94 protein-coding genes and 2 pseudogenes (1 of these 96 running past the window's edge) are annotated in these 102,329 nt (G+C 64.5%); 33 read left to right on the plus strand and 63 right to left on the minus strand.

Annotated elements, in window-relative coordinates:
* The 12 genes from JGU72_RS07480 to JGU72_RS07535 all read right to left on the minus strand — a co-directional run.
* Positions 1–5,263: the 5' portion of a helicase-related protein gene (locus tag JGU72_RS07480; RefSeq protein WP_199683005.1), read on the minus strand. It extends 455 nt beyond the left edge of the window; the window shows 5,263 of its 5,718 coding nt (coding positions 1–5,263); it begins with the start codon at positions 5,261–5,263; the stop codon falls past the left edge of the window.
* A gap of 125 nt (positions 5,264–5,388) precedes the next feature.
* Positions 5,389–6,045, minus strand: coding sequence for a hypothetical protein (locus JGU72_RS07485; protein WP_199683006.1), 657 nt, complete (start codon positions 6,043–6,045; stop codon positions 5,389–5,391).
* Between the two features lie 301 nt (positions 6,046–6,346).
* Complete coding sequence (locus JGU72_RS07490; protein WP_199683007.1) at positions 6,347–6,943, minus strand: DUF4913 domain-containing protein; 597 nt, start codon at positions 6,941–6,943, stop codon at positions 6,347–6,349.
* On the minus strand, positions 6,940–8,748 hold the full coding sequence (locus JGU72_RS07495) for a type IV secretory system conjugative DNA transfer family protein (protein ID WP_199683008.1): 1,809 nt from the start codon (positions 8,746–8,748) through the stop codon (positions 6,940–6,942). The genes JGU72_RS07490 and JGU72_RS07495 overlap by 4 nt, the downstream gene beginning before the upstream one ends.
* Positions 8,745–9,470, minus strand: a complete 726-nt coding sequence (locus JGU72_RS07500; RefSeq protein ID WP_199683009.1) for a hypothetical protein — start codon at positions 9,468–9,470, stop codon at positions 8,745–8,747. Before JGU72_RS07500 ends, JGU72_RS07495 begins: the two co-directional genes overlap by 4 nt.
* A gap of 34 nt (positions 9,471–9,504) precedes the next feature.
* Entirely contained in the window at positions 9,505–10,071 is a 567-nt protein-coding gene (locus JGU72_RS07505) for a hypothetical protein (protein WP_199683010.1), read from the minus strand.
* A 57-nt stretch (positions 10,072–10,128) separates the two neighbouring features.
* A complete protein-coding gene (locus tag JGU72_RS07510) occupies positions 10,129–11,790 on the minus strand; it encodes a M23 family metallopeptidase (RefSeq protein ID WP_307828336.1) in 1,662 nt (553 codons plus the stop codon).
* Positions 11,787–12,104, minus strand: a complete 318-nt coding sequence (locus JGU72_RS07515; protein WP_199683011.1) for a hypothetical protein — start codon at positions 12,102–12,104, stop codon at positions 11,787–11,789. Before JGU72_RS07515 ends, JGU72_RS07510 begins: the two co-directional genes overlap by 4 nt.
* The gene (locus JGU72_RS07520) at positions 12,101–13,771 is read right to left on the minus strand and encodes a hypothetical protein (protein WP_199683012.1); all 1,671 of its coding nucleotides are present in this window, start codon (positions 13,769–13,771) and stop codon (positions 12,101–12,103) included. The genes JGU72_RS07515 and JGU72_RS07520 overlap by 4 nt, the downstream gene beginning before the upstream one ends.
* Before the next feature lie 146 nt (positions 13,772–13,917).
* Positions 13,918–15,411 (minus strand): SCO6880 family protein, encoded by a 1,494-nt coding sequence (locus tag JGU72_RS07525; protein WP_199683013.1) that lies wholly within the window; start codon positions 15,409–15,411, stop codon positions 13,918–13,920.
* Entirely contained in the window at positions 15,408–16,958 is a 1,551-nt protein-coding gene (locus tag JGU72_RS07530; protein WP_199683014.1) for a hypothetical protein, read from the minus strand. The genes JGU72_RS07525 and JGU72_RS07530 overlap by 4 nt, the downstream gene beginning before the upstream one ends.
* Positions 16,943–17,701 carry a hypothetical protein gene (locus JGU72_RS07535; RefSeq protein ID WP_199683015.1) on the minus strand — a complete coding sequence of 253 codons (759 nt, stop codon included), beginning with the start codon at positions 17,699–17,701 and terminating at the stop codon, positions 16,943–16,945. The genes JGU72_RS07530 and JGU72_RS07535 overlap by 16 nt, the downstream gene beginning before the upstream one ends.
* Before the next feature lie 173 nt (positions 17,702–17,874).
* On the opposite strand from JGU72_RS07535, the gene istA reads away from it, so the two are divergent.
* Together istA and istB are read left to right on the plus strand one after the other, a co-directional pair.
* Positions 17,875–19,413 carry an IS21 family transposase gene (istA, locus tag JGU72_RS07540; RefSeq protein ID WP_199683016.1) on the plus strand — a complete coding sequence of 513 codons (1,539 nt, stop codon included), beginning with the start codon at positions 17,875–17,877 and terminating at the stop codon, positions 19,411–19,413.
* 64 nt (positions 19,414–19,477) lie between these two features.
* Complete coding sequence (istB, locus tag JGU72_RS07545; RefSeq protein ID WP_199683017.1) at positions 19,478–20,233, plus strand: IS21-like element helper ATPase IstB; 756 nt, start codon at positions 19,478–19,480, stop codon at positions 20,231–20,233.
* 94 nt (positions 20,234–20,327) lie between these two features.
* On the opposite strand, the pseudogene JGU72_RS07550 reads toward istB, so the two are convergent.
* The 6 genes and pseudogenes from JGU72_RS07550 to JGU72_RS07575 all read right to left on the minus strand — a co-directional run.
* Positions 20,328–21,038 (minus strand): annotated as a pseudogene (locus JGU72_RS07550) (IS110 family transposase); the annotation flags it as partial.
* A gap of 476 nt (positions 21,039–21,514) precedes the next feature.
* On the minus strand, positions 21,515–22,309 hold the full coding sequence (locus JGU72_RS31225) for a helix-turn-helix domain-containing protein (RefSeq protein ID WP_199683018.1): 795 nt from the start codon (positions 22,307–22,309) through the stop codon (positions 21,515–21,517).
* Between the two features lie 7 nt (positions 22,310–22,316).
* Positions 22,317–22,526, minus strand: coding sequence for a helix-turn-helix transcriptional regulator (locus tag JGU72_RS07560; RefSeq protein ID WP_233531199.1), 210 nt, complete (start codon positions 22,524–22,526; stop codon positions 22,317–22,319).
* Between the two features lie 34 nt (positions 22,527–22,560).
* On the minus strand, positions 22,561–23,328 hold the full coding sequence (locus JGU72_RS07565) for a DUF2637 domain-containing protein (protein WP_199683019.1): 768 nt from the start codon (positions 23,326–23,328) through the stop codon (positions 22,561–22,563).
* A 467-nt stretch (positions 23,329–23,795) separates the two neighbouring features.
* Complete coding sequence (locus JGU72_RS07570; protein WP_233531201.1) at positions 23,796–23,924, minus strand: excisionase family DNA-binding protein; 129 nt, start codon at positions 23,922–23,924, stop codon at positions 23,796–23,798.
* 287 nt (positions 23,925–24,211) lie between these two features.
* On the minus strand, positions 24,212–24,448 hold the full coding sequence (locus JGU72_RS07575) for a helix-turn-helix domain-containing protein (RefSeq protein WP_199683021.1): 237 nt from the start codon (positions 24,446–24,448) through the stop codon (positions 24,212–24,214).
* A gap of 258 nt (positions 24,449–24,706) precedes the next feature.
* On the opposite strand from JGU72_RS07575, the gene JGU72_RS07580 reads away from it, so the two are divergent.
* Complete coding sequence (locus tag JGU72_RS07580; RefSeq protein WP_199683022.1) at positions 24,707–25,483, plus strand: 2'-5' RNA ligase family protein; 777 nt, start codon at positions 24,707–24,709, stop codon at positions 25,481–25,483.
* On the opposite strand, the gene JGU72_RS07585 is transcribed toward JGU72_RS07580, so the two are convergent.
* From JGU72_RS07585 to JGU72_RS07595, 3 genes are all read right to left on the minus strand, one after another.
* A complete protein-coding gene (locus tag JGU72_RS07585; protein ID WP_199683023.1) occupies positions 25,417–26,748 on the minus strand; it encodes a hypothetical protein in 1,332 nt (443 codons plus the stop codon). The two genes, JGU72_RS07580 and JGU72_RS07585, sit on opposite strands and share 67 nt — an antisense overlap.
* 266 nt (positions 26,749–27,014) lie before the next feature.
* On the minus strand, positions 27,015–27,389 hold the full coding sequence (locus JGU72_RS07590) for an MmcQ/YjbR family DNA-binding protein (protein ID WP_199683024.1): 375 nt from the start codon (positions 27,387–27,389) through the stop codon (positions 27,015–27,017).
* Positions 27,390–27,409: 20 nt separating this feature from the next.
* Positions 27,410–27,670, minus strand: coding sequence for an acyl-CoA-binding protein (locus JGU72_RS07595; protein ID WP_199683025.1), 261 nt, complete (start codon positions 27,668–27,670; stop codon positions 27,410–27,412).
* Between the two features lie 158 nt (positions 27,671–27,828).
* Here JGU72_RS07595 and JGU72_RS07600 point away from each other — a divergent pair, with 158 nt between their 5' ends.
* The 5 genes from JGU72_RS07600 (at position 27,829) to phoU (ending at position 33,670) form a co-directional block, all read left to right on the plus strand.
* On the plus strand, positions 27,829–28,455 hold the full coding sequence (locus JGU72_RS07600; protein WP_199683026.1) for a DUF937 domain-containing protein: 627 nt from the start codon (positions 27,829–27,831) through the stop codon (positions 28,453–28,455).
* Positions 28,456–28,609: 154 nt separating this feature from the next.
* Entirely contained in the window at positions 28,610–29,566 is a 957-nt protein-coding gene (locus JGU72_RS07605) for an acyl-ACP desaturase (RefSeq protein ID WP_199683027.1), read from the plus strand.
* Positions 29,567–29,633: 67 nt separating this feature from the next.
* On the plus strand, positions 29,634–30,776 hold the full coding sequence (dusB, locus tag JGU72_RS07610) for a tRNA dihydrouridine synthase DusB (RefSeq protein ID WP_199683028.1): 1,143 nt from the start codon (positions 29,634–29,636) through the stop codon (positions 30,774–30,776).
* Positions 30,777–30,908: 132 nt separating this feature from the next.
* Complete coding sequence (locus JGU72_RS07615) at positions 30,909–32,906, plus strand: LCP family protein (protein WP_307828337.1); 1,998 nt, start codon at positions 30,909–30,911, stop codon at positions 32,904–32,906.
* 83 nt (positions 32,907–32,989) lie between these two features.
* Positions 32,990–33,670, plus strand: a complete 681-nt coding sequence (phoU, locus tag JGU72_RS07620; protein WP_199683029.1) for a phosphate signaling complex protein PhoU — start codon at positions 32,990–32,992, stop codon at positions 33,668–33,670.
* On the opposite strand, the gene JGU72_RS07625 is transcribed toward phoU, so the two are convergent.
* From JGU72_RS07625 to JGU72_RS07660, 8 genes are all read right to left on the minus strand, one after another.
* Complete coding sequence (locus JGU72_RS07625) at positions 33,667–35,337, minus strand: family 2A encapsulin nanocompartment cargo protein cysteine desulfurase (protein ID WP_199683030.1); 1,671 nt, start codon at positions 35,335–35,337, stop codon at positions 33,667–33,669. The two genes, phoU and JGU72_RS07625, sit on opposite strands and share 4 nt — an antisense overlap.
* On the minus strand, positions 35,309–36,217 hold the full coding sequence (locus JGU72_RS07630) for a family 2A encapsulin nanocompartment shell protein (RefSeq protein ID WP_199683276.1): 909 nt from the start codon (positions 36,215–36,217) through the stop codon (positions 35,309–35,311). The genes JGU72_RS07625 and JGU72_RS07630 overlap by 29 nt, the downstream gene beginning before the upstream one ends.
* A gap of 116 nt (positions 36,218–36,333) precedes the next feature.
* Positions 36,334–37,110, minus strand: coding sequence for a phosphate ABC transporter ATP-binding protein PstB (gene pstB / locus JGU72_RS07635; protein ID WP_199683031.1), 777 nt, complete (start codon positions 37,108–37,110; stop codon positions 36,334–36,336).
* A 61-nt stretch (positions 37,111–37,171) separates the two neighbouring features.
* The gene (gene pstA, locus JGU72_RS07640) at positions 37,172–38,080 is read right to left on the minus strand and encodes a phosphate ABC transporter permease PstA (protein ID WP_199683032.1); all 909 of its coding nucleotides are present in this window, start codon (positions 38,078–38,080) and stop codon (positions 37,172–37,174) included.
* Between the two features lie 2 nt (positions 38,081–38,082).
* Entirely contained in the window at positions 38,083–39,129 is a 1,047-nt protein-coding gene (pstC, locus tag JGU72_RS07645) for a phosphate ABC transporter permease subunit PstC (protein WP_199683033.1), read from the minus strand.
* A gap of 93 nt (positions 39,130–39,222) precedes the next feature.
* A complete protein-coding gene (gene pstS / locus JGU72_RS07650; protein WP_199683034.1) occupies positions 39,223–40,326 on the minus strand; it encodes a phosphate ABC transporter substrate-binding protein PstS in 1,104 nt (367 codons plus the stop codon).
* A gap of 196 nt (positions 40,327–40,522) precedes the next feature.
* On the minus strand, positions 40,523–41,428 hold the full coding sequence (mshD, locus tag JGU72_RS07655; RefSeq protein WP_199683277.1) for a mycothiol synthase: 906 nt from the start codon (positions 41,426–41,428) through the stop codon (positions 40,523–40,525).
* A complete protein-coding gene (locus tag JGU72_RS07660) occupies positions 41,425–42,180 on the minus strand; it encodes a winged helix-turn-helix transcriptional regulator (protein ID WP_199683035.1) in 756 nt (251 codons plus the stop codon). The genes mshD and JGU72_RS07660 overlap by 4 nt, the downstream gene beginning before the upstream one ends.
* Positions 42,181–42,343: 163 nt before the next feature.
* Between JGU72_RS07660 and JGU72_RS07665 the strand changes: the two genes are divergently transcribed.
* From JGU72_RS07665 to JGU72_RS07690, 6 genes are all read left to right on the plus strand, one after another.
* Positions 42,344–43,117, plus strand: coding sequence for an LmeA family phospholipid-binding protein (locus JGU72_RS07665; RefSeq protein ID WP_199683036.1), 774 nt, complete (start codon positions 42,344–42,346; stop codon positions 43,115–43,117).
* Complete coding sequence (locus JGU72_RS07670; RefSeq protein WP_199683037.1) at positions 43,114–43,545, plus strand: thioredoxin family protein; 432 nt, start codon at positions 43,114–43,116, stop codon at positions 43,543–43,545. Before JGU72_RS07665 ends, JGU72_RS07670 begins: the two co-directional genes overlap by 4 nt.
* 288 nt (positions 43,546–43,833) lie before the next feature.
* The gene (locus JGU72_RS07675) at positions 43,834–44,343 is read left to right on the plus strand and encodes a DUF4395 domain-containing protein (protein WP_199683038.1); all 510 of its coding nucleotides are present in this window, start codon (positions 43,834–43,836) and stop codon (positions 44,341–44,343) included.
* Positions 44,344–44,395: 52 nt separating this feature from the next.
* Positions 44,396–45,229 (plus strand): sulfurtransferase, encoded by an 834-nt coding sequence (locus JGU72_RS07680; RefSeq protein ID WP_199683039.1) that lies wholly within the window; start codon positions 44,396–44,398, stop codon positions 45,227–45,229.
* Between the two features lie 4 nt (positions 45,230–45,233).
* Entirely contained in the window at positions 45,234–45,539 is a 306-nt protein-coding gene (locus JGU72_RS07685; protein ID WP_199683040.1) for a DUF1416 domain-containing protein, read from the plus strand.
* A gap of 331 nt (positions 45,540–45,870) precedes the next feature.
* A complete protein-coding gene (locus tag JGU72_RS07690; RefSeq protein WP_307828338.1) occupies positions 45,871–46,530 on the plus strand; it encodes a heme-binding beta-barrel domain-containing protein in 660 nt (219 codons plus the stop codon).
* A 3-nt stretch (positions 46,531–46,533) separates the two neighbouring features.
* On the opposite strand, the gene JGU72_RS07695 is transcribed toward JGU72_RS07690, so the two are convergent.
* Positions 46,534–47,325 carry an SDR family NAD(P)-dependent oxidoreductase gene (locus tag JGU72_RS07695; protein WP_199683041.1) on the minus strand — a complete coding sequence of 264 codons (792 nt, stop codon included), beginning with the start codon at positions 47,323–47,325 and terminating at the stop codon, positions 46,534–46,536.
* On the minus strand, positions 47,322–47,900 hold the full coding sequence (locus JGU72_RS07700; RefSeq protein WP_199683042.1) for a hypothetical protein: 579 nt from the start codon (positions 47,898–47,900) through the stop codon (positions 47,322–47,324). The genes JGU72_RS07695 and JGU72_RS07700 overlap by 4 nt, the downstream gene beginning before the upstream one ends.
* A 90-nt stretch (positions 47,901–47,990) precedes the next feature.
* On the opposite strand from JGU72_RS07700, the gene JGU72_RS07705 reads away from it, so the two are divergent.
* Positions 47,991–48,542 (plus strand): TetR/AcrR family transcriptional regulator, encoded by a 552-nt coding sequence (locus JGU72_RS07705; RefSeq protein ID WP_199683043.1) that lies wholly within the window; start codon positions 47,991–47,993, stop codon positions 48,540–48,542.
* Positions 48,543–48,713: 171 nt separating this feature from the next.
* Here the strand turns inward: JGU72_RS07705 and cydC are convergent, their stop codons facing one another.
* From cydC to JGU72_RS07730, 5 genes are all read right to left on the minus strand, one after another.
* A complete protein-coding gene (cydC, locus tag JGU72_RS07710; RefSeq protein ID WP_199683044.1) occupies positions 48,714–50,450 on the minus strand; it encodes a thiol reductant ABC exporter subunit CydC in 1,737 nt (578 codons plus the stop codon).
* Positions 50,443–52,125 carry a thiol reductant ABC exporter subunit CydD gene (gene cydD, locus JGU72_RS07715; protein ID WP_199683045.1) on the minus strand — a complete coding sequence of 561 codons (1,683 nt, stop codon included), beginning with the start codon at positions 52,123–52,125 and terminating at the stop codon, positions 50,443–50,445. The genes cydC and cydD overlap by 8 nt, the downstream gene beginning before the upstream one ends.
* A 1-nt stretch (position 52,126) precedes the next feature.
* Positions 52,127–53,149: a cytochrome d ubiquinol oxidase subunit II gene (gene cydB / locus JGU72_RS07720; protein WP_199683046.1), complete on the minus strand. Its 1,023-nt coding sequence runs from the start codon at positions 53,147–53,149 to the stop codon at positions 52,127–52,129.
* Positions 53,150–53,157: 8 nt separating this feature from the next.
* On the minus strand, positions 53,158–54,612 hold the full coding sequence (locus JGU72_RS07725; RefSeq protein WP_199683047.1) for a cytochrome ubiquinol oxidase subunit I: 1,455 nt from the start codon (positions 54,610–54,612) through the stop codon (positions 53,158–53,160).
* 82 nt (positions 54,613–54,694) lie between these two features.
* Complete coding sequence (locus tag JGU72_RS07730; protein ID WP_199683048.1) at positions 54,695–55,558, minus strand: aminodeoxychorismate lyase; 864 nt, start codon at positions 55,556–55,558, stop codon at positions 54,695–54,697.
* A gap of 78 nt (positions 55,559–55,636) precedes the next feature.
* On the opposite strand from JGU72_RS07730, the gene ygiD reads away from it, so the two are divergent.
* From ygiD to JGU72_RS07755, 5 genes are all read left to right on the plus strand, one after another.
* Positions 55,637–56,479 (plus strand): 4,5-DOPA-extradiol-dioxygenase, encoded by an 843-nt coding sequence (gene ygiD, locus JGU72_RS07735; protein WP_199683279.1) that lies wholly within the window; start codon positions 55,637–55,639, stop codon positions 56,477–56,479.
* A gap of 20 nt (positions 56,480–56,499) precedes the next feature.
* Positions 56,500–57,615, plus strand: coding sequence for a CAF17-like 4Fe-4S cluster assembly/insertion protein YgfZ (ygfZ, locus tag JGU72_RS07740; protein WP_199683049.1), 1,116 nt, complete (start codon positions 56,500–56,502; stop codon positions 57,613–57,615).
* Positions 57,615–58,247: an MOSC domain-containing protein gene (locus JGU72_RS07745; protein WP_199683050.1), complete on the plus strand. Its 633-nt coding sequence runs from the start codon at positions 57,615–57,617 to the stop codon at positions 58,245–58,247. The genes ygfZ and JGU72_RS07745 overlap by 1 nt, the downstream gene beginning before the upstream one ends.
* Positions 58,244–59,203, plus strand: a complete 960-nt coding sequence (locus JGU72_RS07750; protein WP_199683051.1) for an asparaginase — start codon at positions 58,244–58,246, stop codon at positions 59,201–59,203. Before JGU72_RS07745 ends, JGU72_RS07750 begins: the two co-directional genes overlap by 4 nt.
* 140 nt (positions 59,204–59,343) lie before the next feature.
* Positions 59,344–59,547: a DUF3073 domain-containing protein gene (locus JGU72_RS07755; RefSeq protein WP_199683052.1), complete on the plus strand. Its 204-nt coding sequence runs from the start codon at positions 59,344–59,346 to the stop codon at positions 59,545–59,547.
* 212 nt (positions 59,548–59,759) lie between these two features.
* On the opposite strand, the gene purM is transcribed toward JGU72_RS07755, so the two are convergent.
* Both purM and JGU72_RS07765 read right to left on the minus strand, forming a co-directional pair.
* On the minus strand, positions 59,760–60,860 hold the full coding sequence (purM, locus tag JGU72_RS07760) for a phosphoribosylformylglycinamidine cyclo-ligase (RefSeq protein WP_199683053.1): 1,101 nt from the start codon (positions 60,858–60,860) through the stop codon (positions 59,760–59,762).
* 75 nt (positions 60,861–60,935) lie between these two features.
* Positions 60,936–62,501 carry an ABC transporter substrate-binding protein gene (locus JGU72_RS07765; protein WP_307828339.1) on the minus strand — a complete coding sequence of 522 codons (1,566 nt, stop codon included), beginning with the start codon at positions 62,499–62,501 and terminating at the stop codon, positions 60,936–60,938.
* A 160-nt stretch (positions 62,502–62,661) separates the two neighbouring features.
* Here JGU72_RS07765 and JGU72_RS31230 point away from each other — a divergent pair, with 160 nt between their 5' ends.
* Positions 62,662–63,135 (plus strand): TM2 domain-containing protein, encoded by a 474-nt coding sequence (locus JGU72_RS31230; RefSeq protein WP_199683054.1) that lies wholly within the window; start codon positions 62,662–62,664, stop codon positions 63,133–63,135.
* A 19-nt stretch (positions 63,136–63,154) separates the two neighbouring features.
* Here JGU72_RS31230 and purF read toward each other — a convergent pair whose 3' ends face one another.
* Positions 63,155–64,726, minus strand: coding sequence for an amidophosphoribosyltransferase (gene purF / locus JGU72_RS07775; RefSeq protein WP_199683055.1), 1,572 nt, complete (start codon positions 64,724–64,726; stop codon positions 63,155–63,157).
* Positions 64,727–64,917: 191 nt separating this feature from the next.
* Between purF and JGU72_RS07780 the strand changes: the two genes are divergently transcribed.
* Positions 64,918–66,243 (plus strand): YhgE/Pip domain-containing protein, encoded by a 1,326-nt coding sequence (locus tag JGU72_RS07780; protein ID WP_307828340.1) that lies wholly within the window; start codon positions 64,918–64,920, stop codon positions 66,241–66,243.
* Here JGU72_RS07780 and JGU72_RS07785 read toward each other — a convergent pair.
* The 7 genes from JGU72_RS07785 to JGU72_RS07815 all read right to left on the minus strand — a co-directional run bounded on the left by JGU72_RS07785 (position 66,240) and on the right by JGU72_RS07815 (position 74,183).
* Positions 66,240–66,626: a sterol carrier family protein gene (locus JGU72_RS07785; RefSeq protein WP_199683057.1), complete on the minus strand. Its 387-nt coding sequence runs from the start codon at positions 66,624–66,626 to the stop codon at positions 66,240–66,242. The genes JGU72_RS07780 and JGU72_RS07785 overlap by 4 nt on opposite strands.
* Entirely contained in the window at positions 66,626–67,273 is a 648-nt protein-coding gene (locus tag JGU72_RS07790; protein ID WP_199683058.1) for a CPBP family intramembrane glutamic endopeptidase, read from the minus strand. The genes JGU72_RS07785 and JGU72_RS07790 overlap by 1 nt, the downstream gene beginning before the upstream one ends.
* On the minus strand, positions 67,270–69,024 hold the full coding sequence (locus JGU72_RS07795) for an alpha/beta hydrolase (RefSeq protein WP_199683059.1): 1,755 nt from the start codon (positions 69,022–69,024) through the stop codon (positions 67,270–67,272). Before JGU72_RS07795 ends, JGU72_RS07790 begins: the two co-directional genes overlap by 4 nt.
* Positions 69,025–69,045: 21 nt before the next feature.
* Complete coding sequence (purL, locus tag JGU72_RS07800) at positions 69,046–71,340, minus strand: phosphoribosylformylglycinamidine synthase subunit PurL (protein ID WP_199683060.1); 2,295 nt, start codon at positions 71,338–71,340, stop codon at positions 69,046–69,048.
* Between the two features lie 75 nt (positions 71,341–71,415).
* Positions 71,416–72,081, minus strand: a complete 666-nt coding sequence (locus tag JGU72_RS07805; RefSeq protein WP_199683061.1) for a hypothetical protein — start codon at positions 72,079–72,081, stop codon at positions 71,416–71,418.
* Between the two features lie 49 nt (positions 72,082–72,130).
* Complete coding sequence (locus JGU72_RS07810; RefSeq protein ID WP_199683062.1) at positions 72,131–72,817, minus strand: hypothetical protein; 687 nt, start codon at positions 72,815–72,817, stop codon at positions 72,131–72,133.
* 97 nt (positions 72,818–72,914) lie between these two features.
* Positions 72,915–74,183, minus strand: a complete 1,269-nt coding sequence (locus JGU72_RS07815) for a M18 family aminopeptidase (RefSeq protein ID WP_199683063.1) — start codon at positions 74,181–74,183, stop codon at positions 72,915–72,917.
* A 95-nt stretch (positions 74,184–74,278) separates the two neighbouring features.
* Here JGU72_RS07815 and JGU72_RS07820 point away from each other — a divergent pair, with 95 nt between their 5' ends.
* Positions 74,279–74,557 (plus strand): YiaA/YiaB family inner membrane protein, encoded by a 279-nt coding sequence (locus tag JGU72_RS07820; RefSeq protein ID WP_199683064.1) that lies wholly within the window; start codon positions 74,279–74,281, stop codon positions 74,555–74,557.
* Here JGU72_RS07820 and JGU72_RS07825 read toward each other — a convergent pair.
* From JGU72_RS07825 to purS, 3 genes are read right to left on the minus strand one after another with little or no spacing between them, the layout of a single operon-like run.
* The gene (locus tag JGU72_RS07825; protein ID WP_199683065.1) at positions 74,541–75,749 is read right to left on the minus strand and encodes an MFS transporter; all 1,209 of its coding nucleotides are present in this window, start codon (positions 75,747–75,749) and stop codon (positions 74,541–74,543) included. The genes JGU72_RS07820 and JGU72_RS07825 overlap by 17 nt on opposite strands.
* Positions 75,750–75,753: 4 nt before the next feature.
* Entirely contained in the window at positions 75,754–76,443 is a 690-nt protein-coding gene (purQ, locus tag JGU72_RS07830) for a phosphoribosylformylglycinamidine synthase subunit PurQ (RefSeq protein WP_199683066.1), read from the minus strand.
* Positions 76,440–76,676, minus strand: coding sequence for a phosphoribosylformylglycinamidine synthase subunit PurS (gene purS / locus JGU72_RS07835; RefSeq protein ID WP_199683067.1), 237 nt, complete (start codon positions 76,674–76,676; stop codon positions 76,440–76,442). The genes purQ and purS overlap by 4 nt, the downstream gene beginning before the upstream one ends.
* Before the next feature lie 117 nt (positions 76,677–76,793).
* Here purS and JGU72_RS07840 point away from each other — a divergent pair, with 117 nt between their 5' ends.
* Positions 76,794–77,444, plus strand: a complete 651-nt coding sequence (locus tag JGU72_RS07840) for an MBL fold metallo-hydrolase (protein WP_199683068.1) — start codon at positions 76,794–76,796, stop codon at positions 77,442–77,444.
* On the opposite strand, the gene JGU72_RS07845 is transcribed toward JGU72_RS07840, so the two are convergent.
* The gene (locus tag JGU72_RS07845) at positions 77,441–78,142 is read right to left on the minus strand and encodes a DUF2334 domain-containing protein (protein ID WP_199683069.1); all 702 of its coding nucleotides are present in this window, start codon (positions 78,140–78,142) and stop codon (positions 77,441–77,443) included. The genes JGU72_RS07840 and JGU72_RS07845 overlap by 4 nt on opposite strands.
* 101 nt (positions 78,143–78,243) lie before the next feature.
* Entirely contained in the window at positions 78,244–79,614 is a 1,371-nt protein-coding gene (locus JGU72_RS07850; RefSeq protein ID WP_199683070.1) for a cation:dicarboxylate symporter family transporter, read from the minus strand.
* Between the two features lie 151 nt (positions 79,615–79,765).
* On the opposite strand from JGU72_RS07850, the gene JGU72_RS07855 reads away from it, so the two are divergent.
* Both JGU72_RS07855 and JGU72_RS07860 read left to right on the plus strand, forming a co-directional pair.
* Entirely contained in the window at positions 79,766–81,319 is a 1,554-nt protein-coding gene (locus JGU72_RS07855) for a sensor histidine kinase (RefSeq protein WP_199683281.1), read from the plus strand.
* Positions 81,316–82,005 carry a response regulator gene (locus JGU72_RS07860; RefSeq protein WP_199683071.1) on the plus strand — a complete coding sequence of 230 codons (690 nt, stop codon included), beginning with the start codon at positions 81,316–81,318 and terminating at the stop codon, positions 82,003–82,005. Before JGU72_RS07855 ends, JGU72_RS07860 begins: the two co-directional genes overlap by 4 nt.
* A gap of 5 nt (positions 82,006–82,010) precedes the next feature.
* Here the strand turns inward: JGU72_RS07860 and JGU72_RS07865 are convergent, their stop codons facing one another.
* The 6 genes from JGU72_RS07865 to JGU72_RS07890 all read right to left on the minus strand — a co-directional run bounded on the left by JGU72_RS07865 (position 82,011) and on the right by JGU72_RS07890 (position 88,892).
* The gene (locus JGU72_RS07865) at positions 82,011–84,161 is read right to left on the minus strand and encodes a S9 family peptidase (protein ID WP_199683072.1); all 2,151 of its coding nucleotides are present in this window, start codon (positions 84,159–84,161) and stop codon (positions 82,011–82,013) included.
* A 22-nt stretch (positions 84,162–84,183) separates the two neighbouring features.
* The gene (locus JGU72_RS07870) at positions 84,184–85,068 is read right to left on the minus strand and encodes a phosphoribosylaminoimidazolesuccinocarboxamide synthase (protein ID WP_199683073.1); all 885 of its coding nucleotides are present in this window, start codon (positions 85,066–85,068) and stop codon (positions 84,184–84,186) included.
* Between the two features lie 90 nt (positions 85,069–85,158).
* Positions 85,159–85,578 (minus strand): HIT family protein, encoded by a 420-nt coding sequence (locus JGU72_RS07875; protein WP_199683074.1) that lies wholly within the window; start codon positions 85,576–85,578, stop codon positions 85,159–85,161.
* A gap of 2 nt (positions 85,579–85,580) precedes the next feature.
* Complete coding sequence (purB, locus tag JGU72_RS07880; RefSeq protein ID WP_199683075.1) at positions 85,581–87,002, minus strand: adenylosuccinate lyase; 1,422 nt, start codon at positions 87,000–87,002, stop codon at positions 85,581–85,583.
* Between the two features lie 26 nt (positions 87,003–87,028).
* Positions 87,029–87,637 carry a TetR/AcrR family transcriptional regulator gene (locus JGU72_RS07885; protein WP_199683076.1) on the minus strand — a complete coding sequence of 203 codons (609 nt, stop codon included), beginning with the start codon at positions 87,635–87,637 and terminating at the stop codon, positions 87,029–87,031.
* A gap of 97 nt (positions 87,638–87,734) precedes the next feature.
* Positions 87,735–88,892, minus strand: coding sequence for a pyridoxal phosphate-dependent aminotransferase (locus JGU72_RS07890; protein ID WP_199683077.1), 1,158 nt, complete (start codon positions 88,890–88,892; stop codon positions 87,735–87,737).
* A gap of 507 nt (positions 88,893–89,399) precedes the next feature.
* Here JGU72_RS07890 and JGU72_RS30640 point away from each other — a divergent pair.
* Positions 89,400–89,780, plus strand: a pseudogene (locus JGU72_RS30640) (M23 family metallopeptidase); the annotation flags it as partial.
* Here JGU72_RS30640 and purD read toward each other — a convergent pair.
* The 4 genes from purD to JGU72_RS07915 all read right to left on the minus strand — a co-directional run bounded on the left by purD (position 89,781) and on the right by JGU72_RS07915 (position 95,277).
* Positions 89,781–91,034 carry a phosphoribosylamine--glycine ligase gene (gene purD, locus JGU72_RS07900; protein WP_199683078.1) on the minus strand — a complete coding sequence of 418 codons (1,254 nt, stop codon included), beginning with the start codon at positions 91,032–91,034 and terminating at the stop codon, positions 89,781–89,783. It abuts the pseudogene before it with no gap.
* A gap of 21 nt (positions 91,035–91,055) precedes the next feature.
* On the minus strand, positions 91,056–92,972 hold the full coding sequence (locus JGU72_RS07905) for a glycosyltransferase family 39 protein (RefSeq protein ID WP_199683079.1): 1,917 nt from the start codon (positions 92,970–92,972) through the stop codon (positions 91,056–91,058).
* Positions 92,969–94,192 carry a bifunctional glycosyltransferase family 2/GtrA family protein gene (locus tag JGU72_RS07910; protein ID WP_199683080.1) on the minus strand — a complete coding sequence of 408 codons (1,224 nt, stop codon included), beginning with the start codon at positions 94,190–94,192 and terminating at the stop codon, positions 92,969–92,971. The genes JGU72_RS07905 and JGU72_RS07910 overlap by 4 nt, the downstream gene beginning before the upstream one ends.
* Before the next feature lie 74 nt (positions 94,193–94,266).
* A complete protein-coding gene (locus JGU72_RS07915) occupies positions 94,267–95,277 on the minus strand; it encodes an AraC family transcriptional regulator (RefSeq protein ID WP_199683081.1) in 1,011 nt (336 codons plus the stop codon).
* Between the two features lie 110 nt (positions 95,278–95,387).
* Between JGU72_RS07915 and JGU72_RS07920 the strand changes: the two genes are divergently transcribed.
* Genes JGU72_RS07920 through JGU72_RS07935 form a run of 4 tightly spaced genes read left to right on the plus strand, consistent with a single transcriptional unit; the run spans position 95,388 to position 98,019 of the window.
* Entirely contained in the window at positions 95,388–96,206 is an 819-nt protein-coding gene (locus JGU72_RS07920; protein ID WP_199683082.1) for an IclR family transcriptional regulator, read from the plus strand.
* A gap of 24 nt (positions 96,207–96,230) precedes the next feature.
* Complete coding sequence (locus JGU72_RS07925; protein WP_199683083.1) at positions 96,231–97,025, plus strand: 2-keto-4-pentenoate hydratase; 795 nt, start codon at positions 96,231–96,233, stop codon at positions 97,023–97,025.
* Positions 97,022–97,807, plus strand: a complete 786-nt coding sequence (locus JGU72_RS07930) for a 2-keto-4-pentenoate hydratase (protein ID WP_199683084.1) — start codon at positions 97,022–97,024, stop codon at positions 97,805–97,807. Before JGU72_RS07925 ends, JGU72_RS07930 begins: the two co-directional genes overlap by 4 nt.
* The gene (locus JGU72_RS07935) at positions 97,807–98,019 is read left to right on the plus strand and encodes a tautomerase family protein (protein WP_199683085.1); all 213 of its coding nucleotides are present in this window, start codon (positions 97,807–97,809) and stop codon (positions 98,017–98,019) included. Before JGU72_RS07930 ends, JGU72_RS07935 begins: the two co-directional genes overlap by 1 nt.
* Here the strand turns inward: JGU72_RS07935 and JGU72_RS07940 are convergent.
* Entirely contained in the window at positions 97,999–98,985 is a 987-nt protein-coding gene (locus tag JGU72_RS07940; RefSeq protein ID WP_199683086.1) for a helix-turn-helix domain-containing protein, read from the minus strand. The genes JGU72_RS07935 and JGU72_RS07940 overlap by 21 nt on opposite strands.
* A 120-nt stretch (positions 98,986–99,105) precedes the next feature.
* Between JGU72_RS07940 and JGU72_RS07945 the strand changes: the two genes are divergently transcribed.
* Together JGU72_RS07945 and JGU72_RS07950 are read left to right on the plus strand one after the other, a co-directional pair.
* Positions 99,106–100,320 (plus strand): cytochrome P450, encoded by a 1,215-nt coding sequence (locus JGU72_RS07945; RefSeq protein ID WP_199683087.1) that lies wholly within the window; start codon positions 99,106–99,108, stop codon positions 100,318–100,320.
* Positions 100,321–100,323: 3 nt separating this feature from the next.
* Positions 100,324–101,346 carry a 2Fe-2S iron-sulfur cluster-binding protein gene (locus tag JGU72_RS07950; RefSeq protein ID WP_199683088.1) on the plus strand — a complete coding sequence of 341 codons (1,023 nt, stop codon included), beginning with the start codon at positions 100,324–100,326 and terminating at the stop codon, positions 101,344–101,346.
* Positions 101,347–101,392: 46 nt separating this feature from the next.
* Here JGU72_RS07950 and JGU72_RS07955 read toward each other — a convergent pair.
* A partial coding sequence (locus tag JGU72_RS07955) for an HNH endonuclease signature motif containing protein (protein WP_199683089.1) occupies positions 101,393–102,329 on the minus strand: 937 nt, incomplete at its 5' end.

The raw sequence follows: 102,329 nt of genomic DNA on the forward strand, positions 1-102,329 counted from the left end.
CGCTCATGGTGGTGTTCTCCAGCAGTGCCAGCCGTCGTCGGTCCTCGGTGAGGTTGTATTCGAGTCGAGCGAGTTCCGCGCCGGCGTCGTCGACCATGTTCTCGACTCGCGTCATGATTCCCGATGCCCGCGCGGCCCGACCCTGCTCCGACGTCGCAGTGGTGATCGGGGTGTACAGCTCGTTCGGATCGAAGGCGCGGTTGGCGATCGGTAACGATTCGAAGCGGACGAACAGTTCGCTCGACGTCATCGACCGCACCACTTCGACGGTGTGTCCGGCGATCTCGGCGACCGGCAGTGATTCGTGTAAACCTTTGCCTTTCAACGCTCCCCACGCCTCACGCAACGACATCTGCAACGCCGCCGACGCCTCGGACCGCTTGGTGAATCGGCGGCCGCCGATCGTCATGTCGAACCCGTCGCGGTCTCGCCATGCCTGCAACGCCGGCACAGCCGCAGTCAGCAGATGCAATCGTTTCTCCGACGACGGAACCCGAGTCCGGAGTCGGTCACGGTCGCGTTCGATGCTGCGTTGCTCGGCGAAATGCGCGTCGGCCTGGGCTTGCAGGTCCTGGACTTGGGAGTCGAGCTCCACCTGCCGGATATAACGTTGATCCCCGGTCGCGAGAGCCTTTGTCAGCGCGGCATTCTCGGCGACGGAGTCGGCGTCGAGGTTCGGCACCCGACGCATCGACCGATCGGCGCGGCGGAGTTGTTCGATGTAGTGCGCCTTCTTGTGCACGGTCTGCCACATCACCGTGTCGTAGGTGCGTTCGGCGACGATGTTGAGCACGCGGACCTGTTCGTTCTGGTTGCCTTGGCGGATGATGCGGCCTTCGCGTTGCTCCAGATCCGCTGGGCGCCAGGGCACGTCGATGTGTATCAACGCCACCGCCCGGTCCTGCACGTTGGTGCCGGTGCCCATCTTTTCCGTCGATCCGAGCAACACCGCGACGCGGCCGTTGCGGCAGTCGGCGAACAGTTGCGCCTTCTGCGACGGTTTCGGATAGTCGTGCACGAACCGGATCGAGTGCGGGTCCATCCCGCCGGCGACGAGGCGATCTTTGATTTCCTGATACACCGACCACTCCCCCGGTTTCGGTGTGCCGCGATCGCAGAACCCGATCTGCAGCCCACCCGGTGTCGGGGACATCTCGCCGAACTTGTCGCGATAGGTGTTGTCTTTCGTCGCGTTCCAGATTTCCAGCATCTTCTGCGACACGACCGCAGCGCGGGTGGTGCCGTCGACAAGGAACTCTTTCGCGGTTAGGTGCAGATGCGCCGCCCGCGGATCCAGGGATGCTTTGCGCCCGTGATCGGCAATGACGAGGGTGTTGTCGATGTCGGGGCGGGACGGATCACCGTGATCGGCGCGCCAGCCGAGGTCGGCGATGAAGTCGAGCACCTCCTGCGGCGGGGTGAACACCGCGACTTCGTTGGTGCCGGTGTTCTTCTCCGGCAACGGAACCGGCACTCGTTCGCGTCCGACGAAGTCGGTGAAGACACTGTTGATGGCGACCAGGTCACCGACGTTGGTGTATTCGCCCACCCGGGTGACCGGGCGTAGTCGACTGCCGGAACTGTTGAGCTCCACCCGTTCCACGGTTTCGGTGAACGCGGCTCCCCACTCGTCGAGGTCGGAGACTTCGGCGTCGGCGAGCAGATCCGGACGCAGATAGGTCTGCATGACCCAGAGTTCGGCGAGAGAGTTCGCGACCGGTGTGCCGGTGGCGAAGGTGGCGACCCGTTCGACGTATTCGTCGTCGCCGACCCCGGCGGCAATCGCCTGGGCGCGGCGTTGATCGCGCAGATGGGTCAGCTTCATCTGCAGATCGAGGGCTTGATCGGACCCTGAGCAGGCGAGTTCTTCGATGTGGGAGGCGCGGACGAGGTTTTTGAAGTTGTGCGCCTCGTCGATGAACAGGTAGTCACAGCCTGACGATTCGAAACTCAGGCCGGTGTCGCGTTTCTCGTCGTCGAGCGCTTCGGTGAGTTTGGCTTCCAGTGTGGCCTTGGCCTTTTCGATCGCTTTGACACTGTCGTCGTGTTCGGCGTCCAACGCATTGAGTTTGTCGAGCTGGATCTGAATGAATTCCGCTTTCGTCGACGACGCAACCCCGATCCGGACGAACACCGACATCGGCACGATCACCATGTCCCAGTCCTGCGACGCCGATTGCGCGACGAAGAGGCGCCGCATGTCGGCATCGGTCGCGGCCGCACCGGAGAGCACCTTCGCACCGGGATACCAGCGCAACGCCTCACTGGTCACCTGGTCGACGATGTGGTTGGGCACCACGATCCACGGCTTGGCGGCCAGGCCGAGTCGTTTGAGTTCCATCGCGCCCATGAACATGGTGCCGCTCTTGCCGGCACCGACTACATGGTCGAGCAGCACCGACGGTTCGCTGACGATGCGCGCGACTGCATTGCGTTGATAGTCATAGGGTTTGAACGACGACCCCAGCCCGGGAAAGACGCGTGCGGATCCATCGTAGGACGGGGCGACGACGGAGTTGAACAGCTCGTTGTAGCGGTCCAGCAGCCGTTCGGTGCGGTCGGTATCGGTGTGCAGTGCCCACTGACCGAACTCTTGTGACAGTCGTTGTGCGCGGGCCTGAGCGGCACGGGTGGCTGCGTCGTGCAGGACGTCGCCGCCCGACGCATCGCGGTACTGCTTGGACTTGGTGATCTCGATCGGTTTGCTGTTGAGCAGATCGGTCAACACCTCCCGCCAGCCGTAGGCACCTTTGCGAACGCCGGCGTCGTAGCAGCCACGCTTTTCTGCGTCGGCGTGCTCGAAGTTGAACCGCGTCGCCGACGGGTAAGGCTTGGGAACCAGGCCCCATTTCATGTCCTGCTCGGCCCTGGCCGGGTAGTACCCGGCCTGGATGGACCACTGACCAGCAGCTTTCTCGATCGTGACCGACACATCGGCCGGGATCGCGAACGTGTCCCGCATGAACTGCATGTAATCGGAATCGGGGATCCACCCGGTGCCGGGTCGCACTTCGACCCCGGTGCGGATCGGCGGCGGCATTACCGCGGTCAATGCGTTGACGTTGGGCCGGTAGCGCTCGTCGACGGCCGCGAATTCGTGTGCGGCGGCCAGTTTTTTGCGGACGCTGCCCGACAAGTACTGCGCGGCCGGCACCCACACGTTCGGATTGGCGACACCGCGGAATGCGGTGCCGGATTCGGGCAACTGAGCCTGCACTTGCTCGGCAGTGGTCCCGAGTAGGTCGGCAATCCGGTCGATGTCGATGCGGGCGGTTTGATCCAGACTGATCGCGACTGCGTCGGCGAGGGTGTCGGCGCTTTCGCGGCCGGGCCGCACCCCGAACACGTCGGTGTGGAACAGCGTTGCCTTGGTCGCTTTCATCTTGGTCTCGTCGAACTCTTCCAACGCCAACACCGCCGCGAAGGACGGATCTGCCCGCAATGCTTTCCCCAGGTGCGAGGCCAGTTTGTGCGGGGTTTTCGGATTGATCCAGGCCTGATCGGATAGCTGCGTCAGGATCGAATCCGGCACCGGACCCTCATACGGTGCCGATCTGCTGCCTTCGGAGATCCGCCACTGCGCCAGCAGCGTGTCCAGGGCGCGGTCGTGCTGCGCGTCGGTCAGATCGGCGACCTTCGACCAGGTGAACCGGTTGATCAGCCCGTATCGCGAGACGTAGGCGTCGTAGCGCTGGTTCAGCTCGGCACGCAATGCGGCTCGTTCGGCCGTGGGTTGATCCTCGCGCTGGGTGTCGATCAACGCGACCGCGACGTCGCGCAGATCCAGCAGCGCGCCCCATTCGGCGGTCTGCTTGGCGCTGCGTGTGGTGACCGGTGTCCACTTCGTGCCGCTCCAGGTCCGGATCTCGGTGGCTTGGGGGTCGTAGGACAAGGTGCCGATGGTGGTGCCGGCCCGTCCACTTTCGCGGGCGCGGGTGAGTCCGCGTTGGAAATCGGCGCGGGTCGGTCCCATCGTGTTCGCCCAACTCGCCGTCAACGCCAGACCGGAGCGTCGCGCCTGCTCGACGATGCCGGACAACGCTGTCTCGACTTGGGCGGCGAGGGCAGCACCGCTCTCCCCGCGCACCACCAGCTGCTCGGCCGCGTATTGACCGCGTCCGAGTTCCATCGTGCCGAGCACGTGGTGCGGATTGTCGGCGTAGTAGGAATTGGCCTGCAGCCCCAGCTGTCGCCCGTCCTGATAGACCGTCGAATAGGTCAACCCCAAGAATGTCTTCGTCCGGGCGGTCATCTCCTGGCCGTCTTCGCGACGACGCAGCACGAGAATGTCGGTGACGACCGTGGTGCCGGCGACCCGGGAGAACGCGCCTTCGGGCAACCGGATCGCGCCGAGCAGATCGGCTTTGTCGGCGATCTCCTGTCGCGCGCGAGCGTTGACAGCGTCCATGGTGTAGCGCGAGGTCAGGACCGTTACGTAGCCACCGGGTGCGGTGACCGCGAGGGCCTTGTTGATGAAGTGGTTGTGGATCGAGAGCCGTGACGGGTTGTGCGCCGGATCGTGGAGCCGGAAGTCGCCGAACGGCACATTGCCGATCGCGGCGGTGAACGAGGCTTCCGGAACATGGGTCAGTTCGAAACCCTCGTTGCGGATCTGCGCCGACGGATGCAACGCCGCGGCGATGGACGCGGTGGTGGAGTCGAGCTCGACCCCGACCATCTGCGCGCTGGTGGGGGCGTGAGCGAGGAACGTGCCCGACCCGCAGCCGGGTTCCAGGACGCGACCGCCACCGAACCCGGCCTGCTCCGTCGCACGCCACATCGCTTGTGCGATAGCGGGATCGGTGTAATGCGCGTTGAGAGTGTTGCGTTGAGCTTGCGACCATTGCGCGTCGTCGAGCAGCTCACGCAACTGCTCACGCTCGGTGGCCCATTCCGGTTTGCGGAGGTCGAAGATCCCCGCAGCGGCACCCCAGCCAGACCATCGACCGAGAACCGCCTGCTCTTCGGCGGTGGCGTAGCGGTCCTCGGCTTCGATGCGCCGCACGATCCGGATCGCAGCAATGTTGGCCGCAGCACGCGCTTTCTCCCCTGGCGGAGGCAACACCTCGGTGCCGGGCCGGAAATCGACCGGTGCCACATACACCGGCTGTTCGACGACCGGTGTCTCGACAGCTTGGTGCTCGTCGACGAGCGGCGCACCGCGGTCGGGAGTATGTGTCAGTGTCGCGGCGATCGAGACCGACGCACCGGGCGCCTGCTCAGCCTCGGCCGCGGCGACCGTGTCGACGTGCGGCGTTGACATCCCGAACGCGGCCACTACCTCGGCCGGCGGTGGCGGCAGTGGTGTCCCGCCCGGATCGGCGACCGCCGGATCCAGCGGTGCGGCACCGTCGACGTCGAGAGCGAACAGATCGCCCTGGCCCTCGGCTACGGGTCGACGAGTCTTCCGGGGCCGTCGAGCGGCTTGCCCGCCGCCAGCAACGCTTGACTGACTTGGTTGGTGAACGATGCTGCCAGCCGATCGCTCGGGCCGGTCGGCACCGGCTCGCCGTCCTCGGTCCGCGCTTGCAGCAAAAAGGCCCCCGTCACCCGGAACAGCGCCGAGCGATCCGCCCACAGTCGGCGCGACAACTCGCTCGCCTCCGAACTCGGATCCCGCCGCCGCAGCGGATCGATCCAGCGATCGCGGTCCCCCGCCGCGTCCTGCAGCCGCACCTGCTCCTGCAGCATCTCCCGTTCGCGAGCCTCCTCCACGCTCACCGGTTCCGGAAAGTCCTCCTCCGAGTGCGGGATCTGCTCGTAAAGTTCCTGCGCCAGCACCGCTTCGGTGATCGAGCGACGCGCCGTCTCGATCAACGTCACCGTCGTCCGGTAGTCCGGTGCTTCGCCGTGCTCGTCCCACCATTGGCGCACCAGCGGTCCCTGGCCCTGCATCTGCGTCTCGATCAGGTCGCTGATCCGCAGCGCCTCGTCGGCGACGAAGTTCGCCTTCTGCGTCTGCGACCAGTCCTCCGGCAGCCCGATATGGGTCCGCCACGTCTCCTCGACCAGTTGGCGCAGATCCTCGGGTGGGGTCTTGGTCATCGGCGGCGGTACCTTCCTCGGTGGCGAAAAGATCCAGTTGCGTGTCGGTGGCGGCGCGGCGCTGTTTGCGGGGCATACCAGGGAGCTCCTCTGCATGCATACCCTGCGACGGGTGTGCCTGCGTTCGTGGTGATTATGGTGACTCATTGGCCGGAGCTCCGTTCTCTGGCTGCCCTGCCCTGGCGGGTCTAGACCACCCGCCAGGGTCTGGGAAAGCGTGAATGTGATGACGATCGATCGTGACGAACAGTGCGAAAGGGCTATCGGATCGGCGGATCGACACCGGTAACGCAGCCGCCGCTCATGCTGCATCTCCTGCGGTACGGGCCCTGATGGTCCGGAAATCTGGTCCGCGACCACCGTCTGCGGGCGGCTGTTCGTCGTCGCGGTCGGCGTCGAACCACCCGACAGGTACGGGGATCGTCGGATAAGCAGGTATGTCGACGTGCGCCTCCGGGGTGCAGCGCCACATCGGTCCGGCCTCGCCATCGCAGAGTGCGCGCAGATGCGGGTCGGTGTGCTGGACCCACCAGGAACTCATCGCCAGCGGTTCCTCGCTGCGCCGCGCCCCTTCCCACCCGCGCCACAATGCGTGCAGTCGGACGCTGACCTCCCGGTGCCGCCACCACTGTCGGCACCAGGTGCGACCCCGGCCGCCGCCGAGCAGCTTCCCGGCCAGCACCGGTGCCAGCCAGTGTTCGACGAATTCGCCGACGTCGGCGAACACGTCGGGTTCGGGTTCCTTCTCGACTTTCTCCGATGCTGGGCCCGACTTGGGTTTCGGTGTCGTGCTGCGTCTGCGTCCGGCTTTGCCTCGTGGCGGTGACGTCGGCACGTCGTAGTTGTCGTAGTCGCCAACGTCGCTGTAGTCGTGGTTGTCGCCGTAATCGTTGGTCATGACGCGAGCTCCTGCTCTGTCGAGGTATCGAGGTCGAGTCCGCTCAGGGCGAGTGCGCCCTTTTTCGGTTCGTAGGTCGCGAGTGATGCGCGGATCTGCTCGGCGAACCGGCCCTCACTCCAGAACGCTTTGCGGACCAGCACAGGTGGATTGCCCGAGGTCATGACGATGGCGCGGTCTTTCGGCAGTGCGGCGAGCACCGAAATCGGTGCGATTGTTTCCCGCGACCACGACTGCGAACGTGATCGGCCGCCGTTGGAGTGGCTCGACGACCAGCGCGCCACGTCGTGCTCGCCGATCTGCTGCGAAATCGACTGCAGATAGCTGTCGTCGTCGACGCCGCCGCCGTAGTAATGCATGTTCGACGCCTGACGCATCGTGGCGAGCTTCTGCTCCGACCACACTTCCCCGGCTTGGGCCGGCGACTGCAGGAATGTCAACAGCACGACCCCTTGGGATCCGGCGTGGGAGTACTGCTTGGGCAGATCCGACAGTTTGCACACGTTGGCGGCCTCGTCGAGCACCGCCACGATCGGTGTCGGCAGCCGTCCACCGGGGCTGCGTCGCGCCACCACGAATGCCGTATCGAGCAGCCGACCGACCAGTGCCGTCGTCAACGCGGTCGCCGAATCGGGACCTTCTAGCGACATCGCATACAGGGTGTCCGTCGAGCTGGCGAAACGGTCGACGTCGAACTCGGGCAGGTCGTGGGTCAACGCGACAGCGGCCAGTCGGCTGTCCTGATCGAACTGCTTGCGGCGCTGCGGCAGAACAGCTTTCGCGTACTCCGGATCGTTGAGGACGTTGAGGAACCGGCGCGCCATGTCGAAGAGGCCGTCCTTCTGTCGTGGATTGAGCCGTTGGGCGCTGCGAATCTTCTCCGCCGCCATGGCTTCACCAGCCGCCTCGAGCAACATCGCCGGGATGGCGGTGTCGTCGTCGGAAAGCCAGCCGAGCGTGTGCAGGAGATCTCCGCCGCCGACTGCGGCGGCGAACATGTGCAGTGCGAGGAGTTCTTGGGCACCGCCGTCGAAGTAGGCATCGACGCGGGCACCGTCCTCTTTGGACGCAGAGACGAAGTAGCCGGCAAGTTTGCGGGCTGCTTTGAGTGACGACATTCCACGCAGTAAGTCGATCCACCACTGCGGGCCACCGTCGGTCGCGATGCCTTGCAGATCGAAGATCCACACTCGACCGACGGCTTCGCGGACCCCGCGCGTGTGATCGTGCAGATCACGCTTGTTCGACGTCGCGATCACCGCACCCGGCGCACTGCACACGGCGGGAATGGCCAGGGCCTGCGTTTTTCCGGTACGCGGGCCGGAGAACGCCACGCCGACGTCCTCCCAGCTCATCACTATCGTGTGGCCACCGCGCACGGTTTTGCCGATCGGAATTCCGTAGGTGTCGGGACCACGCAGCTCGATGTCGGGTCGGAGCCGCTGAGACTTCTGTTTTGCGCCCGCCCCATGAACCTCGGTCAGTTGCGACGGGTTGGCCATCGACTTGGCCAGATGATCCACTCGTGTGTGGAGAGCGCGGTGGTGCCACCACCTGACCGGAAACCACGCTGCCCCGATGAGAAGAAGCAGAACGACGATCGCGATGACGGTGGCGTGCACCGGCCAGGTGATTCTGCCGCCCACCACGTTGAGGAACGCGGCGACCGGATTGCCAGGAATATCTTGGCCGGTGCCGGCGAGTGCGTCGCCAGCACGCAAGCTCAGGTAGAGAACGAGCACGAGGGTAGCTCCGGCACCGAATGCGACGAGTTGCACGGTCCCGGTGCGACGGTTGCCGTTCACAGTTCTGCTCCCGTTGTCAGCTCACGTGTGTTCGGTTCGACCGGAGCGTGTGTGTCGGATGTGGTGGGGACGGAGGCAGGTTCGCCGTCGAGCCATGCCGGGTCGGAGACACCGATCAAATCGGCGATGCGCTGGTCGTCGAGACGGTTGTCGGTGCGGTCCTCGGACAGGTCATCGAGCCGTTCGAGCTCGTCGTGCGCCAACGATTCGGCCAAGAGCTCGGCGACGAATTCACCGGCGTCACGTCCGGTACCGAGTGGGGCTTCTGCCGCCGTTTCGTCGCTGGATGGGGCGCGGTCGGCAGCGTCGGCGAGGGCGATGGCCGCGTCGGGGTCGATACCGTCTTCACGCATGCGCTGTGACCAGGCGTCGGCGGTCTCGGGATCGGCATCGCGCAGCGATTCTGCTACCGCCCAGCGCGCCGCGAGATCCTGAGCGGACCATTGTTTGCCCAGTTCCTCGGTCCGCGCGGTCGTCCGCTGAGCGCGTTCGGCGTGCCGTTCCGCTCGCTCACGCTCCCGCTGTTCCCGGTCGGCTTCTCGTCGGGCCTTGTCCTGCACTCGCACGCGCGACTCCGCGGTGCGCTGCTTACGGTCGACAGTGCGTTCGCGTCGTGTCTTGAGTCGTCGATGCATCTCCACCGTTTTGCGGGCGGACTGCAGGGCCGAGGCAGCGAACTGGGTGAAGTCCCTGCTGATGTCGTCGAGTTCGTTCTCGCTCACGTGGACGCCTTTCGGGTGTGTCGGACGGTGCAGGTCATCGGGTGGGTGCGGCGTTGTATTCGGTCATGCGCCACCCGTCGCTGGTGGACTCGAGCACAGCGCGGACTTTCAGCTGTCGATACCGCGTCGACGTCCCGTCGCGGTGGAGCACGGTCTGGGTCACCACCGCTTCGGACACTGCGCGCCCCTGCGTGGTGTCGATGCTGTCGGTGACGAGCACGCTGGCGCTGACGATGTCGCCGGCAGCTCGCCATGCCGCCCATTCGGGCAGTTCACGCATTCCGGCAGCGGGGGGTGTGTTCGCTGATGCCGCGAGCTCGCCACCGAGCCATGGCAACGCTCGGGTCGCTGCAGTACCAGGTGATGGATCGTTCTTCGGTTGCCACGAGAACATCGCACTGAGCGCCTGCTGCGTCGCGGTCGCGGCGTCGGCATTGCCTGGGGTGGGGCCGTCGACGTGCCCGGAGTCGTCGCGGCCGCCGTGCTGCTGCTCTGAGGAGGACCCGGCAAGCGTGACCACCAGGACGACGGCACCGATCAGTGCGATCACTGCGACGATCGCGGCCGCGATCACTGCGGTCCGAGTGCGCAGCGCTGTCATGCTGCTGGCCGCTTCGCGTCGAATGCTGTGCTGGAATCCATTGTGTGATCAGCCCTTTCAGTTGAAGGTCGTGGCATAGCGCGCCTCGTTCGCCAGGATGGTGTCGGCATAGGGGCGGGTCTGGTTGACGTAATCCGACGCCCCGGTCGGGAAGCCGCCGCTGTTGAGCACGGCGTATTCGCCGGCGTTGTATCCGGCGAGATACAGCTCTTTCGGTCCGTTGGGTGCCTGGACCTTGCCTTCGGCGATCCAGCCGTCCACCTTGGCGGCGATATCGCACATGTAGTGGCCTTGGGCCATGACGGCGTCGCCGATGCGGTTGCGATCACCGGTCCCGGCCGGGCCGGTCGGTGCACCGTTGTCGTCGACGGGGAAGCCGTAGGCGGCCCAGGTGTCGTCGATGAACTGCGTGTATCCGGATGCTCCCGAGGAGTTGTAGCCGGGCTGCTGAAAGCTGCCTTCCTGCTGAATCTGCGCCGCCAGTAGTGCGGGGCTGATCTGTGGGCACAGCGTGCCTGCGCGACGTAGCCACGGCACGAAGTCGGCAGGAACCGACGCGGGGTCGAGATTGTCGACACCAGGTGGTCCACGAGCGGGATCGGTGCATACCGGCGGCTGCAGGGGTGCGCCGGCCAGGAACGGAGCCGACCCGTACACCGTGGATGCGGAGGGATGCCCACCGCCGACGGTCGTCACGTGCACATGATCGAAATGGTTCTGGGTGTCGCTGCCGCGGTCTTCCATCGTGTTCGATTCACCGGAGGCTGGGCGGTAGGTCTGCCGCCAGATCAGATACTCGACATGAAAGGCATCCTTGTTCGCCATCACGTACTCGGCGACCCTGTCCCCCAACGCTTTACCGCTACCACTGTTGTAGTCGGGGATCATGATGTCGGCAGCACGACCCGACGGATGATCGTCAGAGACGGAATCAGATTGGCGCCATCCACCGATCGACTTGATCTCCGGGAAGTTGGCTGCGATCGCGCGCGCCAACCGGATGGTGTCGACCTGCCAGTGTTGTTCCGAACCCAGCGCTGCGGGCAGCGGTGGCAGCTCGCCGGTCGCGGCCGCCAAGACGGGCGGTGCCGCCGGGCCCGGTACTGGCGGTGCCGCGCCGCGACCGGTCGGTTCGGATCCCGCGTCGATCCAGGGCTGCGGATCCACCGCGGTTCCGCTGTCGTGGCCACCGGACCACGTTTCGAAATGCAGATGTGCTCCGCCGGGTCCGGGCGGTGATACCTCGCCGTTGTAGCCGACGTCGGCGATGTGCTGTCCGGCGCTGACGGTGTCGCCTGCCTTGACCAGGACGCCTTCGGGAAACATGTGCCCGTACACCGTCGACCACACCGCGCCGTCGATGTTGTGATCGATGACGATCCACTGGCCGAACCCGGATGCGGAACCGGCGGCAGAGACCACACCGTCGGCTGCAGCGTAGATCGCGGCACCGGCAGTGGAACCGAAGTCGACACCTTTGTGCATGCCCCCACCCCGAGGCCCGAACGGCGAGCTGAGGCGATAAGTCCCTTCCGCCATCGGTTTCACTTTGACACCCGGCCCGCCTGGAGGCGGTGCAACCGTCTGACCGGGGTTCAGGGTGGGGTTGCACGCGGTGTCGTCATCGCCCGGGTCGGAGAAGATCATGACGAACGCCACGACCAGCCCGACGATGAACGTCATCGTCAGGGTGAAGATTTTGGGGGCAAAACCTTTCACGACTGGACCGACACCCGGTGCTGCACTGAGGGATACATCGACAGGGCCGTCACGACTTGCTGTGCTTCGTGCAGCTGTCGCCGCAGTTCGCGCAGTTGCAGCTCGGTATCGGCAGGGATCCGGTCGGTGCGAGCTGCACCGAGTTCGGCCCGCACCCAGTTGCGCAGTGTCGTCACCGGTATCGCGGCGGCGGCGATCGCCACGACCGCGTCCTCACGCGAACGGTAAGACGCGAGGCCGGCGACGACCTGGCGCACGCACTGGTCGCGAAATTCGCGGCTGTAGCGGCGCTTGCCGCCGCCGACCTGGTTCATGCCGCCCACGCTGCGGACTCTTTGGTGTACTCGGTGTCGAGATCGAAGCGGGAGTTGGTGTCGTGCACACCGGAGGCGATTTCACTGGGAAAGAGGATGGTGCGCAGCGGAATACCCGCCGCGCCCTGCTCGCCGATCTTGATGAAGAACTTTCCCTGACCGGGAGGGGCTGAGGCCGATCGGCCGTCACCGGTCAACGCCGGCGGAGACGACCAGGACGTGATGTCACGAACTTCGGTTTCGGTGAACGGTTTGATGTCTTCCAGTCGCGCCATCTCTTTGCGTGGGAGTGCACCGACGACCAACGCTCCGGCCCGCTCGACGAAGCCCGGTGCCGACTGGACACCGTTCTCGTCGACCTGTTGGGGCAGATCGCTGGCCGTGTGGGTGATCATCAGCAACGCGGTGCCCCACACCCGGTTGAGGCGGGTCAGCTCGTCGACGCGATCGACCATCCCGACGCCGGCACGCAGCACCTGCCACATCTCGTCGAGCACCACCAGGAAGTTGCGCTTGGGACCACATTCGGCATCGGCCAAAATGTGGGCGGCATCGGTGGCGGCGAAGCCGTGTTCCCAGCAGGTCAGCAGGACCGCGCCTTTGAGTTTGCGATCCGCCGCCGCGACCTGAGACACATCGACGCACACCGCGGCGGCGTTGATGTCGATCGGGGTGGTGGTGTGACCGTCGAAGACTTGGCCGAACACACCTTTGCGCAGTGCGTGCAACGACCGACGCAGAGAGCGCGACTCGTGCAGATATTCCTTTTGATCGGTCGCTTTGTACGCCTCGACCACCTCGGGGGGACCCTCGTCGAGGACGCGTTCCAAGTCGGCCAGCAGCGGCTGTCCCTCGACGTGTGCGTCGATCCAGTCCAACGCCGCACCGATGGCGGACTCTTCGTAGTCTTCGATCAACCGGCCCCGGTTGAGCTGCAGCAACGCCACCACCCGGCGCAGACGGTCCGCCCCGATCCGGGTCCGGACAATCCGTGCCATCTTCGTTGCGATCTTGGTCCCGGCAGCGTCGAGAATCGGCAGGATCTGCGCCAGCGGTCCCAGGTCGAGGGGGTTGATCTGGGCGTGCCCGTGCCCGACGGTGATGACCTGCCCGGCGTCGCCGAGCTCTTCCACCAGTTTGCGGTAGTCCGGTTTCAGGTCGCCGAGAATCAGTGCCGTCACGCCGCCGGCGACCAAGCCCAGCACGATCTTTCGGGCCAGGGTGGACTTTCCGAAGCCGGGCAGGCCGAGCAGCATCATCGACGGTTGCTGCAAGAATTTTGCGCGCACGAACCACGACAACGGGTCGAAGCAGACCGGCGCGCCGGTGTAGAGGTGAGATCCGAGCGGAACTCCGCGCAGCGGAGCACCGGCACCGACCGGCCATGGCCACAGCCCAGCGACCTGCAGTGTCGTACCGCGATACTCCACCGTGTTCGGAATCGGTCCGGTGCGCCCCCCGCCGAGCCCTCTCAGACCACGCGCGGTGGCACGCAACGGTGCGGGAGCTTTCGACACCTTCTGCATCGGCGCAGCGTTCTCGCCGCGGCGACGATCGTCACGACGTAGCAGCATCCACGCCCGAGTCGAATCGAATATGTTGCGACCAGCCTGCATGGTGCGGGTCAGCTCGGCTCGCTCGTCGTCGTCGAGCAACTGCAAGTCCATCCGAGCGCGTTGTGCCGCTGCGGCTTTCGCTGCTTGCGCTTTGCGGTGTTTACGTCCGCCCGGACCACTCGACTGAGGGCGTGAACTCGGTGGCAGGTGTGACATGTCGCGGGCTCCGAGGCGGCCCCGAACTCCCGCCCGGGTCATCACGACGCCAACTTCCGCGACACGCTCTCGTGATCGGGCAACAGCACCCCGATGCCGAGCGTGGCGGCAAACGACGCGGCCTGAGCGAAATACACTCGCCGCAGCCGTAGTCGCGCTCGGACGCCGAGCTGTTTGGTGATCGAATCCGCGCGTGGCCGGTCCCCGTCTTCGGGCGTGGTGACGGTGACCAGAACACCGAACAAGGTCAGCCCGTGGCCTCTGCCTTGTTCTTCACGTTGCGCCTCGGCGTACTCGACTTTCAGGTTCGCCTCGACCGATCCGATTCCTCGTTGTCCGTTGCGGCCCGAGAGCGCGTTCTTGTAGTCGGAGTCCACAGCTGCGGCAGCATCGGCCGGCGAGTGCGGGCGATAGACGATGGCGACGCGTTTACGCACGAGATCGCCGTTGACGTCGAGCAGCGGACGCAGGACCGTTTCGGTGACCGCCGATGCCGGCGCTTTCGACATTTCCCACGTCGTCGACCAGCATCCGTCGTGGTACAAGCTCGAGATGCGTTCCTGGTGGCCCATCGGTCCGCTGTCTTCCCAGCCGATGTCGTGGCCACCGTCCATTTCGCCGAGCTCGAGGTCGGCCAAGGTGGAGGGACTGTAGGCGCGTTTGGTCAACGACACGATTTCTTCCGGCGGCAGCAGCCGCGGGTTGAGGTTGGCTTCGTTGAGCACCGTCAGGACCCCGCCCATGCGCCGCGACATCTCTTTGATCTGTTCGCCCGCGTCTTTGCGCCGGTCTGCAGTGGTGGCGCGGAAGGTGATCGCTACTCGCGCCCACATCCGCACCGAACCCGAGGGCAGCATCGCGGCGGCTTCGGCCATCATCGCGGCGGGGAGATCACCGCCCGGTCGAGAGGGTGCGCACAGTTCGCGCACTTCGCGGCGGATCCGGTTACCGGTCTCCGGTCCGGTTTCGATGATCACGGTGGCACCGTCGATGTCGCCGGGTTCGGCGACGAAGTTCAAGAAGTTGGTCCAGTTGAATACCGAGTCGTCGACGGCGTCCTGGTCGATGGCCTCGTTGCCTTGTGGCCAGCATTCGATGACGACCGTGAACTGGTTTTGGGACGGCATCTCGATCACGCCGTACACCTGCCGGGATTGATGTTGGACCCACCCTTCGTGCAGGCGGGTCGGGTACAGCACGCCGGGCAGTCGGCAGGTACGGCCGGGAACGCGAGAAAACAGGCCCGATCGGTACATGTCCTCCCCCTTTCTCACATGTTTGCGCCATTGCTTGTAGAGCAGGACCCACTCGTAGGTGGTTTTTCCTTCGATTCGCAGGACCAGCGGCCCCCACGTCGCGAGCAGGACGAGCGCCAACACCAGCGAGCTCGCCAGTCCGATGACGTAGACCGACAAGATCCAGATCACGAAGATGACCAGCAGATAGATGCTGGGAATCAGACCCATTCCGGCCAGGAACGCCGACTTCGGTTGGCTCCACCCGATGTAGGTCTGGCGTTGGGGCCGGCCGCTCACAGCGGAACCTCGTTCGCACCGAGGCTGCGGTGCGGAATGTCGTCGACACCGCCGTGACTACCGCGATCGAGCACTGCCGTGCCAGCTCGCGAGGTCGCCACCGCGTTGGTGGACTTGCCGGATTTCGCTGCACTACTGAGCCCGGTCGGTGTGCGCGAACTGCTGGACTGGGACGCGGAAGAACCGTTGGAAAATCCCGGTGATCCCGACGACTTGGCATGGGGTGCGGACGGCATCTGCCGTGCTCCGGACTTCGCTGCGGCACCGGTGTAACCGCCGACCGAGGGCGCCGCGGCGGCGCTGCTGCGCGCGGTCGAGGCCCGAACACCGGCCAGTGCCTTACCGCCGACCGCCGCCGCCCCGCCGCTCACGACGGCAGCAGCTGCCCCGACACCGGACATCATGGCCCCGGCGACGCCCATGCCGGACCCGCCGACCATGGAACTGACCCCGAGAACCCGCATGACGGCGGGCAACGCAACTGCGGACACCGTCAGCAGCATCAGCCCTTGCAGCTTGCTGGCATCAGAGCCGGGATCGGCGGCCCAGAACGCCGTCGCCATGATTCCTGCGGCGATCGGTTTGAACGCGATGAACGCAAACGTCCACTGCATCATCCGCGTGTAGGAGTTCGCGCCCATCTCCGTACCCGAGGCCGCGGCAGCCATCGGCATGAACCCGACGATGACGATCAAGAATGCCTGTCGAATCACCAGGAACACCGCCTGCAGCAATGCACCGCCCATCCCGAAGATCGCGATCAACAGGATCCAGCCGGGCCCCCAGGTCGAATTGTCGTCGAGCAACATCGCCTCGACTTTGTCGCCGAGATCGCCGCCGCTCGATTCGGAGAGCAACCACAAGCTGAAGACGTCGGCCAGTTTCGTCCCACCGGCGACCACGACACCGAACATCGTGGTGACGAACGTGACGCGGCCGATCACCTTGAGCAGGTCCAGCGAGACGTCGCCTTCACTGCCCGCCCGTGCCCAGGCGATGCGCACGGCAGCAAGCATGATCGCGAAACAGAGCACGCCGAGCTGGATCGGCATCATGTAGCTCTGCAGCACCGTCAGATAGTCGACGTCGGCAAGCTTCGGGGTGGGGATGGAGAACCACCAGTTCAAGACGGTGCCGTAGCCATCGGCGACGCCGGCGATCATGGCCTTCGTCGACTTTCCGAAGCTGGAGTTCCAGAAGGCATTGAGCGCTTCGCCCGGATGGGTGACGACGTTGGTCATCTTGCATTGGTTTTCTGCCGACCACGACAGCAGGTTCGGCAGCGCGTTGAGCGGATTGAGATTCGACCCACCCGGGTCGAACTTCTCGCCGAGCTTTTCGCAGGTCTCGTTGAAGCCGAACGTATTTCCAGGATCACCGGCGCCGACCGGAGGCAGTATGGGAGCAGCGTCCGGCGTACGCGGCGGTGCAGGCACCGGCTCGGCGGAGGTGATCGGAGCCGTCAGCAACAGGGCAAGAGCAGCCAGGACCGCGCCGAGCAGCAGTGTTCGGACGAGGCGGTGCAGTCGGGTCACCATGGTGTCCACCCACCGAGAGTGCTGGTGTAGCCGCGCTGGTCGGTGTCGTTGTCCTGAAACTTCAATTTCCAGTCCCCGCCCTCCCACACCACCGTGTGCCGAGACGTGCCCCACCGAGGCTTACCGTCGTCGGTCGGCGGACTCTGCTCTGCAAACTCCACGACCGCGAAATCCTCTGCGTAGGAGAGCAATCGGAACGCATCGGTCTTGGAGATGTAGGAGAGCGCATCCGCCGGGGTTCGGTGCTTTCCCGGTCCTTCCTGCCGCAACTGGTCATCGACGAGCTGTCGTTGTGCGGGCAGCATCACCGTCTGCTCGTCGAACATGCGCTGGGCGGTGCGGTTGTCGACCGCAGCGAGACGATAGAAGATCTGCGCGGCCGCGAGCGCGGCCCCTTGCGGTGTACGGGCAAATCCGACCGCCTGTAGGCCGTCGATGGTGGTCGGCCCGTCGGAGGTGGAAAACGGCACGGCCACACCGTCGTTGACGCGCTGCCACATCAGTCCTGCAGGTGCGTCGACCGCCACGATCGGTAGATAGGGTGCGTGTTCGACCGGAGTTTGCGGCAATGCCCACCCACCGACCCAGTTCGGAATGTCGATTCGGCGGCCGAGCCGATCGGTGGTCGGAACCCCGATACCAGCAGGCTGCGTGTTCGATCCGGCGTCGGGACGCTGTCCGGGCGCGCTCGATGGGTTCGGGATTGCCGTGACCGGTGATTGCGGTGACGGCGACGGGGTGTCAGCAGTCACGTAATTCCCCACCTCTGAGGGGTTGTCCGTCACGTAATTCCTCACCCGCCGTCACGTAATTCCCCACCCCTGGGGCGTGTCCGTTCGGGGTTCGGGTGCTGCTCAGGTTCGCTCCGTTCAGTGCCCCACCGAGGGCCTGGAAGGGGCCTGAGGTGGCAAGGAGAACGTGGAAAGTGACCGACTTCGTGGAGATGTTCCGACACTGGAACGCGGGCCGATCCCAGGTGCAGATCTATCAGGCACTCGACATCGACCGAAAAACTATTCGTAAATACCTCGCCCCAGCACTAGCCGAGGGTCTGACACCTGCACCCGACGTCGCGTTCGACGAAGTGTTGTGGCGGAAGCGCATACGCCGATGGTTCCCCGAACTCGACGACCCGGCAGCACGAGCGGTGACATGGCCGCTGATCGCGGTGCACCACGACTGGATCACCGAGCAACTCGCGGTGCCGGTCACGGTCGCCACGATCGCGCAACGGCTTCGCGACGACCACCGGCTCGACGTGTCGGAATCGACGGTACGACGTTACATCGCAGCCACTTTCGCCGAACAGTCCGTCGAGGACAAGGTCACCGTCCCGCGTGGTGCGGTCGAACCTGGCAGTGAAGCCCAGATCGACTACGGCAAACTCGGCATGTGGTTCGACCCGGTCTCGGGCCGCCGGGTCGCGGTGTGGGTGTTCGCGATGATCCTGTCGTGCTCACGCAAGCTGTTCGTGCAACCGGTGCTGAAGCTGGACCAGGCATCGTGGAACGCCTCCCACGTCGCGGCATTCGACTTCTTCGGCGGCATCCCGGCACGATTGGTGTGCGACAACCTCAAGACCGGTGTCGACCGGCCCGATCTCTACGACCCGCAGATCAACCGCGCCTACGCCGAACTCGCCGCGTTCTACGGCACCCTCGTCGACCCGGCCAGAGCTCGCAAACCGAAGGACAAACCGCGGGTGGAACGACCGATGCCCTATATTCGTGATTCGTTCTTCTCGGGCCGCGAATTCGCCTCGCTGCAGCATATGCAGGCCGAGGCATTGCGTTGGGCCACCGACGTTTACGGGGTTCACAAGCACCGCGGCCTCGACGGTGCGACACCGGTAGCGGTGTTCGACGCGGTCGAGAAAGACGCTCTCGCCGCGTTGCCCGCTCGCCCATTCGAAACGGTGAGCTACACGGTCGGCACCGTCGCCCCGGACTGCCACGTCAAATCCGGCAAAGCGTTGTACTCGGTGCCGTGGCGGTTGATGGGGCAGAAGGTCAGTGTCCGCACCGCCGGTGATGTGGTGCAGATCTTCCACGACGACACCGTCGCGGCCACCCATGTCCGTCATCTGTCGGGGCGTTCGACCAATCTCGAACACTATCCGCCGCACAAGGTCGCACACACCTTGCGCAGCGTGTCGTGGTGCCGTACTCATGCCGAGCAGATCGGGCCCGGTGCCGTCGCGATCATCGCAGAGTTGTCCCAGGTCAACGCCGTTCACCGGTTGCGGGCGATCCAGGCGATCATCCGGTTGCGCGACACCTACGACGACACGCGCCTCGACGCCGCCTGTGCTCGCGCCCTCGAGGTCGGTGATCCGCACTACCGCACCGTCAAAGGCATCCTCGTCACCGGCACCGAACACGGCGACCGACCGGCCACTCCAGTTCCTGCGCCGCCGGCGATGCTGCGCGGCCCCGCTGCCTTCGACACCGAACTCAGCGCCTGACAACCACCAACTCCGTGCGCCAGATCATGTTCCGCTGCAACCACATCGACGAAACAGGACTGTCATGACCATTCACGACCCCAGTCTGCGGACTGCGCTCAAAACCCTCAAACTCACCGGCATGCTCGACACCCTCGACGCCAGGCTCGCTCAGACCCGGGACGGAAAACTCGGGCATCTGGAATTTCTGCAAGTGCTGTGCGAGGACGAGGTCGCCCGCCGCGAAACCGCAGCGCTGGCGCGGCGGGTGCGCCGGGCACGGTTCGAGCATCAATCCACCTTCGAGGACTTCGACTTCACCGTCAGCCCGAAACTTCCCTCGGCGATGCTGCGCGATCTCGCCGCCCTGCGTTGGCTCGATGCCGGCGAATCAGCGATCCTCTACGGACCCGTCGGGGTCGGGAAAACCCATGTGGCACAAGCGCTTGGCCATCAAGTCGCCCGCCGCGGTGGCGACATCCGGTTCGTCAAATGCTCACGCATGCTCGCCGACCTCGCCGGTGGTCACGCCGACCGCACCATCGGTCAACGCATGCGTGAATACACCCGACCGCTGGTTCTGATCGTCGACGACTTCGCGATGCGGGAGCACACCCCGACCCAATCCGATGACCTCTACGACCTGGTCTCCGACCGTGCCATCGCGGGGAAACCAGTAATTCTCACCAGCAACCGAGCACCGAAGGATTGGTATCCGCTGTTTCCGAACCCCGTCGTCGCGGAATCGCTGCTCGATCGGTTGATCAACACCAGCCATCAAGTCCTCATGGACGGCCCGTCCTACCGGCCACGCAAACGACCCGGCGCAACAGCCACCTGACACCGACCACATGCCCAGCTACCCTCAGCACAGCAGCGCCGAACGTGAGGAATTACGTGACAGCTACCCCTGGGGAATTACGCGACGGCCGACAAACACGGGCAGCCAGGACCGGCCCGACACCGTCGATTTCGCGCAGCCTTGTGCCGTGCTCGTCGAGCAGCGCGGTCATCTTTTTGCGATTGGCCACCAGCTGCTCATCGAAGCGCCGGACGTCGGCGATGAGCTCCTTTGCCAGCTCCGCACGAACTCGGTCCGAACCCGTGCGGGGGCGAAAGCCACGCAGCGCGGCGATCGCGCTGACAGGGGTCAGCGATCTCGGAGCGCCGCCGGCCATCAACTCGCGCAGCAACGCATGCAACTGATTCACAACACGAGTTCTGCTGTGTGACAGGTTGACTCGCCGCTCATCGAGGAGCGCGAGAGAGTCGGTGACGGTCTCCGGGTAGACCTGACGCGCATCACCTTGCAGCGCTGCCACACTCGCTGCTGCCGCAGCATCGATCCGGTCGTTCTTGCGGCGACCGCCGCGAGAGAGTTCCCGAACCCGCGCCGTCGCGGTCGTCGGAATATCGAGCACGACCTCGCCGAGAGCTAGCAACCATAGCGCCAGGTGGTGGCCGAGTCCGTCGGCATTTTCGATGGCCCACGTCCGGTCCGGCCAGGCTTTCGCCCAGCCGATCAGTCGCTTGTATTCGGCGATAGAGGCATCGATGCGTAGCGAACCGAGGTCGGCGTTGGTGGTGGATTCGAGTGCGGTGGCAGTATGCGTGGATTTGTGTGGATCGATGCCGATCACGATCATAAATTCGGTTCCCTTCGCTGTTGTGTGTTGGGATCCGCGGCGGACAATCCGACTTCAAGTACCTCGCATTGCAGCTTCTGGTCACGCCTCTCTCGAGTCACGCCGCGAACGCAGACCGGAAGGGTGGACACACCTCACGAGGGTCAACCCGAACTGCGGGTGACAGGAATTACGCGAGTCAACCCTTCCGGTCTGCTACGGAACGTTAAGGGCAGCAAACCCATCCGGAACCGTGACACTCATACAAGTCGGAATTGCGTCGGGCGTCATCGATGACACCGATCTAACGATGCGCGTGTCTGAAGACCGCTTTGTCCTCGATCTGGCGAACTTTCTCGTTTGGTGCGGACGATTGTGTGCTTGAACCGATTGGCTGTGAGGCAGGACGACGTCGAACCTCGCGCCGAGATTGAATATGCCCTGTGTGACTTTCCCATCACTGCTTACTCGTGGGGTACTGGCGTCAGCACCGATTCTCAAGTACGAATTCGCGCCTGCGGACTGCATCGTGGACAAAAAGAAGCACGATCCGAGCCATCTGACTGCACAACCGTGACTGTTCTCGACAGAGAGTCTTCGCACTTACCGCACCACGGGAATCCGGAGTTCGAGTGTTTCGTCGAATACGTTGGCGGCCCAGGAAGATCCGCGAGTCGTGCCAACAAAACCCGAGCAGGAAAACGCACGCCTACCGGGTTCTTCGCCAGATAGTCCGCAAGATGCTTCGCGTCCCAGCCGGCGCGAAGTGCAGCGCCAATCTTCGGTGCCAGTAGGAGTCGATCCTTCCGGCCAACTGTCCACGCAGGCGGGAGGGTCCGGAGAAGCTCGGCCCCCGCGTCAATGGATTCGGATGGGGGTTCCCTTGAGGGGTTATTGGGGTCCACGACCGGTACTCCCGTGGGGTCTCGATATGACACCCCCTCCGTTTCACGGCGAACCGGGCGGCGTTTCGGATTGGGACCGGGGGGTGTCGAATCGGGACGGGGTGAAACATGCGGCGCGTCAGGGTGGTTGAGGAAGTATCGACTTGACCGCTGCGCTCCCGAGTCGTGGAATTGGGCACGCCTGGTGACCAGCCCGTCGGCCTCCAACGTTTTGAGAGCACGAAGGACCGTGCTTCTGCCTGCGCCCGATTCAGCCATCAGCGTCCGGATCGACGGAAAGCAGGAGAATCGCTCATCTGCTTTGTTCGCGAGCAAGATTAAGATCAACTTGAGCGTTGGTGACCCAACGTCTGCGTCGGTGGCCCAATCAACTGCTTTCCAGCTCATTGATCGATCACACTCGTGCGGATTCAAGCCAGGCGTACACGTCCCGCCTTGCCCACCTGCGATGGCGGACGCTCAAGCGCATGTGGTGCGGCCCGGGGGCATCGAGTCCACGCTCTCTCTTCGATGCCCAGTCGTGCAGAGTCGAGACCGGCACGCCGGTGATTTCGCGGACTTCGTTGGCGGTCAGCATGTCTCGATCGGTCGGCGGATGGCTCATGCCTTGTCCCTTCTGGATAAATACTGTCGTTTTCCTACACGTCTGCGGTCGAGATATTCCGAATCTCGGTTGGAGTTGTGGCTTCAGCGGGCTGCGACCTTTTCTGCAGCATCCGTCCGACTGTTTTGTGATGCACGCCAAGCCGGACGCCGATCCGCCGATGTGACCAGCCCTCCGCTTTCAGTGCGGCGGCGACTCCTGCTGGGTCATCGTTCGAGGCATGTTGATCCGAAGCAGTCACGGGTGAAAGTGTCGGACTCGGTTTGGATCGTCTAGGCGGGCGAATGTCGTTTGCCTTACTTGACTTTGGCGATCGCTGCCGGGACGCGGGTTGACCCGGAATCGGGTGGTCTTTTTTGCTCGGCATCGGTTCAGCGTGTTGGGTGATCCGGATGAGGAGAGCAATCCCATGTGTAGCAGCGAGAAGGCTGACTGGCGCGACGGTTGCCACGGCCGCGCTCACCAACGGCGCGAGTGTGCGGCCCGACGATATTCCGGCGTGAAAGGCGTTGCCGGCCACTGAAACACTGGCTGTGCTCGCGAGGACCATCCAGAAGAACCGCAGCGCAGGTTTGGCATTTTCGAAACGCGCCAGAGTCACAACACTGATGGTTGACTGCAGGATCGCTCCGTCAACGATGACTGGCCAAATCCATGCGAGGCGACGCGGTTGGCCAGCTTGGACCGCTAAGTCCGACAGTGCCGCGAATGAGAGCACGAAGGCACCTGTGGCGATCGCGACTGTCAAGCCGACAGCGGAGATGGTTGCAATATGGAGTGGGCGAGCCCGGCTAGCCGTCATGTGTAGCAGCACGACCCGTCGTATCGTGATCGCGACGAGTTGCGTCCGCTCGTCGCCCTCCACCCCGTCCGGAGGGCGAAACCGCCCTGATTGACGTATCGAGGCCCGCGACCGACGTCGGCGAGCAGGCGGCGCGGATCGCCGGTTCGCTGCGACGCGCCGCGGTGACTACCTGCGCTCCCAGTCGTGCTCGGCGGCGTGTTACCTCCAGGTCGGGCGTGCGCGCGGAGCCTATTCAACACTTCGCGCTGGCTATTGGCGATGCTGACCATCGCACTGACCGCGAGAGCCAACCGCTGGTTGGGGAATCCAGATTCAGGCTCAACCCCTTCGCGGCCTATCGATTGAGCGGACGCCGCCATGTCCTCGAATACATGGAATAGCCTCCCAAGCTCCCGAAATTTCATCTCGTAGGCGTTCACCACGCGCCACCCGCCGTCGCGAATGGCTTTGCGAGCGCGAGGCTTTTATTTCTTGTCGGCATGGAATGCTCGCGCGCCGAGTCGGTAGCCTGTCAGTCGGCCCTCTGCGATCCAGCGGCGCAGCGTCCTCGGATGAATTCCGACGAGTTCGGCACCCTTTTGGATGTCGATCAAGACTGGTGTCCCGGCGCCTGATCGATTGTGTGCCTGCATGTGTGAAGTCCCTTCAGCAATGGCGCCCGGCCGAGTGACCTGCCCGGTCACTGTTGAATCGGTTCGGGCACAAACAGATTCCCGTGTACAGGCAGGACGACAGCACCACACAACGTGACTTCTCAAGACGTCCCCTGATAAATCGTCACTTGGATGCTCCGCCGACAAACCACGCCAGGTCCGGGTGGTCTCATGGACAAGAACACCAAAGGCGAACGCGCTCGCCCAGCTCCACTCATCGCTGAGCTTCACGAACTGCGAGTGTGCGAGCCCGCGAGTGGCCGCGCAAGAGCGAACAGCTCGTTTCGATCGATACGGATGGCGCGCGGACCCAGGCGGTAGCCGGTGAGCCGGCCTTCCGAAATCCAGTTTCGCAACGTCTTGACACAGACACCGATCGTTTGCGCGCCTTCCTGCAGACTCACCAACGACGGATCGCCGGGCGAACTGTGGCGACCATGGGGGCACTTCTTCGAATGAGCCATCGAATTCGCTCCTTGGATTGATTGCGGCGGAAACACCTTGCAACCCAATGAAACTGACGATCTTCGTCACACGGCAGTGCACACAGTGGGGGCACTCGACGCGCCGTGGGGCACACAAAACCCCGACCAGGCCGTTCGCTTCACTCGGAAAGGCGAGGGGAACGCGTACACCGTAGACTCGGCGACGAAGCCTTCGTGACGATCTGAGGATTCGTAATCGCGTGGGCCGACCTCGGAGCGCGGGAGGAACTGGAACAGATGATGCCAACACGACATGCATTTCCGACGTCGCTCCCCGCTTCGCTTTCTGACGCCGGCGAAATCCGCCGCAACGACTGGGCCGCGTTTCGTGGCGTGGCGACGCTCGACGATCATTGGTCCCTTAGGAATTGGGATGACAACTACTCGGCTTACTACTGGTACCTAACGTTTGATGACGGCGAGCTCGCGAATCTCGCCCGACGCTGCCAGGCGGCCTTGCCGACTGAGTACCTCGACCCAGTGCCGGTAGACGGCTTGCACATGACAGTGTTGAAGGTCGGGCCGTCGGCCGCGGTCTCGAGTTTCGAACTAGACGCCATTGCCGCTGATGCTGCAGAACGCCTCGAATCGGTGGACGCGTTTTCCATCACGATCGGTCCGTTAGCTGGCTCGAAGGGTGCAGCGAGGTTTTCGGTTACACCGTGGACCGACCTGTTTCGCCTCCACCACGAACTCGCAAAGGCGAGCCTCCGCCCGGGCGCGAGTCCTGTGGATACGAGCTTGTTCCGCCCGCATCTCGGCATCGCATACAGCAATTGCAGACGCCCGACGGATGAACTCGTGGAGTGTGTGGAGCAACTGCGGTCGATTCCGCCAGTAGTCGTGCCGGTGTCGAGCGTAGATCTCGTCGAAGTTCGTCGGGAGGGCCAGCAGTATCGGTGGGCAAATCGCCATAAAGTCGTTCTGCGAGATGCCAACTCGGGGCACTACGGAGCGGCCGGTGCTGAAAACTCCTTCGCACGTGTCGACCACTCACGTAATGCGTCTGAATAGTCCTTGACCTCAGGTACTTTGACCGATTTCGCGACCGCACCCAGCTCGTGGGCACGCTGCCAGACAGATCGGATTGGGCGGTCGTCCGATGCCATCAGGGCTTCGTGCCCCAGTTGCATCGCCTGTTCGACGTCCGGCCGGCTGGAACGAATCAGCGCCGTTGCCATATCGAGTCGCACGAGCGATCTGCTCCATACTGAATCAGACTCATTGACGAGCTTTTCGACATCGTGCCCATAGTCCAAGGTCCGGTCGAACTTGCCAGCAGAAAGAAACGCAGTCGCTGCGTTCGCGGCCAGCCTCGCGGCACCGTACGAATCGAATGTTAGTGCTGGAGTGAGCCCCTCCGAAGGGCTATGCATCGTTGAGAGCGACATAGCTGCCGCGATCACTTCCTCGACCCCATCAGCATCGCCGAGCTTTCCCAAGGCCCGCGCAAGACCGTTCGAGTAGAGCCGGACAGACTGCGGGCCGTTGCCAGCATATCGAACACCATCACGTGCGAGATCCGCGGCTTGTTTGAAATCTCCCACGTAGTAGGCGCAGAAGCTTTCGGTTCCGCGGACCCAGCCCTGCAAGCCGGAGTCGGCGATCAACGATGCGATGCCGAACGCTTCGCGGCAATAGATTCGCGCATGGCCGAATCGGCCCCGATTCACAGCCATGTATCCGAGCGTCCCCGAAAGCTTGGCGGCGAGGACGTATAGCCGGTGTAGCTGGAGGGGATGACGAGTCTGCTTCCGAAGCACTTCAATCCGCCGACGTAGGGCGAAAACCTCCGGCGCCAGACGGCGAGGACCTTCGAGCTCGTAGCGCAGAAGGATGTCGGTCAGAGCAAAATCGATGATGTCGAGGACCCCGTCGTCAACATCCGTCGACGAAATCTGTTGCAACCGCGCGGCAATGACAAGCGGGCTTTCGAAGCCTTCATCGGAACTGGCCAGGCCTTTTGGCGTCGAAACACTTGCTTCGGGATAGCCCACATCAGCCGGGATGAGGTCGCGCCCGGTCAGTTCGGTAAGAACAGAAATCAACACGTCGCAGCTCCGCTGCCCTGGCTGGGAAATGATCCCGCTCAAGTATTTTGCGATCGTGGTGTGGGTAGTTGCGATGCGCTCGCCGTTTGAACGCACACTCGCTTCACGCATGCGACTAGCAAGGCCTTTGTTGCTGACTCCAGTTTCAACCATCAGCGCTGTTAGTCGCTGATTCGGCGTCTTCCCGTTCGCGGCCACAACAACCCCTTTGCCCCCACTCAGCAGCACGCACTGCCACCTATTTCGCAGATCGTACTCCGCGCATCCGCCATTCGTGTGGCAACACACAACCACCCGTGTGGCAAACATGTGGCAGAGACGATTCTTTTCGCTGCCATCCGAGTCGCAATGTTTCCACTCGATGCAATCGAAAAATATCGCTTGAACTGGCATTATTAGGCAGAAACTTGCACGTCACAGATCCGCGTGTTATAAAAGATCTGCAACGGACTTTTAATCCGCAGGTCCTCGGTTCGAGCCCGAGAGGGGGCACTTCAGGACGAGAAATCGTCCGCTTCGACGATGCGCGCCAGCTTCTTCGGCGCGACGAGGGTGAACGAGGTCCGCACCCATTCGCGCAGCTGGCTCCACCGCTCGTCGTCGGCATCCGGGGGCAGCGTCAGATTGACCCACCCGTGCCGGCCGAGGCCGTAGCCGGCCGGCTCCGCGGCAGAATCGGTTGCAACGACCGCCGCCGCTTCGTCTTTCGTCAGCTTGAAGGACAGACTCGTCGCGTCGAGGTCGCTGAACACGAAGTTCTTGCCGCGAACCCGAAACGTCGGGTGCCCGCCCCACTCTTCGATATCGACGCGCACAGCCTCGGGGAGCTCGGCGACGAACTCCTCGAGGCGACGCATGTTGTCTGTCATAACTTTTCGAGCCTCAGCAGTCAGCCTTTGAGCAGCTTCGTGACGAGGTCGATGTAGGCCTGCTTGGCTGCGTCGTTCGACGTGCCCTTCTTCTTCTCCCACGCCTCGTACTTGGCGCGGTTGACCATGTCGAAACGGCCTGGCTTCTTGCCGTCGACGTCACCCTTCGAGCCCTGCTTGAACAATGCGTAGAGGCTCAGCAGATCGTCGTTACTCGGCCGCGAGGTGAGCTTCTTGACATCCTCTTGCGCCTGGGCGAACTCAGCGTCGAGCTCTGACATTGCACACTCCCTGTTGTGTCGACGGAATCGTCGAAGTCAGCCTAACGCCGATCAGGAAAAGACCTCGGGGAAACAAACTCTCCCGCCGATGCGAAGGGTTCATTATTGTCAGCGCCACGGGGCATTTGACGGTAATGCCCACGAATAGGCGGGGCCGAATGGCATCACTCGAAGATCTTTTGTCCCAGATTCCCATCAGCCAGATCGCCGGTCAGCTCGGCGTCGATGAGCAGACGGCTACGAACGCGGTCAAGGCCGCAATTCCAACGCTGGTCGGCGGACTGGAGGCGAACGCGCAGGATCCGAAAGGCGCAGCTTCCCTAGAGAACGCACTCAGCCAGCACGGCGACCTCCTCGACGGCGGCGTCGACATCAACCAGGTGGATGTGAACGACGGCACGAAGATCGTCAGCAACATCTTCGGTTCGGCTCAGAACCAGGTCGTCAGCACCCTCGGCAGTGGCGTGGGCGGTGGCGGCAACGAGCTGATCAAGCAGCTGCTGCCGATCCTGGCGCCGATCGTCCTCGCCTACGTCGCCAAGCAGCTGACCGGTGGTGGGGGCGCCGCGACACCCGCACCGACACCTACTCCGCAGGCACAGTCGGCTGGTGGCGGCGTTCTCGGCGACCTCCTCGGCGGGCTCCTCCGCAGCGCCACCAGCGGCAGCGGCAGCGGCGGTAGCGCTGGCGGGCTGGGCGGCGTGCTCGGCGGTATTCTCGGTGGAAACGCCGGCGGCGCGCTCGGCGATGTACTTGGTGGTCTACTCGGCGGCGGGAAGCGCTAGACGCCTCCCGCGCCTCTTTATGCATGTGGTCGGCCGTGGGTGCGAGGTGTGGAAAACTTTCACTTCGCACCTACGGTCGCGTAGGCTGACCTACGATGCGCCAGCCCAAGGACGGGCCGAATTTACGAAATTGCGATCAATCGAGGGGCAAGCTATGGCGAGGGAATTAACCCAACTCGAGCTGCTGACGGAGTTGCAGCCAGCCGCGGAAGAGAACGTCAACCGTCACGAAAGAATGGCGAAGGAATGGCACCCCCACGACTACATTCCGTGGGACGAGGGCCGGAACTTTGCTGCGCTCGGCGGCGAAGACTGGGATCCTGAGCAGTCCCGTTTGGGTGAGGTCGCGAAGGCTGCGATGATCACCAACCTTTTGACGGAAGACAACCTCCCGTCGTACCACCGCGAGATCGCGGAAAACTTCTCCATGGACGGCGCCTGGGGCACCTGGGTCGGTCGCTGGACCGCTGAGGAAAACCGCCACGGCATCGCGATCCGCGACTACCTGGTCGTCACTCGCGGCGTCGATCCCGTTCAGCTCGAGCAGTTCCGCATGGAACACATGACCAACGGGTTCGCATTGCCGGCCGAGGTCGAGGCCGGGCTCCTGCACTCCGTCGCATACGTCACGTTCCAGGAACTCGCGACCCGTGTGAGCCACCGCAACACCGGCAAGGTCTGCCACGACCCGATCGCCGACCGCATGTTGCAGCGCATCGCCGCCGACGAGAACTTGCACATGGTCTTCTACCGCAACATCTGTGGTGCCGCGATGGACCTGTCGCCGGACCAGACGCTGCGTGCGATCAACCTCGTCGTCCAGAACTTCCAGATGCCTGGCGCCGGGATGCCGAACTTCCGCCGCAACGGGGTCCTGATGGCCAAGCACGGCATCTACGACCTGCGTCAGCACCTCGAAGAGGTCGTCCAGCCGGTTCTGCGCAAGTGGAACGTCTTCGAGCGCACCGACTTCACCGCCGAAGGCGAGAATATCCGTGAGGATCTCGCCAAGTTCCTCGAGAAGCTCGAGGGCCAGGTTCTGAAGTTCGAAGAGCAGCGTGACCGGATGCTCGCCCGCGAAGCGAAACTGCGCGAGCAGCGCGCATCCTGATTTTCGATCCGTTCACTGCGTCCGGCACCGATCGGTGCCGGACGCAGTGCTGTGTGAGGTTGTTGTAGTGAATTCTCTCCGTATCGGCTCACTGGAACTGGCGAGCCCCGTCGTCCTGGCACCCATGGCCGGCATCACGAACGTCGCATTCCGGACGCTCTGCCGCGAACTGGAGATCGCACGCGCCGGCAGCGTCTCCGGGCTCTACGTCTGCGAGATGGTGACCGCTCGAGCACTGGTCGAGCGCCAGCCCGCGACGCTGCACATGACGACCTTCGGACCCACCGAGACACCTCGTTCACTGCAGCTCTACACGGTCGATCCCGAAACGACGTACCGCGCCGCCAAGATGATCGTCGACGAGAACATGGCCGACCACATCGACATGAACTTCGGCTGCCCGGTCCCGAAGGTCACCCGCAAGGGTGGCGGTGCCGCGCTCCCCTACAAGCGCACGCTGTTCGGCAAGATCGTCGCGGCCGCAGTCAGGGCCACGGAGGGCACGCGCGTTCCGGTGACCGTCAAATTCCGCGTCGGGATCGACGAGAACAATCACACTCATCTCGACGCCGGCCGGATCGCCGCGGCCGAGGGTGCGGCAGCGGTTGCCCTGCACGCCAGGACGGCCGCTCAGCGGTACTCGGGGACTGCGGACTGGGATCAGATCACGCGTCTCAAGGAACATGTGACAGATGTCCCAGTGCTCGGTAACGGGGATATCTTCGCGGCGCAGGATGCGGTCCGGATGATGGCTGAAACGGGATGCGACGGCGTCGTGGTCGGCCGCGGTTGCCTGGGCCGTCCGTGGCTGTTCGCGGAACTGAGCGCGGCGATGCACGGCGTGCCCGAACCCGAGCCGCCGAACCTCGGCGAGGTCACGACGATCATGCGCCGCCACGCGGAGCTTCTCGCCGACCACCACGGTGAGGCCAAGGGCATGCGGGAGCTTCGTAAGCATGTGGCCTGGTACCTGCGCGGATTCCCGGCAGGCTCCGAACTTCGGGTCGAGCTCGCGCTCGTCTCGAAGCTGACCGAGCTCGACGACCTCCTGGGTCAACTCGACTCGTCGGTGCCGTTCCCGAAAGACGCCGAAGGACCGCGCGGCCGCCAGGGTTCACCCGGCACCGTTGCACTTCCCGACGGGTGGCTCGACGACCCCGAGGATTGCCTCGTACCTGCGGGCGCCGATCTGATGCACAGCGGTGGTTAGCGGAGTATTTGCTCAAAGTTCGGCTGAGTGACCGGCGCGGCATCGCAAGTGTTTCCGGAGTGGACCACTCACACTTAGTCACTATCATTGCGGAAACCATTCGGTACAGAACGAGAGAACAGGGTTGCGTAGGTGGGAGATGATCGCTCGTCGCGCAACCCGACACCTGATGGCCGCGCCCCCTGGGAACGCTATTTCATGGACCCAGCGGAGACGCCCGTCGTCGACGACGCCCGCTCCCGCCAATCCGAACGCACGGACCGCCTCAAACGCCGCCTGAACTTCCGCGGTCCGGCAGGCCGTGGCGAGGCAACTCGCAGCCCGAGCCGCTCGGACGCAGTCTCGGTCTCGCAGTTGGTCGACAAGGTCGGCCGCCGCGAGGACCGCTCCCCGCGCGACCGCGAGGACGATACGGACACGATCCCCAGGGTCGTCGACACCCCGATGCCCGACCTGTCGGAAAAGCCTCCGCACGTCCCTTCGCATGCACGAGCGACCGAGGACGAAGCTTCCGAACCGGCGATCGAACGCGCCGCCCGACTCGCGGACCTTCCGCCGCCGCCGGCTCTGCCTGAAGAGGTCGGCGTCAAGCCGCCGCTGACCCGGTTGGCGATGAGTCGCCTACGCCGCCGCCGTCGCATGCGGATTGTCGGCCGCTCGGTCGTCGCGATCGTCGCGATCCTGGCAGTCATGATGACCGGAATGGCGTGGGGCTACCTACGCTCGACCGACAAGCACTTCATCCAGGTTTCCGCGCTCGATCAAGATTCGACCGACGTCGTCGACCCGGTCGGCCAGACCGGTGACGAGACCTTCCTGATCGTCGGCACCGACTCCCGCGCAGGCGCAAACAGCGAGGTCGGGGCCGGAACGGCCGACGAGTTCGAGGGGTCGGCCCGCTCCGACACAGTGATGCTCGTCAACATTCCGGCCAATCGGGAACGCGTCGTCGCGGTCTCGTTCCCCCGCGACCTCGATGTCGACCGTCCGCAGTGCCGTGGCTGGAACAACGACAAGGGCGAATACACCGACGAAATCTTCGACGCCGCCCCCAACGACAAGCTCAACGCGACCTATGCACTCGGTGGCCCGAAGTGCCTGGTGAAGGTCATTCAGAAGATGTCGGGCCTGCGGATCGGCCACTTCGTCGGCATGGACTTCTCCGGCTTCGAAGCGATGGTCAACCAGGTCGGCGGCGTCGAGGTATGCACGACGGAACCGCTGGTCGACTACGAACTCGGCGAAATCCTCACCCAGACCGGTAAGCAGAAGATCGACGGCGCAACCGCCCTCAACTACGTGCGTGCACGCAACATCGAGACCGAGGGCAACGGCGACTACGGCCGCATCAAACGCCAGCAGCGCTTCCTTTCGTCCCTCCTTCGGTCCGCGTTGTCCAACAACGTGCTGCTCGACCCGGGCAAGCTGAACGGCTTCATCGAGGCCTTCACACGGGAAACCTTCGTACAGAACGTCACAACCCGCGACCTCCTGACCCTTGGCCGCTCACTCCAGGGCGTCGACGCCGGAGCCGTCACGTTCCTGACCGTCCCGACCGACGGAACCAACGAGTGGGGCAACGAAATTCCCCGCAAGAGCGACATCAAGGCAATCTTCAACGCGATCATCAGCGACGATCCGCTGCCGGGCGAAGAGCGCTCGACGTCGAGTACGACATCGGCCTCCCCGACCGGCACGAACGGTTCGACGGCAACCGTCGAACCGAGCGTTGCCGTCGACCCCTCCTCGATCTCGCTGCAGATCTCCAACGCGTCAGGCGAATCCGGCCTCGCCGCGACGACCGCGACGAGCCTCGCCGACTACGGATTCGACGTTGCGAACGTCGGCAATTACGAGAGCGGCACGAGTTCCAACACGATCGTGCGGTTCTCCGAAGGTCAGCAAGCCGAGGCTCAGACGGTCGCGTCGGCGATACCGAACGCCGTCATCGAACAGGTTCAGGGACTGGGTACGACGATCGAACTCGTCATCGGAACCAACTTCAGCGGACTCGTCAAGACGCCGACGAGGGTCGGAACTGCGCTCGCGCCGGCGCAAATCACCAGAGCCAATACCGAATTGCCCGCGGACCTCGCCGTCACCAATGCCGGCGACGAATCCTGCTCCTGACCTGTTCCGACGTGCTGGTTCTTCACTCTCCGTTCACCGTTTGATCGTGACTTGGTCTCCCCCACAAAGTAGGGTTTCAATTTATGCGCGTTGCCTATAACGAAAAAATGAATTCGCTTGCTCAAATTCTCGGCGAGATGGCGGGCCTCGCCGGATCCGCGATGGAGCAAGCAACACAGTCACTCCTTCAGGCGGACCTCGCGCTCGCCGAGCAAGTGATCACCGAGTACGACAAGATCGCCGAGCTCACCCAGATCGCCGAGGAGCGCGCCTTCGCACTGCTCGCCCTGCAGGCACCTGTTGCGGGCGATCTGCGCTCGGTAGTCAGCGGCATTCAGATCGTGGCGGACGTGGATCGCATGGGCGCGCTCGCATTGCACGTGGCCAAGATCGCGCGGCGCAGGCATCCGAATCATGTGCTCCCCGAAGAGGTCAACGGCTACTTCGCGGAGATGGGTCGTATTGCCGTCGCTCTCGGTGCCGCCGCCAAGGAAGTCCTCGAGACTCGCGACCCCGAGCGTGCTGCTCGCCTCAGCGAGGAAGACGAGGCGATGGACGACCTGCACCGCCATCTCTTCACGGTCCTCATGGATCGCGAATGGCAGCACGGCGTCGCCGCTGCCGTAGACGTCACGCTGCTCGGTCGCTTCTATGAGCGCTTCGCCGATCACGCTGTGGAGGTCGGCCGCCGGGTCGTCTTCCTGGTTACCGGCGCGCTACCGACCGAGGAATCGACGGAAGCGCGAATCGCCTCGAACCGCTAGCGGTTTCCGGCGTCTGCCGACAGTTCGTACAGGGCAGCGACCATGCGGTCGATCTCTTCGCACGTGTTGTAGAAGGCGAACGACGGCCGCACGGTCGCTTCCAGTCCAAATCGCCGCAGGATCGGCTGCGCGCAATGATGTCCCGCGCGCACCGCAATACCCTTCTCGTTGAGGGCCTTGCCGACCTGCAGCGGCTCGTAGCCGTCGAGGACGAACGAGACGACACTCGCTTTGTCCGTGGCGGTGCCGATCAGGTGCAAACCGGGCACCGCGGCCATGCGCGGCGTCGCATACTCCAGCAGGAAGTGCTCGTACTTGCTGATGTTGTCGATGCCGATCCGTTCGACGTACTCGAGCGCAGCACCCAACCCGACAGCGTCGGCGATGTTTCCGGTCCCCGCCTCGAACCGCCCGGGCGGCGGTTGGAAAATGGACCGTTCGAGCGTCACGTCCTGGATCATGTTCCCGCCGCCCTGCCACGGCGGCATGTCGCGCAACACATCTGCGGTGCCGTAGACCACGCCGATCCCGGTCGGCCCGAAGATCTTGTGTCCTGAGAACACGAAGAAGTCTGCGCCGAGGCTCTGCATGTCGACCTTCGTGTGCGGGATCGACTGCGCGCCGTCGATCAGCACGGTCGCACCGGCGCGATGGGCTTCCTCGGTGATCTCACGCGCGGGTGTTATCGTCCCGAGCGCGTTCGAAACCTGCGTAACAGCAACCAGTTTCGTCCGGTCGGACAGCAGCTTGGTGTACTCCCCCAGTAGCAGCTGACCGCTGTCGTCGACGGGAATCACCTTGATCTCCGCGCCGGTCTCGGACGCCAGCATCTGCCACGGGACGATGTTCGCGTGGTGCTCGAGGTGGCTGATGACGATCTCGTCGCCTTCGCGAATATTCTTTCTTCCCCATGCCTGAGCGACGAGGTTGATCGCCTCGGTCGCGCCACGCACGAAGATGATGTTCTCGCCCGACGATGCGCCGATGAAGCGCGCGACCGTATCTCTTGCCTTCTCGTAGGCATCGGTCGAACGGGCTGCCAGCGTGTGCGCGGCCCGGTGAATGTTCGAGTTCTCGTGCTCGTAGAAGTAGCTGATCCGCTCGATCACGGCGCTCGGCTTCTGCGTCGTGGCGGCATTGTCGAACCACACGAGCGGGAAGCCGTTGACCCGCTCGGACAGTATCGGGAAGTCGCGGCGAACGGCATTCACGTCGAAGCCGGGATGCGGATCGTCGGCAGTGGTGAGGTCCGGAACTACGTCGTCGGCGAAGTAGAACGTCGGGCGGGAGGTCTGCGGCGCGGTCGGCGAGTGGTCCGGTGCCGCATACGCTTTCGGCTCGTCGAGGAAGTAGAACGCGGAGCCCGCACTGGGTAGCGGCGTTGCGAGGTCGAGCTGCGGAACGTCAGGTACGTACGGCGTACCGTGCGACGGCGCGGTCGTTGCATACGACGTTCCCGCGTCGGCACTCGGCGGACCGTTCGGCGGACTCGTCGGGAAGCTCGGCAGTGCGGCTTCGCTCGGTTCGGCAACGCCGATCGTCGCTACCCCAGGTGACCCCGGCAGTGCCGAAAAGAACTGTCCGGCAAGCTGGTTCAGCGTCGCTTCGTCAGGGAGCCACGGCGGTCGCGCCGACCCGTCACTTCCGGTAGGTGGGGGCGTAGTCATGGAACTTGTCGACTTCCGCACCTTCGAGCAGCGCAACAGCGTCGTCGGCGAGGATCGCGAGCGAGCAGTACAGGGACACGAGGTACGACGCGATGGCGCTGCGATCGATTCCCATGAACTTCACCGACAGCCCCGGACTTTGCTCACCAGCCAGCCCTGGCTGGAACAGGCCCACGACGCCGCGGCGCGATTCGCCGGTTCGGATCAGCAGGAACTTCGTCGCACCACCCTCGACCGGAACCTTGTCGGAAGGGATGATCGGGAGGCCACGCCACGTCAGGAACTGCGAACCAAAGAGGCTGACCGTCGGCGGTGGCACGCCGCGGCGGGTGCACTCTCTGCCGAAGGCCGCGACACCTTGCGGGTGCGTCAGGAAGAAGGCCGGCTCTTTCCAGGCCTTCGCGATCATGTTGTCGAGGTCGTCCGGCGTCGGCGGCCCACCGACGGTCGAAAGCTTTTGCTTGTCAGCAGTATTCGCGATCAGCCCGTAGTCGGGGCTGTTGATCAGCTCGCCTTCCTGATGCTCCTTGATCGCTTCGATCGTGAGGCGCAACTGCTGGGCGATCTGGTCGTGCGGGCTCGAGTACAGGTCCGACACACGGGTGTGCACGTCGAGAATCGTGTGCACGGCTTTGAGTCGATACTCCCGCGGATCCTTCTGGTAATCGACGAAGGTCTCCGGCAACGGCGACTCGTCGAAGTTGTCACACTGGATGTCCACCGACTCCGGGTGAATCACCTTGTTCAACCGATAGATGCCAGCTTCGACGGGAATCCAGCTCAGCATATGCACCAACCACCGCGGGGTGATCGACTCCATCTGTGGAGCCGATTTGGTGGCATTCGCAAGTGTCCGGGCGGCGTCATCGCCCAGCGCCATCGGGCGGGGTGCAGCATTCGTCACGATCACCACTCCTTGCACAAATCGGCATAAGGAACGGCCAAGATCAGCCAGCTAAATGCTATGCCTCGGACGCGGTCTTGTCGCGACTACTGCTACCCGAATCGACCCGAGATGTAGTCCTCTGTCGCCTTCTGGGTGGGGTTGGAGAAGATCTTCTCCGTGTCGTCGATTTCGATGAGCTTGCCCGGCTTTCCGGTGGCTTCGAGGTTGAAGAACGCCGTCTGATCACTTACGCGCGCAGCCTGCTGCATGTTGTGCGTGACGATCACGATGGTGAAGTCCTTCTTCAACTCCGTGATGAGGTCCTCGATCGCGAGCGTGGAGATCGGGTCGAGGGCCGAGCACGGCTCGTCCATCAGCAGAACGTCAGGCTGAACCGCGATCGCGCGGGCGATGCAGAGACGCTGCTGCTGACCGCCGGAGAGGCCACCGCCGGGCTTGTCGAGGCGGTCCTTGACCTCGTTCCACAGGTTCGCACCACGCAGCGAACGCTCGGCGGTCTCGTCGAGTTGCTTGCGGTTGCGCAGTCCCTGCAGCTTCAGTCCGGCGACCACGTTGTCCCGAATCGACATGGTGGGGAACGGGTTCGGCCGCTGGAACACCATGCCGATGGTGCGGCGGACGCCGACCGGGTCGACTCCGTTGCCGTAGATGTCTTCACCGTCGAGCAGGATCGAACCCTCGACGTACGCGCCGGGGATCACCTCGTGCATGCGGTTGAGGGACCGGAGCACGGTGGATTTACCGCAGCCCGAAGGTCCGATGAAAGCTGTGACCGCGCGCGGCGGAACGGCGAGCGCGACGTCGGCGACCGCGTGGAACTTTCCGTAGAAGATGTTGACGTCTTTGATATCGATACGCTTCGCCATGTCTGGCTCCTCGAGTCCTACGTTGGTAAATGAGACGAATTGGGGGCGCTGCCTGTAAAGGTCAAACCTGCTTCGGCGAGAAGTACTTGGCGACAAGCTTCGCGAAGATGTTGAGGACAGCGACAAGCAAGATCAGCGTGAGGGCAGCACCCCAGAGCCTGTCTTCTGCGAGACCGACCACCGAGCCGCTGCGCTGGTCGACCATCATGCCGGGCAACGAGGCCATTTCTCCGTTGAAGAGATCGAAGTTGATGGTCTTCGTGTAGCCGACGAGTACCAGCAGCGGCGCCGTCTCACCCATCACCCGGGCGAGCGCGAGCATGATGCCGGTGACGATCCCGGACAGGGCCGTCGGAACGACGATCCGCATGATCGTCTTCCACTTCGGCACGCCAAGTGCGTAACTTGCTTCCCGGAGGTCCTGCGGAACGATCCGCAGCATTTCCTCGGCCGAACGGACGACCACCGGAACCATCAGCAATACGAGTGCAAGCGACACGGCGAAGCCGGAGCGCGGGAACCCGAAGGTCGTGACCCACAGCGCGTAGATGAACAGTGCCGCGACGATGGAGGGAACACCGGTCAGGATGTCGACCATGAACGTCGTGACCTTGCCCAAGCGCGAATTCTCGGCGTACTCGACGAGGTAGATCGCGACGAAGAGGCCGACCGGCACCGAGAGGACTGCGCAGATGAAGCCTTGGATCAGCGTTCCGACAACAGCGTGATAGGCGCCGCCGCCCTCGGTGCGGTTGGTCATCAGGTTCTGCGATTTGCCCCACCAGTCGGGATCCAGCAGCGAACTGAATCCGCGGCTCACCACGGAGTAGAGCACCCAGACGAGCGGGATGATGGCGATGAGGACCGCGAGGGTGACGAGAACGGTCGCAGCGTTGTCGACGAATCGTCGGCGGGTACTCGTGCGCCGGAAGGTCGGCTCTTTGACGGGACGGTCGAGGGTGGCGGTCACGGTCAATCCTTCTTTCCAGCGATGACTGCCCGGGCGAACGAGTTGACGACGAAGGTCAGCACGAACAGCACCAGGCCTGCGGCGATGAAGGCGCCGGCCTCGAGATCGTTGTTGAATTCGGGTGCGTTGGACGCGATCTGCGTGGCAAAGGTCTTGCCGCTGTCGAACACCGACCAGCCGAACACCTGGAACGTGGAACCGAGAATCAACAGGAGCGCGATCGTTTCACCGAGAGCACGACCGAGGCCGAGCATCGATCCGCTGATGTAGCCGGAGAGTCCGAACGGAATCACCGTGGTGCGCACCATCTCCCAGCGTGTCGCTCCCAGCGCCAGCGCAGCCTCGATGTTGGCCCGCGGAGTCTGCACGAAGACCTCACGCGTCACCGCTGCGATGATCGGAAGGATCATCACGGCAAGGACGATGCCACCGGTGAAGATCGTTCCGCCCGCCTTGATGTCGGCGGTTCCCGTGGCGAAAAGCGGTATCCACGAGAGGTTTTCGTTCAACCAGAGTGCGATCGGCGAAAGCGCGGGTGCCAGGACGTAAATGCCCCAGAGGCCGTAGACGATCGAGGGCACCGCTGCCAGCAGGTCGATGACGTATGCGAGCGGTGCGGCAAGGCGCTTCGGGGAGTACTCGGTGAGGAAGATCGCGATACCGAGCGCGATCGGCATCGCAATGATCAGCGCGAGCACCGAGACGAACACGGTGACCTGCAACAGGTCCAGGATGCCGAAGTGCATTGCCGACGTGTCGTCCGTCGACCATGAACCGCGGAAAGTCAGGAAGTTCTCTTCGTTGTTGCGAAGCGAGGGAATCGCGCGCCACAGCAGAAAGAATGCGACAGCGCCGATGAGCGCCACGATGAACACGCCGGAGCCGACAGCGAGACCGGAGAAGATCCGGTCACCGGGTCGTACCACGGCCTTCTTGGACTTGGCCGGCTCCACGCTGGGCTCCTTCGGTTGCTTGACCGGCAGACCCGGCTCGGGCAGCAATTCCGGTGGCTCGTGTTTGGCAAGGGGATGCGGCGGTGCGTCGCTCATCTTGGTGACTCGCTTAGCTAGTACGGCTGATGGTAAATCCATGCCCGGTCGCGTGTGAAGCTCACGCGACCGGGCAGGACCTCGGTCGCGCTATCAGGCGATGGCGTTGATCGCCGTCGTGACGCGTTCCTTGAATGCATCGGGCAGCGGGGCGTAGCCGATTTCGGCGAGACCGCTCTGTCCCTCGTTCACCGCAACCGTGAGGAAGTTCTTCACGGCGATCGACGTCGCGGCGTCGTAACCCTTCGAGCAGACGATCTCGTAGGTGGCGAGGAGGATCGGGTACGCACCCGCATCCTTCGTGCCGTAGATCGAGGCGAGGTCGAGGGTGAGGTTGTTGCCCTCACTCTTGAACTTCGCGGTGTCGACCGACTTGGCGGCAGTATCAGCGGTCAGCTCGACAGCGCCAGCGCCGTTGTCGACCTGGGCGTAGACCAGGCCGAGGTCGTCGGCGTAGCCCTTTTCGACGTAGGTGATGGAACCGGCGATGTTCTTGACCTTCTCGGCAACACCGGCCGACTTCTCGGCGCCTTCGCCGACGCCGCCCTTCCAGGTGCCGTCGTGGCCCTTGTCCCAGCTCTGCGGGGCCGCGGTCTCGAGGTAGCGGCCGAAGTTCTCGCTGGTGCCCGACTTGTCGGAGCGGTATACCGGCGTGATCTTCGTGTCCGGCAACGTCACGCCCGAGTTGAGGGCGGCGATGGCCGGGTCGTTCCAGGTGCTGATCGCGCCGGTGAAGATCTTGGCGGTCACGTCCGCGTTGAGAACGAGCTTGTCGACGCCGTCGACGTTGTAGGCGAGGGCGACCGGGCCGAAGACGATCGGCAGGTTCCACGCGTCGTTGCCTGCGCAACGCTCCTTGGCCCGAGCAGCCTCTTCTTCGCTGAGCGCCGAATCGGAGCCTGCGAAGTCGACGTTGTTCGCGAGGAACTGCTCGCGGCCTGCACCCGAACCGGTCGGGTTGTAGGCGATGGTCTTGCCACTGCACGCGGCTGCATAGGCGGCGCTGAACTCGTCGAACGCGTTCTTCTGTGCCGACGATCCCTCTGCACTGAGCTTGTCTTTCGCACCGTCGCAGCTGATGCTGCTGGCCGCGTTGGACGTGCTCGTCTCCTTGGTATCGTCGCTGCCACAACCAGCTGCGGCCAGTGTTGCCACGACCGCCAGACCGATAAGGGCGCTGCTGCGCTTACGGTTCACCTAATTCCTCCGGGAATCTCGATCCACCGCGTTCTAGACGGGGCTAGCCCTGCGGCAAATTCGGCGGTGCCGGCCTGTTGCCCGCACCAGGCAGCAGCGCGCTGCCCAACGAGAAACGTAAAGGCGCGTGGTGGACAAACGGTCCCGGTTCGGTGAACGGGGAGTGAACAGCCTGGGCGTTATGTCCGGAACTGGTTCATACTGTGACGCTTGTTACGGCGGTGCCGTATGCGACGTCGACGTGGTAACGCGTGAATCCGAGTTTCTCGTACAGCCGCACCGCGGCGGCGTTGTCGGCTTCCGTGTAGAGCAGCACCGCGTCCAGACCCTTGACCTGCAGATATTCCAGCCCTGCCAGGGTCAGCACGCGGCCGAGGCCGGCGCCCTGAGCCGCCGGATCGATAGCCACGACGTAGACCTCGCCGATGGGTTCCGGAGTCTCGGTGTGGACCTTGGTCCAGTGAAAGCCGCGCACCCGATCCTGGTCGTCGACCACGAGGAAGAGACCCGCCGGATCGAACCACTCCTCGGCCTGCCGGGCGGAAAGGTCCGCCGCGGTCCAGCCCCCCTGTTCCGGATGCCAGGAGAATGCTGCGTTGTTGACTCGCAGGATTTCAGCGTCGTCGGCACCCGGTCGGTAGGTCCGCAGTGAAAGCCCATCGGGCACCACGTAACTCGGTACAGGATTATTTGTGAGCGGCCTGCGCATCTGCAGCAATTCGCGCACGGCAACCAGCTTCAGCCGCGCTGCGACCGCGCGCGCAGGTTCGAGATTGCCGTGCGCCCATACCCTCGTTCCGGCACCGCCAGCCGTCAACGCAGCCTGCACGAGGTCGGTGCCGACGCCCTTGCCCCGGTGTTCGGGATCGACGACGACCTCCGCCATCGCAGGGTGTTCGCCGGTCGCAGCTGAGATTTGGCCGTAGCCGACAACGCGGTCGTCGGTCGTCCGCACCAGGTGGGTGACCGAAGAACCGGACAGCGAGAGCACTGCCTGCTCGGAAATCGGTGCAGTGCCATCTACTTTCGTGGCCGCATCGACGATCTGCTCGACCCGCGCGATGACGTCGCCGTCGAGCGTGTCGAACCCGCCGGCAGTCAGAGCGCCGACCCGTTCGCCGGGATGTATCCGTCCGCGTCGTCGTCATCCAGATCCTCGACGACCACGTCGGGCTTGCCCGAATTGCGGCTGGGCCGCACAGCTTTGTAGCCGACGTTGCGGACCGTGCCGATCAGCGATTCGTACTCCGTACCGAGCTTGGCGCGCAGGCGCCGCACGTGCACGTCGACCGTGCGGGTGCCGCCGAAGAAGTCGTAGCCCCAGACCTCCTGCAGCAGCTGGGCGCGAGTGAAGACGCGGCCCGCGTGCTGGGCGAGATATTTGAGCAGTTCGAACTCTTTGTATGTGAGATCGAGTGGACGTCCACGCAGCCGGGCCGTGTAGGTGCCCTCGTCGATGACGAGCTCGCCGAGGGTGATCTTCCCCGACGCCTCCGGGCTTGCGATCCCGCCGTTGCGGCCCACGAGCAGCCGCAGCCGCGCATCCAACTCCGCGGGGCCGGTGTTCGGCAAAAGGATGTCGTCGAGACCCCAGTCGGCGTTCACAGCTACCAGACCGCCTTCGGTCAGCACCGCGACCACCGGTATGGACGAGCCTGTGGTTCCGAGCAGTCGACACAGTCCGCGGGCCGCCGCAAGGTCGGTGCGGGCATCGACGACTGCGATATCTGCGTTACCGGCCTCGAGTAGCGACGAAACCTCGGTCGGCGCAGGCCGCACAGTGTGAGCCAAGAGCGCCAAAGACGGTAGAACCGCCTCGGGATTGGGGTCGGACGTCAAAAGGAGCAGCTCCACGGGACCCTCCCATCACGCCGTCGCAAATTGTCCACGTGCTGCACACGACGATGTGACAGGCACTTGTACTTTGGGTGACAGACTAGCTTGTCAGCACGGCAAACCTACTGCACACGGGCACACGTCGTCAGGAACGGCGGCGCTGATCAGTCACAATGGGCTGATGCGCAAACTCATCATCGGTCTCGTATGCCTCGTCGGCCTCGCGGTCGTCGTGGACTTCGGAGCAGCGGCATATGCCGAATATCGGGTTTCGCGCGCGATCCGCGAAGGTGCCGGGCTGAACTCCGACCCCGAGGTGACGATTCACGGTTTTCCGTTTCTCTCCCACGCCCTCAACGGCAAGTACGACAGCGTGGAATTGAGCGCGCGCGGCGTCCGGGCCGACCTCATCGGCCAAACGACGATCGAAGCGACGCTGACCGGAGTCTCCGTACCTATGAGCGACCTGATCGACGGCAACCTGAACATGGTTCCCGTGGATCGTGTGGACGGCCGGATCCGCATCGATGCAACCGAGCTCGGACAGGCATTCAATATTCCTGACCTGCAGGTTTCTGCTTCTCCGGCGGACAAATCCGACGGTACGGGCGGATCTGGCGGCACCGGGTTGTGGACCCACGACGGAATCGTCCTGACCGGCACCGTTCCGGTCGGCCTCGAACAGATGAAGGTCAGCGTCGAAGCCGAAATGATTCTCGAGAAAGAGCAGCTCCGCATCGTCGCTACAGAGTTTTACTTCGGACCGGGATTGAATTTCAGTGTTCCGGAGTTGGACGTACCAGCGGTGCTCGCACTGTTCAACCAATCGATCGACACGCGGTCACTGCCGTTCGGTGTTTTGCCGACGAAGGTGTCGGCGGTTGGTTCCCAGATCGTGATCGAGGGTACGGGTGAGAATGTGACGATCAACTTCGACGACCTGCAGAACTCATGACGCAGATCACAGTGTTGTTTGTCGTTCTGCTGCTGGCATCAGCGGTGGGACTTGTATGGAAAAGCAGGTGGGGTCGAGTCCGGACCAGCGGTGACTCCGAGCGCTCGGAGCGTTCCGAGCTCTTGGCCGCGGTCGGTGTGCAGGCGAGTCGACCGACGATTCTCCACTTCTCGGCCGATTGGTGCGGTCCGTGTGCAGCGGTGCGGCGCGTCGTCGGGCAGGTGCTGGCCGATCTCGAGCACACGCCGACTGCTCCCGCCGAGATCGAAGTCGATATAGACGAGCACCCCCGCCTCGCGAAGGAGCTCGGCGTCCTTTCCCTGCCGACGACCTTCATCTTCGACACCGCCGCCACCGAGCGTTTCCGCATCTCCGGCGTTCCCACCTCAGGCGCGCTGCGCAGCGCGCTTGCGCAGGTCAGCGCCTAAATCGTGCGGTCGTTTGCTGGATATCCCCTGGTCGCGGTTCACAATCGCGCAGAAACAGGTAAACTGCGGGACGTGCAAACCCGCCGCGAGCTGATGCTCACCCGTCGCCGCACAGTCGACCTGTGCCGCCTCGGCGGTTGTTGTTGCCTCTGCCGCTGAACGCTTCGGCGTCGCATTCCCATCACATGAGCTGATTCGGTCAGTCATAAGTGATATCGGTGATCGACTCTGATCGCGTTCCAACGCCACTTCCAGGCCATCCGCAATTCCGCGTGCAGGAGCATGACAATGTCCACCACTTCATCCACAACATCGACGGGCAGCTCGTCCACCCCGGCCGCTGCACAGACTCAGGTCGACGTTCGCGGCCCCCGCTTCGTCGCCTGGATCACCACGGCGGTTCTCGTCGCGGTGCTCATCACCGCATCGTTCTCGCTGGTTGCGGCGGCTGTTCTACTTGCCGCACAGGGTGTCGTATTCGCCCTCGGCGCGAGCCGCGGTCCGCACCGGAGCCCGTACGGCCTCCTCTACTCCAAGGTCGTCCTGCCGCGGATCTCCGCGCCGACCGAGAAGGAACCCATCGCGCCCCTGCGCTTCGCGCAGCTCGTGGGATTCCTGTTCGCAGTGTCTGGCGTCGTCTCGTTCGCGCTGGGCGCCGGCCTGGTCGGCACGATCTTCACCGGCTTCGCCCTTTTCGCAGCGTTCCTGAACGCGGCCTTCGGCTTCTGCCTAGGCTGCCAGATCTACCCACTCGTCGCTTACTTCCGTAATCGATCCAGCCAACCGTCAGCCGCCTAAATATCCGCCAACTACATACTGCTACAACGTAATTCACATCGAAAGGAAACAAATGGCTCGCTCCGACGTCCTAGTCTCCACCGACTGGGCCGAGCAGAACCTGAACGCCGCCGGGACCGTCTTCGTCGAGGTCGACGAAGACACGTCCGCATACGACGGCGGCCACATCGAGGGTGCTATCAAGCTCGACTGGAAGAAGGATCTGCAGGATCAGGTCCGCCGCGACTTCGTGAATCGCGAGCAGTTCTCAGACCTGCTCTCGGCGCGCGGCATCAGCAACGAAGACCAGGTCGTTCTGTACGGCGGCAACAACAACTGGTTCGCGGCCTACGCCTACTGGTACTTCAAGCTCTACGGCCACGACAACGTCAAGCTTCTCGACGGCGGCCGCAAGAAGTGGGAACTCGACGGACGCCCCCTCTCGCGTGACGCCGTCACCCGCTCGGCCACGCAGTACAAGGCCGCCGAGCCGGACCTGTCGATCCGCGCATTCCGCGACGAGGCCGTTGCGGCCATCGGCGTGCAGAACCTGGTCGACGTTCGTTCGCCAGACGAGTTCAGCGGCAAGATCCTCGCACCGGCACACCTCCCGCAGGAGCAGAGCCAGCGTCCGGGCCACATCCCCGGCGCACTGAGCGTGCCGTGGAGCAAGGCAGCCAACGAAGACGGCACGTTCAAGTCCGACGACGAACTCACCGAGATCTACGGCGAGGCCGGCCTGGACGGATCCAAGGACACCATCGCCTACTGCCGTATCGGCGAGCGTTCCAGCCACACCTGGTTCGTCCTCAAGGAACTGCTCGGTCACGAGAATGTCAAGAACTACGACGGCAGCTGGACCGAGTACGGCTCGCTCGTCGGTGTACCGATCGAATTGGGAGAGTAAGAGTATGTGTGCAGCACCAACGCAGGGCCAGGCCGTCCCGGCCGGCGTCGATGTCGAGAAGGAAACGGTCATCACCGGCAAAGTTGTCGCCGGTGACGGGCAGCCCGTGGGCGGCGCGTTCGTCCGCCTGCTCGACCGGACCGGTGAGTTCACGGCCGAGGTAGTCGCCTCGGGCACCGGTGACTTCCGTTTCTTCGCGGCACCGGGCGACTGGACGGTCCGCGCACTTTCGCCTTCGGGCAACGGCGACGCAACCGTGCACCCCGCGGGCAACGGTATTCACAACGTGGACGTCACCGTCGGCGTCTGATCCACCCGCTCAGCGGCGCCTCTCGACTCGAGAGGCGCCGTTTGCGTTTGTGCAGCACCGCCGCAGCGGTGATCACGAGCATCTGGTTCACGACACGCCCCATACCCTCGCCGTTCGCTCGTGATCACGCGGGTGTGGGTGTGGCTGGAGCCGTTTGCTCGTGATCACCGCAGTAGCCGGCGGGTGTGACAAACGCCCTTTCGCCCAAGCGAGCACGGCGGTCTAAACTTACCGGCGTGGTCCTATTCTTCGAGGTTCTCCTTGGATTGGCGTCGCTGCTGATCACCTGGTTCGGGCTCTACGTCATCTACCGTCTCGTCACCGACGAGTCGTGAGTCAGGAGTCGACGCAGACCGGTGAGACCGCGCCACGCCTGAGCGGCGACAAGGCAGTGGCAGACGCCGTCGAGCGTGCGCAGGTCACGGCGGTGCGCAATGTGCCGACGCTGCCAGACCTACCGATTCCCGCCGATACGGCAAATTTGCGTGAAGGCGTCGACCTCAACCCCGACCTGCTCGCCCTGCTTCCACTCGTGGGCGTGTGGCGCGGCGAGGGCGAGGGCAACGACCCTGATTCCGGCGACTATCCCTTCGGGCAGCAGATCGTCGTCTCGCACGACGGTGGTAGCTACCTGAACTGGGAATCGCGCTCGTGGAAGCTCGACGCCGAGGGTTCGTACGCGGGTCCGGACCTGCGTGAATCCGGATTTTGGCGGGTAGCGGGCGAAGGCAAGGACGAAGTCGTCGAATTGCTGCTCACGCACAGTACCGGCGTTGTCGAACTCTTCTACGGACACGCGCTGACGCAGGCGTCGTGGGAGCTGGCGACCGACGTCGTGATTCGCAGTCAGTCGGGCGCCGTGGTCGGCGGTGCGAAGCGGCTCTACGGGATCATCGAGGGCGGCGACCTGGCCTATGTCGAGGAACGTGTCGACGCCGACGGCGAGCTGAAGCCGCGCCTTTCGGCGCGGCTTGCCCGCTACATCGGCTGACTCTCAGCCGTTTCTGAACGGGTTGAACGTCTTTCCGAGGAAGTACTGCAGCCGGAACGGAACCGGTCGCATGCTGTTCGAGACGATCTTGTTCACCGTCCCTGGAACACAGACCGGCCTGCCCTTCGAGACCGCGTCCCAGCCTTCACGAACGACGTCCTGCGGGTCCTGCCAGAGAATCCCCGGCAGCCGCGACGCGGAGCCGCGGGTGCCCATGACGTCGTGGAATTCGCTGTGCGTGAATCCGGGGCACAACGCGGTGACGTGGATGCCGTGGGGCTTCAACTCCATGTCGAGCGATTGCGAAACGTTCAGCACGTAGCTCTTGATGCCGGTGTAGAGCAGGCTGGCCCCTGGCGGCGAGAACGCCGCGAGCGAGGACAGGTTGACGATGCGGCCCCAGCCACGTTCTTTCATCCCCGGCACTACGCGGTGCGCGAGTTCGGTGACGGCCGTGACCATCAACTGGATCTCGCCCGCAAGTGTTTCCCACGATGTTTCGGCGAACTTCGTCTTGCCCGAGAGCCCGGCATTGTTGATCAGCACATCGATCGTAATACCCTGTGCCGCAGCATGGTCGACGATCGCAGCTGGCGCAGCCGGGTCGGTGAGGTCGGCCGCGAAGGTGTCGCAGCGGATGCCGTACTCGTCACTCAATTCAGCGGCGAGTGCGTCGAGTCGATCCGCGCGGCGGGCGACGAGTAGGAGTGAATATCCCTCGGCTGCAAGATGTCTCGCGAAGGTCGCGCCGATTCCGGCGGAGGCACCGGTGATCAAGGCAGTTCGATTGCTCATCGACGGTCTCCTTCGAGTGCGGGGATTTCACGCGGGCTGACGACGAAACCGCTTCTACGCCTTCCGATGTCCCCGCGATATGCGGCACCTGTCGCTTCCAGGAGAAACGGCAGTGGCTTTGCCCGCTGGCCGTCTGTGAATCCCCACGTCCCGATTCCCAGGTAGACACCCGGCGAGACCCGACGGACCTCGTCGACCATGTGAATGTCGCCGCACAGCGAGTGGAACGCGCCGTAGATCAGGTGGTACGCGGGCAGGCCGTCGAAACGCGACGGTGCGATGCGAGTGATCATCGGATAGCGCTGCACGACCCTGCCGAACTGCCGGAAAGTGTTGTAGCCACGCCCCGATTCAGCGTCGACGGGCCGGAACGCCTTGGCCAACCAAGGCAACAGCGGATTTCCGACGCTGAACAGCCCTGCAACGGTCGCCAAGAGGTCTGGCTGAGTGAGGAGTCGAGCCGCGTACTCACCGTCCATTTCCTCGATCGGAGGACATTCCAACGTCGCGAACAGTGCGACGAGTTCAGCGGTGGGCAACCGATCTGTATCGACTGCCAGTTTGTCTGACGCCATTCGGATCTCCTTCTTGAATGCTGTTCAAGATGAACCTAACGTATTCTTGATCGGCATTCAAGATAGGATTCGCAAAAGCCGAGGGGAAGAGTGCCCAGAAACAAGCGTCCACAGGACCGCGAAGAGAAACGCGACGAAATAGTCGCGGTCGCTCGGCGTCTGTTCATCGACGAGGGCTACGAAGTGACGCCCATGGGCCGGATCGCGGCGGGCGCGGAGATCGCCCCGAACACGATTTACTGGTACTTCCGCGACAAGGACGACGTCCTCCTCGCGGTGCTCGACGAGGTCCTCGCCGAGGCGACGAGAGAGTTCTTGGCCCAGCCGCCGGCAGACCTCGCCGACCGCCTGCTGTGGCTGGTCGACCGACTCGAGTCGGTGAGCAAATTGATCAGCACGGTGCATTCGCGCGTGGCGCTGTCCGATGCCGTCAGCACCTGGCACGACTTCTTCCACACGTCGAGCGAGGCACTGCTGCGAGTTGAGCTGAGCAGTGCCGGTGTGGGCGGAGAGGACGTCGACGACGTCGTGAAGGTTTGGGTCTTCGCCATCGAGGGCCTGTTGATGCACGGCCTCGACGCGGATCGGAAACGCTCCATCTGCCGGACCCTCGTGCGTCAACTCGAACGGATCCAGACGTAGAGCGGCCCCCGAACCGTACCGATGCAAACGAACTACAAGTCGTCGGCACAGGTCCCGGTCGGACTAGACCGGGGGCTCGGGGGCCGGGTAGCTGCCTGGGATTCGCGAGCCGCTCGCGCGGTTGTAGAACCCGTCAGCGGTAGCGGCTAGCTGGCAGCCACCTCACGCGTCCTAAAATTTACCAACTTCAGACCACCTCCTTCCTCGTGTACCGACGAAGGTACGTGGATTTTCGGGGTCCGGCAACGTATTTTCGCGCAGCGCGGAATCGAAGCAAACGACCTGGTCAGCGCCATGATCAACAGGCAGCTGATGGGTGATGACCACAACCGACCGCCGCGGATCGACCAGACCGGAACGACGGTTCAGCAGCGCACGCAGCAGATCGGCTCCGCCGGTGTCGTCGAGATGCTCGGTCGGCTCGTCGAGTAGCAGGATCTCGGCGGGAGAGACGATCGCGCGGGCCAGCAAAATCCGGCGACGCTGACCACCTGACACCGCCCGATCGCCACCGGTGAGCACCGTATCGACGCCGTCTGCCAGACCGTCGAGCCAGTCCCCCAACCCAACCGCGCGCAACGCCTCGTCCGCCTCCGCCCGACCCAGATCTCCGCGCGCGACGCGTAGGTTTTCGAGGAGCGACGTATCGAAGATGTGTGCGTCTTCGGCGAAATAGGTGATTCGGCGGCGGACATCGCCCGGATCCCAGTCACTGATCGGAATACCGTTCACTGTGACCTGACCGCCGACCGGCTCGAGCAGCCCCGCAAGCGTCATGAGGAACGTCGATTTACCGGATCCGCTGGAGCCGACGACGGCGGTCCGCGATCCGATTGCGAGGTTCAGTCGAACCGGTGCGGTCGCCTTGCCACCAGGCCACCCGGAGACGAGGTCCGAGCAGCGGACTTCCATGGTGGTGGGCAGAGGCGCGCCCGAGGACGCGCTGGGATCGCCCGCGAGGTCGAGCAAGCTGACGATCCGAGTAGCCGCGACGCGGGCCTGCGTGAGCGCGGTGAGCGCTTGCGGCAGCGGTGCTACCGCCTCGAAGGACGCGAGCGGCAGCAGCACCAGAATCGCGAGCGCCATCGGACTCATGTCGCCCGACCCGTAGCGCAGGATTCCGATCACGAGCGTCCCGACTATCGACGCACCCATCGCCAGCGGCATAGTGGCTGCGGCGATCGCCGAATGCAATGCCGCACGGTCGGTTGCGACGGTCGCGCGGGTGTTGGCGTGCTTTGCCGCGCCCACAATGTCGTCGAGCCGACCCGCGACGCGCAGTTCTGCCGCGTGATCGAGCGCGGTTACCGCTTGCTCGGTGTATTCGGCCCGCGCAGACATCCCGGCCGTTTCCGCCAGGCGGGCTGCACGCGCTGCGACGAGAGGTGCGATGACGCCGGCGGCGACGAGCGACGTCGCGAGAATGATTGCGGCCGTGAGCGAGATCGTGCCCAGGAGAACGACCGCCGCTGCCCCCAGCACAGCGGCGATCGCAATCGGGACGATGGCGCGGACCACCACGGCAGCGACGGTGTCGACGTCGGCGCCGGTCCGGTTACGTACATCGCCGCGGCGCAAGCCCGTAACGGCGGCTGGGTCGCCACTTGCCAGCCGCTTGTACAAGGCACTGCGAGCGGCCGTAGTCGCACGAAAGGCCGTGTCGTGGCTCGCGAGCCGTTCCAGGTAGCGGAACAATCCGCGAGAGATACCCAGTGCCCGAACGCAGACCACCGCTACGGACAACTCCAGCACCGGCGGCATTCCCCATGCCCGCGCGATCAGCCAGGCCGCGACGGCAGCGAGCGCCAGTCCACTTCCGAGGCCAACCACGCCGGCCGCCACAGCGGCTACGACTCGCGACGGCTTCAACTCGAGCAGGGCCAGCGCTCTGCGGAGCGGGCTATTCATCGTCGCCTCCTACCGTCACGACGACGTCGGCAGCTGCAAGGACGCTGGGACGATGGCCGACGATAACCACCGTCGCACCGCGGTCAGCGTACGAAATCAGCGAACTCAGCACTGCTGCTTCACTTTCGGCGTCCAGATGCGCGGTCGGCTCGTCGAGGAGAAGAATCGGCTTCCCGCCGACCAGCACTCTGGTCAGCGCTAGACGCTGCCGCTGACCGAGAGACAGTCCGGCGCCACCGGTGCCGACCACCGTGTCCCAGCCCTCGGGCAACTCGGCCAGTACCTGATCCAATCCTGTTGCCGCACAGGCATTATCTAGAATCTGCGAGACTGCACCCACGGGACCGGACAGCTCGAGGTTCTCGCGCAGGGTGCCCGGGATCAGGACCGGTCGCTGCGGCAGCCATGCGACCCGCTCCCACCACCATTCCGGGTCGATCGCACCGATGTCGGTTCCGTCGATGGCCACCCGTCCCGTGGTGGGTTCCGCCAGCCCGAGAACCGCCTGCAGCACAGACGATTTGCCGGCGCCGTTCGGACCGGTCAGCACGGTGACCAGGCCCGGTCGAAACACTGCACTGAAGTTTCTCGGCGCCAAACGGTCTCGCGCGATCATGCCCAGACCGGAGACGTCGATCACGCCATTACAGCGACGTGGCCGACCGTACGTACCGCGTGCGCCCCCGCGCGACGCATCGAGAACCTCGAAGACCTTGTCTGCAGCCGTCATTCCATCCTCCGCAGCGTGAAACCGCTCGCCAAGAGACCGAAACGGTTGGTACACCTCGGGCGCGAGAATCAACACGACGATTCCCGCAGTCAATGCCATTTCACCGAACACGAGCCGCAAGCCGATACTCACGGCGATCAGAGCCACGCACAGCGTCGCGAGCAGTTCGAGCACGAGCGCCGACAGAAACGCAATACGCAACGCGGACATCGCGGTTCGCCGATGCGCCTCCCCCAGCTCGCGAACCCGATCGGCCGGTCCGTGTTGGCGACCGAGGGCACGCAAAGTCGGTAGCCCCGCCAGGAGGTCGAGCAGCTGAGCCGACTGCATACTCATCGTCCGCAGCGTGGTGTTGGCCTTGCCCTTGGTGAGCAACCCGATCAGGATCATGAACGCCGGGATCAGCGGCAACGTCACCAACACGATTCCGGCGGAGATCAGATCCTGGCCGGCGATCACGACCAGGACGGTCGGCGGGACGATCGCAGCCAGGAAGAGCGCAGGCACGTATCCGGCGAGGTAGGCGCGCAGATCCGCGACACCGCGGGTGATGACCTGGGTCAGTTCCGCACTGCGCGAGTCGAGTTCGCGGGTCGGCAACCTGGTCGCAGCCGTGAGCGCCTCGTTCTCCAACTCTGCGACGATCTGTGCAGCGGAGCGATGGCCGAAGCGTGCCTGTAACCACGTCGCTCCGATGCGGACCACCAGCGCAAGTCCGAGGACGATCAGCTCGACAGACCACGACCCGAGCGATCGCCGCGCGGGATCGGTGATCACGCCGCCCAGGATCGAGCCGATCATCAACGCAGACAGAATGATCGATGCCGTGATCGTCAGCGACAGACCGATCGTGAGAACGAGGTACTTTCGGGCCGTCCGAGAACAGCGCCAGAGTCGTGGGTCTATCGGACGCTTCCTGCGCGGCGTATCGAGTGCGGTGGCCATGTCAACGCCGCCGCGCCGCGAGCCCGATCGACGGCGGAATCTGGGCCGTCGAAATACGTTGCCGGAAGACCCAATACGTCCAGGCCTGGTAGAGCACGACAACCGGAGCCGTGAACGCCGCCGCCCAGCTCAGCACCGTCAGGGTGTAGTGGCTCGACGACGCGGTGTGGATTGTCATGCTGAGTTCTGCACCCAGAGTCGAAGGCAGCACATTCGGGAAGAGCGACCCGAACAGCACGACGAACGTACCTACAACCGCAAGAGACGTTGCGCCGAAAGCCCAACCCTCACGGCGCGAGCGAGTCAGCAGAACTACCCCGGCCAATGCGGCTACGACAGCCCCCACCACTAGCCACGTCCACGACTTGCCGTACGCAACCTGGGTCCACAGGACGAACGCCGCTGCCACGAGACCGGCTGGAACTGCCAGTCGCGCAGCGAGTTTCCCGGCATCGACCTGAACGTCGTCTGCCGTCTTCAAAGCGACGAACACCGCGCCGTGCAGAAAGAAGAGCATTGCGGTGGTTGCTCCACCGAGCAGGGCGTACGGATTGAGCACGTCCAAGAAGCCCGAGGTGATCTGCTTGTCGGCGTCGAGAGCAACACCGCGCACGATGTTCGCGAAGAGCACGCCCCACAACACCGCCGGCACCCACGAGCCCGCCATGATGGCGAGGTCACAACGCTTGCGCCACAACGGATCATCCAGCTTGCCGCGCCACTCGATGGCGCACACCCGCAGGATCAGCGTCACGAGGATGAGCAGTAGCGGCAGGTAGAAGCCCGAGAACACCGTCGCGTACCACTCCGGAAATGCCGCGAACATCGCCCCGACCGCCGTGATGACCCAGACCTCGTTGCCATCCCAGACGGGTCCGATCGTGTTGAGCAGCACGCGCCGTCGTGTATCCGTGCGACCGAGGACCGGGAAAGCCATCCCGACCCCGAAGTCGAATCCTTCGAGCAGGAAGTAGCCGACGAACAGGACGGCAATGACGACGAACCACATCTCGTGCATTCCCATGACGACTCCTAGTACGCGAACGAAAGTTGTTTGGGCGCATCGCTGTCATCGTCATCGTGCGCGTGCGGATGGGTATCGTGCTCCAACGGTCCGGCGACCACATACCGCCTGATCAGGTTGAACCAGACCAGGGCAAGGCCGGCATACACGAGCGTGAATACGACCAGCGAGATCACCACTGTCGACGCCGGATGGTCCGACACACCTTGCGAGACCGTCAGCCGAATCTGGTCCACACCAGTCGGATTGGGCGCTACCACCCATGGCTGTCTACCCATCTCCGTGAACACCCAGCCCGCGCTGTTCGCGAGGAACGGCGTCGGAATCGCGGCAAGCGAGAGCCACCCGAACCACCGCTGGTGCGGCACCCGGCCACCCCGAGTCACCCACAGGCCCGCGAGCGCGAGCAGCGCAGAGCCGGCCGCGAGGGTGATCATCATGCGGAAGGCCCAATACGTGACGAACAGGTTCGGCCGGTAGTCACCCGGGCCGTACTTCTCGACGTACTCTTCCTGCAGGTCGACGACGCCCTTGAGGTCGACGCCGGTGAACTGGCCCTTGGCGAGGAACGACAGGACACCCGGCACCTCGATGAGGTGCACGACGCTGTCGCAGTTGTTGTGTGTGCCGACGGTCAGCACCGAGAAATCGGGATCGGTCGCGCTGTGGCACAACGATTCCGCGGATGCCATCTTCATCGGTTGCTGCTCGAACATCAGCTTGCCCTGCACGTCGCCGGTGTAGACCAGCGCCGCACCCGAAACGATGATCACGCCCATGGCGAGTCGCGCGACGGGCCTGAACATGCGCGCGCCGTCGCCGTCCTCGTGTTTCAAGCCCCGCACCATCCACCATCCGGCCACGCCGGCAACGAACGTCCCAGCGGTCAGGAACGCGCCCGCGACAGCGTGCGGGAACGCCGCAAGCGCAGTGTTGTTGGTCAGCAGCTCCCAGATACTCGTGAGCTCGGCGCGGCCGGTCTCGGGGTTGAAGCGGGCACCGACCGGATGCTGCATGAACGAGTTGGCCGCGATGATGAAGTACGCAGACGCGTTGACACCGATGGCAACCAGCCAAATCGTCGCAAGGTGGACAAGCTTCGGAAGCCTGCCCCAGCCGAAGATCCACAGGCCGAGGAACGTCGATTCCAGGAAGAAGGCGACGAGGCCCTCGAGTGCGAGCGGCGCGCCGAAGACGTCGCCGACAAACCGCGAGTACTCGCTCCAGTTCATGCCGAACTGGAACTCCTGCACGATGCCCGTCGCGACTCCGAGGGCGAAGTTGATCAGGAAGAGCTTGCCGAAGAATTTCGTGAGTCGGTACCACTGGTCGTTGCCCGTGACGACCCACACCGTCTGCATGACGGCAATGAGCGGCGCAAGTCCGATCGTCAGGGGAACGAAGATGAAGTGGTAGACGGTCGTGATCCCGAACTGCCATCTCGAGATGTCCAAGGCATCCATGCCTGCTCCCGCCATCGTCTACTACAGCTTGCGTACTACTGACTGTAGTAGATATTGAAACCTGCGGGAACCCTTTCGTGCGCTACGCCATAATCCCGACCGTCTCGATGGCCTTCTCGATGAGCGCCACCATCTCGGCACCACGCGTGGTTTCCGCGAGCTTCAGGCCGTCGAGGGTGTGCACACGCGCGGCGAGAGTCACGCTCGAGAGCAACCAAAGTCCCTCTGCGGTAATGAGATCTGCCGGAAAGACCGGCTCGTAGGAACAGCTGAAGCCCTCTTGCTCGGCGACCTCGAAGACCGCACGCTGGGTCGTACCGGACAGAATTCCGTGTTGCGGCGGCGGTGTGATCAGCGTCTTACCGCGCGCGATCACAACCGTCGATCGCGGGCCCTCCAGCACACGGCCCTCACTGCTGACGAAGATGACGTCGTCAGTTTCGTAGCGCTGGGCGAACCGCAGCGCAGCCATGTTCGTCGCGTAGGACAGCGTCTTCGCGCCGAGGAGTTGCCAGGGCGCGGTTTGGCCCAATTCGATCGAGTGCCCCCGCGCGAGCGTCATGACCGATATGCCGTCCTTGCGCGCCTGCTCGATGCGCTCGGCAACCGGTCCGATGGTCACGTATGCGGTCGGGGATCCACCGATCTCCCGGCCCCGGCTGAGGACCAGACGCATCGCACCGTCGGTCTCCCCACCCCACTTCTTCAGCGCCACCTTGATCGCATTGCGCCAGGCCACGAGGTCCGGCTCGGGCAATTCGAGCGCCTCGGCCGACTTGTGCATGCGCGTGAGGTGCAGCTCGATGACGCACGCCTTGCCGTTGCGGACGAGGACGGTTTCGAACACACCGTCACCCCGGACGGCCGCGAGGTCGTCGGCGTGCAGCAGCGGCTTGTCCGGGTCCCGAACCGCACCATCCAAGGTCACCAGCACTCGATCAGCCATGCCACCAAGCCTATCGACGCGAGCAGGCTCGATAGGGCGGCAATGGACTACTAGGGTTGGCTCATGGGTCCGCAGACCATGCCCGCAGCGTTCATCGGCCACGGCAATCCGATGAACGCCCTCGAACGCAACCGGTACACGGAGGCGTGGCGAACATTCGGGGCGTCCGTCCCGAAACCGCGTGCCATCCTTGTGATCTCGGCCCACTGGTATACGAACGCGACCGCCGTGACCGCCATGCCGCGTCCGCGGACGATCCACGACTTCTATGGTTTTCCGCAGCCGCTCTTCGACGTGGAGTACCCGGCACCGGGGTTACCCGAGCTCGCAACGCAGGTCGCCGATGTGGTCAAGCCCACGTGGTGCGGGGCCGACGTCGACAGCTGGGGCATCGACCACGGCACCTGGTCCGTGCTGGTCCACGCGTTCCCCGACGCGTCGATTCCCGTGGTCCAACTCGCCTTGAATGCGTTCAAGGACTTCGATCACCACCTCGAACTCGGCCGCAAGCTCGCACAGCTACGTGACGACGGCGTCCTGATCATCGGGAGCGGAAACATCGTCCACAACCTGCGAGCCGTCGACTTCGGTCAGCCAGATACCGGCTACGACTGGGCATTGCGCTTCGACGACGCCGCACGCGAACAGCTCGAGAGCAACCCCACCGAGATCGCCGCGCTCGACAGCCATCCGGACTTCCGCCTTGCCGTCCCCACGCCGGACCACTACCTACCGATGCTCTACATCGCAGGCCTCGCCGACACCGAACCGTTGAACCTGCTCGTCGACGGCCACGCGGCCGGGTCGATCTCGATGGCGGCCTACACCCTCGGCCTGAATTGCCCCGAGGCGGCGAAGCCAGGAGCCGGATCGGCGGCTCTCTCACCCGACGGCTTCCCGGCTGCCGACAGCAACCTCTAGGCCGAAACTAGGATGGACTGGTGACCGAAACTCAGTCCGTGCAACCCAGTCCACTACTCGGGGCAGCCGGCGCGGTACCTGGTCCCCCGCAAACTCCCGACGAGGCCGTCGCCTGGCACTACGGCGACCCGTTTCCGGAACAGCGCGCAGCCGTCGACGCTGCCGCGATCGTGGACCGCTCGCATCGATTCGTCATCGCGATCGACGGCACCGAACGGCTGACGTGGCTGCACACCATCTCGAGCCAGCACGTCGCGAGCCTTCCCGATGCCACCACAGCCGAGAACCTGAGCCTCGACGCGAACGGTCGCGTCGAGCACCACTTCGTCATGACCGATCTCGGCGGCACGACCTGGATCGACACCGAGGCCGCGAACGGCCCAGCGCTGCTCGCGTTTCTGACGAAGATGGTGTTCTGGTCGAAGGCCGAGCCGCGAGATGCCAACGACTACGCGGTCCTCAGCCTGCTCGGACCCGCGACCTCACGGTTGGCGACCGCTCTCGGCATAGACGCTCTACCCGAGACAGCGGTTGCGCTGCCGGGCGGCGGTCTCGTTCGGAAGATGGCATGGCCGACGTCGAATTCCTACGACCTACTCGTTCCGCGTTCCGAACTCGGCGAGTTGTGGATCCGGTTGACCGCCGCAGGTGCACAACCGGCCGGTATGTGGGCGTTCGAGGCGCTGCGCGTCGCTGCGCTGCGCCCGCGGCTCGGACTCGACACGGACGACCGCACGATCCCGCACGAGGTCGGCTGGATCGGTGGCGTCGAAACCGGCGGTGCCGTCCACCTCGAAAAGGGCTGCTACCGCGGGCAAGAAACGGTCGCGCGGGTGCACAACCTCGGCAAAGCGCCGCGGCACATGGTGTTGTTGCATCTCGACGGTTCCGCTGACAGCCGACCTGAGCCCGGCGAGGCGGTCACCGCGGGCGGCCGCAGCGTGGGGCGTCTCGGCACCGTCATCGATCATTACGAGCTCGGTCCGATCGCGCTCGCCCTCGTCAAGCGAAACGTTCCGGCGGACACCCAACTCGAGGCCGGCCCGTGCGCGGCGTCGATCGATCCGGACTCCGTTCCGCGTAGCGACGGGGTACAGGCCGGACGCGCGGCCGTCGACCGTTTGCGGGGTCGCTGATGGGTGTGCTCGATGCGGTCTGCGTCGTGTACGAAGACCTGCCGCAGCCTCGTGCCGTCCCGTTCACCGCGATCGACAAGCGACCGGTCGAGGGCGGTGTTTCTGTCACCAAGCTCGGCCTCGAGGGTGACCACGTGTGCGACCCCAAACACCACGGCGGAGTCGACCAGGCCGTTTACGTCTACTCCGACGCCGAAGCGCAGCGCTGGTCCGACGAGCTCGGCAGGCCGTTGCCCGCTGGCTGGTTCGGCGAGAACTTCCGCGTCAGCGGCATTCCGGCCACCGATGCTGTCGTTGGTACGCGCTGGCAGGTCGGTACCGCACTGTTCGAAGTGACCTCGCCACGGACTCCCTGTATGAGCTTCCAGATTTGGGCGCGGGAGGAACATTGGGTGCGGCGCTTCGCCGAGCGGGGCGACACCGGGACCTATCTGCGCGTACTGGAGGAAGGCGTGGTCACCGCAGGTGATCGGATAGACATCGTGCACACACCCGCGCACGGCGTCACGATTCGCGACGTCTTCCGAAGCGCCGATGCCGATCGACTGGCACGGCTGCTCGACGGAGAACCGACCATTTCGGCGAAACTGCGGCCCCGTCTCGAGAGCGCCCTCGAACGGCTCACTCGGTGAGCGTCGATCTCGTGGAGGTTGTCCGGTCGGGCTTCCGGGAATGCGTTCATCGCGGATCGCTCGTCGTCATCGACGTCGACGGTGACCCCGAACTGGAGATCGGCGCGGTCCACACCCCGATCTACCCGCGCAGCTGCAACAAGCCGATGCAGGTGCTCACGCTGCTGCGCAACGGTTTCGTTCCCGCCGACGCAGCGGAGCTCGCCATCGCATCCGCGTCACATATGGGCGAGCGCCGGCACATCGAACTCGTTCGCCGCCTTCTCGATCGCTTCGACCTTGTCGAGGACCAGCTGCAGTGCCCGCCGGATCTGCCGGCGAACGAAGTCGCGCGCGCCGAGGTGCTGACTCACGGCGCCCGGCCTCGGCGCCTCTACATGAACTGTTCGGGCAAGCATGCGGCGATGCTGGCCACCTGCACGATCAACGGCTGGCCGCTGGAGTCCTACCTCGACTCGACGCACCCGCTACAGGAAGCGGTTGCCGCCACGATCGCCGACCTCACCGGCGAACCTGAGAACGAGCTCGCGATCGACGGCTGCGGGCTGCCGATCGTTCCCGTCTCGCTCGTCAACCTCGCTCGCGCGTTCGCCAGGCTTACTACCGCTCCCGATACGACCCCCGAGCGCCTCATCGCCGATGCCATCCGCGCGCACCCCGATCTTGTTTCGGGCGAAGGAACTACCGATCTGCGCCTGATGACCGCTGTGCCCGGTCTGTTGTGCAAAACCGGAGCGGACGGTGTTCAGGTCGGTGCGCTGGCAGACGGCCGGGCCTTCGCTTTCAAGATCGACGACGGGAGCGATCGGCCACGGCTGCCGCTCGCCGCGGCGATCCTGAGCCGAATGGGAGTCGAGTGGGCCGAGGACCCGACAGATATCGCCGCACAGCCTGTTTTGGGCGGCGGAGCGCGCGTGGGCATCGTTCGCGCGATTCCCGGGGCTGTTTCACAATGACGGACACCTGACCTGCACACTCTGCAGGGTGGAAGCGCAAGCGCGATTCGCACGCTAGAGTGTGTGTCAGGAAAAATACTCATTCAAACGGGGCCGCCAAAACACCCAGGCCGCCCCGCAAAGGCGCGAGGGGGTTAGCCATGGGCCGCGGCCGGGCTAAGGCAAAGCAGACCAAGGTTGCACGCGAGCTCAAGTACAGCTCGCCAACCACTGACTTCGAGGAGCTGCAGCGAGAGCTCTCCGGAGGAGGCACACCCAGCTCGCACCGGAACGGCGTCCGAACGGACGAGCCAGAAAGCCGTTCCCGATGGGATGACGACGACTACGACGATTGGCGTCGCTGATAACTGAACGTTCGAAGGGGAGGCCGACGCATCGGCTTCCCCTTCCTTCGTGCGTAATGGGTTTCGGCCCAGCAAACGCTCACACCGCACCACATCGCGGTGACAGCCGTGCCCAGACCACGTTTGCAGGTCGGTAGGCGACATCCTCTGCCCAGGCACAGCTTCGGGCCGCCCCGGTGTGCCGGTGCGGCCCGAATGCGTCTGAAAGGCCCTCAGAAGCGCGGGTGGTCCCCCACCAGCACAGCGCGGCCCGAGGCCTCGTGCTTGTCGGGTTGCGGCTTGCCTGCAGCCTTCTTCACCGAACCGAGGGTCCAGCACTTGATGTGGCGCGCGGTGAGGATCGCGAGCGCGCGATCGACGTCCTCGGGCGCGACGATCGCGACCATGCCGACGCCCATGTTGAAGGTCTTCTCCATCTCGGCCCGGTCGACCCGGCCGCGCTGCGCGATCATCTTGAAGACCGGCGCGGGATTCCAAGTGCCGCGGTCGAGCTCGGCGACAAGGCCACGCGGCATCACACGGGCGAGATTGTTCGCGAGGCCACCGCCGGTCACGTGCGAGAACGTCCGCACGTCGGTCTCGGCGATGAGCGCGAGGCAGTCCTTGGCGTAGATCTTGGTCGGCTCGAGCAGTTCTTCGCCGAGCGTCCGGCCGAACTCCTCGACATGTGCGCTCAACGACATCCGATCGATCTCGAGCAGCACCTTGCGCGCGAGGCTGTAGCCGTTCGAGTGCAATCCCGACGAGCCCATCGCGATGACGACGTCGCCGGGACGCACCTTCTCGGGTCCGAGCACAAGCTCGGATTCGACGACGCCCACGCCCGTCGCTGAGAGGTCGTAATCACCGTCCGCCATCAAACCGGGGTGCTCGGCAGTTTCACCACCCAGAAGAGCGCAGCCGGCACGCACACAGCCGTCTGCAATGCCCGCGACCAACTGCGCCACACGTTCCGGGACAACTCTGCCGACGGCGATGTAGTCCTGCAGGAACAGCGGCTCGGCACCGCAGACAACCAGGTCGTCGACAACCATCGCGACGAGGTCGAGCCCGACGGTGTCGTGCTTGTCCATCGCCTGCGCGATAGCGATCTTGGTGCCCACGCCATCGGTCGAGGCGGCAAGCAGAGGTTCCCGATAGCCACTCTTGAGCGCGAACAGCCCCGCAAACCCGCCGAGCCCACCCCGGACCTCCGGGCGACTCGCGCGCTTGGCAAGGGGCGCGAACAGTTCGACTGCGCGATCGCCTGCCTCGATATCCACGCCCGCAGCTGCGTACGATGCGCCTGGACGGCGGTCGGTCGAGTCGTTCATTTTCGAGGGCGCTCCAACTTTGTTCGGCCTACGGATGCCAGCTCACGCTACCGGAGTCGAGCACACCGAAGTCCCTCAGCTCTTCGTCAAGGTCGTGAATCGGAGCTTGCCCGTCACGTCCAGCGTCTCCGGAACCCCTTGGACGTTCTGCTGCGCGACTGCGATGTGTTTGCTCGAAACCAGTGGTAGCACCGGGATATGGGTGCGAGCGAGCTCGTCTTGCAGCTGCCTGAGCTGCTCCGCGCGGCGCACGGGATCGAGCTCGGTCGATTCCTGCCGGATCAGATCGTCGACCACGGGACTGGCGAAGTGGTTCTGCAGGACGTTGAACTGACCGAACAGCGGGACTATGAACTCGTCGGGATCGGGCAGCACCGCCTCCCACCGATGTTCGTACTCGGGATATGCGTTCTGCACCCGGTCGCGGTCGTAAGTGTCCCAGGCCGCGGTCTTCAGGTTCACCGTGAAGAGACCCGTCGATTCGAGCTGCGCTTCGATCGCCTCGTACTCCGCGGTACTCGTCGGACCGTAGTGCTCGGGACAGTGCTCGATATCGAGAACTATCGGCGTCGGCACACCGGATTCGGCCGCGAATCGAGCGGCCGCTTCCTTGTTCGGCTTGTCGCCGTAGAGGTCCCGGAAAGGTTGAACGGCATCCGGAAAGCCCTCTGGCACAACCGAATAAGCCGGCGCGAAGGTGCCGTTGTAGATGGTTGCGACGAGTGCGTCGCGGTCGATCGACGACGCGATTGCCTTGCGCACGGCCCACTTCTGTTCCGGCGAACCACCGGGCATCGTGTCGAAGTTGAAGACCAGATAGTGCAACTCGTCGCCCGGCCCCTGGTGCACTACGAGTTCACTGTTGTCGCGCAAGGATTCGACGTCCGCAGGGCGATATGCGTCGAATCCGACGTCGATGGAACCGTCGTCGGTCGCGGTCGTCAACGATTCCGGGCTGCCGAAGTACCGCACCCGGATCTTGGGCGACTTCGCCTTTCCAAGCGCACCGTCGTAGTCGGGATTCGCCTCGAGCTCGACAACTTCGTCCTTCTGGAAGTTCGAAATCGTGTACGGCCCGGCGAACGGCTTGCCCGCAACGATCGCGTCGTCGTCGAGCAGTGTGTCGGGCGGAAAAATTTTCTCGTCGATGATCGGGCCGGCCTCCGAAGCAAGCACACGCGGAAACGTCTGATCGTTCGGCGTTCGGATCGTGAACGCGACGGTGCGCGGATCGACGACGTCGACATGGTCGAGTTGCGCGAGAAGTGTTGCGGGACCGTTCTTGTCGTTGATCTTCGCGATGCGGTCGAACGAGTACTTGACGCTCGCTGCGGTCAGCGGATTGCCGTTGGCGAACTCGAGCCCGTCCTTGACCACACAGGTGTAGACCGTGGGCTGGGTGAAGTCACAGCGCTCCGCGGCATCGGGACGCGGGAGCTGATCGCTGGGCGGATAATTCAGCAGGTACCGGTAGACCTGATTCATCACGGCCGACGAACCCTGATCCTGCGCAGCCGCAGGATCCAGCGCTTCGACCCGGTCTGCCGTACCGACGACGATTGCGCCATCCGAGTCGGCTCCGTCGTCCGAACTTCCGCCGCAGCCCGCTGCGACCAGCGCAGTGATTGCGATCGCAGTCACGACCTTCTTCTTGTGTCCGATGCGACGGCGTAGCGGGGACTTACTGCCAGGGAAAGAACCTTGCCGTGTCGACCCGTCCACACAAGCACCGTACTGCAACCCTCCAGGCGATATCGCAGTTCGCGACGGCCGCCCGACGAGCTTTCGGGGGGTGGCACGGATGGCCGAAACTTCACTCCCCCAGACGGCAGATATTCTGGCAATATCCTCGTCTGTGACCTACAACGATCAGCCTGAGTACAAGCCCAACGGCGGCCAGCAACCGCCGCAGTATGGGCAGCAGCCACCGCCGCAATACGGCCAGCAACCGCCGCAGTACGGCCAGCAGCCACCGCCGTACGGCCAGCCCGCATACGGTGCACCTTCGCCCTACGGCGCGCCGGACCCCACCGCGCCCTACGGTCGTCATCCCGTGACCGGTCAGCCGCTCTCGGACAAGCAGAAATTGGTTGCCGGCCTACTGCAGCTGTTCCTCGGCGGATTCGGTGCGGGTCGCTGGTACCTGGGCTACAACGGCGTCGCGATCGCCCAGCTCCTGACCTGCGGCGGACTCGGCGTCTGGGCACTGATCGACTGCATCCTGATCTTCATCGGCAAGGTTCCCGACCCACAGGGTCGGCCACTACGCGATTAGCGCGGTCGCGTCGGCGCGCTCAGGGCCTGCTGAGCGCGCTGACGGTGTCGTCTGCCGCACGCGCGGCCGACGAACCGAGGCCTTCGAGCAGGTTCTTGCCGATAGCTTCGGTCGGCAGCGCGATCGGGTAGTTGCCGTCGAAGCACGCCGAGCAGAGGCGCGAACGTGGCTGCTCGGTGGCTGCGATCATGCCGTCGATGGAGATGTAGCCGAGCGAGTCGGCACCGATCGACCGGCGCACACCTTCGAGCATGTCCTCGAAGTTATGCCCCTTCAGCGCGTCGGGTGTACCGGCGCCGTTGGCGATCAGTTCCGCCGGCGACGCGAAGTCGATTCCGTAGAAGCATGGCCACTTGACCGGCGGTGACGCTATGCGCACGTGGATCTCCAGCGCGCCGGCTTCGCGCAGCATCCTGATCAGCGCGCGCTGGGTATTGCCCCGGACGATGGAATCGTCGACGACGATGAGCCGCTTGCCGCGGATCACTTCACGTAACGGGTTGAGCTTCAAGCGAATTCCGAGTTGACGGATCGTCTGCGACGGCTGGATGAACGTGCGGCCGACGTACGCGTTCTTCATCAGGCCCTGGCCGTACGGGATTCCCGAACCCTGCGCGTATCCGACCGCGGCGGGCGTTCCCGATTCGGGAACCGGAATCACCAGGTCACCGTCGGCTGGATGTTCCTTGGCTAGGCGGCGGCCGATCTCGACACGGGCGCCGTGTACGGAACGGCCGGAAATCACGCTGTCGGGCCGGGCAAGGTAGACGTACTCGAACACACAGCCCTTGGGTTCGGGGCTCGCGAACCGCGACGACCGGACGCCGTCGGCGTCGATCGCGAGCAGTTCGCCAGGCTCGATTTCCCGGACGAACGATGCACCGACGATGTCCAGGGCTGCCGTCTCGCTCGCGACGACCCAGCCACGGTCTAGACGGCCGAGACACAAGGGGCGCACACCGTAGGGATCGCGCGCGGCGTAGAGCGTGCTCTCGTCCATGAAGGTGAGACAGAAGGCGCCGCGGACCGTCGGAAGCAGTTTGAGGGCCGCCTGCTCGATGGTCTGATCGGCAGCCGCATGTGCCAGTAGGGCGCCGATGACATCGGAATCAGAAGTCGCAGCCATCGCGCGGCGCTCGTTGATCAGGCCGGCTTCGCGAGCACGGCTCGCAAGTTCTGCAGTGTTGACGAGGTTGCCGTTGTGACCGAGCGCGAGGCCGGTGCCGACAGCGGTGGTACGGAAGACCGGCTGCGCGTTTTCCCAGCTCGTCGAACCGGTCGTGGAATAGCGGCAGTGGCCGATAGCGACGTGACCTGGCATTGCCTTGAGGGTCTGCTCGTCGAAAACCTGGCTGACCAGCCCGAGATCCTTGAACACCAGCACCTGGGAGCCGTCGGCGACTGCGATGCCCGCGGCTTCCTGCCCGCGGTGCTGCAATGCGTACAGCCCGTAGTACGTCAGTTTTGCGACATCTTCGCCCGGAGCCCAGACGCCGAATACCCCACACTCCTCGCGGGGCTCGTTCTCGTCTTGATCCAAACGATCTTCGGACCGGGCTGGACTGCTGACCGACTGCTCGGCTTTAGTCACGGTGCTCCCTTTGCGGCTGGGATAGGGGGGCGAGATCAGTCTACGGGTGATTTCTGCCGCTGCTAGCCCCATACCGGCGCGCAACCACCCTTACCTGCACGTTTCGTCGGCGAATGTCAGGCAAATCACTGTTGCTTCGGCGCGTCGTGAAAGCCGGAGGTTTCCGGAGCGAAACTGCTAGCGTCACCCGCGTGACGAGCAACGAGGGTGGCGCTGCCGAACCGGACCAGGTCGATGCCGTTTCGCCGACCGGGGAGTCGCCGGGACTGAAGCGACTACTCGGACATCCGCGCGTCTGGTTGCCACCGATCGTCGTGGTCACGCTGCTGATGTCGCTGCTCGCTGTCCTGTATCTCGACAGCATCCTGGACCCGCGCAAGAACCTGCACGATTTTCCCATCGCGCTCGTCAACCAGGACGAGGGCGAAGGGCAGAACAACTACGGCGACCAGATCGCCGAGAACCTCGTCGCACAGATTCCCAGCGACAAGATCGCGGTTCGCGAGGTCGGCATCGGGTCCGCGGAATCGATGCTCCGCAAGGGCGAGGTCTACGGCGCGATCATCATCCCGAGCGACTTCAGCAAGATCATGTCGAACCTCGCGATCGCGAGCGGGGCGAATGCGCCCGGCGACATCACGAAACCGCTGATCACCGTCAGGACCAACCCGCGCGCAGGACCGTTCGCGACGGGGATCGTGACCGCATTCTTCGACGAGGCCATGACGCAGGTGAACGCGAAAGTCGGCGAACAGCTGACGGCCGAGCTGCAGAAGGCGGTCGGCCCGGACGGCGAACTCCCGGCGGTCACCAAGTTGACAGTCTCCGAACCCGTAAACGTCCACACCGTCGCGTTCAATCCGCTTCCCGACGGCACCGGCAATGGGCTGTCGGCGTTCTATTACTCGCTGCTGCTGCTCCTGGCCGGTTTCACGGGCGCGATGATCGTGAGTTCGCTCGTGGACGCGCGGCTCGGCTTCGCCCCCGCCGAGTTCGGGCCGTGGTTCATGTTCAATCCGTCCGCACACGTCTCGCGATTCCACACCTTGCTGGTCAAGTGGGGAATCATGATCGTCGTCGGGATCGTCGTCTCGGCGATCTACGTCGGTATCTCGGCATTCCTGGACATGCCGATGTCCCGCGCACCCGCTCTGTTCGCGTTCGGGGCCTACGCCATCGCGGCCGTGGGAATCACGGCGGTTTCCGTGATGGCCGCGTTCGGCACCGCCGGCCTGCTGATCAACCTCGTGATCTTCATCGTCCTCGGCGTTCCGTCCTCCGGCGGCACCGTGCCGCTGGAAGGCCAACCGCCGTTCTTCGGTTGGCTCGCGAATTTCGAACCGCTGCACCAGGTCTTCGTCGGTGTGCGCGCGATTCTCTACTTCGACGCCCGGTACGACTCCGGGCTGCTGCACGGCTTCCTGATGACGACGTTCGGGCTCGGGTTCGGCCTTGTTCTCGGCGTAATCGCGACGAGGATCTACGACCGCAAGGGCTTCAAGCGCGGCGCGATCTAGATCCGGGCCAGCGGGAGCCAGCGCGCGACCTCGTGTGCGCGGCTCCCGGACGCGACAAGTGACCCGTTCTCGACCGCGGATTCGAAGTCGACGAGGCCGGTGACCAGGCGCAGCCACGTCCTTGGGTCAGTTTCGACGACGTTCGGCGGAGTCCCGCGGGTGTGGCGCGGACCCGTGATGCACTGGACCGCCACGAACGGCGGCACACGGACCTCCACCGAGGACCCCGGCGCATCTGCGGCGAGCAGCCGCGCGCTGGAACGCACTGCTGCAGCAATTTCGCTACGCCCCGGCGCGTCGCTGCTGTCGTCGCGCAGCCAGTCGGCGATCGCCGCGACGGCACGCTGAACGGTCGCGTGGTCGACGCGCGCACGGCCGGGCATCACACACCCCTTTCGCCGGAGACGGCACGCACAACAACCGCACCACCGACGTTGGTCGCAAGGTGGAGCAGCGCGGGTCCCGCAAGGTGGTTTCCGCGCCGGCGCAGCCAGTCGAACACAAGCCCGGCGGCAGCAGTCGCGGCAACCGTGCCGACGACGCTGTCGCCGGCGATCATGGCCGGCCGTATGTGCCACAGCCCGAAGGCGGTGGCTGCCAGTCCGCCGCCGACGGCGAGACCGAATGCGTCTTCCAGGACGGGACTCACCGTGCCCCTGAAGATCAACTCCTCGGCCAACACGGTGCCGACCGGTATGCGGACGAGAATCCACTCGAGAAACTCGGCGGTCGTCGTATCGTCGGTGCGCTCGGCTAGCCGCGTTCGAGCGCTTGGCAGCGCCGCCGCGACCACGAACCCGCCGATCGGGACCGCTGCGGCAGCCGCGCCGACCAGCAGACCCTCGCGGGCCACCCAGCGGACCGGTTCACTACGACCGGCCAACCGCCGAACCGCGTACGCGAAGCCCGTAGCGAAAGCAACATTCGCCGCGACGCGTGCCCGCCCTGATCCGATGGACGGCAGCGCCCACGTACTCCACGCGACGGCCCCGGCCGCCGCGGCAACGGCGACGCCTTGTCGCCGCCTCACTTCGCCTCGCGCTCGTAATCGTCGAGCGCATCGAGGACCGGGCGGATGCGTTCAGAATCCTGGGCGGTCCAGCCAGGAGGCGGGAGCAGCGCCGCCCAGGCATCGAGCACCAACGTGCCGTAACGGTGCCCGTGACCGGTCCGCACCGAGGTCGCGTTGGTCAGGTCGGCGGCGACCTGCCAGAACGTGACGACCGGACGCCACGTCATCTCCGGCGACACGTCATCACCGCGGGTCTCTTCGAGCCAGTCCGGACGGGAGAACAGGAGGTCCGGCGACCACCACACGATCGGATCGGACGGGTGCTGCAAGTAGGCGATCCGTGGCGCAAGCCAGGCTCGTGGCGGTTGGGCCAGATCGCCGGAATCTCCGGCGAAGCGGACGACAAGGCCGTCCGCGTAGACCGGCTCGACCTCGGGTGATCCGGGATCGCGACGCGAAACGAACTGCCGCCAAATGCGATTCGAGTTCGGTGGACCGACCCACAGCGCACCGTCGACCTTCGCCCGGATATCGGCGATCCCGTCGAACGCGGACTCCGACCCTTGCGAGCCGAGACTCTCGCCATAGACGAGAAGTTTCGGCCGTTCGTTCATGGGCCGTGCCGACAATCGCTCGTAGACCTTGTCGAAGAGCAGCTTGCCCGCCTCGGCGACCTTCGTGCTGTCGGCGAGAAAGGACAGCACGCTGGGCAGATACGAGTATTGCGTCGCGACGATCGCCGTGTCGCCGTGGTACATCATCTCGATTGCGTTCGCCGCGGTGGAGTTGACCCAGCCCGTGCCGGTGGTCGTCACGACGACGAGAACGCTGCGGTCGAAAGCGCCGGTTCGGTCGAGTTCGGAAACTGCGAGATCGGCCTGGGCCTCGGGGCTGTCGGCCGACTCGAGGCCCGTGTACACGCGAATCGGCTCTTCGGAGACCCTACCGGTGACGAGCCCGATCGTGTTGGCGTCCAACCCCTGTGAGACGAACCAGCGCCCTTCCGAGCCGAGCGTCTTCCACGGCACCAACGACGCCGGACTGCCCGACCGCTCCGGCAGAGTCGGCTGGATCGCCGCCGGTGAGGTCTGGTCGTTGCGCACGCTGAACGCCGAGTTCGCCACGGCAAAAAGCGCTTTCGCCAGCACGCCGTTGAACAACGTGACGGTGAGAAACGCGATCAGGAAGATGCCCACTGCCGGCGCCAGGGTCCGCGGTATGCGCACCCACCGATTGAGTTGCCGTGCAACCCATCTCACCAATGCGCGCAGGGAACGGAAGACCGCGACGACAGCTGCCGCAACCAGCAGGCTGAGCCCACCCGTCCGCAGGTACGCCGACGTGGACGTACCGGCCATGTCCATCAGCGTGGTCAGCTGCCGTTGCCACTGCGCCGCAAGGATCAGCATGTACCCGGCGCCGCCGACGACCGTCAACAGCACGGCGATTTTGACCGTGCTCGTCACCCAGTCCGGCGGTTGCGAGATCTGGATCCTGGGCACGGCAAACTTGCGGAACAACCACTCCAGCACGCAACCCGCGCCGTAGCCCATCGCCGCATTGATGCCGCTGATCAAGCCTTGAAACATCCAGTCGCGCGGCAACAAGGACGGCGTGACCGACCACGCGAAAAACAATCCCGCGACGACCAAGCCGACGTAGTTGAGGTCGACGACGCGCTCGATCCTGCGAATCAGCAACCGCGCCCGGACAATACGCGAGTCCCGGACACGTTTCGGCGCCGTCGCGCCGGTACCTGATCGAGTCACGACATCACCTGTGGGTCTCGGTCAGGGCGTGAACGCACCGAACAGTGCGGGAAGCGTGCCCTCGAAGGTCGACCGCAACTCCGCCAGCGGAACGTCGAACAGACCCTGAACCTCAACCGAATCCGAGCCCTGGTCGACCACTCCGATTCGGAACCAAGGCAATCCACGCGCAGTGCACATCTTCTGGAAGCGCGTCTCCTCGGTGCGCGGAACTGCGACGAGGATCCGGCCGGACGACTCGGAGAACAGCGCGACGAACGGGTCGGCGTCCTCGGGAAGCAGTATGCGGCAACCGGTTTCGCCAGCCAACGCCGCTTCGACGACTGCCTGCGCAAGGCCACCTTCGGACAGGTCGTGCGCCGCAGTGATCATGCCGTCCCGCGAGCCCGCGAGCAGCACCTCGGAAAGCAACTGTTCACGCGCGAAGTCGACCTTCGGCGGCACGCCGCCGAGGTGGTCGTGGACGACCTGGGTCCAGATCGATCCGCCGAACTCGTCATGAGTGTCGCCGAGCAGGATCAGCGTCTCCCCCGGCTCATGCCCGATGCCGGTCGGGATGCGCCGGTGCACGTCGTCGATGACGCCGAGGACACCGACGACCGGCGTCGGCAGGATCGGCGTAGTTCCGGTCTGGTTGTAGAAGCTCACGTTGCCGCCGGTGACCGGAATCCCAAGCGCCACACAGCCATCCGCGAGGCCGCGGACCGCCTGCTGGAACTGCCACATCACTTCGGGATTCTCGGGGGATCCGAAGTTCAAGCAGTTCGTCACCGCTTTCGGCGTTGCACCCGTCGTGACGACGTTGCGATACGCCTCGGCAAGGGCAAGCTGAGCGCCGGTATAGGGGTCGAGGCGGGTGTAGCGGCCGGATGCATCGGTCGCGAGCGCAATGCCGCGCCCCGTCTTTTCGTCGATGCGGATCACGCCGGCGTCGGCATGCTCGGCGAGCACCGTGTTGCCACGGACATAGCGGTCGTACTGCTCGACGATCCAGCGACGACTGCACAACTGCGGGCTCGCGAGCATCTGCAGCAAGGTCGCACGCAGTTCCGCACCCGATGCGGGGCGTGCCAGGTTGTCAGGGGTCGCCGCGATCAGCGCATCCTGGTCGGCGGGCCGCTGAATCGGCCGCTCGTACACCGGACCTTCGTGCGCAACGGTGCGCGGCGGCACGTCGACGACCGTCTCGTCGTGCCACGTGACGACCAGCCGCTCACCGTCGGTGACCTCACCGATCACCGTGGCGAGCACATCCCACTTCTTGCAGACCGCCATGAAGGCATCGACGTTCTCGGGTGCGACGACGGCGCACATGCGCTCCTGCGACTCGCTCGACAGCACCTCGGCAGGTGTCATTCCGGTCGCCCGCATGGGCACCTTGTCGAGCTCGATTCGCATACCGCCGTCACCGGCCGCAGCCAATTCCGAAGTGGCGCAAGACAACCCCGCACCGCCGAGATCCTGGATGCCGATCACGATACCGGCGTGATAAAGCTCGAGACAGCACTCGATGAGCACCTTCTCCGTGAACGGGTCGCCGACCTGAACCGCAGGCAGCTTCTTGCGCCCGCCGCCGGTCTCGTCGCCCTCGAACGTCTCGGACGCAAGCACCGAAACCCCGCCGATGCCGTCGAGACCGGTCCGCGCACCGAACAGAATGATCTTGTTGCCGGCACCGGAAGCAAAGGCGAGATGGAGATCCTCGGTTCGCATGACGCCTGCACACAGCGCGTTGACCAACGGATTGCCCGCATACGACGGATCGAAGACGGTCTCACCGCCGACGTTCGGCAGGCCGAGCGAGTTGCCGTAGCCGCCGACTCCGCGGACCACGCCGTCGACGACGCGACGAGTGTCAGGCGCATCGGCAGCGCCGAAGCGCAACTGGTCCATGACCGCGATCGGCCGGGCACCCATCGCCATGATGTCGCGGACGATGCCGCCGACACCGGTCGCCGCACCCTGGTAGGGCTCGACGTAGGAGGGGTGGTTGTGGCTCTCGACCTTGAACGTGACGGCCCAGCCGTCACCGACATCCACGACGCCCGCGTTCTCGCCGATGCCCGCGAGCATCGACGAGCGCATCTCCTCGGTGGTCGTTTCACCGAAGTAGCGCAGGTGCACCTTGGACGACTTGTAGGAGCAGTGCTCGCTCCACATGACCGAATACATCGCTAGTTCGGCATCGGTCGGACGGCGGCCGAGGATCTCCTTGATCCTGGCGTACTCGTCCTCTTTGAGCCCCAGTTCCTTGTACGGCTGAGCTGCATCGGGCGTTTCCGCGGCTGCGCTGACGGTATCGACGTGCGTGGACACGAAGTGTTGTTCCTTTCGCTGCGGCGAGAAGCCTCGGTCAGAGTCTAACCGGGGCCACCGTCACGACCGGCGCCGCTACTGCAGCGCCTCCACGCGCTTGACCTGCTCCTCGACCAATGCCAGGAACTCGTCCCTGTATTCGACGTCGTTTCCGGACTTACGGCCGGCGGGGATCGTGCCCGGCTTGAATTCGGTGAGAGCTGCCGAAACGCCGTAGTCGCCGACCTTCGCGAAGATGACGAGACCGACCGAATAGACCTTTTGGCCCGATGCCGTGACCTCGAGCAACTGGACGCGGGACGCCGACTCCACGCCGTCGATCTCGAACTCGAACGGCCGGTACCTCAGGTCGCCCTCCAGGTCGCCCGTTACCGCGGCAGAGCTGCAAGTTTCCAGCTCGTCCTCGATCTCGGAGACGCCGTAGTCGACACCGGCGAGGTCGACGACGGTGAAGGCCATGTTGACGTTCTCATCGTCGTTCTCGACGTCGATCTCGTTGCGGGGTGCGGTCCGCGCGTCGTCGGCGGAGGGAATGTCTTCACACGACGCCGGATCGGTCGAGACGTCCGCGGAATCGCCGTCCGAAGCGTCGAGTTCGAAACCTGCAGGAAAGTCGTCGAGACTCAAGATCGGCAGATCCATGCCCTCAGCGGCCGGTTCGCCCTCGACGGTGGTCCCGCAGGCGGCGAGCATGGCTCCGGCCCCGACGATGACGGCCGCCAGTGAAAGTCGCTTCGACACGTGTAGTCCCCCGAACATTCGTCTGTCCCCGATAGTTCGACGAGTCTATCTACCCGGTGCCCTTGGCCCGGTCGACCTGGAGATTCACGAGGTCCCAGAACTCCTTCGTGAACGGAATCCCTTCTCCGGCTGCTCGATCCGCGGGGATCGGACCAGCCGCAGTCTCGTTCAGCGCACCGTGGATCACGTAATCGCCGACCGTTGCGTACACGATGTAGCCCGCGAGGTATGCCTGGTCCGTACCTGAGGTCACATCGATCGCAACCTGCCTGGCAACCCCGTCCGCACCGGACAACGAGAGGTCGTGCGGGGTCAGTGTGACCTTGCCCGTACCTTCGGCGTCGGTCAGCGTCATCGTGCTGCATCGATCCAGGGTCTGCGTGAACTCGTCGAGGCTGAACGCGCCGGGTTTGAACTCGCCGACCGTGAACTCGACGGTCACCTTGTCGTCGTCACTCTGCATCTTGATCGACTCCGACTGGGCGTCGAGCTTCTCGACCTCGTCGTTCACCGCAGCGCACTCCGCCGGATCGGCCGTCGGAACCGGCTCGTTGTCCGCGCCCTCGTTCGGCACGACCTTCAGCTCGCTGGGGAAGTCGGTGACAACGAGGATCGGCAGTTCGCCTGCCTCGGCGGTCGTCTGTGGACCGGAGCTGAGGTCGTCGTCGCCGCAGCCGGACAGCAGCGCTCCAGCGACGAAAACTACGGCGGCCAGCAACGCAGGGCGAACGGTCATAGTGCACCTCGAGTCGAACGGGCTACGAAGTGGGACCGGATCAGGCTAACAGGACGAAGTGCCCGGCCAACCGCTTTTGCGCGCCATAGGATTCCACCTACTCGGGTGCGAGGAAAGCCGACAGCGCAGCCGCGTAGGCACCGACATCGTCGGCACCCATCAGTTCACGCGCCGAATGCATCGCCAGCTGCGCTGCGCCGACGTCGACCGTCGCCACCCCGGTCCGGGCAGCGGTGATCGGCCCGATCGTCGACCCGCACGGCAGGTCCGCGCGATGTACGTAGCGCTGCAACGGAACTCCCGCACTGTCACAGGCCAGCGCGAACGCGGCCGCGCCCGCAGCGTCGGTTGCGTACCGCAGGTTCTGGTTGACCTTGAGCACCGGGCCCCCGTTGATCGCAATCCTGTGCGCGGGTTCGTGCCGATCCGGATAGTTCGGGTGCGTCGCGTGCGCCATGTCGCCGGACGCACAGATCGATCCAGCCATCGCGCGGAGAAAGTCTTCGCGGGTTCCTCCGCGCACCAACACGATTCGCTCGAGCACGGTTGCCAGCAGATCCGACTGCGCACCGCGATCGGAGCCGCTGCCGACCTCCTCGTGGTCGAACAACGCGAGCACGGGGATTCGCGAACCCGGATCGGCCGCGGCGGCCAGCAGGGCAACGGTTCCGGCGTAGCAGGTGCCCTGGTTGTCCAGTCGCGGCGCGCTGACGAGGTCGGCGTCCACACCGATCAGCTGACTCGGTGCGAGGTCGTGCGTCATCAGTTCCCAACCGAGCACGTCGGTGTGCTGAACTCCCGCGACCGCAGCCAGATACGACATCAGCGACGGCGCCGATCCCGTACCCCACACGGCGTTCACGTGCCGTTGCGGATCGAGCTCGACCCCCTTGCGGTCCGCGCTCAGATGAATTGCCAGCTGCGGCACGCGCAGTATCGGCTCGTCGACCCGGATCAGTTTCTGCTGCACCGAGTTTCCGGCCCGTACGCTCAATCGGCCAGAAAGGCCCAGGTCACGGTCGAGCCACGAGTTCAGCCATGCCCCGCCGTACGGCTCGAGTCCGACCAGCTGCCAACCCGCCGACTTCAGGTCGGGATGCTGTTTCACCCGGAGGTTGGGGCTATCGGTATGGCCACCGACGATCCGGAACGGCGCGGCGGGATCGACACCCTCGGTGCTCCAAGCGACGAGCGATCCGCCGCGGACGACGAAGTACCTACCGGGACCCTGCGGCCACGAATCGATCTCCGCGAGTTCGGTGAACCCGTATGTGGTCAGCCGCTTCGCGACAGTCACGCACACGTGGAACGGCGACGGCGACGCGTCGATGAAGCTGCACAGGCCCGGTGCGGTCGCGAGTGTCATGGCTCGATCCTAGAAGCGGCGCGCGGGAAGTACCCGATTGCACTCGAGTATTCGTACTCATTCCTTTTCGACCCGCGCTCGGCACACTTTCCTCCATGACCGAACCCAACTCGAAGGCAAGAAACACCACCGCCTTCTACATCCAGTCCGTGATCGCCTTCGGCGTAAGCCTTTTCGGCACGCTCGCCGGGATCTACTACCTGCCGCTCGACCCGTGGCCCAAAGGCTTCCTCGTCATGTCGATGTTGTTTCTGGTGACGAGTTCATTCACGCTCGCCAAGGTGGTCCGCGACCAGCAGGAGGAAGCGATGCTGAAAGAGGCCCGCATGCAGCGGTTGCTCTCCGAGCACGAGCCGTTCAGTCACGCCGGTTGAGAGTCCGGCGCAAGGCATAACCGGTCGCGACCGTGACGAGCAGGCCGCCGCCACCCGCGACGACGAAAGTCGTTCGTGCATCGGTCAACTGGAGTAGGACTCCGCCGAGGAGGTAGGAGATGCCGGCCGCAACGCCGACCAGGCCGTAGAGCGTCCCGAACACTCTGCCGAGGACGTTCTGTGGCACGGTCCGCTGCAGGTAGGTGTTGAGCGCGACATCGAGCGCGCTCAGCCCCAGCCCGCGAACGACCTGAATGAGCAGCGCCGCAACGACTGCCGATGCGAGTCCGGTCAGCAGGTTGCCCAGACTGCTCACGGCGAACCCGATGACGAGCAGCGGCAGCATCGCGAACCGCGAACCGTATCTGGCCAGTAACGGGTAGCCGACCGCGAGACCGATGCCGACGCCCGCATACAACGCCGCGGCCGCCGCGTCGCTGGCAGCGAGGGTGTCCTTTGCCAAGAAGACCAGCGCAACGTCGTCGACCCCGCTGAACACGACGACTGCGAAGAATCCGAGCGCGATCACCCGGACGGTCGGCGTTGCCCACAGGTATCCGAAACCGGCGCGGGTTGCGGCGACGATGCCGGGGTGTTCGCCGTCTGCACCGGGTGCAAGCCCCGGCAATGGCACCAGGATGAACGCTGCCGCCGCGTACGTCATGGCGGTGACGGCGAGAACCCCCTGCACCCCGAGCAGCGGGAACAGGGCCGCCGCGACGAGCGGTCCGGCGGCCTCGAGCCCATAGGTGCCTGCACCCAGCGTCGAGTTCGCCGATTCGACGTCTTCGTCGTCGACGAGCAGCGGCACCGCACTGCGCGACGCGGGCAAATAGATCTGCGCGGCGAAACGCCTGATCGCGACGAGAACAAGCAGCGGAACCAGACCGGGCAAGGTCAGCGCGACGATGGCCGTCAACGCGGCTTGAGACACTTCGCAGCAGATCAGCACGCGGCGCAGATCGAATCGGTCGGCAATCGCGCCCGCGACCGGACCGAACAGGCCCGGCACGAAGTCGATCGCAAGAAGGAGCATGGCCGCGCCCAGCGCGGCACCGCCGCGACCTTCGAGGTACACCAGCAGAGCAACGAGCCCCAGCGATTCGCCGAGGTAGGAGACGGACCGCGAGGTCCAGAGGAAGCGGAACGACGCGTTGCGGCGAAGCAGCGAGCCCGAACGACCCGCGGTCACGATGTCAGGCGGATACCAGCGAGTCGAGCACGGAGTAGATGATGCCGAGGCCGTCGTCGCTCGGGCCGGTCAGCGCCTCGGTTGCGTGTTCGGGGTGCGGCATCAGGCCGACGACGCGACCGTTCGCCGACGCAATGCCGGCGATACCGCGCTGCGAACCGTTCGGATTGTCACCCGCGTAGCGGAACACGACGCGGCCTTCACCTTCGAGTTCGTCGAGCACCCGGGCCGACGCCTGGAAACGTCCTTCACCGGATTTCAGCGGCACCAGAATCTCCGCACCCTGCTCGTAACGCGAGGTCCACGAGGTCGAATTCGATTCGACGCGCAACCACTCGTCGCGGCAGATGAAGTGCAGGCCGTCGTTGCGAGTCAACGCACCGGGCAGCAACCCCGCTTCGCACAAAACCTGGAAACCGTTGCAGATGCCGAGAACGGGTAGCCCGGCGCTGGCCGCGGCGATCACCTCGCCCATCACCGGCGCAAAACGCGCGATGGCACCTGCGCGCAGGTAGTCACCGTAGGAGAAGCCACCGGGCACGATCACCGCGTCGACACTCTTGAGGTCGGCGTCGCCGTGCCACAGGCTAACGGCCTCGGCACCCGCCAGACGGACGGCACGAGCTGCATCGACGTCATCGAGCGTGCCGGGAAACGTGATGACTCCGATGCGCGGAGCCGAGGTGCCGGTCATGCGAGGCGCGTCACTTTCCAGTCCTCGATGACCGTGTTGCAGAGCAGCGATTCGGCGATCTTCTCGAGCTCGGCGTCGTCGACGTCGTCGGCGACTTCGAGCTCGAAGCGCTTGCCCTGACGTACGCCGGAGATGCCTTGGAAGCCCAGGCGCGGCAGCGCCCCCACGATGGCCTGCCCCTGCGGGTCCAGGATCTCAGCCTTCGGCATGACATCGACCACGACACGAACCACCTGTTGCTCCTAGCGTTCGATGTTGCTGCGTTTGGTGTATTGCGTTTGGTGTTACTGCAATATGCGTTGGCAGCTTACCGGCCACTCGGTGCATCGTTCGAGCGCATACTGGGAACCATGCGATTGAGTCACTTCCGCCACTCGTGTGTCCTCGTCGAGGTGAACGGTTCGAAGTTGCTGTTCGATCCTGGCAACTTCTCACATGGCTTCGAGGGGATCGAGGGCCTCGACGCGATCCTGATCACACATCAGCACCCGGATCACGCGGACCCGAACCGGCTGCCGGCACTAGTCGACGCCAATCCCGGGGCAAAGCTGTTCGCCGACCCGCAAACGGCCGAGCAACTCGGCGCACCGTGGACGGCTGTGCGCGCGGGCGACGTCGTCCATGTCGGCAACGTGCGAATCGCGGGAGCCGGCGGCCGCCACGCGGTCATTCACCCGGATATCCCGATCATCGACAACACGGCATACCTGATCGGCACCGAGGACGAACCCGCGCAGCTCATGCATCCCGGCGATTCACTCTTCGTGCCCGACGTACCTGTCGACGTGCTCGCGCTACCCGCGGCGGCGCCGTGGATGAAGATCAGCGAAACGATCGACTACTTGCGGGCGGTCAAGCCCCGGTTCGCCTTTCCGATTCATCAGGAAGTGATCTCGGACAGCGGCCGCGGCATCTACTACGCGCGCTTACGTGAGATGGCCGATCCCGCGACCGATTTCCAAACGCTGCCGGAAGAGGAGTCGCTGGAGGTCGGTCGCTAGGCGGCTCTGGCCGCGGCCTGCGGCAGCCAGCGGTAGACCTCCGAGGCCACACCATGGTGCAGGGCGAGGTCGATCGCGTCCAGCATCGCCTGCCGCGGGCCTGAGCGGTCGAGCTGCTTGGCAGAGACGGCCAGTCGCAAGGTGCCACCGCGGCGGGCAATCCTGCCCGAGCCCATGACAAGAGCACGGCACCACCATGGTTCGGCCCGGAAGCCGCCACCGATTCCGTACACCCGCGAGCGCTGCGACGTACCGCGTTCCAGGTCGTACACCGCGGTCAGACCCGCAGCCAACCGGAAGCCGACAGTCGGCAGAGCCGCAAGCGCACCGTCCGAGGCAGTCCACTGCGGTGCGGCGAAAAGCCTTGTGCGCAGACCGGTTTGCTCCATGACGCGGTCCGCTGCCATCAACCGCAAGCGCGCTTCGTGCTGCGGGAGCGTTGCGAACTCGGCGCGGCGACGGCGCGTGGCCGCGACGTCGTAGCCGTTCAGGACGATCGCATCGCCGCCATCCCGCCTGGCGCGCAACCACTCCTGCGTCTCGTCGTCGCGCACGAGCCGGTACTTGTCACTCATCCGCGGTGCAACCAAAAGAGACAGCCGCACCCCGCGACCGTCCATCGCGTCGGCAAACTCCGCCGCCGCGTCCAGCGTTGCGTTCCTGATCCCCGAGATCGACACGATCAGTTCACCGTTCATAGGTATCACGGTCGCAGGTCAAGGTGTACTTGCCGTGAACACAAGCCTGTGCGCGGTTGGAGAGTCCATGGACTCTCCAACCGCGCACGAGGTTTGATTCGCTATACGCCCGCCAGTTCCTTCTTCGGTTCCGGCTTCGCGTCGTCTTCGGGGAGATGGTCGTCGACCATCGTCTCCTCGTCGAACGGAAGCTTGCCGGAGAGAACCGCGTTCACCTGTACCTTGTCGATCGTCTTGGTCCAGGTGCCGACCAGCATTGTCGCGACTGCGTTTCCGGAGAAGTTGGTGACCGCGCGGGCCTCCGACATGAACCGGTCGATTCCGACGATCAATCCGACACCGTCGAGCAGTTCGGGCCGGTGGCTCTGCAGACCGCCTGCGAGCGTTGCCAGTCCGGCGCCGCTGACGCCTGCCGCGCCCTTCGAAGCAACGATCATGAAGAGCAGCAGACCGAGCTGCTCGGAGATCGCCAGGGGCTGACCCATTGCGTCGGCGATGAAGATCGAGGCCATCGTGAGGTAGATCGCCGTGCCGTCGAGGTTGAACGAGTAGCCGGTGGGCACAACCACGCCGACCGTCGTGCGCTGCACACCCAGGTGCTCCATCTTCGCGATCAAGCGGGGCAGAGCCGACTCGGAAGACGAGGTGGCGACGATGAGCAGGTACTCCCGAGCGAGGTAGCGGACCAGTTTGAAGATGGAAACACCGGACACGAAGCGCAGGATCGAGCCGAGGACGACGAAGACGAAGATTGCGCAAGTGACGTAGAAGGCGAGCATCAGCGTGCCGAGTTGGACGACCGCGTTGAGGCCGGTCTGGCCGACCACGTTCGCGATGGCACCGAAGGCGCCGATCGGGGCGAGCCACAGGATCATCGAGAGAATCCGGAAGACCAGCTTCTGGATGGAACCGATACCGCGCAGGATCGGCTCACCGGTCTTGCCGAGCGCCTGCAGTCCGAAGCCCACGAGCAGCGCGACAAAGAGGGTTTGCAGCACACTGCCGTCGGTCAGCGCCGACACCAGCGAGGTCGGGATGATGCCCTGGAAGAACTCCATCGTCCCGCCGGCCGCGTGCGCCTTCTCGGCGAACTGCGCCCCGGCACCGGCGTTGGCCTCGATGTCGAGCCCACTGCCAGGCTCGAGCAGATTACCGACGACCAGGCCGATACCGAGTGCGGCCGTTGACATTGCGATGAAGTAGCCGAGTGCAAGCCCGCCGACCTTACCGACGCTCGCTGCGGCTTTCACCGATCCGATGCCGAGCACGATCGTGCAGAAGATCACCGGGCTGATCATCATCTTGATCAGGCTGATGAACAGGGTGCCGAGTATGCCGAGCGACTTGCCCGTGTCCGGCGCAAGCCAGCCGACGAGAACGCCCGCGAATACGGCGACGATGACTGCCATGTAGAGCCAGTGGGTCTTGTCGCGCTTCTTGGGTGGGATCTTCGTATCTGTCCGGTTGCTCATCGCCGTGTCCTCTCGGGGGAACTTCTCGAAGTGAGGTCCATCACTCCGCCTCATGAAGAATGTTGGCGTGTGGACGTGACCTCAGTCACGATTGCGTTCATTACGTTCACCGGACGAGCGAACACAAGGAGGCAGGGTGGCCGCGGCAAAGGTGTCGGTAGCGCGCCAGGTGTTGATCCTGCAGTTGGTCGTGCTTGCCGTTGTCGTCGCCGCCGGCACGGTGCTGGCCGTGCTCGATGCCCGCCGCGACAGCGACGACGCGACGCGCCAGGAGGTCGTCGGTGTCGCCGTCAGCCTCGCGGCGGCGCCGTCGACCGCCGCTGCCCTACGCGCCCCCGACCCGACCAGCCTGCTGCAGCCCCGCACGGAACGCATCCGGCTCGAGACGGGGCTCGACTTCATAGTCGTGATGGCACCGGACCGAACCCGATTCACGCACGCGAATACCGATCAGATCGGGAAACAGTTCAGCGGCAACATCGATCGAGCGCTGGCAGGCGAAACGTTCACCGAGACTTACACCGGCACCCTCGGCCCGTCGATCCGCTCCGTCACGCCGGTGTACGACGACGACGGAACGATCATCGGACTGGTGTCTGCGGGGGTCACGCGCGCGCAGATCGGCGAGCAGGTCGCACACGGCCTGCCGGCGATTCTCGGTGTCGCGCTGATCGGCCTGGCACTCGCGGCGATCGGCTCGGTGCTGTTGAGCCGCCGCCTCCGCCGCCAAACCCTCGGCATGGCCCCGGCCGAACTGCGCACAATGTACGAGCATCACGACGCGGTCCTCCATTCGATCCGGGAAGGGCTCGTTGTTTTCGGCTCGTCGGACAACGCCGACGTCGTCAACGACGAAGCTCGCCGCTTGCTCGACCTCCCGAGCAGCGGTGTGGTCACCCTCGCCGATCTACCAGAGTCCATGCGGCCCAGCTCGGAGTCGACGCGTTCTGAATTGACACTGCGCGACGAAATGCATGTCACCCCGTCCAGGGTGCTGGTCGTCAATCGGCACCCGGTCGAATGGGAGGGCCGCCGGATCGGAACGGTCCTCACTATTCGTGACCACACCGAATTGCAAAGCGTGATGGGCGAACTCGACTCGGTCCGTGGGTTCGCCGAATCACTGCGATCACAGGCGCACGAGTCGGCGAACCGGCTGCACACGGTGATCACGATGGTCGAACTCGGCCGGTACGACGAGGCCGTACAGTTCGCGACCGCGGAATTGCAACTGTCCCAGCACCTCATCGACCGACTGCTGGCGTCGGTGCACGAACCCGCCATTGCCGCTTTACTTCTCGGGAAGGTCGGGCAGGCCGCCGAGCGTGGCGTCGAACTGACCGTCAGCGAAGACACGGCCGCCGACAGTCTCGCTCCGCTCACGACGCACGAAGCTGTCACGCTGATCGGAAATCTCGTCGACAACGCCGTCGATGTCGCTCTGCAAACCGACGATGCCTGGGTGGAAGTGACTGTCCAACAGGACACTTCACGACTCGTCGTACGAGTGGCAGACAGTGGACCCGGAATGTCCGCCGTCGAGTTCGAACGCGCGACCGGCCGCGGATACTCGACGAAAGACAGCCATCACGGCCTCGGACTCGCATTGATCAGCCAACTCGTCGCCCGCCACGGCGGCGAGATAGCGACCGAGCGACAGCCGTGCGCCGCAATCGTCGTCACCATTCCGAGCGAGCGCCGATGATTCGCGTACTGATCGTCGAAGACGAGAAACTGATCGCCGACGCGCATCGCAGCTACGTCGGCAGGATCGACGGTTTCACCGTCGCTGCCGTCGCGCACACCGGTCGGGATGCGATTCGCGCCGCGACGGCCGCCGCCGCCAGTGGCGCGCCGATCGACCTGGTGCTGCTCGATATAGGCCTACCGGATGCAAACGGGCTCGACATCGCGCTGGCACTCGGAAACATCCGGCCGAGTCCGGACGTCATTGCGATCACCTCGGCGCGCGACCTCGCCGTGGTGCGGTCGGCAGTCGCGCACGGCGTGGTGCTGTACCTGCTGAAGCCGTTCACGTTCGCCGCGTTCCGCGACAAACTCGAGCGATACGTCGAGTATCGAAATGCGTTGCCGGCAGGCGAATCCGCGGTGAGTCAACGCGACATCGACCGGGCGATGGGTGTCCTGCGCGCACCCGAGGAGCGCACGGCATCGCCCAAGGGAATCTCGCCGCAGACCCTCGACGAGATCGCGCGGTCGCTACGTGCCGCCGACGGGCCGCTCGGCGCCGCGGAAGTCGGTGCGGCTATTGGCGTTTCACGCGTCACTGCCTGGCGCTACCTCGAGAAGCTGGCGGACGACGGGCTGGTCACCCGCGCGACCGAGTACGGTCGCGCGGGTAGGCCGCAGGTCAGGTACGAGTGGCGCTGAGCGGGTCAGACGGCGCCCGCGGTCTGCAGCACCCACGCGTACTCGAACGCGACTTCCTTCCAGCGCGCGTAGCGCCCGCTGACGCCACCGTGCCCCGCTGTCATCTCTGTCTTGAGTAGCAGCGGCGTCGAACCGGTCTTCGTGGCGCGAAGCTTCGCGACCCACTTCGCAGGTTCGACGTAGAGAACACGAGTGTCGTTGAGACTCGTGATCGCGAGGATCGCCGGATAGTCCTTCGCCTCGACGTTCTCATAGGGCGAGTACGACTTCATATACTCGTAGACGTCCTTGTCCGCCAACGGATTACCCCACTCGTCCCACTCGATCACCGTCAACGGCAACGAGGGGTCGAGAATCGACGTGAGTGGATCCACGAAGGGCACGTTGGCGAGCACACCGGCAAACAGCTCGGGCGCCAAGTTGGCAACCGCACCGATCAGCAGGCCACCTGCGCTGCCACCGGTTGCGACCATCTTGTCAGCTGTCGTCACGCCGCTGTCGATCAAATGCTGTGCACAGTCGACGAAGTCGGTGAAGGTGTTCTTCTTCGTGAGCTTCTTGCCGTTCTCGTACCAGAGGCGGCCCATTTCGCCGCCGCCGCGGACATGCGCGACGCCGAGAATCATCCCGCGGTCGAGTAATGACAAGCGCGCGACCGAGAAACCCGGATCCTGGCTCATCTCGTACGAGCCGTAGCCGCCGAGCAGCAGCGGTGCCGGCCCCGATCCGAGCACACCCTTTCGCGCGACGAGCGAGAGCGGAATCTTCGTTCCGTCCGCAGCAGTCACCCAATCGCGCTGTTGCTCATACTCGTTCGGGTCGTATCCGCCGAGCACCGGCTGCTGTTTGCGCAGCAGGAGCGTGCCCGTCGCGAGGTCGTAGTCGAACACCTGCGTCGGCGTGATGAACGACGTCAACCCGACGCGCAGCATCGGCTGCGACCACTCCGGGTTGCTCGACATCCCCGCCGAATAGAGTTCGAGCCCGAAATCGAGCTCGTGAAACTCGCCGTACCCATCCGCGGTCAAGGGCCAAATCGCCAGTCGCGTAAGCGCTTCCCTGCGATAGCTCAACACGAGGTGATCGGCGAACGCGTCTACCTCCTCCAAACGCACGTCATCGCGATGCTCGATCAAGGTGGTCATGTCGGACGGATCCGAGACCGGCGCATCGGCCAGGAAGAAGTTGACTGCCTTCGAGCCGTCGACGTCGTCGTTGAGCAGAATGAGGAACCGGTCCTCACCGCCGACGACCGCGTGTTCGACGCTGTATTCGATGCCTTCGCGCCGCGGCAGGATGATGCGGAAATCGCCTGTGGGATCAGCCGATTCGAGCATCCAGCCCTCGGTTGTGATCTTCGAGCCGACCCAGATCATCAGATACTTCTCGCTGCGGGTCGAGCCGACACCGACCCAGTAGCGCTCGTCCGGTTCGTGAAAGACCTTGACATCTTCCTCTTTCACCGTCCCGAGGCTGTGCCGCCAGACCGTGTCCGGCCGCCATGCATCGTCGACGGTCAGGTAGAAGACGTGCCGATGATCCAGCGCCCACGTCACACCCGGCGCCGTTCCCGGCACGACGTCCGGCAGCAGTTCGCCAGTCCGAAGGTCCTTGAACTGCAACGTGTATCGCTCGTCGCCGACCACGTCGACCGAGAACGCGAGCAGCGTCCCGTCATGGCTGATGGAGAATGCCCCGAGCGAGAAGAAGTCGTGCCCCTCGGCGAGTTCGTTGCTGTCGAGCAGGATCTGCTCGTTCGGCACGTCCGTATCCGCGGTGAGCGACGGCGGCGTCCAGTCGTCGGGTCCGCTGATCGGACAGCGGCAATGCACGCCGTACTGCTTACCTTCGAAGCTTCGCGAGTAGTACCAGAACGAGCCCATCCGAGTGGGCACCGACAGGTCGGTCTCCTGCGTCCGCCGCTTGATCTCCGCGAAGATCTGCTCCCGCAGCGGCGCGAGATCACTGGTCTGCTGATCGGTGTACGCGTTTTCTGCTTCCAGATACGCGACGACCTCTGCATCCTCTTTCTCGCGCAACCACTCGTACTCGTCGACGAAGGTATCGCCGTGGTGTGTGCGCTCGAAGGGCACCTTCTTGGCCACCGGCGCAGTGAGCTGTTCGCTCAACTGGTCGGATGCAGTGTCAGCAGGCATGGCGTCCACCGTAGCGGACGGGTCAGCGCACCCAATCGGCGAACGACAGACCGGAGATCCGCTCGTAGGCCTCGATGTAGCGCGCTCGTGTCGCCGCGACGACATCGTCCGGCAGCGGGGGTGGCGGTGTGTCGGATTCCCGGTCCCAACCCGACTCCGGGCCGGTGAGCCAATCGCGGACGAACTGCTTGTCGAAGCTCGGCTGCGACTTGCCGACCTCGTACTCGTCGGCAGGCCAGTACCGCGACGAGTCGGGCGTGAGTACCTCGTCCGCGAGGACCAGGTTGTTCTTCGTGTCGAGTCCGAACTCGAACTTCGTATCGGCCAGCAGCACGCCGCGCTGCTCCGCGTATTGGGCCGCACGGAAGTAGATATCGAGGGTGTCTTCCCGGATCTTCACGGCCAACTCGGGCCCGACCTGGTCGATCACAGCCTGGAAATCGATGTTCAGGTCGTGCTCACCGAGGTCCGCCTTGGTGGCCGGGGTGAAGATCGGGTCCGTCAACTTGCTGCCCTCGACGAGGCCGGTGGGCAGGTCGATGCCGCAGACCTTGCCGGTCTTGCGGTAGTCGGCGAGCCCGGAACCCGCCAGATAACCACGCGCGACGCATTCGATCGGGATCATCTTGAGACGGCGGACAACCATCGCGCGCCCCAGCACTTCCTCGGGAATCCGCTTGTCGTCCGGATCGCCCGCGAGGTGGTTCGTACCGCCCAGAACGTCGAAGAAGAAAAAGCTCATCGCGGTCAGCACCCGGCCCTTGTCCGGGATCGGGGTGCTCAAGATGTGGTCGTACGCGGAAATTCGGTCGGTCGCGACGAGCAGCATGTGCTCGGAGTCGATCTCGTAGAGATCGCGGATCTTCCCGCCGGCAAGGTAGGGATACGAAGACAAAGATGGGCGCACCAGAGGCACCCTAGCGGTAGCGGACCGCCAACGGTGTACCAGTCCGCACATCTGTTACTGCCGGGTAGTGAGGACACCCGTGGGAGCGGGCTAGGACTGCCGTTCCAGAGCGCCGCGGATCGAGCCGGCGAGGTAGTCGAGATCCGGGCGCCGGGGATGAGTCGGGCGGCCACGCAACCCGAACCCGTCTCCACTTGTTCGTGGAATCACGTGCAGGTGCACGTGAAATACCTCTTGACCAGCAGCGACACCGTCAGCAAGGAAGAAGTTGACGCCGTCACACCCCACCTCGCTCGCCCGCATGGCAGCAGCAAGCCGCTGCCCGACCTGAAAGAGTTTGCCGCCGATCACCGGATCGAGTTCGGCGAGCGAACTGGCCGGTGTTTTCGGAATCACGAGCAGGTGCCCCGGTGTGAAGGGCCGGATGTCCATGAAGGCGAGGACGTCGTCGTCTTCGTAGACCTTGCTCGCGGGTGCGCGGCCCTCGATGATCTCAGTGAATACGGTCATGACTACAAAATGGGCGAAGGTTCGTACTTCGCCGCGTCCGGGTTGGCGTCGACGAGTTTCTGTACGGCCGCAACGACGGCGGCGACCTGCGCGTCTGCCGCGCCGATGAATGCCGACTTGTCAGCGAGCGCACTTTCGAGTGCCGCTCTGTCGAGCGGCAGCCTGTCGTCGGCGGCCAGTCGGTCGAGGAGGTCCGGTTCGCGACCTTGCTCGCGCATTGCGAGCGCGACGGTGACGGCGTGTTCCTTGATGACCTCGTGTGCGGTCTCGCGACCGACTCCGGCCCTGATCGCCGCCATCAGAATTCGCGTCGTCGCGAGGAACGGCAGGTACCGGTCCAGCTCACGACTGATCACGGCGGGGTAGGCCCCCATCTCGGCCAACACGGTCAGGAAGGTTTCCATCAGGCCGTCGATCGCGAAGAAGGCATCCGGCAACGCGACGCGACGCACGACGGAACAGAAGACATCGCCCTCGTTCCACTGCGCACCCGCGAGTTCGGCTGCCATCGAGCCGTAGCCGCGCAAGACGACCGCGAGGCCGTTGACGCGTTCACACGAGCGCGTGTTCATCTTGTGCGGCATCGCCGACGAGCCGACCTGCCCGGGCTGGAACCCTTCGGTCACCAACTCGTGGCCCGCCATCAACCGGATCGTGTGGGCAAGCGACGACGGTCCCGCAGCGACCTGCACCAGCGCGGACACCACGTCGTGGTCCAGCGAGCGTGGGTACACCTGACCGACGCTCGTGAACACGTTCGAGAATCCCAGGTGTTCGGCAACCGCGTGTTCGAGAGCGTCCAGTTTTGCCGCGTCGCCGTCGAGGAGGTCCAGCATGTCCTGCGACGTGCCCATCGGGCCCTTGATGCCGCGCAGCGGGTACCGGGCAAGCAATTCCTGTACCCGGGTGAGTGCGACGAGCAACTCGTCGGCGGCCGAAGCGAACCGCTTTCCGAGTGTGGTCGCCTGCGCGGCGACGTTGTGTGAGCGCCCGGCCATGACCAGTGCCTGATACTGCGCCGCGCGCTCCGCGAGCCGTGCCGCAACCGCGACACCGTGCGCGTACACGTGCTCGAGCGACTGCCGAATCTGTAGCTGCTCAACGTTTTCCGTGAGATCGCGACTCGTCATGCCCTTGTGCACATGCTCGTGACCGGCAAGCGCGTTGAACTCCTCGATGCGAGCTTTCACATCGTGGCGGGTGACGCGTTCCCGCGCTGCGATGGAATCTAGGTCGACGTTCTCGAGAACGCGCTCGTAGTCGGCAATCGCATCCGCAGGAACGGAGATCCCCAGTTGCGCCTGCGCTCGCAACACAGCGAGCCACAGCCGGCGTTCGAGCACGATCTTGTGCTCCGGCGACCACAGCCGCGCAAGCTCGGCGCTCGCATAGCGATTGGCCAGGACGTTCGGGATTTTGCTCACGTCTGTCGAGTGTAATAGGGCTGTAGCTAGCGGTTGACCGCCGGAGCGACGATGTCGATCACCTCGAGCAGTGCACCGCGGGCGATCTTGCGCGGGTCCGGATCGACCTCGCTCAAGGCTCCGACGACGGCACCGTCGACGATCGCGACCAGCCGCCGCAGCTGCTCCTGCCGGACCATGCGGCCCGAACGGCGCAGCACTTCAGCGAGTAGATCGTCGAGCTGCGCCCGCAGCCGCAGCTGGACGTCGCGCAATTCCGGGTGCCGTGCCGAGGCAACGAAGCGCTCGTAGCGAACGATCAGTTGTTCGCGCGCGGGGGCGTCACCGACCTCCCCTACGAGCAGATCGACGACGAGATCGACCGTCGATTCGGCACCGCGCCTGCGATGGCTGACATCGCCGACGCGAACGCGCATCAAGTCCAGTTCGGCACTGCCGGTGAACTCGACCGCGCGTGCGATCAGGTCGTCGAGCGATTCGAAGTAGTACGTCGTCGAGGCCAGTGGCAGGTCCGCGCGAGTCGCAACCGATCTGTGCCGGACCGCGTCGAATCCACCCTCGAGCAATAACTCCGCGGCGGCCGCTACCAACGCCCGGCGACGTCTCTCGCCCTTGGGTGTGGTGGCTGTGGTCACCTGGTAATGGTGCCAGGAGTCCGCGTTCCATCCATGCGGAATGGCGAAGGCGGCACCGATTTTGTAAAGCCCGCGTACAGAAGTCCGAGATGTGTATTCACAGCGTCGCAAGCCTCGCGAGCGCCTCTTCGACGTCCGCTGTGGCGCCGGCGAAGGACAGTCGAACGGTCTGCATGCCGCGTACGGTGTCGAAGTCGATGCCGGGCGCGAGAGCTACGCCGGTCTGCGCCAGGACGTCCGAACACCACCGCGCCGAATCGTCGGTGAGGTGGCCGATGTGGGCGTAGACGTAGAACGCCCCATCCGCAGGAGCGAGATCGGTGATCCCGATCGTGGGTAGACCCTCCAGCAGTACGTCGCGATTGGTCAGGTACCGCCGAACATGGGAATCCAGTTCGGCTTTGGACACTTCCGTGAACGCCGCAATAGCCGCGTACTGCGATATCGCGGGCGGGCACACGGTCATGTTCGACGCGAGCCGCTGCAACGCGCGCTGCAGTCCGTGCGGAACCAACATCCAGCCCAGCCGCCAACCGGTCATCGAGAAGTACTTCGATACCGACCCCACGACTACTGCTTCCCGCGAGGTTTCCCATGCCGACGAGGTCGGCACGGCGCCCTCGGAATCGAAGGTGATGCCGTGGTAGATCTCGTCGGAGATGAGGAGCGTGCCGTGAGCATCGCACCACCGCGCGATCGCCGCTAACTCGAGCGGTTCGATGACCGTGCCCGTCGGATTGGCCGGACTGGCAACGACAAGACCAGCAGGCGGAGCGGGCAGTGCGTCCAGCATCGCAACGGTCGGCTGGAACCTCGTGTCCGGTCCGCAATCGAGCTCGACGACCCGACAGCCCAGGGCCGCAAGGGTATTGCGATACGCCGGGTAACCGGGCCGAGCGACGACGACTGTGTCACCGACGTCGAAGGCCGCCAAGAAGATGAGGGTGAACGCGCCCGAAGAGCCTGTGGTCACGACCACTTCGTCCGGATCGACGTCGATGCCGGAGGTTGCCGTGTGATGCGCGGCGATAGCTTCCCGCAGCGGCCGGATACCGAATGTCTCTGTGTAACCGAGCAATTCGGTGTCCAGGATCGATCTTGTCGCCCGCAGCACGGGTGCGGGCGCCGACGTGGACGGTTGCCCCGCGGCAAGGGACAGAAGATCGCCGTGCGTGCGCATACGCTCCGCGGCGGCTTTCCACACGTCCATGACGTAAAAGGGCTCGACCTGGGACCGAAGCGATTCCGCGCGCACACCTCGACGCTAGCGCGCGCACGTGGCAAAGCTGCATCCGGATCACGTTCTGGTGAAGGGCGACCGAGGCGGTGTCGATGCCTGTTATCGTCGGCGGGTTGGAACGTGAGTGATTACAGAACTATCGAAGGTTGTGGCTTGCAGGGTCGAACCCGCGTGCTCGTCGCGGTGCTCGCCGCCGCGGCGGTTGTCGCTGCCGCAGATACGTCACATCCCAGGACCGCGATCGCGATGGCCGATGGCATGCCGCCTGTTGCTCAGGCAGAGATTCGCCCGCTCGATCCCCCTCACGCGCTCCAAATCATGAGCCCACCTCGCCCGGACCCGTCGTTTCTGAAGCAGATCGTCAAAGGCGAGAACTACCGCGAACAGTTGGTCGTCGAGGCAGCGGCACGCGCAACCTTGGAACGCGCCCGGCGTGAGGCCGCGGCGGCCGTGGCCGGTGAGTGGCAGCCGTGGATGGCCGGATCCGGCGGCAGCGGCGCGGTCATACCCGGCATCGGCGGCTACGCCCTGCCGACCCGCGGCGCCTTCACCTCCGGCTTCGGGGCACGGTGGGGCACCTTCCACGCCGGGATCGACATCGCCAATGCGATCGGCACGCCCGTGTACTCGGTCGCCAACGGAACCGTCATCGACGCCGGACCGGCCAGCGGTTTCGGTCTGTGGGTCCGGATCCGCCACGACGACGGCGCGACCACCGTCTACGGCCACCTGTACGACTTCTTCGTGTCGGTCGGCGAGCGTGTGCCCGCCGGAATGCAGATTGCCCGCATGGGCAACCGCGGCGACTCGACGGGTCCGCACCTGCACTTCGAGGTGATCATGGACGGTCAGCACGTCGACCCGCAGCGCTGGCTCGCGGTGCACGGCCTGCAGGTCGGTTAGTCAGATCTTGATGCGGTCCTCGACAGCTGCGAGGCCGATATCCGTGCGGTAATGGCCGCCGGGCAACTTGATGGCCCCGAGTTTGTCGTAGGCATCCGTGCGCGCACCGTCGAGGTCCGCACCGACTCCGACCACGCTGAGCACCCGTCCACCTGCGGAGACCACCGCACCGTCGGCCCGCTGATCGGTACCGGCGTGGAGCACGCCGTCAAGTTCGGCACCGCTGATCACGTCACCGGTGCGCGGACGCCCCGGATAGTTCTCTGCCGCCAGCACGACCACGACCGCCGCACCCTCGTGCCATTGCGGCGGGGCCACGGAGTCGAGGGTGCCGGTGGCGGTGGCGTGCAGGAGTTCGCCGATCGGGCTGTCGAGCAGGGCGAGAACCGCTTGCGTCTCCGGATCGCCGAACCGGCAATTGAACTCGACGACGGCCGGACCTTCGGCACCGATCGCGAGCCCGGCGTACAGCAGACCCGAGAACGGACAGCCCCGCGCAACCATTTCCGTCGCCACCGGCCGGACAACGTCGTCGACGATCGCTGTCACGACACTCTCGGGCAGCCACGGCAGGGGCGTGTAGGCGCCCATTCCACCTGTGTTGGGTCCGGTATCACCGTCGCCGACCCGCTTGTGGTCCTGCGCAGGCAGCAGTGGCACCACCGTCTCGCCGTCTACCAGCACGAACAGCGAGACTTCGGGGCCGTCGAGGAACGATTCGAGCAGTACGGGGTGTCCGCGTTCGAGCAGTTCCGCGGCGTGATCTCGGGCAACCAGGCGGTCCGCTGTGACGACGACTCCCTTACCCGCAGCCAGACCGTCGTCCTTCACGACCCACGTCGGCCCGAAGCGATCGAGCGCCGCATCGAGGTTCGCCGGATTGTCGACGATCTCGCTGTGGGCGGTTCGGACACCCGCCGCAGACATGACGTCCTTGGCGAATGCCTTCGAACCTTCGATCCGCGCTGCCGCAGCCGAGGGGCCGAAGCAGGCGATTCCGGCGGATCGGACAGCGTCGGCGACACCCAGCACAAGCGGCACCTCGGGACCGATGACGACGAGATCGGCCTCGACCTTTCTGGCAAGCGCAACGACCTCGTCGCCCGAGGACGCATCCACCGGATACGTCTTCGCGAGCCGTGATATCCCGGTATTGCCAGGGGCACAATAGATTCCAGTGACCGCAGAATCTCGGGACAACGCCGTGACGAGGGCATGCTCCCGAGCACCGGAGCCGATTACTAGTACGCGCACGCCTGCAAGCCTAGAGGCCACCTACGACAGGTCGTACACCTGCACGCCGTCGACCTCGGTGGTGTGGAAGTTCGCTTCCACCCACGCGACGATCTGCGCAGACGCGCCCGCGCTACCGCCCATGCGACCCATTCCACCCGCGATGAAGTAGTGGATCTCCTTGTTCGCGACGTACTGCTGGAACTGTTGCAAGGTAGGCGAGGGGTCGGTGCCGTTGAACCCACCGATCGGCATCACCGGATCTTCCGTTGCGAGTTGGTAGCCCGCGGCGCTGTTCGCACCGATCGTTGCCGCGACCCAGCGAAATGAGCCGGCGTCGGACTCGAGCAGCGCGATCAACTGCGCACTCGGGGTACTGCCGTTCAGCAATCCCCCGCCGGCGCCCCCGAACATTTCCTCCCCTCTGCCCTCTTGCCCCGGCCTGCCGTCCATCGGCGGCATTCCGCCTCGACCACCGCCGAAGCCGGAATCGACGTCCGGGCCTGCCGAAACGATCGCTCCCGCTCGCGGGCGACCGATGGTCTCGGCCGCGTACGCGACCTGCCCGGCGAGTCCGACGAACAGAGCGGCCACAATTGCTGCGACGGTGATCCGGCGCGCGGACCACACCTGCCCGGCTAGCAACAACACTCCGCCGATGACTGCGGCGACGGCGATCGTCCAGCGCAGCCAGGGGACGAAATCTGCGCTGCGGCCCAACAGAATCCACGCCGTTACCGCTGTGATCGCAAGGACAACGACTAGCGCGATCCGCACCCATACCCGGTCCCTCTGCCGCCATGCGAGCACGGAACCGCCGGCGACCACAGCAGCGACCGCAGGCGCGAGCGCGACCGTGTAATAGGAATGGAAAATACCTTCCATGTAACTGAAGACGAGGCCCGTCACGAGAAGCCAACCGCCCCAGGCGACCAGCGCGGCTCGCTGCAGATCCAGCCGGGACTGCTTGCCTCGCAACACGATTCCGAGGACCAGTAGCGCGAGCGCCGCCGGGATGAGCCACGCGATTTGACCTGCCTGAGCGGGCTCGAACATCCGGGTGATGCCCGCGTTCCCCCACATACTTCCGCCGCCGGGCCGATTGCCGAGGTCGAGCGCGTCAGGCATGTTCCCCGGCGTGACACTCCCGCGCTCATTGCCGTTGAGTCTGCCGAGCCCGTTGTAGCCGAGGGTCAGCTCCAAGATCGAATTATCCTGTGAACCACCGATCCAGGGACGAGACGACGTCGGCCACAGTTCGACTGCGAGCAGCCACCAGCCTGCAGAAACAACCAGAGCCACACCCGCGGCGACAAGCTGAAGCAGTCGTTTGCCCAGCTTCGGCGGGCCCGCAAGCAAATAGGCGAGAGCGAGCGGCGGCACGACCAGCATCACAGCCAGTTGCTTTGTGAGAAAACCGAATCCGACGAAGACACCCGTCGCTATCAGCCACCGCGTGCGTCCGTCTTCGACTGCCCGCAGCAGCGCCCACGTCGCGCCGATCATCAGGAAAACGAGCAACGCATCGGGGTTGTTGAACCGGAACATCAGTGCCGCAACCGGTGTGACGGCAAGAATCACACCGGCAAGGAGACCGGCACTCGGACCGAACGAGCGTCGAACCGTGGCCCACAACAGCGCTACCGACCCGACACCGAGCAGCGCCTGTGGAACCAGAATGCTCCAACTGCTCAACCCGAACACCCTGACGGACAACCCCATCAGCCACAGCGACGCGGGCGGTTTGTCGACGGTGATCGAGTTCGCAGCATCGGAGGAGCCGAAGAAGAAGGCCTTCCAGGACACCGAACCGGCTTGTGCTGCAGCAGAATAGAAGGAGTTGGCCCAGCCGCCGGCACCGAGGCCCCATAGGTAGGCGACTGCAGTTCCGACGAGCAGAGCGGCCAGCGCACCGTACTCCCAGCGTTTTCGGCGGATTTCGACAGTCGTGGTCGTCATCGAGCGACCTGCCCCTCACGGAACACCCAGCGCAACCCGACGAACCGGGTGACCGTGGCAGCGAGATTGGCCACGACCAGCACCGCAAGCTCGACATGCTTGCCCGCTTCCGGAAGCCACTCGTGCAGACCGAACAACGATCCACTCGTCAGGCACAGCGCAAGGGCAAAGACCACGAGACCCTGCAGCTGATGCTTTGCGACAGAGGACGATCCGCGGACGCCGAAGGTGAAGAAACGGTTGGCCGCCGTGTTGAAGATCGCAGTGGCAAGCAGCGCAACGAAGTTGGCCGACTGCGCGCCGATCACAGGATGGAGCAGGAGGTACAGAACGATGTAGGCGACTGTGCTCGCTACCCCGACGACGGCAAATCGTGCCAGCTGCCCGACCATCCCGCGGGGCACGCCGGCCACCAAGGGCTCGCGTCCCATCGTCGCCCGCAGCTCGTCGAGCGGCAAAGCACCGGTTACCAACGCCCGGCCGAGCCGCAGCATTCCGAGCAGGTCCTTGCGGACGGTGTCGGCGATATCCACGCGGCTGTCCGGATCGTCGATCCAATCGACCGGCACTTCGTGGATTCGCAGCCCGATCCGCTCCGCGAGCACGAGCAGCTCGGTGTCGAAGAACCACTCGCCGTCCTCGACCAGCGGCAACAGCTGGCGCGCGACGTCGGCCCTGATCGCTTTGAACCCACACTGCGCATCCGAGAACTTCGTGTGCAACGAGGTACGCAGAACGAAATTGTAACCACGAGAGATGAATTCACGCTTAGGCCCGCGAACGACACGCGACGTGCGGCTCAAGCGCGAACCGATCGCCAGATCGGAATGACCGGAGACGAGCGGCGCAACCAGGGGCATCAACGCGTTGAGGTCGGTCGAGAGGTCGACGTCCATGTAGGCGACGACCTCGGCGTCGGACCCGTGCCAGGCCGACCGCAGCGCCCGCCCGCGCCCCTTGGCGTCGAGGTGAATCACCCGTACCCCGTCTAGATCGAGCGCGACGCGATATGCCGCAGCGAGAGTCGAATCGGTGCTCGCGTTGTCGGCAATCGTGATCCGAGCCGAGTAGGGCACCTCGCGCGTCAGGTAGCGATGAAGCCGACGGACACAGGTCTCGAGGTCGTCCTCTTCGTTGTAGACGGGAATGACGATGTCGAGCGTCGGCGCCGCGACGTGGCCGGGTACGTGACGTTCGCGTTGGGCGAGTGAATCGGTCATAGCGCTGAGAATGCTGGTTCAGCCTGCGCCGATCCTGCACACAGGCTGGCAGTTGGCTGGCAATGGCGCCAGGCTCAGAGCGCTGGGTCGACGCGATCCCTGCGGTACTGACCGGGACTGACGTCGAAGCGACTGCGGAAGGTCCGGCTGAAGTGGGAGACGTCCCGGAACCCAACTCGCTCGCTGACCTCGACGACGGTGAGATCTGTTGCTACGAGATACTTCCGGGCTCGCTCGAGTCGCGATTGGTATAGCCACGCACGTGGCGTGGTGCCGTAGGTGCTGAACAGTTTCTGGATGTAGCGCACCGACATTCCCAACTCGGCACCGATATCGGCCAGCGTGTGATCCGGATCGTGCAAGGTTCGCTCGATTGCCTGCTGCACCCGGGCGAGATCCTCCGCGTGGCTGAGGCCTGTGCTGCTGAGTGCTGCTGAACTGTCCGCGAGCAGTGTGACGAGCATGTCGAGCGCCGAAGAGGAGAACGACATCGCAGAGCCCGCGGGTAGCGGCGAATCGAGCGCGGCAATATCGCGCAGAAGGTGGCCGAAAAGTGCGCCCCCGCCGGTGCCGCCGGGGATATTGCGGGCAGTTAGCCCGTTCATCGTTCGCTGGGGAAGTCGGGCTGTGAGCAGGTCGCGTGGCGCGCGGGCAACGACCTGACGGAAGTCGCCGCGGGCCTCGAAGACGAACGGAGCCCCGCAGTCGAGCACCGCGAACGCACCGTTCTCCAAGACGGTCGTGCGCCCGAACTGCTGCACCTCGACCTGCCCGTCGGTGATCATGACCAGTAAATAGTCGCGATCCGAATCGTCGCGGACCATGCCGGGCGTGCGATGAACCACGTGGCTCTGCGCGCGAATCGTGCTCACGTGCAGGTCGCCGAAAGCTCGCCCGCCCCATTCGCCGTCGAATAGCTGGCTGGGCGTTGTGAAGTTCACATCCATGTCGCCGTAGAGCCGATTGATGGTCTCGTTCCACCGGGATCGCCCCTCTGAGACGTCCAGTTCGCGGGTGTTCAGCGCGATGTCGGGAGCGGCTGCGGCCGTGCGCGTGGAGGCACGCTTCTGTGCGCTGTCAGCCATGTCGCGGGTCACCTCCTAGGTCCTAGTGTTCCAGATCACAAGGACTTGGCAGGCGGACGATACCTCAGCCGCATGCAGTCGGTGAACTCCCCGAAAGGACGGAACTGGACGTGGCGACGCTGCAAACAGTGCAGAAAATCGGCCCTGTACTGGACCTTTTCACCGTGACGCAGCCCGAATGGGGAGTCTCGGAAGTTGCGGCCGTGATCGACGTTCCGCGGTCGAGCGCACACGCATTGTTGTCGAGCCTCGTCGACACGGGGCTCCTGCAGTGCCGCTCGCGCGGTCGCTACCGACTCGGCTGGCGGATCGTGGAACTGGGCGAGACGCTCCGCGGCACAGTCGACGTCCGGTCGTGCGCCGCGCCGATCCTCGAGCAATTGGTCGAGAACTACGGTGAGACTACGCATCTCGCGGTCATGGATCGATGGAATGTCCTGTATGTCGACAAGATTCTCGGCAACCACAACATCACGGTTCAGGGCGCGCGCGTCGGTACGAGACTCGACGCGCACTCCACTGCGGTCGGAAAGGTGATGCTCGCCCAGTTGGACGACGTGGAAGTGCGGCGGTATCTCGCAATGCGACCGCTGCGCCGCCTCACCCCGTCGACCACGACGAACGAGCGGGCGCTCTTCGACACGCTCGCCGCAATACGCGCTACGGGCTACGCCGTGGACCTGGGCGAAACCGTCCCCGAAGTGCACTGCGTTGCAGCCCCTGTGCGCGACGACCTCGGATCCGTTGTCGCAGCGGTCAGTTTGAGCGTGCCCGCGACCCGGTTCGCATTGCGCCGGCCACAACTGGAGCGCGCAGTGGTCGCCGCCGCGCACGCGATCACCAGGTCGATCGCGGAGGCAAACGATTGTGCACCAATCGAATTGCGTGACACGCCGTCTGTTGCCGTGCTGCCCGCTCGCGCTTCCTGACCCCGCACTATCGAGAGAGAAACCATGGACAGCGCAGCACGAAAAGCAGCAGACCGGCTACTCGACGTCTACCGCACAGGCGAGCCGATCGAACCGCTCACTCCCGACCACCCGGACGCGTCTCTCGAACTCGCATACCGGATTCAGCAGGCACAGGTCGAGCAGTGGGAGTTGGCCGGTGACGTAGTGAAGGGCCACAAGGTCGGCCTTGCCTCACGGGCGATCCAACGCCAAATGGGCGTCGACCAACCGGATTTCGGTCATCTGACCGCAAGCATGTTTCACCTCGAGCATCATCCGATCCCCGCAGGAACCTTCCTGCAGCCGCGGATCGAGCCCGAAATCGCGTTCGTCCTCGGTCGCCCGCTTTCGGGACCGGGTGTCACGATCGCGGATGCCGCGCGTGCAGTCGACTTCGTTCTTCCCGCGCTTGAAATCGTCGATTCCAGGATTCGCGACTGGAGGATCGGCATCTTCGACACGATCGCCGACAACGCGTCATCCGGCGGTGTGATCCTCGGCAGCAGGCCGGTCACGCTCCGCGAGTTGGACCTCCGTCTGGTCGGCTGCACACTCCACATCAACGGCGACCTGGTCGCGACGGGCGCGGGCGGTGCGGTACTCGGTTCGCCTCTGAATGCGCTTGTGTGGCTGGCTAATACGGTCGGTCCACTTGGCGTAACGCTGGAGCCGGGACATGTGGTACTGCCGGGATCGATGACACGAGCCTTCGCCGTATCGGCGGGCGACTGCGTCGTCGCGAATATGGGTGGGCTCGGGTCTGTGACGGCCCTGCTCGGTCGAGAGGAAGAGGAATGACAACGTGGTGTGCCGCGAGCGTGGCGGATACGCTATTGCGCGCTGAGGATTCGGTAACGGCTCAGACGTCGATCCGAGCGGAATGGGACGGGCTCGACCTCGAAACGGCCTATCAAGCACAGGATCTCGCCTTGCGGATGCGGATCGCCCGCGGTGAAAGTGTCACGGGCGTGAAGCTGGGTGTCACGTCGAAGGCCAAGCAGCGGCAGGTCGGCGTCGATTCGCCGTCCACAGCGTGGCTGACCGACAGAATGATGCTGCCGATCGGCGAACCGGTCCCGCGGGACAAAATGATTCACGCCCGAGCAGAGCCGGAGATAGCGTTCGTAATGAAGCACCGTCTCGAGGGGCCTGGCGTGTCCGCCGCAACCGCTTTGGCTGCAGTCGATTACGTCTTCGGGGCGATCGAAATCATCGACAGCCGGTTCTCCGGCTACAAGTTCACGATGGCCGACGCCGTTGCCGACAACAACTCGTCTGGGCGATATGTGGTCGGTCCGGTGGCTCGGCGGCCCGAAGACCTCGACCTTGGGCTCGAGGCCTGCCTGCTCGAGGTGGACGGTGAAATCGTCGACTCCGCGACCGGTGCCGCCGTCCACGGACATCCCGCCGAGGCATTGGCATTCGCCGCGAACACGTTGGGCGAGCGTGGCTTTGCGATCGAAGCGGGGTGGATCGTACTTACCGGCGGCATGACCGACGCGGTACCGATCGGTGCCGGCTCGCGCATCGCGGCGCACTTCACGCATCTCGGGAGCGTGACTGTGACCGGGAGTCGCTGATGCCGATCATCGAGGTGACCATTGCCGAGGGGCGCAGTCCCGAACAGTTGCGGCGGCTGATTCACGAACTGAGCAACGCCGCTCAGAACGCGTTGAACGTCCCGCTGTCGAATATCCGCGTCATTCTGCGTGAAACGCCGACGACGCATTTCGCGGCCGGCGACGTCACCCTCGCTGAGCGCGAACAACTTTCACGCTTCCCGAGCCCGTAATTGCGCTGGGCTGGAACCGAATCGGCGGCGGAACGCTCGGCTGAAATGTGAGACGTCACGAAATCCGACGCGCTCGCTGATCTCGGCAACGGTGAGCGCGGTTTCAACGAGGTGGAGGCGAGCGCGTTCGAGCCGGACTTCGTACAGCCAGGTCCGGGGCGTGGTGCCTGCCATGGCGAACAGCTTGTGTATGTAGCGCACCGACATTCCGAGTTCGATCCCGATCTCGGCAGTCGAATGGTCGGGGTCGTGCAGGTATCTCTCCATCGCCCGCTGCACGGTTTGCAGATCTTGCCGATGGATACGCTGAGTGCCGCGCAGCGGCGGAGTCAGGTCGCCGATGGCAGCCACGAGTAGGTCCAGAGCCGAGGTGGCGACCGGCGACGTCGACCCTTCAGGCAATTCGTCTTCTGCTGTCGCAATTTCCACGAGCATGCGGGACACGAACCGTCCGATGCCGCTCTGGCCCGAAATTCCGACGCCGGTGACGTCGTCCAGGGTCTGCTCGGTCAAGCGCCCGGCAAGTAGCTCACGAGGCGCGCGCACGACGACCTGCTCGAAGCGCGTCGCGCCGTCGACTACGAATGGCGATGCACTGTCGAGAATCCCGAAGGCACCGTGCTGGAGCGTCGTCGACCGCGAATGCTGGCGCAGAATCGCGGTTCCCCGCGTGATCAGGCACAGCAGATAGTCGTCGCTGGGGTCCGAGCGAATCATGTCCGGCGTGCGTGTCACCGCATGCGGGTCCGCGCGAACCATGCTGAACGTCAGGTCGCCGAACGGTCGGACGACGAGTTCTGCGGCGAACTGTCCGCGCTGGTCAGGCCAGTCGACGTCCATTTCGCAGTAGGTCGAATCCAGCGTGTCGGACCACTGGACGCGGCTCTCCCGCGATGCCAATTCGGTTGTGTTGATCCGCACCGGCACGGTGCAGGGAGAGTCATCCTTCCGTGCACTCTCGGCCATGTTGCAGCCCACCTCCGCCTCCTAGTGTTCCAGATCACAGGAACTCTTCGAGGCGGACAACCCGAACCCTCACCCGGGCGTCACCGCATCCTCCACGCAGTCAACGAAGGAGTACACGCAATGACAACGTCTACCACATGGATCGACCAAATCACCATGGCCGAACTCGATCGCGACCCGAACCCGATCTACGAGCGCCTGCGGCGCGAAGCTCCCGTCGCATTCGTTCCTGCGGTCGGCATGCACGTGGTGGCGACGCGGGAGCTGTGCCTGCAGATCACCCAGGACTCCGACACCTGGTCGACCGTGATCGCCCCGTCTGGTGGCCGCACGTTCGGAGCGGGCACTGTGCTCGCGTCGAATGGGGATCGGCACCGCGAGCTGCGTGAATGGATCGATCCGCAGTTGCGTCCGTCCGCGGTCGACACCTACGTGGAGAAGCTGGTCAGGCCACAGGCACAAGCCATTTTGGCGAAGATCGAGGGACTCGGCGCGGCCGATATCCAGGCGGCCTACTTTGCGCCGGTCAGCGTGCGTGCAGTGGCCGATCTGATGGGTCTTGTGGACGTGCCGTCCGACACCCTGGTCCGTTGGTTCCAGACGCTCGCGATGTCCTACGGAAATGCCGAGGTGGATGCCTTGGGCAACTTCGTGAATGCGGCGCCGTTCGAGGCGGGCGACAAAGTGAAGGACGAGATCATTGCGACGGTCGACCCCATGCTCGACCACTGGACTGCGAATCCCGACCACACGCTGATCTCGCACTGGTTGCACGATGGAATGTCGGACGGCGAGGTGCGCGATCGGGCGGAAATCTATCCGAACATCTACGTCTTCCTGCTCGGTGCCCTGCAGGAACCCGGGCATGTCATGACGACGACTTTGGCTGGGCTGCTGCAGAATCCGGATCAGCTCGAGAAGGTCGTCGACGAGCCGAGCCTGCTTCCGCGGGCGATCACCGAGGGCGCGCGCTGGGTAGCGCCGATCTGGAGTGCGGCGGTCAAGGTCGCCAACCATGACGTCACCATTGCCGGCCTGGAGCTTGCAGCCGGCACGCCGGTCATGTTGGCCTACGGTTCGGCGAATCGCGACGAATCGGTGTGGGAGAACCCTTCGGCGTTCGACGTCGACCGGCCCGCGATGCCGCACCTTGCTTTCGGATCCGGAAATCATGCTTGTGCTGGTACGTACCTCGGGACGGCGATCGTCCGGATTGCACTCGAAGAGCTGTTCGAGACGATCCCGAACATCGAGCCCGATCCCGAACGTGCGCCGCAGTTCTGGGGCTGGACCTTCCGTGGGCCGCAGGCGCTTCACGTCCTGTGGGAGGTGTGAGCGGTGGACCGCCTGGTGACGGTCGCGGGCCAGGAGGGGACCTTTCCGGTCGCGCCTGATCGGTCGGTCCTGGAGGCCGCGTTGCGGGCGAATCGGTGGCTGCCGCACGCGTGTTCACAGGGAACGTGCGGAACGTGCAAGATCCGGGTGTTGTGCGGCGAGGTCGATCACGGGCCAGCCGACGAGACAATCTTGTCCGCGTGCGAACGCGATTCCGGGATCGCCCTTGCGTGCCAATCGAAGCCGTTGTGTGATCTGACGATCTCTCCGTTGAACGATGCGGGTTCGGATCGGCCGCTGCGGCCGCTGCGGGACTATGCCGGCACTGTGCGCGAACTGGCGGATATTGCTCGTGGGACCCGGCGGCTGGTGATCGAACTCGATGAGCCGATGGAGTTCGACGCGGGGCAGTATGCGGAGCTGATAGTGCCGTCTTGTGGCGTGGCTAGGCAGTATTCGATGGCGAATCCACCTTCGGAATCTCGCATGCTGGAGTTTCATGTGCGGCTGACCGAAGGCGGAATCGCTACGGAGGGTTGGATATTCAACTCGTTGACGGTCGGCGACCCCGTGTTCCTACGTGGTCCGTTGGGTCAGTTCGGGGTAGTCGAGGCGCACCCCGAACCGGCGATCCTGATCGGCGGCGGTACTGGGCTCGCGCCGTTGAAGTCGATTGTGCGTCACGCTCTGGACAACGACCTGTTGCCGGCGGTTCGGCTCTACCACGGCGGTCGACGCTCGGTGGACCTGTACGACGTCGAGTACTTCCGCGCGCTGGAAGTCAGTGATCCCCGGTTCTCGTATCGCCCCGTCCTCAGTGAGGAAACATGGTCCGGGGCAATGGGAATGGTGACCGATGCGGTTGTCGACGACTACCCGAGCTGCCGGGGGTACCGGGCCTACCTGTGCGGTCCGCCGGCGATGGTAACTGCAGCGGTCAAGGCGCTGAAGCGTAGACGCATGGCTCCGAAGGCGATTGCGAAGGAGGAGTTCACCGTGACACCCGTTGCGGTCGTGCGGGTTTGACGGCCCGCCCGCCAGCGGGTGGTGGCGGGCTGATCGGGACGGTGTCTTAGAAGGGTGGCGGTTCGTCGTCGCCCGCGTTGTGGGCGCGTTCGCTGCGGATCCGGGCGGCGTGTTGTTCGGACCTGGTGCGGGTCTTCGGATCGGGAACCTGCTCGGTGTCCGGGCGGGTGGGTTCCGTGCCGCCGAGCAACGGAATCGGGCCGGTCGCCGCCACCGGATAGGTCATGCCGAGCGGTGAGGTGATGGTCAGGGTCCCGTCCTCATGACGGATCAGCTCCCACCCACCGAACGTCTTGCCGCGGTGATGCTTACGGCAGAACGGTCCCAAGTTCTCGACCGCAGTCTGGCCGCCTTCGGCTGGATTGACGTGGTTGTAGGCCTTGTTGTGGTCGATATCGCAGTCCCAGGCCGGTACATCGCAGTTGGGGAACATGCAGGAACCCCACAACGCCCGCACATAGTCCTGCTGGTTCTCCGACGGCCGATACGACCCACGGGCATCGACCGCGTCAGTCCGGTCGATCGGTGTAACACCGGCCGCGGCTGTGTTCCTCGCGGCGGCAGCACCGTCGGGGTCGAGCAACGGCCGAATCGTCGCAGTGTCGGCGATATCGCGGGCTTGGTCGGCGTCGATGATGCCGAACCCGTCCAACCACCCCGGCTGCTCACTCGTACCGTCCACGGTCGCCCGAGTCGCGATGACATGCACCAACGCCTTCCGCGCCACCTTCGATTGCCCGGTGACCGCGTGGCACTCGGTCCGCCCGCACAAACACGCCAGATGGGTGTCGCCGCGCGACAGCGCGATCAACGCATCCGCCCGCCGCGCGGCGAACGTGCGCGGATCCTGCTTGCAGACTCCTTTGGCGAGTTCACCGATCCGGCCGGACAAAAACACCGCATCCGCGGCCGGCAACGACCCCGACACATCGGCCATCCCATCTTGGCCGGTGCCGATCCACACATGCCGCTCCTTCGTCGCG

Origin of the sequence: Antrihabitans auranticaus, assembly GCF_016481275.1 — a bacterium.
In the GTDB taxonomy this organism is placed as follows: Bacteria; Actinomycetota; Actinomycetes; order Mycobacteriales; family Mycobacteriaceae; genus Antrihabitans.

What these genes read in the sequence shown, in the direction of transcription:
- JGU72_RS07485 (WP_199683006.1), bottom strand. Translation starts at nt 6,045, where the DNA reads ATGACCAAGACCCCACCCGAGGATCTGCGCCAACTGGTCGAGGAGACG.
- JGU72_RS07490 (WP_199683007.1), bottom strand. Translation starts at nt 6,943, where the DNA reads ATGACCAACGATTACGGCGACAACCACGACTACAGCGACGTTGGCGAC.
- JGU72_RS07505 (WP_199683010.1), bottom strand. Translation starts at nt 10,071, where the DNA reads ATGACAGCGCTGCGCACTCGGACCGCAGTGATCGCGGCCGCGATCGTC.
- JGU72_RS07515 (WP_199683011.1), bottom strand. Translation starts at nt 12,104, where the DNA reads ATGAACCAGGTCGGCGGCGGCAAGCGCCGCTACAGCCGCGAATTTCGC.
- JGU72_RS07520 (WP_199683012.1), bottom strand. Translation starts at nt 13,771, where the DNA reads ATGGACTTGCAGTTGCTCGACGACGACGAGCGAGCCGAGCTGACCCGC.
- istB (WP_199683017.1), top strand. Translation starts at nt 19,478, where the DNA reads ATGACCATTCACGACCCCAGTCTGCGGACTGCGCTCAAAACCCTCAAA.
- JGU72_RS31225 (WP_199683018.1), bottom strand. Translation starts at nt 22,309, where the DNA reads ATGAGCTGGAAAGCAGTTGATTGGGCCACCGACGCAGACGTTGGGTCA.
- JGU72_RS07560 (WP_233531199.1), bottom strand. Translation starts at nt 22,526, where the DNA reads ATGAGCCATCCGCCGACCGATCGAGACATGCTGACCGCCAACGAAGTC.
- JGU72_RS07565 (WP_199683019.1), bottom strand. Translation starts at nt 23,328, where the DNA reads ATGACGGCTAGCCGGGCTCGCCCACTCCATATTGCAACCATCTCCGCT.
- JGU72_RS07575 (WP_199683021.1), bottom strand. Translation starts at nt 24,448, where the DNA reads ATGGCTCATTCGAAGAAGTGCCCCCATGGTCGCCACAGTTCGCCCGGC.
- JGU72_RS07580 (WP_199683022.1), top strand. Translation starts at nt 24,707, where the DNA reads ATGATGCCAACACGACATGCATTTCCGACGTCGCTCCCCGCTTCGCTT.
- JGU72_RS07590 (WP_199683024.1), bottom strand. Translation starts at nt 27,389, where the DNA reads ATGACAGACAACATGCGTCGCCTCGAGGAGTTCGTCGCCGAGCTCCCC.
- JGU72_RS07595 (WP_199683025.1), bottom strand. Translation starts at nt 27,670, where the DNA reads ATGTCAGAGCTCGACGCTGAGTTCGCCCAGGCGCAAGAGGATGTCAAG.
- JGU72_RS07600 (WP_199683026.1), top strand. Translation starts at nt 27,829, where the DNA reads ATGGCATCACTCGAAGATCTTTTGTCCCAGATTCCCATCAGCCAGATC.
- JGU72_RS07605 (WP_199683027.1), top strand. Translation starts at nt 28,610, where the DNA reads ATGGCGAGGGAATTAACCCAACTCGAGCTGCTGACGGAGTTGCAGCCA.
- phoU (WP_199683029.1), top strand. Translation starts at nt 32,990, where the DNA reads ATGCGCGTTGCCTATAACGAAAAAATGAATTCGCTTGCTCAAATTCTC.
- JGU72_RS07625 (WP_199683030.1), bottom strand. Translation starts at nt 35,337, where the DNA reads ATGACTACGCCCCCACCTACCGGAAGTGACGGGTCGGCGCGACCGCCG.
- JGU72_RS07630 (WP_199683276.1), bottom strand. Translation starts at nt 36,217, where the DNA reads ATGGCGCTGGGCGATGACGCCGCCCGGACACTTGCGAATGCCACCAAA.
- pstB (WP_199683031.1), bottom strand. Translation starts at nt 37,110, where the DNA reads ATGGCGAAGCGTATCGATATCAAAGACGTCAACATCTTCTACGGAAAG.
- pstC (WP_199683033.1), bottom strand. Translation starts at nt 39,129, where the DNA reads ATGAGCGACGCACCGCCGCATCCCCTTGCCAAACACGAGCCACCGGAA.
- JGU72_RS07665 (WP_199683036.1), top strand. Translation starts at nt 42,344, where the DNA reads ATGCGCAAACTCATCATCGGTCTCGTATGCCTCGTCGGCCTCGCGGTC.
- JGU72_RS07670 (WP_199683037.1), top strand. Translation starts at nt 43,114, where the DNA reads ATGACGCAGATCACAGTGTTGTTTGTCGTTCTGCTGCTGGCATCAGCG.
- JGU72_RS07675 (WP_199683038.1), top strand. Translation starts at nt 43,834, where the DNA reads ATGTCCACCACTTCATCCACAACATCGACGGGCAGCTCGTCCACCCCG.
- JGU72_RS07680 (WP_199683039.1), top strand. Translation starts at nt 44,396, where the DNA reads ATGGCTCGCTCCGACGTCCTAGTCTCCACCGACTGGGCCGAGCAGAAC.
- JGU72_RS07685 (WP_199683040.1), top strand. Translation starts at nt 45,234, where the DNA reads ATGTGTGCAGCACCAACGCAGGGCCAGGCCGTCCCGGCCGGCGTCGAT.
- JGU72_RS07695 (WP_199683041.1), bottom strand. Translation starts at nt 47,325, where the DNA reads ATGAGCAATCGAACTGCCTTGATCACCGGTGCCTCCGCCGGAATCGGC.
- JGU72_RS07700 (WP_199683042.1), bottom strand. Translation starts at nt 47,900, where the DNA reads ATGGCGTCAGACAAACTGGCAGTCGATACAGATCGGTTGCCCACCGCT.
- cydC (WP_199683044.1), bottom strand. Translation starts at nt 50,450, where the DNA reads ATGAATAGCCCGCTCCGCAGAGCGCTGGCCCTGCTCGAGTTGAAGCCG.
- cydD (WP_199683045.1), bottom strand. Translation starts at nt 52,125, where the DNA reads ATGGCCACCGCACTCGATACGCCGCGCAGGAAGCGTCCGATAGACCCA.
- cydB (WP_199683046.1), bottom strand. Translation starts at nt 53,149, where the DNA reads ATGGGAATGCACGAGATGTGGTTCGTCGTCATTGCCGTCCTGTTCGTC.
- JGU72_RS07725 (WP_199683047.1), bottom strand. Translation starts at nt 54,612, where the DNA reads ATGGATGCCTTGGACATCTCGAGATGGCAGTTCGGGATCACGACCGTC.
- JGU72_RS07730 (WP_199683048.1), bottom strand. Translation starts at nt 55,558, where the DNA reads ATGGCTGATCGAGTGCTGGTGACCTTGGATGGTGCGGTTCGGGACCCG.
- ygiD (WP_199683279.1), top strand. Translation starts at nt 55,637, where the DNA reads ATGCCCGCAGCGTTCATCGGCCACGGCAATCCGATGAACGCCCTCGAA.
- JGU72_RS07745 (WP_199683050.1), top strand. Translation starts at nt 57,615, where the DNA reads ATGGGTGTGCTCGATGCGGTCTGCGTCGTGTACGAAGACCTGCCGCAG.
- JGU72_RS07755 (WP_199683052.1), top strand. Translation starts at nt 59,344, where the DNA reads ATGGGCCGCGGCCGGGCTAAGGCAAAGCAGACCAAGGTTGCACGCGAG.
- purM (WP_199683053.1), bottom strand. Translation starts at nt 60,860, where the DNA reads ATGAACGACTCGACCGACCGCCGTCCAGGCGCATCGTACGCAGCTGCG.
- JGU72_RS31230 (WP_199683054.1), top strand. Translation starts at nt 62,662, where the DNA reads ATGGCCGAAACTTCACTCCCCCAGACGGCAGATATTCTGGCAATATCC.
- JGU72_RS07785 (WP_199683057.1), bottom strand. Translation starts at nt 66,626, where the DNA reads ATGCCCGGCCGTGCGCGCGTCGACCACGCGACCGTTCAGCGTGCCGTC.
- JGU72_RS07810 (WP_199683062.1), bottom strand. Translation starts at nt 72,817, where the DNA reads ATGACCGTTCGCCCTGCGTTGCTGGCCGCCGTAGTTTTCGTCGCTGGA.
- JGU72_RS07815 (WP_199683063.1), bottom strand. Translation starts at nt 74,183, where the DNA reads ATGACACTCGCGACCGCACCGGGCCTGTGCAGCTTCATCGACGCGTCG.
- JGU72_RS07820 (WP_199683064.1), top strand. Translation starts at nt 74,279, where the DNA reads ATGACCGAACCCAACTCGAAGGCAAGAAACACCACCGCCTTCTACATC.
- purQ (WP_199683066.1), bottom strand. Translation starts at nt 76,443, where the DNA reads ATGACCGGCACCTCGGCTCCGCGCATCGGAGTCATCACGTTTCCCGGC.
- JGU72_RS07840 (WP_199683068.1), top strand. Translation starts at nt 76,794, where the DNA reads ATGCGATTGAGTCACTTCCGCCACTCGTGTGTCCTCGTCGAGGTGAAC.
- JGU72_RS07845 (WP_199683069.1), bottom strand. Translation starts at nt 78,142, where the DNA reads ATGAACGGTGAACTGATCGTGTCGATCTCGGGGATCAGGAACGCAACG.
- JGU72_RS07850 (WP_199683070.1), bottom strand. Translation starts at nt 79,614, where the DNA reads ATGAGCAACCGGACAGATACGAAGATCCCACCCAAGAAGCGCGACAAG.
- JGU72_RS07860 (WP_199683071.1), top strand. Translation starts at nt 81,316, where the DNA reads ATGATTCGCGTACTGATCGTCGAAGACGAGAAACTGATCGCCGACGCG.
- JGU72_RS07865 (WP_199683072.1), bottom strand. Translation starts at nt 84,161, where the DNA reads ATGCCTGCTGACACTGCATCCGACCAGTTGAGCGAACAGCTCACTGCG.
- JGU72_RS07875 (WP_199683074.1), bottom strand. Translation starts at nt 85,578, where the DNA reads ATGACCGTATTCACTGAGATCATCGAGGGCCGCGCACCCGCGAGCAAG.
- JGU72_RS07905 (WP_199683079.1), bottom strand. Translation starts at nt 92,972, where the DNA reads ATGACGACCACGACTGTCGAAATCCGCCGAAAACGCTGGGAGTACGGT.
- JGU72_RS07910 (WP_199683080.1), bottom strand. Translation starts at nt 94,192, where the DNA reads ATGACCGATTCACTCGCCCAACGCGAACGTCACGTACCCGGCCACGTC.
- JGU72_RS07915 (WP_199683081.1), bottom strand. Translation starts at nt 95,277, where the DNA reads ATGGCTGACAGCGCACAGAAGCGTGCCTCCACGCGCACGGCCGCAGCC.
- JGU72_RS07925 (WP_199683083.1), top strand. Translation starts at nt 96,231, where the DNA reads ATGGACAGCGCAGCACGAAAAGCAGCAGACCGGCTACTCGACGTCTAC.
- JGU72_RS07930 (WP_199683084.1), top strand. Translation starts at nt 97,022, where the DNA reads ATGACAACGTGGTGTGCCGCGAGCGTGGCGGATACGCTATTGCGCGCT.
- JGU72_RS07935 (WP_199683085.1), top strand. Translation starts at nt 97,807, where the DNA reads ATGCCGATCATCGAGGTGACCATTGCCGAGGGGCGCAGTCCCGAACAG.
- JGU72_RS07940 (WP_199683086.1), bottom strand. Translation starts at nt 98,985, where the DNA reads ATGGCCGAGAGTGCACGGAAGGATGACTCTCCCTGCACCGTGCCGGTG.
- JGU72_RS07945 (WP_199683087.1), top strand. Translation starts at nt 99,106, where the DNA reads ATGACAACGTCTACCACATGGATCGACCAAATCACCATGGCCGAACTC.